Source organism: Mesorhizobium sp. M0037, from assembly GCF_040323635.1.
Taxonomy (GTDB): domain Bacteria; phylum Pseudomonadota; class Alphaproteobacteria; order Rhizobiales; family Rhizobiaceae; genus Mesorhizobium.
This window is the reverse complement of sequence record NZ_JAMYVB010000013.1, coordinates 1-111,969: the sequence shown is the minus strand read 5'-3', so window position 1 is coordinate 111,969 and position 111,969 is coordinate 1. Positions and strand designations below refer to the sequence as shown.

General features: G+C 63.0%; 108 protein-coding genes, 1 tRNA gene, 1 pseudogene and 1 riboswitch (1 of these 111 only partly in view). Of the genes and pseudogenes, 48 read left to right on the top strand and 62 right to left on the bottom strand.

Going from position 1 to position 111,969, the window contains the following annotated elements; translation table 11 throughout:
- On the bottom strand, positions 1-145 hold the start of the coding sequence (locus tag NKJ78_RS20135; RefSeq protein WP_023685347.1) for an aldo/keto reductase. Its footprint begins 803 nt before the window's first position; 145 of the gene's 948 nt are visible here — the first part of the coding sequence; it begins with the start codon at positions 143-145; its stop codon lies beyond the left edge, outside the window.
- A 164-nt stretch (positions 146-309) separates the two neighbouring features.
- Positions 310-843, bottom strand: a complete 534-nt coding sequence (locus tag NKJ78_RS20130; protein WP_023673305.1) for a gamma-glutamylcyclotransferase — start codon at positions 841-843, stop codon at positions 310-312.
- Positions 844-967: 124 nt separating this feature from the next.
- Here NKJ78_RS20130 and NKJ78_RS20125 point away from each other — a divergent pair, with 124 nt between their 5' ends.
- Together NKJ78_RS20125 and NKJ78_RS20120 are read left to right on the top strand one after the other, a co-directional pair.
- Positions 968-1,966 (top strand): DUF2125 domain-containing protein, encoded by a 999-nt coding sequence (locus NKJ78_RS20125; RefSeq protein ID WP_352459744.1) that lies wholly within the window; start codon positions 968-970, stop codon positions 1,964-1,966.
- 124 nt (positions 1,967-2,090) lie between these two features.
- Positions 2,091-3,014 (top strand): sugar kinase, encoded by a 924-nt coding sequence (locus tag NKJ78_RS20120; RefSeq protein WP_023685349.1) that lies wholly within the window; start codon positions 2,091-2,093, stop codon positions 3,012-3,014.
- Positions 3,015-3,021: 7 nt separating this feature from the next.
- Here the strand turns inward: NKJ78_RS20120 and NKJ78_RS20115 are convergent, their stop codons facing one another.
- Positions 3,022-3,957 (bottom strand): prephenate/arogenate dehydrogenase family protein, encoded by a 936-nt coding sequence (locus NKJ78_RS20115; protein ID WP_023685350.1) that lies wholly within the window; start codon positions 3,955-3,957, stop codon positions 3,022-3,024.
- Positions 3,958-3,961: 4 nt separating this feature from the next.
- The gene (gene hisC, locus NKJ78_RS20110; protein WP_023726966.1) at positions 3,962-5,071 is read right to left on the bottom strand and encodes a histidinol-phosphate transaminase; all 1,110 of its coding nucleotides are present in this window, start codon (positions 5,069-5,071) and stop codon (positions 3,962-3,964) included.
- A 126-nt stretch (positions 5,072-5,197) separates the two neighbouring features.
- A riboswitch (SAM riboswitch) is annotated at positions 5,198-5,275 on the top strand.
- A 60-nt stretch (positions 5,276-5,335) separates the two neighbouring features.
- On the opposite strand from hisC, the gene metX reads away from it, so the two are divergent.
- Together metX and metW are read left to right on the top strand one after the other, a co-directional pair.
- Complete coding sequence (gene metX / locus NKJ78_RS20105) at positions 5,336-6,505, top strand: homoserine O-acetyltransferase MetX (protein WP_023685352.1); 1,170 nt, start codon at positions 5,336-5,338, stop codon at positions 6,503-6,505.
- Positions 6,502-7,116 (top strand): methionine biosynthesis protein MetW, encoded by a 615-nt coding sequence (gene metW, locus NKJ78_RS20100; protein ID WP_023685353.1) that lies wholly within the window; start codon positions 6,502-6,504, stop codon positions 7,114-7,116. The genes metX and metW overlap by 4 nt, the downstream gene beginning before the upstream one ends.
- Before the next feature lie 7 nt (positions 7,117-7,123).
- Here metW and NKJ78_RS20095 read toward each other — a convergent pair whose 3' ends face one another.
- On the bottom strand, positions 7,124-7,444 hold the full coding sequence (locus NKJ78_RS20095) for a DUF1330 domain-containing protein (protein ID WP_023826245.1): 321 nt from the start codon (positions 7,442-7,444) through the stop codon (positions 7,124-7,126).
- Between the two features lie 248 nt (positions 7,445-7,692).
- Between NKJ78_RS20095 and NKJ78_RS20090 the strand changes: the two genes are divergently transcribed.
- A complete protein-coding gene (locus tag NKJ78_RS20090) occupies positions 7,693-8,628 on the top strand; it encodes a glycosyltransferase family 2 protein (protein WP_023673297.1) in 936 nt (311 codons plus the stop codon).
- Positions 8,629-8,679: 51 nt separating this feature from the next.
- On the opposite strand, the gene NKJ78_RS20085 is transcribed toward NKJ78_RS20090, so the two are convergent.
- The 3 genes from NKJ78_RS20085 to NKJ78_RS20075 form a co-directional block, all read right to left on the bottom strand.
- Positions 8,680-9,468 (bottom strand): DUF1194 domain-containing protein, encoded by a 789-nt coding sequence (locus NKJ78_RS20085; RefSeq protein WP_023714977.1) that lies wholly within the window; start codon positions 9,466-9,468, stop codon positions 8,680-8,682.
- A gap of 64 nt (positions 9,469-9,532) precedes the next feature.
- Complete coding sequence (locus NKJ78_RS20080) at positions 9,533-11,353, bottom strand: ABC transporter ATP-binding protein/permease (protein WP_352459743.1); 1,821 nt, start codon at positions 11,351-11,353, stop codon at positions 9,533-9,535.
- Between the two features lie 136 nt (positions 11,354-11,489).
- Entirely contained in the window at positions 11,490-12,272 is a 783-nt protein-coding gene (locus NKJ78_RS20075; protein ID WP_023670688.1) for a class I SAM-dependent methyltransferase, read from the bottom strand.
- Between the two features lie 117 nt (positions 12,273-12,389).
- Here NKJ78_RS20075 and gloB point away from each other — a divergent pair, with 117 nt between their 5' ends.
- A complete protein-coding gene (gene gloB / locus NKJ78_RS20070; RefSeq protein ID WP_352459742.1) occupies positions 12,390-13,157 on the top strand; it encodes a hydroxyacylglutathione hydrolase in 768 nt (255 codons plus the stop codon).
- A gap of 20 nt (positions 13,158-13,177) precedes the next feature.
- Positions 13,178-13,630 carry a cupin domain-containing protein gene (locus NKJ78_RS20065; RefSeq protein WP_023745808.1) on the top strand — a complete coding sequence of 151 codons (453 nt, stop codon included), beginning with the start codon at positions 13,178-13,180 and terminating at the stop codon, positions 13,628-13,630.
- Here the strand turns inward: NKJ78_RS20065 and NKJ78_RS20060 are convergent.
- Genes NKJ78_RS20060 through NKJ78_RS20050 form a run of 3 tightly spaced genes read right to left on the bottom strand, consistent with a single transcriptional unit; the run spans position 13,605 to position 16,008 of the window.
- Entirely contained in the window at positions 13,605-14,279 is a 675-nt protein-coding gene (locus NKJ78_RS20060; RefSeq protein WP_023754176.1) for a lysoplasmalogenase, read from the bottom strand. The genes NKJ78_RS20065 and NKJ78_RS20060 overlap by 26 nt on opposite strands.
- On the bottom strand, positions 14,276-15,163 hold the full coding sequence (yddG, locus tag NKJ78_RS20055; protein WP_023699112.1) for an aromatic amino acid exporter YddG: 888 nt from the start codon (positions 15,161-15,163) through the stop codon (positions 14,276-14,278). The genes NKJ78_RS20060 and yddG overlap by 4 nt, the downstream gene beginning before the upstream one ends.
- A gap of 44 nt (positions 15,164-15,207) precedes the next feature.
- On the bottom strand, positions 15,208-16,008 hold the full coding sequence (locus NKJ78_RS20050) for a DUF3108 domain-containing protein (protein ID WP_352459740.1): 801 nt from the start codon (positions 16,006-16,008) through the stop codon (positions 15,208-15,210).
- Positions 16,009-16,267: 259 nt separating this feature from the next.
- Between NKJ78_RS20050 and rpmB the strand changes: the two genes are divergently transcribed.
- The 3 genes from rpmB to NKJ78_RS20035 all read left to right on the top strand — a co-directional run bounded on the left by rpmB (position 16,268) and on the right by NKJ78_RS20035 (position 18,082).
- Complete coding sequence (rpmB, locus tag NKJ78_RS20045; RefSeq protein ID WP_352459739.1) at positions 16,268-16,564, top strand: 50S ribosomal protein L28; 297 nt, start codon at positions 16,268-16,270, stop codon at positions 16,562-16,564.
- Between the two features lie 162 nt (positions 16,565-16,726).
- Positions 16,727-17,407 carry a queuosine precursor transporter gene (locus NKJ78_RS20040; protein WP_352459738.1) on the top strand — a complete coding sequence of 227 codons (681 nt, stop codon included), beginning with the start codon at positions 16,727-16,729 and terminating at the stop codon, positions 17,405-17,407.
- 3 nt (positions 17,408-17,410) lie between these two features.
- Complete coding sequence (locus NKJ78_RS20035) at positions 17,411-18,082, top strand: polyamine aminopropyltransferase (RefSeq protein WP_023714983.1); 672 nt, start codon at positions 17,411-17,413, stop codon at positions 18,080-18,082.
- A gap of 5 nt (positions 18,083-18,087) precedes the next feature.
- Here NKJ78_RS20035 and NKJ78_RS20030 read toward each other — a convergent pair whose 3' ends face one another.
- From NKJ78_RS20030 to NKJ78_RS20015, 4 genes are all read right to left on the bottom strand, one after another.
- The gene (locus tag NKJ78_RS20030) at positions 18,088-19,113 is read right to left on the bottom strand and encodes an esterase-like activity of phytase family protein (protein ID WP_023731083.1); all 1,026 of its coding nucleotides are present in this window, start codon (positions 19,111-19,113) and stop codon (positions 18,088-18,090) included.
- On the bottom strand, positions 19,110-21,008 hold the full coding sequence (gene cobT / locus NKJ78_RS20025; RefSeq protein ID WP_352459736.1) for a cobaltochelatase subunit CobT: 1,899 nt from the start codon (positions 21,006-21,008) through the stop codon (positions 19,110-19,112). The genes NKJ78_RS20030 and cobT overlap by 4 nt, the downstream gene beginning before the upstream one ends.
- 11 nt (positions 21,009-21,019) lie before the next feature.
- Entirely contained in the window at positions 21,020-22,006 is a 987-nt protein-coding gene (cobS, locus tag NKJ78_RS20020) for a cobaltochelatase subunit CobS (protein WP_352459735.1), read from the bottom strand.
- A 123-nt stretch (positions 22,007-22,129) separates the two neighbouring features.
- The gene (locus NKJ78_RS20015) at positions 22,130-22,759 is read right to left on the bottom strand and encodes a J domain-containing protein (RefSeq protein ID WP_032887126.1); all 630 of its coding nucleotides are present in this window, start codon (positions 22,757-22,759) and stop codon (positions 22,130-22,132) included.
- 168 nt (positions 22,760-22,927) lie between these two features.
- On the opposite strand from NKJ78_RS20015, the gene NKJ78_RS20010 reads away from it, so the two are divergent.
- Positions 22,928-23,230: a BolA family protein gene (locus NKJ78_RS20010; RefSeq protein ID WP_023742902.1), complete on the top strand. Its 303-nt coding sequence runs from the start codon at positions 22,928-22,930 to the stop codon at positions 23,228-23,230.
- Between the two features lie 11 nt (positions 23,231-23,241).
- Here NKJ78_RS20010 and NKJ78_RS20005 read toward each other — a convergent pair whose 3' ends face one another.
- Together NKJ78_RS20005 and NKJ78_RS20000 are read right to left on the bottom strand one after the other, a co-directional pair.
- Positions 23,242-24,795 carry an acetolactate synthase large subunit gene (locus NKJ78_RS20005; RefSeq protein WP_023742903.1) on the bottom strand — a complete coding sequence of 518 codons (1,554 nt, stop codon included), beginning with the start codon at positions 24,793-24,795 and terminating at the stop codon, positions 23,242-23,244.
- Between the two features lie 224 nt (positions 24,796-25,019).
- On the bottom strand, positions 25,020-25,148 hold the full coding sequence (locus tag NKJ78_RS20000) for a hypothetical protein (RefSeq protein ID WP_023670673.1): 129 nt from the start codon (positions 25,146-25,148) through the stop codon (positions 25,020-25,022).
- Positions 25,149-25,331: 183 nt separating this feature from the next.
- On the opposite strand from NKJ78_RS20000, the gene NKJ78_RS19995 reads away from it, so the two are divergent.
- The 3 genes from NKJ78_RS19995 to NKJ78_RS19985 are packed head-to-tail and all read left to right on the top strand — an operon-like array spanning position 25,332 to position 30,168.
- Positions 25,332-27,281, top strand: a complete 1,950-nt coding sequence (locus NKJ78_RS19995; protein WP_023686732.1) for a PrkA family serine protein kinase — start codon at positions 25,332-25,334, stop codon at positions 27,279-27,281.
- Between the two features lie 17 nt (positions 27,282-27,298).
- Positions 27,299-28,606, top strand: a complete 1,308-nt coding sequence (locus tag NKJ78_RS19990; protein ID WP_023685368.1) for a YeaH/YhbH family protein — start codon at positions 27,299-27,301, stop codon at positions 28,604-28,606.
- An 11-nt stretch (positions 28,607-28,617) separates the two neighbouring features.
- The gene (locus tag NKJ78_RS19985; RefSeq protein WP_352459793.1) at positions 28,618-30,168 is read left to right on the top strand and encodes a SpoVR family protein; all 1,551 of its coding nucleotides are present in this window, start codon (positions 28,618-28,620) and stop codon (positions 30,166-30,168) included.
- A 41-nt stretch (positions 30,169-30,209) separates the two neighbouring features.
- On the opposite strand, the gene NKJ78_RS19980 is transcribed toward NKJ78_RS19985, so the two are convergent.
- The 3 genes from NKJ78_RS19980 to NKJ78_RS19970 are packed head-to-tail and all read right to left on the bottom strand — an operon-like array spanning position 30,210 to position 32,844.
- Positions 30,210-31,106, bottom strand: a complete 897-nt coding sequence (locus NKJ78_RS19980; RefSeq protein ID WP_023670669.1) for an HlyC/CorC family transporter — start codon at positions 31,104-31,106, stop codon at positions 30,210-30,212.
- Positions 31,103-32,236 carry a 3-dehydroquinate synthase gene (aroB, locus tag NKJ78_RS19975; RefSeq protein ID WP_023742904.1) on the bottom strand — a complete coding sequence of 378 codons (1,134 nt, stop codon included), beginning with the start codon at positions 32,234-32,236 and terminating at the stop codon, positions 31,103-31,105. Before aroB ends, NKJ78_RS19980 begins: the two co-directional genes overlap by 4 nt.
- The gene (locus NKJ78_RS19970) at positions 32,233-32,844 is read right to left on the bottom strand and encodes a shikimate kinase (RefSeq protein WP_023670667.1); all 612 of its coding nucleotides are present in this window, start codon (positions 32,842-32,844) and stop codon (positions 32,233-32,235) included. The genes aroB and NKJ78_RS19970 overlap by 4 nt, the downstream gene beginning before the upstream one ends.
- Before the next feature lie 172 nt (positions 32,845-33,016).
- Here NKJ78_RS19970 and NKJ78_RS19965 point away from each other — a divergent pair, with 172 nt between their 5' ends.
- The 5 genes from NKJ78_RS19965 to NKJ78_RS19945 all read left to right on the top strand — a co-directional run bounded on the left by NKJ78_RS19965 (position 33,017) and on the right by NKJ78_RS19945 (position 36,983).
- Positions 33,017-33,169, top strand: a complete 153-nt coding sequence (locus NKJ78_RS19965) for a hypothetical protein (protein WP_023670666.1) — start codon at positions 33,017-33,019, stop codon at positions 33,167-33,169.
- A 21-nt stretch (positions 33,170-33,190) separates the two neighbouring features.
- Complete coding sequence (locus NKJ78_RS19960) at positions 33,191-34,102, top strand: site-specific tyrosine recombinase XerD (protein ID WP_286440131.1); 912 nt, start codon at positions 33,191-33,193, stop codon at positions 34,100-34,102.
- Between the two features lie 88 nt (positions 34,103-34,190).
- A complete protein-coding gene (locus tag NKJ78_RS19955; protein ID WP_023670665.1) occupies positions 34,191-35,141 on the top strand; it encodes an acetyl-CoA carboxylase carboxyltransferase subunit alpha in 951 nt (316 codons plus the stop codon).
- Between the two features lie 237 nt (positions 35,142-35,378).
- Positions 35,379-36,674 (top strand): L,D-transpeptidase family protein, encoded by a 1,296-nt coding sequence (locus NKJ78_RS19950; protein ID WP_023694055.1) that lies wholly within the window; start codon positions 35,379-35,381, stop codon positions 36,672-36,674.
- A 60-nt stretch (positions 36,675-36,734) separates the two neighbouring features.
- A complete protein-coding gene (locus NKJ78_RS19945; protein ID WP_027050749.1) occupies positions 36,735-36,983 on the top strand; it encodes a sulfurtransferase TusA family protein in 249 nt (82 codons plus the stop codon).
- 12 nt (positions 36,984-36,995) lie between these two features.
- On the opposite strand, the gene NKJ78_RS19940 is transcribed toward NKJ78_RS19945, so the two are convergent.
- Both NKJ78_RS19940 and NKJ78_RS19935 read right to left on the bottom strand, forming a co-directional pair.
- Positions 36,996-38,099 carry a CobW family GTP-binding protein gene (locus tag NKJ78_RS19940; protein WP_023670662.1) on the bottom strand — a complete coding sequence of 368 codons (1,104 nt, stop codon included), beginning with the start codon at positions 38,097-38,099 and terminating at the stop codon, positions 36,996-36,998.
- A 3-nt stretch (positions 38,100-38,102) separates the two neighbouring features.
- Positions 38,103-39,281, bottom strand: a complete 1,179-nt coding sequence (locus tag NKJ78_RS19935) for a D-alanyl-D-alanine carboxypeptidase family protein (RefSeq protein WP_352459792.1) — start codon at positions 39,279-39,281, stop codon at positions 38,103-38,105.
- Positions 39,282-39,514: 233 nt separating this feature from the next.
- On the opposite strand from NKJ78_RS19935, the gene NKJ78_RS19930 reads away from it, so the two are divergent.
- Positions 39,515-40,678, top strand: a complete 1,164-nt coding sequence (locus tag NKJ78_RS19930) for a M20 aminoacylase family protein (RefSeq protein ID WP_023742908.1) — start codon at positions 39,515-39,517, stop codon at positions 40,676-40,678.
- A gap of 107 nt (positions 40,679-40,785) precedes the next feature.
- Positions 40,786-40,862 (top strand) — tRNA-Arg (locus NKJ78_RS19925).
- A 10-nt stretch (positions 40,863-40,872) separates the two neighbouring features.
- Here the strand turns inward: NKJ78_RS19925 and NKJ78_RS19920 are convergent.
- The 5 genes from NKJ78_RS19920 to NKJ78_RS19900 all read right to left on the bottom strand — a co-directional run bounded on the left by NKJ78_RS19920 (position 40,873) and on the right by NKJ78_RS19900 (position 46,100).
- A complete protein-coding gene (locus NKJ78_RS19920) occupies positions 40,873-41,859 on the bottom strand; it encodes a methyltransferase (protein ID WP_352459734.1) in 987 nt (328 codons plus the stop codon).
- 237 nt (positions 41,860-42,096) lie between these two features.
- Positions 42,097-43,488, bottom strand: a complete 1,392-nt coding sequence (gene chrA, locus NKJ78_RS19915) for a chromate efflux transporter (RefSeq protein ID WP_352459733.1) — start codon at positions 43,486-43,488, stop codon at positions 42,097-42,099.
- On the bottom strand, positions 43,485-44,303 hold the full coding sequence (locus NKJ78_RS19910) for a chromate resistance protein ChrB domain-containing protein (RefSeq protein ID WP_352459732.1): 819 nt from the start codon (positions 44,301-44,303) through the stop codon (positions 43,485-43,487). The genes chrA and NKJ78_RS19910 overlap by 4 nt, the downstream gene beginning before the upstream one ends.
- A 140-nt stretch (positions 44,304-44,443) precedes the next feature.
- A complete protein-coding gene (locus tag NKJ78_RS19905) occupies positions 44,444-45,232 on the bottom strand; it encodes a 3-hydroxybutyrate dehydrogenase (protein ID WP_352459731.1) in 789 nt (262 codons plus the stop codon).
- Between the two features lie 331 nt (positions 45,233-45,563).
- Positions 45,564-46,100 carry a TetR/AcrR family transcriptional regulator gene (locus tag NKJ78_RS19900; RefSeq protein ID WP_023693712.1) on the bottom strand — a complete coding sequence of 179 codons (537 nt, stop codon included), beginning with the start codon at positions 46,098-46,100 and terminating at the stop codon, positions 45,564-45,566.
- Positions 46,101-46,249: 149 nt separating this feature from the next.
- Here NKJ78_RS19900 and NKJ78_RS19895 point away from each other — a divergent pair, with 149 nt between their 5' ends.
- Together NKJ78_RS19895 and NKJ78_RS19890 are read left to right on the top strand one after the other, a co-directional pair.
- The gene (locus NKJ78_RS19895) at positions 46,250-47,554 is read left to right on the top strand and encodes an efflux RND transporter periplasmic adaptor subunit (protein ID WP_023670058.1); all 1,305 of its coding nucleotides are present in this window, start codon (positions 46,250-46,252) and stop codon (positions 47,552-47,554) included.
- Entirely contained in the window at positions 47,551-50,634 is a 3,084-nt protein-coding gene (locus NKJ78_RS19890; RefSeq protein WP_023696405.1) for an efflux RND transporter permease subunit, read from the top strand. Before NKJ78_RS19895 ends, NKJ78_RS19890 begins: the two co-directional genes overlap by 4 nt.
- Positions 50,635-50,798: 164 nt before the next feature.
- Here the strand turns inward: NKJ78_RS19890 and NKJ78_RS19885 are convergent, their stop codons facing one another.
- The gene (locus tag NKJ78_RS19885; protein WP_023670060.1) at positions 50,799-51,260 is read right to left on the bottom strand and encodes a L,D-transpeptidase; all 462 of its coding nucleotides are present in this window, start codon (positions 51,258-51,260) and stop codon (positions 50,799-50,801) included.
- 331 nt (positions 51,261-51,591) lie between these two features.
- Between NKJ78_RS19885 and NKJ78_RS19880 the strand changes: the two genes are divergently transcribed.
- On the top strand, positions 51,592-51,924 hold the full coding sequence (locus NKJ78_RS19880) for a hypothetical protein (protein ID WP_352562616.1): 333 nt from the start codon (positions 51,592-51,594) through the stop codon (positions 51,922-51,924).
- 33 nt (positions 51,925-51,957) lie between these two features.
- Positions 51,958-52,128 carry a hypothetical protein gene (locus NKJ78_RS19875; RefSeq protein WP_023670062.1) on the top strand — a complete coding sequence of 57 codons (171 nt, stop codon included), beginning with the start codon at positions 51,958-51,960 and terminating at the stop codon, positions 52,126-52,128.
- Positions 52,129-52,199: 71 nt separating this feature from the next.
- On the opposite strand, the gene NKJ78_RS19870 is transcribed toward NKJ78_RS19875, so the two are convergent.
- Positions 52,200-52,904 carry a response regulator transcription factor gene (locus tag NKJ78_RS19870; RefSeq protein ID WP_023670063.1) on the bottom strand — a complete coding sequence of 235 codons (705 nt, stop codon included), beginning with the start codon at positions 52,902-52,904 and terminating at the stop codon, positions 52,200-52,202.
- Positions 52,905-52,998: 94 nt separating this feature from the next.
- On the opposite strand from NKJ78_RS19870, the gene NKJ78_RS19865 reads away from it, so the two are divergent.
- A complete protein-coding gene (locus NKJ78_RS19865) occupies positions 52,999-53,727 on the top strand; it encodes a response regulator (RefSeq protein WP_023670064.1) in 729 nt (242 codons plus the stop codon).
- Between the two features lie 222 nt (positions 53,728-53,949).
- Positions 53,950-56,040 carry a hybrid sensor histidine kinase/response regulator gene (locus tag NKJ78_RS19860; RefSeq protein ID WP_023670065.1) on the top strand — a complete coding sequence of 697 codons (2,091 nt, stop codon included), beginning with the start codon at positions 53,950-53,952 and terminating at the stop codon, positions 56,038-56,040.
- A gap of 235 nt (positions 56,041-56,275) precedes the next feature.
- Here the strand turns inward: NKJ78_RS19860 and NKJ78_RS19855 are convergent, their stop codons facing one another.
- Positions 56,276-56,656, bottom strand: a complete 381-nt coding sequence (locus tag NKJ78_RS19855) for a hypothetical protein (protein WP_023670066.1) — start codon at positions 56,654-56,656, stop codon at positions 56,276-56,278.
- 503 nt (positions 56,657-57,159) lie between these two features.
- On the opposite strand from NKJ78_RS19855, the gene NKJ78_RS19850 reads away from it, so the two are divergent.
- Positions 57,160-58,362: an aromatic ring-hydroxylating oxygenase subunit alpha gene (locus tag NKJ78_RS19850; protein WP_023696407.1), complete on the top strand. Its 1,203-nt coding sequence runs from the start codon at positions 57,160-57,162 to the stop codon at positions 58,360-58,362.
- Between the two features lie 15 nt (positions 58,363-58,377).
- Here the strand turns inward: NKJ78_RS19850 and NKJ78_RS19845 are convergent, their stop codons facing one another.
- Positions 58,378-59,790, bottom strand: a complete 1,413-nt coding sequence (locus NKJ78_RS19845) for an aminotransferase (protein ID WP_023670068.1) — start codon at positions 59,788-59,790, stop codon at positions 58,378-58,380.
- A gap of 292 nt (positions 59,791-60,082) precedes the next feature.
- On the opposite strand from NKJ78_RS19845, the gene NKJ78_RS19840 reads away from it, so the two are divergent.
- The 3 genes from NKJ78_RS19840 (at position 60,083) to NKJ78_RS19830 (ending at position 62,986) form a co-directional block, all read left to right on the top strand.
- Positions 60,083-61,000 (top strand): ABC transporter permease, encoded by a 918-nt coding sequence (locus tag NKJ78_RS19840; protein WP_023737418.1) that lies wholly within the window; start codon positions 60,083-60,085, stop codon positions 60,998-61,000.
- Entirely contained in the window at positions 60,997-61,821 is an 825-nt protein-coding gene (locus NKJ78_RS19835) for an ABC transporter permease (protein ID WP_023690125.1), read from the top strand. Before NKJ78_RS19840 ends, NKJ78_RS19835 begins: the two co-directional genes overlap by 4 nt.
- Before the next feature lie 91 nt (positions 61,822-61,912).
- Entirely contained in the window at positions 61,913-62,986 is a 1,074-nt protein-coding gene (locus NKJ78_RS19830) for an ABC transporter ATP-binding protein (protein WP_023696411.1), read from the top strand.
- 50 nt (positions 62,987-63,036) lie between these two features.
- Here the strand turns inward: NKJ78_RS19830 and NKJ78_RS19825 are convergent, their stop codons facing one another.
- The 5 genes and pseudogenes from NKJ78_RS19825 to NKJ78_RS19805 all read right to left on the bottom strand — a co-directional run bounded on the left by NKJ78_RS19825 (position 63,037) and on the right by NKJ78_RS19805 (position 68,165).
- Entirely contained in the window at positions 63,037-64,326 is a 1,290-nt protein-coding gene (locus NKJ78_RS19825; RefSeq protein WP_023737417.1) for a flavin monoamine oxidase family protein, read from the bottom strand.
- Entirely contained in the window at positions 64,323-65,399 is a 1,077-nt protein-coding gene (locus NKJ78_RS19820; protein WP_023670074.1) for an extracellular solute-binding protein, read from the bottom strand. The genes NKJ78_RS19825 and NKJ78_RS19820 overlap by 4 nt, the downstream gene beginning before the upstream one ends.
- A gap of 116 nt (positions 65,400-65,515) precedes the next feature.
- Positions 65,516-66,598 (bottom strand): annotated as a pseudogene (locus NKJ78_RS19815) (ABC transporter substrate-binding protein).
- 58 nt (positions 66,599-66,656) lie between these two features.
- A complete protein-coding gene (betI, locus tag NKJ78_RS19810) occupies positions 66,657-67,337 on the bottom strand; it encodes a transcriptional regulator BetI (protein ID WP_023670076.1) in 681 nt (226 codons plus the stop codon).
- 27 nt (positions 67,338-67,364) lie between these two features.
- Entirely contained in the window at positions 67,365-68,165 is an 801-nt protein-coding gene (locus NKJ78_RS19805; protein ID WP_023737415.1) for a class I SAM-dependent methyltransferase, read from the bottom strand.
- Between the two features lie 201 nt (positions 68,166-68,366).
- On the opposite strand from NKJ78_RS19805, the gene NKJ78_RS19800 reads away from it, so the two are divergent.
- From NKJ78_RS19800 to NKJ78_RS19785, 4 genes are read left to right on the top strand one after another with little or no spacing between them, the layout of a single operon-like run.
- A complete protein-coding gene (locus NKJ78_RS19800) occupies positions 68,367-69,986 on the top strand; it encodes a phytoene desaturase family protein (RefSeq protein WP_023737414.1) in 1,620 nt (539 codons plus the stop codon).
- Positions 69,973-71,538 (top strand): phytoene desaturase family protein, encoded by a 1,566-nt coding sequence (locus NKJ78_RS19795; protein ID WP_023737413.1) that lies wholly within the window; start codon positions 69,973-69,975, stop codon positions 71,536-71,538. The genes NKJ78_RS19800 and NKJ78_RS19795 overlap by 14 nt, the downstream gene beginning before the upstream one ends.
- Positions 71,539-71,589: 51 nt before the next feature.
- Positions 71,590-72,816, top strand: coding sequence for an aminomethyl transferase family protein (locus NKJ78_RS19790; RefSeq protein WP_023737412.1), 1,227 nt, complete (start codon positions 71,590-71,592; stop codon positions 72,814-72,816).
- 2 nt (positions 72,817-72,818) lie between these two features.
- Entirely contained in the window at positions 72,819-73,064 is a 246-nt protein-coding gene (locus NKJ78_RS19785) for a hypothetical protein (protein ID WP_023708591.1), read from the top strand.
- A gap of 3 nt (positions 73,065-73,067) precedes the next feature.
- On the opposite strand, the gene NKJ78_RS19780 is transcribed toward NKJ78_RS19785, so the two are convergent.
- From NKJ78_RS19780 to NKJ78_RS19765, 4 genes are all read right to left on the bottom strand, one after another.
- Positions 73,068-74,126, bottom strand: coding sequence for a dipeptidase (locus NKJ78_RS19780; RefSeq protein ID WP_023737411.1), 1,059 nt, complete (start codon positions 74,124-74,126; stop codon positions 73,068-73,070).
- A 249-nt stretch (positions 74,127-74,375) separates the two neighbouring features.
- The gene (locus NKJ78_RS19775) at positions 74,376-74,675 is read right to left on the bottom strand and encodes a GNAT family N-acetyltransferase (RefSeq protein WP_023737410.1); all 300 of its coding nucleotides are present in this window, start codon (positions 74,673-74,675) and stop codon (positions 74,376-74,378) included.
- Positions 74,668-75,300 carry an alpha/beta hydrolase gene (locus tag NKJ78_RS19770; protein ID WP_023734636.1) on the bottom strand — a complete coding sequence of 211 codons (633 nt, stop codon included), beginning with the start codon at positions 75,298-75,300 and terminating at the stop codon, positions 74,668-74,670. Before NKJ78_RS19770 ends, NKJ78_RS19775 begins: the two co-directional genes overlap by 8 nt.
- A 4-nt stretch (positions 75,301-75,304) precedes the next feature.
- Positions 75,305-76,237 carry a VOC family protein gene (locus NKJ78_RS19765; RefSeq protein ID WP_023737409.1) on the bottom strand — a complete coding sequence of 311 codons (933 nt, stop codon included), beginning with the start codon at positions 76,235-76,237 and terminating at the stop codon, positions 75,305-75,307.
- Positions 76,238-76,453: 216 nt separating this feature from the next.
- On the opposite strand from NKJ78_RS19765, the gene NKJ78_RS19760 reads away from it, so the two are divergent.
- A complete protein-coding gene (locus NKJ78_RS19760) occupies positions 76,454-78,007 on the top strand; it encodes an alkaline phosphatase family protein (protein ID WP_023737408.1) in 1,554 nt (517 codons plus the stop codon).
- 77 nt (positions 78,008-78,084) lie between these two features.
- On the opposite strand, the gene NKJ78_RS19755 is transcribed toward NKJ78_RS19760, so the two are convergent.
- Positions 78,085-79,389 carry a PRC-barrel domain-containing protein gene (locus NKJ78_RS19755; RefSeq protein WP_023708587.1) on the bottom strand — a complete coding sequence of 435 codons (1,305 nt, stop codon included), beginning with the start codon at positions 79,387-79,389 and terminating at the stop codon, positions 78,085-78,087.
- A 258-nt stretch (positions 79,390-79,647) separates the two neighbouring features.
- Here NKJ78_RS19755 and NKJ78_RS19750 point away from each other — a divergent pair, with 258 nt between their 5' ends.
- On the top strand, positions 79,648-80,568 hold the full coding sequence (locus NKJ78_RS19750; RefSeq protein ID WP_023670088.1) for a diacylglycerol/lipid kinase family protein: 921 nt from the start codon (positions 79,648-79,650) through the stop codon (positions 80,566-80,568).
- 26 nt (positions 80,569-80,594) lie between these two features.
- Here the strand turns inward: NKJ78_RS19750 and NKJ78_RS19745 are convergent, their stop codons facing one another.
- Positions 80,595-80,822, bottom strand: a complete 228-nt coding sequence (locus tag NKJ78_RS19745; RefSeq protein WP_023693688.1) for a hypothetical protein — start codon at positions 80,820-80,822, stop codon at positions 80,595-80,597.
- 112 nt (positions 80,823-80,934) lie between these two features.
- Between NKJ78_RS19745 and NKJ78_RS19740 the strand changes: the two genes are divergently transcribed.
- Positions 80,935-82,509: a sensor histidine kinase gene (locus NKJ78_RS19740; protein ID WP_502896818.1), complete on the top strand. Its 1,575-nt coding sequence runs from the start codon at positions 80,935-80,937 to the stop codon at positions 82,507-82,509.
- Positions 82,510-82,566: 57 nt separating this feature from the next.
- Here NKJ78_RS19740 and NKJ78_RS19735 read toward each other — a convergent pair whose 3' ends face one another.
- The 3 genes from NKJ78_RS19735 to NKJ78_RS19725 all read right to left on the bottom strand — a co-directional run bounded on the left by NKJ78_RS19735 (position 82,567) and on the right by NKJ78_RS19725 (position 84,252).
- Complete coding sequence (locus NKJ78_RS19735) at positions 82,567-83,028, bottom strand: hypothetical protein (RefSeq protein WP_023737406.1); 462 nt, start codon at positions 83,026-83,028, stop codon at positions 82,567-82,569.
- A gap of 11 nt (positions 83,029-83,039) precedes the next feature.
- Positions 83,040-83,366, bottom strand: a complete 327-nt coding sequence (locus tag NKJ78_RS19730) for an ElaB/YgaM/YqjD family protein (RefSeq protein WP_023670092.1) — start codon at positions 83,364-83,366, stop codon at positions 83,040-83,042.
- A 124-nt stretch (positions 83,367-83,490) separates the two neighbouring features.
- Positions 83,491-84,252, bottom strand: a complete 762-nt coding sequence (locus tag NKJ78_RS19725; RefSeq protein ID WP_023737405.1) for a Crp/Fnr family transcriptional regulator — start codon at positions 84,250-84,252, stop codon at positions 83,491-83,493.
- Between the two features lie 339 nt (positions 84,253-84,591).
- On the opposite strand from NKJ78_RS19725, the gene NKJ78_RS19720 reads away from it, so the two are divergent.
- On the top strand, positions 84,592-84,909 hold the full coding sequence (locus tag NKJ78_RS19720) for a response regulator (RefSeq protein ID WP_050485906.1): 318 nt from the start codon (positions 84,592-84,594) through the stop codon (positions 84,907-84,909).
- A 56-nt stretch (positions 84,910-84,965) separates the two neighbouring features.
- On the opposite strand, the gene NKJ78_RS19715 is transcribed toward NKJ78_RS19720, so the two are convergent.
- Positions 84,966-85,517: a sigma-70 family RNA polymerase sigma factor gene (locus tag NKJ78_RS19715; protein WP_023670095.1), complete on the bottom strand. Its 552-nt coding sequence runs from the start codon at positions 85,515-85,517 to the stop codon at positions 84,966-84,968.
- 3 nt (positions 85,518-85,520) lie between these two features.
- Positions 85,521-85,724 carry a NepR family anti-sigma factor gene (locus tag NKJ78_RS19710; RefSeq protein WP_023670096.1) on the bottom strand — a complete coding sequence of 68 codons (204 nt, stop codon included), beginning with the start codon at positions 85,722-85,724 and terminating at the stop codon, positions 85,521-85,523.
- A 212-nt stretch (positions 85,725-85,936) separates the two neighbouring features.
- Here NKJ78_RS19710 and NKJ78_RS19705 point away from each other — a divergent pair, with 212 nt between their 5' ends.
- The 6 genes from NKJ78_RS19705 (at position 85,937) to NKJ78_RS19680 (ending at position 89,408) form a co-directional block, all read left to right on the top strand.
- A complete protein-coding gene (locus tag NKJ78_RS19705) occupies positions 85,937-86,731 on the top strand; it encodes a response regulator (RefSeq protein ID WP_023670097.1) in 795 nt (264 codons plus the stop codon).
- Between the two features lie 219 nt (positions 86,732-86,950).
- Entirely contained in the window at positions 86,951-87,118 is a 168-nt protein-coding gene (locus NKJ78_RS19700; protein WP_023670098.1) for a DUF1328 domain-containing protein, read from the top strand.
- Positions 87,119-87,278: 160 nt separating this feature from the next.
- A complete protein-coding gene (locus NKJ78_RS19695; RefSeq protein ID WP_023737404.1) occupies positions 87,279-88,313 on the top strand; it encodes a sensor histidine kinase in 1,035 nt (344 codons plus the stop codon).
- A 123-nt stretch (positions 88,314-88,436) separates the two neighbouring features.
- Complete coding sequence (locus NKJ78_RS19690) at positions 88,437-88,613, top strand: hypothetical protein (RefSeq protein ID WP_023683964.1); 177 nt, start codon at positions 88,437-88,439, stop codon at positions 88,611-88,613.
- Between the two features lie 142 nt (positions 88,614-88,755).
- On the top strand, positions 88,756-89,082 hold the full coding sequence (locus tag NKJ78_RS19685) for a hypothetical protein (RefSeq protein WP_023670101.1): 327 nt from the start codon (positions 88,756-88,758) through the stop codon (positions 89,080-89,082).
- A gap of 83 nt (positions 89,083-89,165) precedes the next feature.
- Positions 89,166-89,408, top strand: a complete 243-nt coding sequence (locus NKJ78_RS19680; protein ID WP_023670102.1) for a YMGG-like glycine zipper-containing protein — start codon at positions 89,166-89,168, stop codon at positions 89,406-89,408.
- Positions 89,409-89,447: 39 nt separating this feature from the next.
- Here the strand turns inward: NKJ78_RS19680 and NKJ78_RS19675 are convergent, their stop codons facing one another.
- The 4 genes from NKJ78_RS19675 to xylF all read right to left on the bottom strand — a co-directional run bounded on the left by NKJ78_RS19675 (position 89,448) and on the right by xylF (position 94,565).
- The gene (locus tag NKJ78_RS19675; protein ID WP_352459727.1) at positions 89,448-91,094 is read right to left on the bottom strand and encodes a CHASE domain-containing protein; all 1,647 of its coding nucleotides are present in this window, start codon (positions 91,092-91,094) and stop codon (positions 89,448-89,450) included.
- 155 nt (positions 91,095-91,249) lie between these two features.
- On the bottom strand, positions 91,250-92,047 hold the full coding sequence (locus NKJ78_RS19670) for an ATP-binding cassette domain-containing protein (RefSeq protein ID WP_023737402.1): 798 nt from the start codon (positions 92,045-92,047) through the stop codon (positions 91,250-91,252).
- Positions 92,048-92,059: 12 nt separating this feature from the next.
- A complete protein-coding gene (locus NKJ78_RS19665; RefSeq protein WP_352459726.1) occupies positions 92,060-93,376 on the bottom strand; it encodes a sugar ABC transporter permease in 1,317 nt (438 codons plus the stop codon).
- Between the two features lie 148 nt (positions 93,377-93,524).
- On the bottom strand, positions 93,525-94,565 hold the full coding sequence (gene xylF, locus NKJ78_RS19660) for a D-xylose ABC transporter substrate-binding protein (protein ID WP_023683968.1): 1,041 nt from the start codon (positions 94,563-94,565) through the stop codon (positions 93,525-93,527).
- A gap of 265 nt (positions 94,566-94,830) precedes the next feature.
- Between xylF and NKJ78_RS19655 the strand changes: the two genes are divergently transcribed.
- Positions 94,831-96,066: an ROK family protein gene (locus NKJ78_RS19655; RefSeq protein ID WP_352459725.1), complete on the top strand. Its 1,236-nt coding sequence runs from the start codon at positions 94,831-94,833 to the stop codon at positions 96,064-96,066.
- A gap of 30 nt (positions 96,067-96,096) precedes the next feature.
- On the opposite strand, the gene phoB is transcribed toward NKJ78_RS19655, so the two are convergent.
- The 7 genes from phoB to NKJ78_RS19620 all read right to left on the bottom strand — a co-directional run bounded on the left by phoB (position 96,097) and on the right by NKJ78_RS19620 (position 107,349).
- Entirely contained in the window at positions 96,097-96,786 is a 690-nt protein-coding gene (gene phoB, locus NKJ78_RS19650) for a phosphate regulon transcriptional regulator PhoB (RefSeq protein ID WP_023822590.1), read from the bottom strand.
- A 16-nt stretch (positions 96,787-96,802) separates the two neighbouring features.
- Positions 96,803-97,507 (bottom strand): phosphate signaling complex protein PhoU, encoded by a 705-nt coding sequence (gene phoU, locus NKJ78_RS19645; protein WP_023670109.1) that lies wholly within the window; start codon positions 97,505-97,507, stop codon positions 96,803-96,805.
- Positions 97,508-97,548: 41 nt separating this feature from the next.
- Positions 97,549-98,373, bottom strand: a complete 825-nt coding sequence (pstB, locus tag NKJ78_RS19640) for a phosphate ABC transporter ATP-binding protein PstB (protein WP_023670110.1) — start codon at positions 98,371-98,373, stop codon at positions 97,549-97,551.
- A 17-nt stretch (positions 98,374-98,390) separates the two neighbouring features.
- Positions 98,391-99,707 carry a phosphate ABC transporter permease PstA gene (pstA, locus tag NKJ78_RS19635; RefSeq protein ID WP_352562615.1) on the bottom strand — a complete coding sequence of 439 codons (1,317 nt, stop codon included), beginning with the start codon at positions 99,705-99,707 and terminating at the stop codon, positions 98,391-98,393.
- Positions 99,704-101,164 (bottom strand): phosphate ABC transporter permease subunit PstC, encoded by a 1,461-nt coding sequence (gene pstC, locus NKJ78_RS19630; RefSeq protein WP_352562614.1) that lies wholly within the window; start codon positions 101,162-101,164, stop codon positions 99,704-99,706. The genes pstA and pstC overlap by 4 nt, the downstream gene beginning before the upstream one ends.
- A gap of 96 nt (positions 101,165-101,260) precedes the next feature.
- Positions 101,261-102,289: a substrate-binding domain-containing protein gene (locus tag NKJ78_RS19625; RefSeq protein ID WP_023670113.1), complete on the bottom strand. Its 1,029-nt coding sequence runs from the start codon at positions 102,287-102,289 to the stop codon at positions 101,261-101,263.
- Between the two features lie 497 nt (positions 102,290-102,786).
- Positions 102,787-107,349, bottom strand: coding sequence for a PAS domain-containing hybrid sensor histidine kinase/response regulator (locus NKJ78_RS19620; RefSeq protein ID WP_352459723.1), 4,563 nt, complete (start codon positions 107,347-107,349; stop codon positions 102,787-102,789).
- A 187-nt stretch (positions 107,350-107,536) separates the two neighbouring features.
- Here NKJ78_RS19620 and NKJ78_RS19615 point away from each other — a divergent pair, with 187 nt between their 5' ends.
- The gene (locus NKJ78_RS19615; protein ID WP_023693676.1) at positions 107,537-107,893 is read left to right on the top strand and encodes a hypothetical protein; all 357 of its coding nucleotides are present in this window, start codon (positions 107,537-107,539) and stop codon (positions 107,891-107,893) included.
- Between the two features lie 17 nt (positions 107,894-107,910).
- Here the strand turns inward: NKJ78_RS19615 and NKJ78_RS19610 are convergent, their stop codons facing one another.
- On the bottom strand, positions 107,911-108,822 hold the full coding sequence (locus tag NKJ78_RS19610; RefSeq protein WP_352562613.1) for a DUF2865 domain-containing protein: 912 nt from the start codon (positions 108,820-108,822) through the stop codon (positions 107,911-107,913).
- A 292-nt stretch (positions 108,823-109,114) separates the two neighbouring features.
- On the opposite strand from NKJ78_RS19610, the gene NKJ78_RS19605 reads away from it, so the two are divergent.
- Positions 109,115-109,330 carry a hypothetical protein gene (locus NKJ78_RS19605; protein ID WP_023696431.1) on the top strand — a complete coding sequence of 72 codons (216 nt, stop codon included), beginning with the start codon at positions 109,115-109,117 and terminating at the stop codon, positions 109,328-109,330.
- Positions 109,331-109,465: 135 nt separating this feature from the next.
- Here the strand turns inward: NKJ78_RS19605 and NKJ78_RS19600 are convergent, their stop codons facing one another.
- The 3 genes from NKJ78_RS19600 to NKJ78_RS19590 are packed head-to-tail and all read right to left on the bottom strand — an operon-like array spanning position 109,466 to position 111,264.
- Positions 109,466-109,726, bottom strand: a complete 261-nt coding sequence (locus NKJ78_RS19600; protein WP_032895714.1) for a UCP034077 family protein — start codon at positions 109,724-109,726, stop codon at positions 109,466-109,468.
- A gap of 55 nt (positions 109,727-109,781) precedes the next feature.
- On the bottom strand, positions 109,782-110,657 hold the full coding sequence (locus NKJ78_RS19595) for a glutathione S-transferase family protein (RefSeq protein ID WP_352562612.1): 876 nt from the start codon (positions 110,655-110,657) through the stop codon (positions 109,782-109,784).
- A complete protein-coding gene (locus NKJ78_RS19590; RefSeq protein ID WP_023696434.1) occupies positions 110,641-111,264 on the bottom strand; it encodes a VOC family protein in 624 nt (207 codons plus the stop codon). Before NKJ78_RS19590 ends, NKJ78_RS19595 begins: the two co-directional genes overlap by 17 nt.
- Positions 111,265-111,969: the final 705 nt, after the last annotated feature.

The window sequence follows — 111,969 nt, the reverse complement described above, 5'->3', positions numbered from 1 at the left end:
TATCGATAGCGTTGAGGCCGGCGCCGCCGAACCGGTCGAGCAGGTCGAAGGAGGTCTTCTCGTCCGCGGTCCAGCCGAAGACATTGCCGCCCAGGACCAGCGGCGCGATGGAAAGGTCGGTTTGACCGAGACGGCGTTTTTGCAAGACGGGGCTCCGTGGGCTGGCGGCGGGCGACCCGAATGCTTCGGGCCGCAGCTAAGCTAGGTCTCGCCGCGCCGAGGTCAAAGGCCTCAGCCAATTTTTCCAGCGGGCCAGCGCTTCACAAAGGCGCGAGCGCTTCGCCTGCAGGCTCGCCGTGGTCTACTGGCTCACGAGGCGATCCGCTTCGCCACCTCTTCCAGCCAGTGGTCGCTGATACCCAGCGCCGCGAGATGCTGCAGCGTGTTGAGCACATAGTCCTCGTTGTTTCCGGACTGGCCGACGGCGCCACGGATAACACCTGCCGCATGCGCGGGGTCGAGCCCGCCGGCATACTGCTCATGCTGGCGGTCGACGATATAGGCGACCGCTTTCACTCTCTCTCCCGCGGCCGCCCCATTCCCGTCGAGGCTGATATCGAGCACACGCTCGAGGTAGACGCTGGTCACCAATTCGCGCTCGCGCAGATAGGTCAGCACCTCATCGCGCAGCTCGCCGGGCACGCGAAAGGCCAGCCCGATGCAGGAGCCGCCACGGTCGAGGCCTAGCACCAGGCCCGGCCGCTGGCGCGTGCCGCGATGCACGAAGGAATAGACGCACAGCGACCGGCGGTAGCCGTAAAGCCGCGCGCGCCGTGTCTCGACATGGGCGAATCCCGGTCGCCAGATCAGCGAGCCGTAGCCAAAAACCCAAAAATCGCCCATATCGCCAAGCCTGATTGCACGAGAGTGACGCCGCCGCATCGGAATCGGTGCTCTTCTGTTCTTTTTGCTTGTTGCGTAAGCCACAGTCCACCCGCAACACGCCCGCGTTAATGAAAGCCGCAGCATGACGTCAAGTGACGAGCGTCCGTCGAAGTTTCGCCGCCGGCTGATGTGGCTCGCTGCCTTGGTCGTTATGTTGTTCGGCGTCTACAGCGCGGTCTGGTTCTATGTCGCCGGTCGCGTCAGCAGCGAAGCCGACAAGGCGGTGGCCTCGCTCAAGGACAAAGGCATCGAGGCCGGCTGCGCCAACCTCACCGTCAGCGGCTACCCCCTGAGTTTTGCCATCTCCTGTGACAATCTGGCTTACGAGGACGACGCCAGGAACGTTGCCGCCTCGGCAGGCAGCTTCAACTTCGTTGCAGAGCTCATCCGGCCTTTGTCGCCTGCCGCCGAGTTGCGTGGGCCGCTGCGCACCTCGGTGCCGGGGATGGCGCCGCTATGGATCGACTGGGACAATCTGCAGGCCAATGCCAAGCTCTCCTGGCCCCTGCCCCGGAGCATTTCGCTGCAGGCGGAGAGCTTGTCCGGCCAGACGGATCCGGCCGACGACACTGATCCGGTTTCACTGTTCAGCGCCGGAACCGCGGCGGGCGAGTTGCGGCCCGACGGCCAGGACATCGGCTACGTCGGCAGCTTCACCGATCTTGAGATCGACGCCGACGCGATCGGCGGGCGCGTGCTGCCGCCGCTCGACGGCAGCGGCGACGCGACGCTGAAGAACGGCGTCGCGCTGATGAAGACGCAGGCCAGGAGCCTGCGCGGCCAGGCGGCCGACATCCACAAGCTCGATCTGTCGTCGGGAACCGCGCGCATCACCGTCTCCGGCCCGGTGTCGGTCGACGCCAACGGCCTGGTCAATGCCGACCTGACGATCAAGCTGCAGGATCCCAAAGCCGTGGCGGCAATCCTCGCCACCGCAATCCCCGAGCAGAAGAGCCAGATCGAGCAAGGCTTTTCCGGTCTGGCGCTGCTCGGCAACGAACCGTCGATGCCGCTCAAGGTGGTGAAGGGCAAGGTCTCGCTCGGCTTCATTCCGCTGGGCAAGATCAAGCCGCTCGATTAGAGCAATTCCAAGAAAAGTGTGAGCGGTTTTCCGTCCGGAATTCCGTTAAAACAAAGAGATAGAGCATGATCGCAAAGAGCGGGAACGGCTTTTGGGGAGAGATCATGCTCGAGCAAGCCGACGCATGAACCGACCGGTGAAACTGCTGAGCGTTGGCGCGCTGACGCTGGATACCATCCTGCGCGTCGAAACCCTGCCCACGCATCAGGGCAAGTTCATCGCCTCGGACGGCATCCAGATCGCCTCGGGCATGGCGACAAGTGCTGCCTGCGCCGCCCGCCGTCTCGGCGCCGAGGTGTTCCTGTGGGCAAGTGCAGGTGACGATGCCGTCGGCGACCAATTGCTGGCCGGCATCGAGGCCGAGGGCGTCGATTGCGGCTTTGTCCGCCGCGTCGAAGGCGCCCGCTCGGCGCTGGCCGCGATCCTGGTCGACGCTCATGGCGAGCGCATCATCGTGCCCTTCTACGACCCAAAGGCGCAGGCCGACCCCGAGGCGGTGCCTGTCGCCGATCTTTCCGGCTTCGATGCCGTGCTGGTCGATGTGCGCTGGCCGGGCGCCGCCGCTCTTGCCTTGACCGCCGCGCGCGACGCCGGTTGCCCGGCAATCCTCGACGCCGACACGGCGCCGCTGGAGGTGCTGGAGCATCTGTTGCCGCTGGCGTCGCACATCGTCGCTTCGGAGACGGCTGCACGCATTGTCTGCGGCCACGCGCTGGATCCCGAAACCGCCTGCGCCGACCTCGCCAGCCGCACAGACGCCTTCGTGGCGGTGACCGGCGGCGCCTCGGGAAGCTGGTGGCATGACCGGTCCGCCGGATGCGTGCGCCACATCGCGGCGCCGAAGGTCAAGGCGGTCGACACGCTGGCCGCCGGCGACGTTTTCCACGGCGCCTTTGCCGTTGGACTTGCTGAGGCCATGTCGGTCGAGCACGCGTTGCGCTTTGCCAGCGCGGCGGCCGCGCTCAAATGCCAGCGCTTCGGCGGCCGGCTGGGCGCGCCGGACCGGGCCGAGACAATGGCCATGGTCGCGGCGACCTGGCCCGTCTGAAACAGATTTAACTTTTCACCGGGTGCTCGACCGCCTGCCGGCCGAAATCCGGCACGTCGATATCCTGGCCGGCCTCGATGATCGAACGGCGAACGGCCCGGGTGCGGGTGAACAGGTCGAACAGCTTGTCGCCGTCGCCCCAGCGGATCGCCCGCTGCAGCGAGGCGAGGTCCTCCGAAAAGCGCGCCAGCATTTCCAGGATGGCATCCTTGTTGTGCAGGCACACGTCGCGCCACATGGTCGGGTCGGAGGCGGCCAGACGGGTGAAGTCGCGGAAACCGGAAGCCGAATATTTGATCACTTCCGACTTGGTCACCGATTCCAGATCGTCGGCCGTGCCGACGATGTTGTAGGCAATGATGTGCGGAAGATGCGAAACGATGGCCAGCGTCATGTCATGATGCTGCGGGTCCATCGAGTCGATGTTGGAGCCGCAGCGCCGCCAGAATTCCGACAGCTTTTCCAGCGCGGCCGGATCGGTTCCCGGCAGCGGCGTGAAGATGCACCAGCGGTTTTCGAACAGGTCGGCGAAACCCGCATCCGGGCCCGATTTCTCCGTACCTGCCAGCGGGTGCCCCGGAATAAAGTGCACGCCGTCCGGTACATAGGGCTGCATTTGCGCAATGACGGAGGCCTTGGTCGAACCGACATCGGTGAGGATGGCGCCCTTTTTCAGCCCCGGCGCGATCTCTTGCGCCACCTCGCCCGACGATCCCACAGGCACCGAGACGATGATCAGGTCGGCGTCGCGGACCGCTTCCCTGGCGCCGGTGGTGTAGCTCTCGCCAAGACCGAGCTCCTTCGCCCGCGCCAGCGTGGCCGGGCTGCGCGTCGCGATGGCGACATGGCGGGCCAGGCCCTCGCGGCGGATAACGCGGGCCAGCGACGAGCCGATCAGGCCGATGCCGACCAGCGCGATCTTTTCAAACATCGGTGATGTCATTGTTTCAGCTTTTCAGGAACGTCGTGAGGGCGTCGATAACGCCGCGATTGGCTTCTTCGGTGCCGACGCTCATGCGCAGCGCATTGGGAAAGCCATAGCCGGTAACGCGCCGCAATATATAGCCGCGCTGGGTGAGGTAGTCGTCCGCCGCCTCAGCCGAATGCTTCTTGTCGTCGGGAAAGTGGATGAGGACGAAATTGCCGACGCTGGGCGTCACCCTGAGCCCAAGCTTCGTCAGCTCTTCATTCAGCCAGGTAAGCCAGGTCTCGTTGTGCAACGAACTGCGCTCGACATGGGCGCGGTCGCGGATGGCGGCAATGCCGGCCTCGATCGCTGTTGCGTTAACGTTGAAAGGGCCGCGGATACGGTTGATGGCATCGACGATGTGCAGTGGGCCATACATCCAGCCGATGCGCGCGCCGCCAAGGCCGAGCTTGGAGAAGGTGCGGGTCATGACCACATTCTGTGCGCTGCCCGCCAGCTCGATGCCGGCCTCGTAGTCATTGCGCCTGACATATTCGGCATAGGCCGCGTCGAGCACCAGAAGCACGTTGCCCGGGAGCGTGGAATGCAGGCGGCGGACCTCCTGGAACGGCAGATAGGTGCCGGTCGGATTGTTGGGATTGGCGAGGAAGATGATTTTGGTCCGCGGCGTCACCGCGGCCAGGATCGCGTCGACGTCGGCGCGCTCCTCGGTTTCCTTCACAGCAACCGGCTTGGCCCCCGCCGACTGAATGTAGATCTTGTAGACCATGAAGGCATGTTCGGTAAAAATCGCCTCATCGCCTGGCGCCAGATAGGTCTGCGCCAGCAGGCCCAAAATCTCGTCGGAACCGTTGGAGCAGATGATGTTTGCCGGGTTGAGGCCATGCACCTCGGCGATCGCCTCGCGCAGCCGGCGGGCGGTGCCGTCGGGATAGACATCGAGCTTGCCAGCCACTTCGCGCGCGGCCTCGATCGCCTTCGGCGACGGGCCGAGCGGGTTCTCGTTCGACGACAATTTATGGACCTTGGCGACGCCGGCCGGTGCCGTGCTCTTGCCCGGCACATAGGCGTCGATGTCCATAATGCCCGCGCGGGGCGTCGGCCGTGCCTTGTCCGCTGTCTTGTCCATGTCGCAAATCCATCGAGAATGCCTCCGTCCGGAGGCCGCAGCGGAAATACAAGCCGTAGCCGCGAATGTCGAGAGGCGGGCAATAGCTGGCCGTTGACGCCGGGCCGCACGAGTTCTAGAAGAACGCAACAGTTCCGTGGTGATTTGGCCGGTCGGCTTGCAGCCACGTTAAACAACTCGCTAAAGGGCCGTTTGCGTGACGTAACCGGCTTTGCGATCGCACTGCCGGTTTTTTATTGCCTGACGGCGGGCAAGGAGAGTCACATGGCCGCGCTCCGCGCTACAAAAACCAACAACGAGGCCGACAACCCGTCGAGCCCTGTGTTGCGTTTTGGCCCTGACAAGCCGCTGAAGCTCGACGCCGGCACGCTTTTGTCGCCGTTCCAGATCGCCTACCAGACATATGGCGCCCTCAACGATGCCCGCACCAACGCCATCCTGGTCTGCCACGCGCTGACCGGCGACCAGCATGTCGCCAGCACCAATCCGGTGACCGGCAAGCCCGGCTGGTGGGAAGTGCTGATCGGTCCCGGCAAGATCATCGACACCAACCGCTTCTTCGTCATTTGCTCCAACGTCATCGGCGGCTGCCTCGGCTCCACGGGTCCGGCCTCGACCAATCCCGCCACCGGCAAGCCCTACGGCCTCGACCTGCCAATCATCACCATCCGCGACATGGTGCGGGCGCAACTGATGCTGGTCGACCATTTCGGCATCGAAAAGCTGTTTTGCGTGCTCGGCGGCTCGATGGGCGGCATGCAGGTGCTGGAATGGGCATCGTGCTATTCCGAGCGCGTCTTCTCGGCCCTGCCGATCGCCACAGGCGCACGCCATTCCTCGCAGAACATCGCCTTCCACGAGGTCGGCCGGCAGGCCGTCATGGCCGATCCGGACTGGCATGGCGGCAAATATTTCGAGCACGGCAAGCGCCCGGAAAAGGGGCTCGCCGTGGCGCGCATGGCCGCCCACATCACCTATCTGTCGGAAGCCGCCCTGCATCGGAAATTCGGCCGCAATCTGCAGGACCGCGAAGCGCTGACCTTCGGTTTCGACGCAGATTTCCAGATCGAAAGCTATCTGCGCCACCAGGGCATGACATTCGTCGACCGCTTCGACGCCAACTCCTACCTCTACATGACCCGTTCGATGGATTATTTCGACCTCGCCGCCGACCATGGCGGCCGGTTGGCAGATGCCTTTGCCGGGACCAAGACCCGCTTCTGCCTGGTGTCCTTCACCTCGGACTGGCTGTTCCCGACCGAGGAGAGCCGCTCGATCGTGCATGCGCTCAACGCCGCCGGCGCCTCCGTCTCCTTCGTCGAGATCGACACCGACCGCGGCCATGATGCCTTCCTGCTCGATGAACCCGAACTGTTTGCCGCCATCAAGGGCTTCATCGGCTCGGCGGCCCGCGCAAGGGGGCTCGCCTCATGAGCGTCAATGGCAGCCAGCGCGTCGACCTCGAAGTCGTGGCCAACCTGATACCGCCGCAGTCGCGGGTGCTCGATGTCGGCTCCGGCGACGGCCTGCTGCTCGAACTCCTGCAGGAGACCAAGCAGGTCGACGGCCGCGGGCTGGAGCTGTCACAGCGCGGCGTCAATGAATGCGTGGCGCGCGGTCTCTCGGTCATCCAGGGCGATGCCGATACCGACCTCGAATTCTATCCAGACAAGGGTTTTGACTTCGTCGTCCTGTCTCAGACGCTGCAGGCGACCCGCAACCCGAAGCTGGTGCTCGACGAGCTGCTACGAATCGGCAACCGCGCCATCGTCTCCTTCCCCAATTTCGGCCACTGGCGGGTGCGGCTGTCGCTGTTCGTCAAGGGCCGGATGCCGGTGACCGCGGACCTGCCCTATTCCTGGTACGACACGCCCAACATCCATTTCTGCACCATCCGCGACTTCGTCAATCTGGTCGAGGAACTCGGCGCTTCGGTCGAGAAAGCCACCGCGCTCGACGGCAACGGCCAGAAGATCGGCCTGTCGATGCCATGGTGGTTCTGGAATTTCTTCGGCCAGCAAGCGGTGTTCTTGCTGAAGCGGTAGTTTGCCCCTATTCCAGCACGTCCGTCGCCTTGTGCGGGTGCTGAACGCCATCGGCGATGATCACATCGGCGTGGGAGTTGTCGGTGCGCAAGACCAGAATCTCCCGATAGGCTGATGAATCGTACCAGCCCCACGCATGCGCCCTGTCCGGAAACTCGATGACGATCAGATGCCCGGGCCATTCGTTTTCGACCACGTCCATGTCGCCGCCGTGGACAAGGAAGCGGCCGCCGAACGGCTCCAATGTGGCGTCGATCCTCTGCAGATACTCGACAATCTGCGGGCCCATTGTGACTTGACGCATATGGGCGACGGCGTAGGCGGCCATGGCTGAACTCCCTGTGAGATCGAAGCCCGACGACCGGCTTCGTTGGCGCAATCTGCAGACATGATGGCCATCGGTCGATTACGTCTGGGGTAATCGGCCGGCTTACCGGCGTCCTGGCTCAACAGTTTGTGATGACATTGCCGCTGGTTTTTTGTAGCGTCGAATCGAATGCCATCCCGGGGTAAGGCTTGGACGGCGACCATCAAAACCTCCGGCCTCCAGGCATTTCGGGGCACAATCGAAGCAACATGTCCAAGGCAACCGACCTCGCTCCGCTGATCTCGGTGATCACACCGACGCACAATCGCCGCAGCAAGGTGGTGCGCGCCGTGGAGAGCGTGCTGGCGCAGAATTTTCCCCGGTTCGAACACATTGTCGTCGATGACGGCTCGACCGACGGTACGGCAGCCGCACTTGCCGAAATCCGCGATCCACGGCTGATCTATGTTGGCTCGAAATGGCGCGGCGCCAATGCCGCCCGCAATGCCGGCATCGAGCGGGCGCAGGCGCCGGTGGTGACATTCCTCGATTCCGACGACGTCTATTTGCCGGATCGCCTGGCGCGGACGCTGGAGCAGTTCGACAACAATCCCTCGCTCGAAGTGCTGATCAGTTCCTTCGTGTCGCTGAAGGGCAATCGCCGCACCAACTGCGTCAACCGCGAAGCGCTGCTGAGCCGCGACTCGCTGGAGCGGGCCCTTGTCGCGCAGACCATCTTCATTGCCGGGTCGGCAATCACCGCCCGGCGCGAGTCGCTGCTGGCCATCGGCGGCTACGACAGTGACGTCACGCGCATGCAGGATCGCGAATTGTTGCTGCGCTTTGCCCGTCGCAGCGGCGCGCAGCTGTCCGAAGTGATCGACTGGAAAAAGTACAACTCGGAGAATTCGATCTCCGGTCGCCGGGACGGCTATGTCGAAGCCTATGCGAGCTTGATCGACAAGCACCCCTATATCGCCGACCGCTACCCCTACATTCCGCCTTACATGATCGCCCGGCAGCTCATCGCCGATGCACTCAAGGGCAGGGTTTCGCAGGCGTTCTCCGGCTATATGGCCAACCGGTCGTCGAAGGCGCTTGGCTATTCGCTGCCGCAGCTGTTGCGTGGCTATGTCGGCGGCCGGCGCTGGCGCCGCGATCTCTATGCCGAATTTCGCGACAAATACGGTGCACGGCCGGCCTGAAGTTTGCCGACAAGCCGCGCAGCGGCTTTCCCCTCCGAACTGCCTCAAACCTCATTTGTCGAGTTCCGGCAGATATGGGTCGGAATATAGCCGCCGGTCGCGTTCGCCCTGCAGGCAGTCCATGGGTGCGGCGGCATCGATCGGGACCACGGTCGCATCGGCGATGCCGCTCACCTCCAGGATCAGCTTGCGGCGTATGGCGGTGGCGAATTCCGAGGCCGCATAGATCGGCAACACGAAGGAGCCGGGCCCACCGGTGACGCAGTCGTCATAATACTGGTCGAGATGGCTGAAGGTCGGCGACGGGCTGATCAGGATCGGCAGGCCGTTGATGACGATGCCCTTGGCCACCGCCGCATCGCGTGTCGTGGCGACGGGCAGCCCGGTGTTGTTGGGACCGTCGCCGGAAATGTCGATGACGCTGCGTGGCGCATCGAACCCCGTGCCCTCGAACAGCCCGGCGCCGAAGGCAAGCGCACCGGAAATCGAGGTGCCGCGAAAGCTGCGGAACGGCCGCGCTTCTATTCTGTCGGCGAAGGCGTTGGCGCTCTCTGCGCTGTCGATCACCTGCCAGGCGATGACGCCATCCTCGCGCACGACGCCCGCCCATTCGAAATAGGCAAGCGCGATGCGCCCGGTGGTTCCCGAGCGCACGGCCTTGATGAAATCGGGATGCCTGAGCGCCTCGACATAGCCAGCGCGCTGCAGCGCGAACTCCCTCTCGTCCATCGACTGTGAGATGTCGACGGCCAGCACCAGTTCGACATCCACGGCAACGGCCGGGGCAGCCACGGGCGTGGTGCAGGCAAGGCAGGCAAGCAGGCTGAGCGCATCGAGCATGGCCGCACCACGGATGTTTCGACCCGTGAATCTTCGCCGCGATCGCGGCGAAATAAAGCCCCTTCTACTTCTTTCGCCGCACGGCCGCTTTCGGCGGCGGGTCGATGGCGCCGGTCCTGACTCGGGCGGGTTTCAGTGGCGCAGCACCCGTATCCTTCACGATGTTCAATGCGCGTGGAAAGAAATGACCATTGTGCAGTCCGCGCCCGATGTTGAGGATCGCGGTTTCCGGCAGGCGTTTCTCCAGCATGGACAGCACCCTTCGTAGCGAAGGACCATCGAACGCGTCCATCGCTTCGTCGATGATCACCCATTTCGGCTGCCGCAAGGCCAGCCTGGCGAAGGCCAGCGACCGCTGTTCGTCATCGTTGAGTTCACGCTCCCAGCGTGCGGAACGGTCGAGCGAGGATGACAGCCGCTCGAGGCCGACCTCGGCCAGCACCGCCCCAAAATCAGCATCGCCAGCCGGCGCCGAGCCATTCGGATGCAGCACTTCGCGTAACGTGCCGGCAGGAAAATACGGAACACGCGGCACGAAAATCGGCGTTTCTCCGGCCGGCAAGCCGATCCGCCCGCTGCCCCAGGGCCAAAGGCCGGCAATGGCGCGGAAGAACAATGTCTTGCCGGCGCCCGGGTCGCCGGTGATCATGACGCGCTCACCGGGATGGATCTCGACATGGCTGTCTGAAAGTTTGGTGCAGCCCTCCGGCGAGGCCACTTGGAGCTTCTCGAAGGTCAGGCTGCCATTGGCGTTATCGCCGAATTCGATGCGCTTTTCCTTGTCGTGCAACACATCGGTTTCATCGAGCGCAATGCGGAAGTCGGCAACGCGCATCAGCGTGGCGCGCCAGTCGGCGATGCCGCCGATATTGTTGATGAACCAGCGCAGCGACGAGTGCACCTGGTTGAAGGCGCCGACCGCCATCATCAACCCGCCAAAGCTGATATCGCCTGAAAAATAGACCGGCGATGCCACAAGGATCGGCGCCACCACGGTGATCCAGCCATAGGTATCGGTCACCCAGGAAAGGTTGATCTGCGCTTTGTAGATGTTTCGCATCGCGCCCAGCACCGTGCCAAGGTCGATTTCGAGCCGTCTCTTGGCATCGGCTTCGCCGTGATAGAGCGCGATGGCGTCGACATTCTCGTTGACGCGCACCATCCCGGAACGCAGCTCGGCCTCGCGGGTGTAGCGGTCGCTGTTGAGGCGGATCAGCGGCCGCCCGACCAGCCAGCTCAGCCAGGAGGCGATGCCGGCATAGAGGAACGCGGCCCAGACCATGTAGCCCGGTATCGCCAGCGACCAGCCGTTGATGTGGAAGACGAAGCCCGACGAGAGTTGCCAAAGCACGCCGACGAACGACACCAGCAGGATGAAGGATTGCAGCAGGCCGACGCCGAGGTCCGTCGACAGATCGGACAGATGCGCGGCATCCTGCTGCATGCGCTGGTCGGGATTGACGCCGATGGCGCCGGCATTGGCGAGCCGGAAGGCCCGCGCCGGCCGCATCCATTGGTCGATCAGGTCGAGCGTCAGCGCCTCGCGCAGCTTCAGCCGGATCATCTGGTTGAGCCAGGTCTGAGCGATGTTGAGCAGGAGCAGCGTGCCGGCAATCACGGCAAAGATCATCAGCTGATGCAGGAAGGCCGCCATGTCGCGACGCGCCAGCGCATCGTAGAAAGGCTGGTTCCAGCGGTTGAGCAGAATCTGGCCGATCGACGTCGCGACGATGACCGCCATAATGCCGACCGACGTCCAGACCAGCCACTTGCGCACCGGTGAGCCTACCAGCGCCCGTTTGATCGTCGCCACCTGATCGCGCAGGCTGCTGGCTTCGACGGTTACCGGCTGAGCGGTGGCGGACTTGTCCGGTTGATCAGCCATGCACGAGGTCCTTGCGTTCAGAAGCGTTGCTGAACCAGATGGAGAGACTTGAAGGCATCCGCCGCTCAAACGGACCGCGAATGCATCTGCGACAGATAGGTGGGAAAAACCCACGCAACACCAGTTTTCATGATGATCACGAAGGTGTCACCTGACGTGTCGTCGATGTCACCCCTTCCGCCCGGCGGCCAAGCCGCGTCGCACCGTGCGGTGACAGTACCGGCACGAAGACACGGCGCGAGGCGCGCTGCGCGACCGGCACGCCCTGATAGAGCCGCTTCTGCGCCTCGACCACGATGACGCCGGAAAAGATCGGCCAGAACCGCCGGCCGGCGCGCTCCAGCACATTGTGGAACCGCATCATGAAGCGCCGCGGCGATGGCGGGAAGAACAGCGCGTCGGACCAGGAAGCCGGTGTGAAATTCGCCTCGCGCAGCAATTCTGTCAGCTGGCCGCGCGAGAACGGCCGGCCATTGCCGAACGGCGTGTGCTCGAACCGCGCCCAGACACCGCGCCGGTTGGGCACGACGATGACGACGCGCCCTGCCGGCGACAGCACCCGCCAGATCTCGTTCAGCGTCTCGCGCGGGTTTTCGACATGTTCGAGCGAATGCACGAGCAGCATGCGGTCGATGCAGGAATCGACCAGCGGCAATTCCTCGTCGAAGACCAGCGCCGTAGCCGTCGGCCCGTTCGCCGGCCAGACGACGGCGCCTTGCGTAGCAGGCATGAAGGCAAACACCCGCTCGGCATCGGTGCCGAACCGCTCCAGCCACGGCAAGGTATAGCCGAGCCCGACCAGCCGCTCATTGGGCACTGTTGCCCATATTGAGGACAGCGCCATGGTGATCGAGCGTTCAGCCAGGCGGCCGAGCGTGGTCGAATAGAAGGAGCGGAGATCGACGATATCGGAATGCATGCGCGGGACGGTAGCTGCGATGCCGCCCAAGTTCAACAAAGCCGGCACGTTCTGCAAAGCTAGATGACATCAGCGGCCAAGCGCCCTATGTCTGCGCCAACAGATGGAGAGATGCCAATGCCCGTCGAAATCGAACAGTTCATGTGCCGCAGCGACAATTTCGGCGTGCTGGTGCATGACCCGAAAAGCGGCGAGACCGCCATTATCGACGCACCCGAAGAAGCGCCGATCATTGCCGCTATCGAGCGTACCGGCTGGAAGCCGACGATGATCCTGACCACCCACCACCATGTCGACCATGTCGAGGCCAATCTGGCGCTGAAGGAGCGCTTCAAGCTGCGCATCGTCGGACCGGAGGCGGAAAAGGAAAAGATCCCCGGCATCGACGAGACCGTCGGGCAAGGCTCGGTCGTCCATCTCGGCGGTGAGCGGATCGATGTCATCGCCACGCCCGGCCACACAGCGGGCCATGTCTCCTATCATTTTCCGGCCTCGAAAGTGGCGTTCACCGCCGACACTTTGTTCGCGCTCGGCTGCGGCCGGCTGTTCGAATGCAAGCCGCCGGTGATGTATGAGTCGCTGAAGAAGCTCGCCGCACTCCCGGCGGACACGGTCATCTATTGCGGCCATGAGTATACGCTTTCGAACGCCCGCTTTGCGTTGACCGTCGACCCGACCAATTCGGCGCTCAGGGAACGCGCCGCCAAAATCGAGACCCTGCGCGCCGACAACAAGGCGACGCTGCCGACCACGATCGGCGAGGAATTGTCGACCAATCCGTTCCTGCGCTGGCACGACCCGGCGATCCGCAAGCATCTCGGCATGGAGGAGGCCTCCGACGCCGAAGTGTTCGCGGAAATCCGCAAGCGCAAGGACAATTTCTGAGCATCGTTCCGGGATCAGCCATGACCAGCGCCGCTGAAATCATCGCCATGCTTGGCCTCAAGCCGCATCCGGAAGGCGGCTGGTATGCCGAGACCTTTCGCGACGGCGCCGGTGGCGCGCGCGGCCATTCGACGGCGATCTATTTCCTCCTTGAACAGGACCAGATTTCGGCCTGGCACCGGGTCAAGGACGCGGCCGAGGTCTGGCACTTCCATGCCGGAGCGCCGCTGGCGCTGTCGATGTGCGAGGAAGGTAGTCCAATGCTTAACCAGGTGATCGAGCAGGTGCTCGGCATTGAGCTTGCGGCGGGCGAGCGGCCGCAGATCGTCGTGCCGGCCGGCTGGTGGCAATCGGCGCGCAGCCTCGGCGAATGGACGTTGGTCGGCTGCACCGTGGCGCCGGGCTTCGACTTCGCCGCGTTCGAAATGGCCGAGCCGGGCTGGGAACCTAGCGTAGCAAAAAGCCGAGCGTAATTGCCAACTGGGCGGCATAGTAGAGCACCCAGACCGCATAACGGATGCCGGCGCGATAGGGTGCTATTGCCGGAACCAGAAATTTCTCCGCGGCAAGCAGCCCGTCCGATGCCATGAACATAACAGCGCCGCCGATGACCCACGGATTGTCGAGCGTCAACGCCGAGATGCCCATCGCCAGAATGGCTGCGATATAGACGCCGATTGGCACCCGCAGGCGGGGGCCGACACGGCGCCAGAGTGCCGCCAGCATGACGACTGCGAAGGCCGCCATGGCCAGCGCGATGACGCCGCGCCATGTCTCGGCGCTGAGCACATCCAGCCCGCCGCCGCTGCGCAGGAAGAGCGGCACATAGAGGACATGCGCCGCAAGGAAGCTGGCCAGCCCGCCGAGGAAGGCCTTTTCGCCGTCACGCGACAGGAAGGCGTCGCCGACGGCGCTGAGCGCCAGCGCAGCGACGAGCAACAGCGGCCCACCTTGCATGAAGGCGAGCGCCGCAAGCATGGCCACGGCCAGCGTCTTTGCCGCCGAGCGGGCCAGCGTCGGCCGCATATCCAGGGTGAAGGCGTAGATCACTGCCGCCACCAGCGAAAAAATCAATGTTGCATTTGCGTTGGCGTCGATGCCGCCGGCAAACGGCATCGTCATGCGCTTGCCCCGCCAGTTGCCGCCTTGCGCAGGAACAACGATTTCGCCGCCAGCGCCGCGCCGCCGGTGATCAGCACGCAGGCCGCCAGGATACGCAGCGACGGCTCGGCAACGCCCGCCGCGATCAGCACCAATGTCGACAGCAGTGGCGCCGCATAGCTTGCCGCGCCGAGCACCTGGATGTTGCCGCGCTTTACGCCGATATCCCAGGCGTAGAAAGCCGCGCCCACCGGCATCAACCCCAAACCAAGCACCGCCAGCCACTGGCCGGGACCATCGGGCAGCACCGTCTTTTCCAGCAGAAGATGGCAGACGAGAGACAGGGCTGCCGTGGCGGCGCAGAACCAGGTGACGATCGAGGTCGGCACCGCCGGAAAGCGCCGCGACAGCAGCGAATAGGACGACCACAGCAGCGCACAGACGGCCGCCATCGCATAGCCGAAGGTGTAGCGAGCATCGAAGGCGAGGCCGCCACCCTTGGTGACGATCAGCACGGTCCCGGCGAGCCCGAGCAGCGCGCCGACGACATGGTTCCAGGCCAGCTTCTCGCCCGGCATCAGCGCTGATCCCAGCACGATCAGCAGCGGCCACAGATAGGCGATCAGGCTTGCCTCGACCGCCGGCGCGTTGCGCAGCGCGGTGAAATAGAAGAAATGGTAGCCGAACAGTCCGGCAATGCCGATCACCCAGACCTGGCGTGGGATCTTCAGGCTTTTATCGGTCGCCGGCATGAACAACCGGGCAACCAACCCGACTGCGGTGCCGATGGTGAAGGTGATGGCCGAGAGCAAGAATGGCGGCACGGCGCCCGACGCATCGGTGAGCAACGCCAGCAGCGCCCACATGGCGACCGCCGAGAAACCGATCAGTGTTGCGCGCCCCATGCCCGTCTCCGGCGACTCGCCCCATTCTATTCGGGTGGGCGCGTCTATTCAGTAGCTTCGAACCGCCCCGCGCTGACAGTCAAGGTGCCGATCTGCGTCCCGACCGTGGCGTGGATCGGCGCATATATGCCGGTTTGGCCGAGCGGTGCAAACGTCACCATCATCTGGCTCTTCTTCTTCAGGTAATTCAGCGCCTTGCGGCCCTTGCGGTAGCCTGCCACCGGCTCGAAGCTCATCTTGCAGGTAACGGTGTCGCCCTTGTAGCCCTTGACCGAGATCGATCCTTTCGAGGCGTAGGTCAGCGTCAGGTCGGCGCGCATCTCGCCGTCATAGAATTTCACCTTGCGCCCACAGACCTGGTCGAGGCTGTCGGCATGGATGACGGTAGCCGCCATCGGATCGAGCACCGATGCCAGATCGTTGCTGCCCAGCGGTATCCAGTTTTTGGGATTGCGCTTTTTCGGCTCGGGAATGACCTGGGTGGCGGTCACCGCGCCATTGGCAAAGCGGATATCGACCATGGAAGCCTTCTTGCCGGACTTATAATCGGCGCGAAATACCTGCGGCTCCATCTGCTTGCCCAGAATCTTGCCCTTTGACGAGATCGTGCCGCTCGTGTCGTCGAACAAGGTGGCGAGACCGGCGCTGGAGACGGTGCCCTCTATGGAATAGCTATCGCCTTCGTAGTGGCTGGAAAATGTCGCCTTGGCCACGGAAAGGCCGAGGAACGACACCGTGTATTCGCCCTTGAAGGACTGTGCGGTGGCTGCGGGCGCGGCGGCAAGGATTGATGTCGGCAAGGCGGCGACAAGTATGGCGACAACGGCATGTGACGGGCGAAGCATGGCGGGCTCGGTCCTTGATTTTTTAACCGGAGGCGGGCGACTCCGGCTTGAAATGTCCCTGTCCGACCGCTTATAGGCTGAATTTCGGCCTTTATGTGAAACGCCCGTCACAGTCCTGGGCAAGCCGGAGCTTGACGCATTGGCGAAATGCAACTAAGGAACGCCAACTTTTCCATAAGGCCGCCTGACTGAAACCGCGCGCCACCCGGCGCGGGCGAACAAGGTTTGGCAGGCTTAGACAGAACTGAAGGTTAGAACCATGTCCCGCACTTGCGAACTCACTGCCAAGGCAGTCCAGACCGGCAACAATGTGAGCCACGCCAACAACAAGACCAAGCGCCGCTTCCTGCCGAACCTCGTCAATGTGACGCTGATTTCGGAAGCGCTGAACCAGAATGTGCGCCTGCGCATTTCGGCCAACGCGCTGCGTTCGGTCGAGCATCGCGGCGGCCTCGACGCCTTCCTGGCCAAGGCCGACGCCAAGGAACTGTCGCAGCGCGCGCGCCTGTTGAAGAAGCAGATCGCCAAGAAGCTGGCCGGCCAGCCCGCCGCTTAACGATATCAAGGCGGGGGACGACCGCCCTGAGCATCGGAGCAATCCGATGCTCAAAACTTCTAAGGCAGCAGCATCGGAGCAATCCGATGCTCAAAACTTGCAAGGCAGCGCGATCCGGATTTCGGCTAGCGCCTGGCTGGTTCCATTACCCAGGATAAAAAAATGACTTCCTTCTCGCGATATCTGCCCTTTGTGGCCGCCATGGCGCTTGTCGTCGTGGCATCGAACATCCTCGTGCAGTTCCCGATGCAGGGCCAGGCCGGCGGTCTGTCGCTGGGCGACATCCTGACCTGGGGCGCCTTCACCTATCCCTTCTCCTTCCTGGTCACCGACCTTGCCAACCGCCGCTACGGGCCGACCGTTGCGCGCCGCATCGTCCTTGTCGGCTTCATGACCGCTGTGGTCTGCTCGATCCTCGTCCCGCCCTTCCTGTTTCGCCACGGCCTGATCGAGTTCGAGACATCAGCCGACCGGCTGGTGCGCATCGCCGCAGCTTCCGGCGCGGCCTTCCTTTGCGCGCAATTGCTCGACGTCACCGTGTTCAACCGGTTGCGCCGGCAGAGCTGGTGGCGCGCGCCGATCGTCGGCACGCTGGTCGGCTCGGTGTTCGACACCCTGGTGTTCTTCAGCATCGCCTTTTCGGCCGCCTTCGCTTTTGCCGGCCCGAACGACGGTTTTGCGCTGGAGACGGCGCCGCTGATGGGCGTGCTGCCGGTCGAGACCATGCGGTGGGTCTCCTGGGCGCTGGGCGACCTTTCGGTGAAGCTGATCATCGCTGTTGTGGCCCTGATCCCCTACCGGCTGCTCGCCGCCCACTGGAGCCAGCCGGCCGTGGCTGTCTAGGCCGTGATCCCTTGGGTCCAGCTCGGCTCGGCCAAAACGCCTGACGGCGGACAGGAACTGCGCCTCAAGCAGCGCGGCAGCGAATTCTCGATCATGCTCGGCACCAATGAGCTGATGAACAGCCGCCTCAGCGGCTCCGAAGAAGCGCTGGCCAAGCTCTCCTGTGAAAAGATCGGCGGCCGCGCCCAACCGAAAATCCTGATCGGCGGCCTCGGCATGGGTTTTACGCTGCGCGCTGCGCTTGCCCAATTGGGCGCCGACGCAGGCATCACGGTTGCCGAGCTTGTCCCCGCCGTCATCGCCTGGGCGCGCGGCCCCATGGAGGCGGTCTTCGCCGGCTGTCTCGACGATCCCCGTGTGACGGTTCGCGAAGCCGACGTCGGGCACATCATAAGATCCGACAAGGCAGCCTGGGACGCCATCCTGCTCGATGTCGACAATGGCCCCGAAGGCATCGTCTACAGGGGCAACGACGCCCTCTATGGCGCTGCCGGCCTCGGCGCGGCGCGTGCAGCGCTCAGGCCCGGGGGCGTGCTGGCTGTTTGGTCGCAAGGCCCCGATGCCGGCTTCACACTTAGGCTCAAGCAGGCGGGCTTTGTCGTGGACGAGGTGAAGACGCGCGCCAATGGCAAGCGCGGCGCGCGCCACGTCATCTGGATCGCCACCAAGCCTTAGGGCTCTCAATCCTGGTGCAGGATGAATTCCAGATAGAGGTTGCGCTGCAGGATCGAATGGTTGTCGTCCGAGATCAGCGACACCATCAGCGCTCCGTCATCGCGGGTCCAGACGTCGAGTCCTTCCATATTGTCGATCTGGTAGCCCATGTCGGCTTCCATCAGCACCGGCCCGTCGGCAACCGCGCCCTTCTCGACGCTTTCGCCATAGATGCGCCTTAGCCGCATCCTGACACCGCCGGCCATCGAGAAACTGCGCTCCAAAAGCAGCAGGTCGCCATCCGGCAGGAAGGCGCCGTCAGTGATGTCGAAATCACCGTTGCGCTTGACCGTGAAGACGCCCTTGTGCGGCCCTTCGATGATGGCGGCATAGATGTTGCCAGCCTTGTCCAAGCTCTTTTCCGAGACCACGACGAGGCCGCCCTCGTGCTGGCCGTTGGGATTGGCGTGGGTGACGGTCTCGAAACCGCGGTTCTGTCGCAGTTCGCGGGCTGGAACCAGAAAGTTCAGTTGCTTGAACGGCGCCGTCATGTTGCTGGGGTCAATCTTGAACTGGGCGACGCGGTGATCGCGCTCGAAGCCGACGGTGGCGATGCCGTCCTTGACTGCAAGGCCCTCGGCATCGACTTCCCATTTCCTGTCGATCGGCCGGCCCTTTTCATCGACCATCTGCTGCATGCGGAAATTCTGGATGCCGGACGGCCGCTTGTCGGCATCATGGGTGATCGAGCCGAAGAACCAGAAGCCCGTATCGGCGACGCCGATAAAATCGCTGCCGGGTTTGACGAACCGAAATGCCGACAGCGCGCCGAAATCGCGCGTCGTCGAGTTCATCTCAAGACCGCCGACGAATTCCAGCAGCCCAAACTGCTTGTCGGCGCTGCCGATATTGAAGGTGGTGATCGGCCGCGCCGAGACTTCGACCGGCTCGACCGCGCTTGGGCCGGCGGCGATGGCCGGCGCAAACGCCATGCCGAACAAGGCAGTGACCGCGAAGAGCATCTGCCGAAACCCGCCGCGCAAAAAAATCATCCAGCGCGCCGGTAGCCGCCGCGGCGTGTATCGCGCACGTTTTCCTCGGCAAACAGCGAGGCCAGCTGCTCGGTCATGGCGCCGGCCAGTTCCTCGGCATCGACGATGGTGACGGCGCGCCTGTAATAGCGGGTAACGTCGTGGCCGATGCCGATGGCCAGCAGCTCGACCGGCGAGCGCGTCTCGATCAGCTCGATGACGGCGCGCAGATGCCGCTCGAGATAGTTGCCAGGATTGACCGACAGCGTCGAATCGTCCACCGGCGCGCCGTCCGAGATCATCATCAGGATCTTGCGCTGTTCGGGCCGGGCGATCAGCCGGTTGTGCGCCCATAACAACGCCTCGCCGTCGATGTTTTCCTTGAGCAGGCCCTCGCGCATCATCAGGCCGAGATTGCGCCGGGCGCGACGCCACGGATGATCGGCGGATTTGTAGATGATGTGGCGCAGATCGTTGAGCCGGCCGGGGTTCGGCGGCTTGCCGTCCTTCAGCCACTTCTCGCGAGCCTGTCCGCCCTTCCACGCCCGCGTGGTGAAGCCGAGGATCTCGACCGAGACGCCGCAGCGCTCCAGCGTGCGCGCCAGAATGTCGGCACAGGTGGCGGCAACCGTGATCGGCCGACCGCGCATCGAGCCCGAATTGTCGAGCACCAGCGTAACCACCGTGTCGCGGAATTTGGTGTCGCGCTCCTGCTTGAACGACAACGGCTGCATCGGGTCGATGACGACACGAACCAGGCGTGCCGGATCGAGATAACCCTCTTCGAGGTCGAAATCCCAGGAACGGTTCTGCTGCGCCATCAGGCGGCGCTGCAGCCGGTTGGCGAGCCGTCCGACGACGCCGGAGAGATTGGCCAGTTGCTTGTCGAGGAAGGCGCGCAGCCGGTCGAGTTCTTCTTCCTCGCACAGCTCTTCCGCACCGACGGTCTCGTCGAAGGCGGTGGTGAAAACCTTGTAGTCGATCTCTTTCGGAAGGTTGGCGAACGGGTTGTCGTTACGGCGCGCCTCGCCCGGCGTTTCGGCGTCCGCATCGTCATCGTCGGAAAGATCGTCGGCAGTGGCGTCGGAGGCCTCAGTCTCGGACGACTGTTCGTCGTCGGCCGAGGCCTCGGCATCCTCGGATTGCGACTGCTCGGAGCCGGAATCCTCTTCGCCGCCCTCCTCGCTCTGCTCCTCGCCTTGCGGCTGGTTATCGTCATTGTCCTCGGAGTCTTCGGTCTCCTGATCGTCGCCGAGTTCCTCGGCCATCTCCATGGACGCCAGCATCTCACGCACGACGCGGGCGAAGGCCTGCTGGTCGCCGAGCTTGGCCGACAGTCCGTCGAGATCGGCCTTGGCCTTCTCCTCGACCCAGGGCCGCCAGAGTTCGACCAGCCGCTCGCCGCTCTTCGGGATCGGCCGCCCGGTCAGCTTCTCGCGCACCATCAGTGCCAGCGCTTCCTCGATCGGCGCGTCGGCCTTGTCCTTGACGTCGACAAGGTTGGCCTTGGCGTATTTGTCCTCCAGCATGGAGCCGATATTGTCGGCGACGCCCTGCATGGCGCGGCTGCCGATCGCCTCGACGCGGGCCTGTTCCACGGCGTCATAGATCGAGCGCGCCAGCTTGCCTTCCGGCGCCAGTTTGGTGTGGATACGCTGATCGTGGCAGGCGCGCTTCAGCGCCATGGAATCGCCCAGGCCACGAGTAATCGCGATGTCTGTCTTGGACGCTTTCTTCGGCAGTTCGGGCAATCGGGCGCGGCTGCCGGCGAGCGCCGGGCGGTCCTTGGCGAAACCGACTTCGAGCTCCTTGTCGCCGGCGATGGCGCGCATGCAGACGGTGACGGCACGCTTGAAGCTGTCGGCTTCAGACCCCGTCTTCGACTTATTGCGCGTGTTGTCGCCCGGACCCGCCATCGAGGCTCTGCTCAGCCCAGCACCACGTTGGCGGCGCTCTCGGGCAGGTCCTCGCCGAAGGCGCGCTGATAGAACTCGGCCACCACCGAACGCTCCAGCTCGTCGCACTTGTTGAGGAAGGTCAGCCGGAACGCCATGCCGACATTGCCGAAGATTTCGGCATTCTCGGCCCAGGTGATCACGGTACGCGGGCTCATCACGGTCGACAGATCGCCATTGATGAAGGCCGAGCGCGTCATGTCGGCGACCCGCACCATCTTGTTGACGATGTCCTTGCCCTTGGCGTCGCGATAGTGCTTGGCCTTGGCCAGAACGATATTCACCTCATTGTCGTGCGGCAGGTAGTTCAGCGTGGTGACGATCGACCAGCGATCCATCTGCGCCTGGTTGATCTGCTGCGTGCCGTGATAGAGGCCGGTGGTGTCGCCGAGGCCGACCGTGTTGGCGGTCGAAAACAGCCGGAACGCCGGATGCGGGCGGATGACCCGGCTCTGGTCGAGCAGCGTCAGGCGGCCCGACGATTCCAGCACGCGCTGGATGACGAACATCACGTCCGGACGGCCGGCATCGTACTCGTCAAAGCAGAGCGCGACATTGTGCTGGTAGGCCCAAGGCAGGATGCCGTCGCGGAATTCCGTGATCTGCAGGCCGTCCTTGACGACGATGGCGTCCTTGCCCACGAGATCGATACGGCTGACATGGCTGTCGAGGTTGACGCGCACGCAGGGCCAATTCAGACGGGCTGCGACCTGTTCGATATGCGTCGATTTGCCGGTGCCGTGATAGCCCGAGACCATGACGCGGCGATTGTAGGCAAAGCCGGCAAGGATCGCCAGCGTCGTCGCCTTGTCGAACAGATAATCCGGATCGATGTCCGGCACATGTTCCGAGGTCACCGAATAAGCCGGCACCACCATCTTGGACTCGAAGCCGAATTTGTCTTTCACCGACACCGTCGTGTCGGGCAAATTGGCGATGTCGCGATCGACCTTGTTCATCTCTATCCGAGTCTCCACGGGCGAAATGCCTGATTTCGCCGGCAATCGTTTTTGTCCGGGGGCGGTCTTAGAGCCTTTTCCACCCTTATGAAAGTTGGAAAACGACACGAACCGTTAGGTTGCTCAGCACAAACCCGCCTGCTTGAGCACGCGATAGGCCTGCAGCACATCGCGGAACCGGTCTTCCGAACCTCTATCGCCGCCATTCGCATCCGGATGGTGGCGCTTCACAAGTTCCTTATAGCGCGCCTTGATGTCCTTGCCAGTCGCCTTTGTATCAAGGCCAAGCGTTTCCAGCGCCTTGGCCTCAAGCGGCTTGGCCTTGCGTTCGCGCGCCTCGCGCGGGTCCTTCGGCCCTTTGAACAGGTCGAAAGGATCGCGCATGCGGTTGTAATAGCCGGCGCGACCGGAACGCTGCTGGGCGAAATCGGGCGAGGAGCGCGTCGAGGCGCCGGCGACGCCCATCTTCCATGTCGGCCGGTGGCCGGTCATCGCTTCCTTCTGGAAGCGGGCTATCTCGGTGTCCGGCACGCCGGAGAAGTAGTTGAAACCCTTGTTGTATTCGCGCACATGATCGAAGCAGAACTGAAAATACTCGCCTTCCTTCATGCGTCCGACCGGCGCCCGGTGGGTACCGGCCTCCTTGCAGCCGTCCCACTGGCAGATCGGCGAGTGCGACTTCAGCTCCGCATCCTTGTCGGGACGGACCCGAATTTTCTCGAAATATTTGGGGTACGGTTTCATCTCACCCATTTATGGGCTGTTCGCACGTGCGAAACAAGAATTGACATTTTCGCGATCATCGCCCTAACCGCTGAATCGCGGCATAAAGCAGGGCGAATGGCGATTTTTGAGGCGGCCCGGCGGGATCGATCCCGATTTCCCGATCACGCCTTGCAGATATGGTGAAGGGAGATGGCGATGTCCATACAGGCGACGATGGAAGACAAGCTGAACAAGGCGTTTTCGCCGGAGCGCCTGGCGATCGTCAATGAAAGCCATCTCCATGCCGGTCATCACCACCACGGCTCCGACCATCACGCTGCCTATGAAGGCACTGGCGAGACGCATTTTCGCGTCCGCATCGTCTCATCCGTCTTTGCCGGCATGAGCCGCATCGACCGCCACCGCGCCGTCAACGAATTGCTGGCAGCGGAGCTGCAAGCCGGCGTCCATGCGCTGGCAATCGAACCGGCTGCACCCGGCGAAAAGACCCGTTGGTAAGTCTCTCCGCCTCAGATCACCGCTTCAATGAGAAACGGTCCCGGACGCGACAGGGCACTGTCGAGCAGCGCGTCGAACCGCTCGCACGTGTCGGCGCGGGCCGCCTCGACGCCCATGCCTTTGGCCAGCGCAACCCAGTCCAGCGCCGGATGGTCGAGATCGAGCATGCGCCTGGCGTTCTCGCCGATCTCATTGACCCCGACATTCTTCATTTCGCCATGCAGGATGGCGTAGGTCCGGTTGGAAAAGATGATGGTCACGACGTCAAGCTTTTCCCTGGCCTGGGTCCACAGTCCCTGCACCGTGTACATGCCACTGCCGTCGGCTTCGAGATTGATCACCTTGCGGTCCGGGCAGGCGATCGCCGCGCCGGTAGCCATGGGAATGCCGCCGCCGATCGATCCGCCCGTACCCATCATGTAGTCGTGCGGCGCCGCAAAGGCGGATAGCGTGAAGAACCGTCTCGCCGAGGTGACCGCTTCGTCGCAGACGATGGCATTGGCCGGAAGTTTGCGCGCCACCGACAGCGCGATGGCATCGTCCGTCAGTCTGCCGCTCAGCGTCGGTTCGTCTGGAAAGGCGGTTGCGGCGGCGAATTGCTGCGTCGGCTTGATGCCGAGCTCGTCGGCCAGCGCCTCCAGCGCCGCTTTCAGATCCTGGCCATGCGCCGCCAGCGAAAGCACCTTGCAATCGTCCCGAACCAGCCGCCCGGGCTTGCCGGGATAAGCGAAGAAGGCAACCGGCTCCTTGGCGCCGACCAGCACCAGCAAATCGATATCCCGGAGCGTGGCCGTCGCCGCATCGACCGGATAGGGAATGCGGGTCGGGGCGAACCGCCCGCGGCCGCGCTGCATGCGGGCGATCAGAACCTCACTGAACAGCCTGACATCGCTTCCCGATGACATTCTCCCTGCGATTTCAAGTCCATCGGCGCGCGCCGCCTGCCCACGCACCACCATGCCGACACGGCCCGGCGCGGCGCGGATTGCTTCGGCGATCGTGCGCACAACAGCCATGTCGACGGCGGGCGGCGGCTCCAGCTTCACCTTGCCAGGCGAAATCGCAGCAACTTCGCCCCAGGCGGCATCCGCAGGCAGGATCAAGGTCGTGACGCCAGGCGGCGTGAGTGAGGCGCGGAAAGCCGCCTCTGCGGCCGGCACAATATCGGCCGGCCCCTTGACGCGGCCAACCCAGTTCGACATCGGCGACGCCAGGCCTTCTATGTCGCTGGTCAGCGGGGCATCGAGCGGCAGATGGTAGGAAGCATGGTCGCCGACAATGTTGATCATCGGGCTGCGCGCACGCCTTGCGTTGTGCATGTTGGCCAAACCGTTGGCGAGACCCGGTCCGGTATGCAGCAACGTTGCTGCCGGGCGGTCGGTCATGCGCGCATAGCCGTCGGCGGCGCCGGTCACCACGCCCTCGAACAGGCCGAGCACGCAGCGCATCTGAGGTTTGCGGTCCAGTGCGGCAACGAAATGCATTTCGGATGTGCCAGGATTGGCGAAGCAGACCGTGACGTCATTGGCCAGGAGCACGTCGCACAGCAGATCGGCGCCATTCATGATTTTCTTTCCCAATCGACAACTCAGGAACAATTGCACCTGTAGCCGCCGGGTCGGCAATGTCCCGCCGGGGCTTTTGGTCTGATCCAGGACGCCTCGCGGGGATCGGGGATCAACCGACGGTCCATTCAGGAAGGCCAGCATCGCGGCGGTCAACGCGTCGCCGTCCTCGCCGAAGTCGTGATTGATCGACATATGCGTGTAGGCGTTGCCGTCGAACAGCGTCACTTCAGTGCCGATGGCGCGCAGGCGTTTGGCAAAGCCTTCGATTGGTCGTCGCGGCCTTCGGCGCGCGAATAGGCGATGAAGGTCGGCGGATGCTTGTGTCCATCGAGATAGCTGGCCGGCGACAACGCCGCCCATCAGCGCCGCAGCACCGGGCAACCCGCCATTCCAGCCACTCCGAATGTTTCCTCCCAAGCCTTCTACCCGGATTGCAGCCACTCTCCTTCATGTGAAGGGAACCAACAATGCTTTCCGACAGTTGAAGGTGATGAGGCGATTGGAATCCAGATCGGCTCCGAGGGCAGAACATCATGCGTGCAACCCAATCCGACGTCTTCGATCTTTTTTCGGAAATTTATGCCAATGCGGCGGACGAAGAGGTCAGCATCCAACAGTATCTTCTTGCCTGTCGGGAAGACAAATCGATGTACGCTTCGGCGCCCGAAAGGATGGTCGACGCAATCGGCGAACCAAAACTGGTTGACACCAGCAAAGACGAGCGCCTCGGCCGCATTTTCGCGAATCGGACCCTCAAGATCTACCCTCATTTTTCTGACTTCTATGGAATGGAGGATACGATCGAGCGCATAGCTGGATATTTCCGCTATGCCTCGCAGGGGCTCGAAGAACGCAAGCAGATCCTCTATCTCCTCGGCCCGGTCGGCGGCGGCAAATCCTCTCTGGCCGAGCGCCTGAAGAAACTGATGGAGCAGCGCCCGATCTACACGCTGAAGGTCGGCAACCAGATCAGCCCGGTTTTCGAGTCGCCGCTTGGGCTGTTCCATCCCGATCACATGGGTGATCTGCTAGAGGATAAATACGGCATAGCCCGGCGCCGGCTGAACGGATTGATTTCGCCATGGGCGGCCAAGCGCCTCGACGAATTGTCTGGCGACATTTCCAAATTCAGCGTCGTCAAGCTGATGCCGTCGCGGCTGCGCCAGATCGGCATTGCCAAGACCGAACCTGGCGATGAGAACAATCAGGATGTCTCGGCCCTGGTCGGCAAGGTCGACATCAGGCAATTGGAAAATTTTAGCCAGTCCGACCCCGATGCCTATTCCTATAGCGGTGGCCTGAACCGGACCACGCAAGGTCTGCTTGAATTCGTCGAGATGTTCAAGGCACCCATCAAGGTTCTGCATCCGCTGCTGACCGCGACACAGGAAGGCAGCTACAACGGCACTGAAAATTTCGGCGCCTTTCCCTACCAGGGGATCATCGTCGCCCATTCCAACGAGTCGGAATGGCAACAGTTCAAGAGCAACAAGAACAACGAGGCGTTTCTCGATCGCATCCTGGTGGTCAAGGTACCCTATTGCCTGCGGATCACCGAAGAGAGGCAGATCTATGAGAAATTGCTGCGTGAGAGCGAGTTGGCCGCCAGCCCCTGTGCCCCTGAAGTTTTGGACATCCTCAGCCGCTTTGCAGTTTCGACGCGCTTAGCCGAGCACGACAACTCGCCGCTCTACACCAAGATGCGCGCCTATGACGGCGAAAATCTGAAGGAAGTCGATCCCAGGGCAAAGTCGGTCCAAGAATATCGCGACGCCGCCGGCGTCGATGAAGGCATGACGGGCGTCAGCACGCGCTTTGCCTTTAAGATCCTTTCGCAGACATTCAACTTCGATAATGAGGAGGTGGCCGCCGATCCTGTGCATCTGATGTACATTCTGGAGGAGGCGATCAAGCGGGAGCAGTTCCCGAAGGAAACGGAAGCGGCCTATCTTGAATTCATCAAGTCGGAGCTTGCGGCGCGCTACGCCGAGTTCATCGGCCACGAAATCCAGAAGGCCTATCTGGAGTCCTATAGCGAATACGGCCAGAACCTCTTCGACCGCTACATCGCCTATGCGGATGCCTGGATTGAGGACCAGGACTACAAGGACCCCGACACCGGCCAGATCCTCAACCGGGAGATCCTGGACAACGAACTTTCGCAGGTCGAGAAACCGGCAGGCATCGCCAATCCCAAGGACTTCCGTAACGAGGTGGTGAAGTTCACTCTGCGCGCTCGCGCAAGAAACCACGGCCGCAACCCGTCATGGACCAGCTATGAAAAACTGCGCGAGGTCATCGAGAAGCGGATGTTCGGACAGGTCGAGGACCTCTTGCCGGTGATCAGCTTCGGCTCCAAGCAAGACAGCGTTACGGAAAAGCGCCATAACGAATTCGTACAGCGCATGATCGAGCGTGGCTACACAGAACGGCAGGTACGCCGGCTGGTGGACTGGTACATGCGGGTGAACAAGGCGGGTTGACAGAGCCGGATGGTTCCATGCCGATCTTCATCGACCGTCGCCTGAACCCCAAGGACAAGAGCCTTGGCAATCGACAGCGCTTCCTCAGGCGTGCTCGCGAGGAGTTGAAGCGGAGCATTCGCGATCAAATCCGCACTGGCAGGATCGCCGACGTGGATACCGAGCACGCCGTGCCCATGCCGGAAAGGAAAACGGCCGAGCCGAGCTTCAACGATGACAGGGCCAGCGGACGGCGCCGACACATCCTTCCGGGCAACAGGCATTTTTCCCCTGGAGACCTGCTCCCGAAGCCGCATGGGGGCGGCGCGGCGTCGTCGCCAGGAAACACGGCGTCGGAAGACGATTTTCGTTTCGTGCTGTCACGCGAGGAGGTGCTCGAACTCTTTTTTGAGGATCTCGAACTGCCCGACCTGGTTAAGCTCAATCTCAAGGAAATCCTTGCCTTCAAGCCGCGCCGGGCCGGCTTCGCGGCAACCGGTTCCCCGACCAACATCAATGCCGGCCGCACGATGCGCAACAGCCTAGGCCGGCGCATTGCGCTGAGGCGCCCCACGCAGCAGGAACTGGAGGCGATCCTCCGGGAAATCGTCACGCTTGAGTCGGCCCCGGCCGGCGCGGCGGTGCGCCAGCGCATCGCGGAATTACGCGACGAGCTTGACCGGCTGGAGCGACGGCGCAGGCGAATTGCCTTTGTCGATCCGGTCGATATCCGATTCAACCGCTTCGACGCCCGGCCGGTGCCGAATGCCAATGCCGTCATGTTCTGCCTTATGGACGTGTCCGGATCGATGGGCCAACGCGAAAAGGACTTGGCCAAACGCTTCTTCGTGCTGCTGCACCTGTTCTTGAAACGGCGCTACGAACGCACGGAGATCGTCTTCATCCGCCATACCCATGAGGCGCACGAAGTGGATGAGGACACGTTCTTCTACAACACGCAGAGCGGCGGTACGATCGTCTCCACCGCGCTCGACGAAATGCACCGCATTATCGGCCAGCGCTATCCTGCCAGCGAGTGGAACATTTACGCCGCGCAGGCCTCTGACGGGGACAATTTCACCACCGATTCCGAGCGATGCATAGAGCTCATGAACGGCAAGCTCATGCGCCTGTGCCAGTATTTCGCCTATGTCGAGATCATCGACGAACGCGAGAGCCACATATTCGGTGCTACCGAAAACGGGACGTCGCTTTGGCGCGCCTACAGTACGATCGAGCTGAAATGGCCCAACTTCCAGATGAGCCGCATCGCTGCTCCCGCGGATATTTACCCGGTCTTCCACCGGCTCTTCGCCAGGCAGCCGGTGGCCATCAAGAGCGCTTGAGAGAGAGAGAGATGGTCAGGCGAGCCAACGAAACGAATTTGTTGTTTTCCGGTTCCGACTGGAATTTCGAGAAATTATCGCGGGCTTTTGAAGAGATCGAGGCGATCGCGGTCGACGAGTTGCATCTCGATACTTACCCGGTCCAGATGGAGATAATCTCCTCCCAGCAGATGCTCGACGCCTACTCATCTATCGGCATGCCACTGATGTATCGGCATTGGTCGTTCGGCAAACATTTCCTTCACCAGGAGCTTCTTTACCGTAAGGGTGGTCGGGGGCTGGCCTATGAACTGGTCATCAACTCCAATCCCTGCATCGTCTACCTCATGGAGGAAAACACCATGGCGTTGCAGGCCCTTGTGACGGCCCACGCGGCGCTTGGCCACAATCATTTCTTCAAGAACAATCATCTGTTTCAGCAATGGACCGACGCCGGGGCAATCCTGGGTTATCTGGACTTCGCCAAGGGCTACATCGACCGGTGCGAGGAGCGGCACGGCCTTGCAGCAGTGGAGGCCATTCTCGATTCCGCCCATGCGCTGATGGAACAAGGGGTGTTCCGCTATCACCGGCCGCCAAAGCTCTCGTCGGAGCGACAGCGCGAAGGGCTTCGCGAGCGCCTCGAATACGAAGAGCGCTCCTACAACGATCTGTGGCGCACGCTGCCGCCGTCGCAGAACAAAAACAAGTCCGGCAATGAGGATCAAGGGATGGCGGAGCGCAAGAGATCGCTCAACCTGCCCGAGGAAAACCTCCTGTATTTCCTCGAGAAGAACAGCCTGATCCTGGAACCCTGGCAGCGCGAGATCATCAGGATCGTCCGCGTCATCGCGCAATATTTCTACCCGCAGCGACAGACTCAAGTGATGAATGAAGGCTGCGCCACCTTCGTGCATTATACGCTCATGAACATGCTATTCGATCGTGGCCGGATCGGCGAAGGTGCCATGCTCGAAATCCTGCGCAACCATTCGAACGTGATCTTCCAGCCGGCCTTTGACGATCCCCGGTTTTCAGGCATCAATCCCTATGCCCTCGGCCTCGACATGATGCAGGACATACAGCGCATTTCGACCGAGCCGACGGCGGAGGACCGCGACTGGTTCCCGGACATTGCAGGACATGGCAACTGGCGCGAGGTCCTGCTTGAGGCCTGGGCCAACCACCGCGACGAATCCTTTATCCGCCAGTATCTCAGCCCGAGCTTGATCCGAAAATGGCGGTTCTTCGTGCTTGGCGATGGAGCCGACAAACCGCATTTCGAAGTCGCGTCGATCCACAACGAACGTGGCTATCACAAGATACGCGCCCAGCTAGCCCACAGTTACGACCTTGGAGCGAATCGGCCGGACATCCAGGTGATTGATGTCGACCTGCTCGGCGACCGGCAGTTGCGGCTGCAACACAGGGTAAAGGATGGTGTTGTGCTCGAAGGGGCCAGCCGTGACGCGACGCTGCGCCATGTCCGCAGCCTCTGGGGCTACGAGGTCAGCCTGGTCGCAGTTGACGCTCAAACCGGTGCGACCATCCACGAACGGTCTACGAGCCAGATCGCTGCATAAGCTCGGCAAAGAGCGTCATGTGGCGGGCCTGCTCGGTACCTTTAAGATTCGCCCGCCGGCCTGATCCTGATTCTGGCGATCCGGTTTTTGTCGCGCTTCATCACCACGAAGCGCTTGCCGTGGAAGGTGAAAGCCTGCTTTTCCTCGGGGATCGACTGCGTCTCGTGGATGACCAGGCCGGCAATGGTGGTCGCTTCCTCGTCAGGCAGGTTCCAGTCGAGCGCCCGGTTGAGATCGCGGATCGGCACGGTGCCGTCGACGACCACGGAACCGTCCGCCTCCTGCTTCACGCCCTGAATGTCTACATCGTGCTCGTCGGCGATCTCGCCAACGATCTCCTCGATAATGTCCTCCAGCGTCACCAGCCCTTCGACCTCGCCATATTCGTCGACGACGATAGCGAAATGCGCCTTGGCGCGCAGGAAGGCGTTGAGCTGTTCCTGCAGCGTCGTGGTGTCGGGCACGAACCAAGGCTTCGAAGCGATCTTCATCACGTCGATCCGGGAAAAGTCGTTGCCGACCTCGTTCAGCGCTCGCAGCAGGTCCTTGGCGTGCAGCACGCCGACGATGTTGTCGAGAGAGCCTTTCCACAACGGCATGCGGGTGTGCGGGCTTTGCAGGATCTCGCGCACCACCGCTTCCGGCCCATTGTCGGCATTGACCGAGCGCATATTGGTGCGGTGGACCATGATGTCGGAGACTTCGAGCTCGGCGAGATCGAACAGCCCGCCGACGCGGTCGCGGTCCTCACGCACCATCTGGCCGTCGCGGCGGAAATCGTCGACCGCGCCGCGCAACTCGTCCTGTGTCGAGCGCTGCGGCTCGATGCGCGACAGCTCATAGCCGAACATGGCAAGCAGGCGCGTGCGCACGGCCAGGACCAGCAGGATGAGGATGGCAAGGACGGCGACGACGGTCCAGCCGGGCTCGTTGATCATCGCTGCCGGCTTTCCTGGCCCGGGTGGTTCTCCCTGAGGAACGAAAGCACTTCCGACGCCGGTACATCCTTGGCAATAAAAGCTTGGCCAACGCCGCGCGTCAGGATGAATGTCAGCGCGCCGCGCGACACTTTCTTGTCCTGGGTGATGAAGCCAAGCAGCGCCTCGGCATCGGGCAACTCACCAGGGATGTCGGCCATCCGCCAGGGTAGACCGACGGCGCGAAGATGCGCCTCGACCCGCGCCGCGTCGTCGGGGCTGGCCAGATTGAGCCTTGCGGAAAAGCGGTGCGCCAGCGCCATGCCGATGGCGACGCCTTCGCCATGGACGAGGCGGGCGCCGTCATACTGTGTGGCGCCTTCCAGCGCATGGCCGAACGTGTGGCCAAGATTGAGCAGTGCGCGGTCGCCGGTTTCGAACTCGTCGCGGGCGACGACATCGGCCTTGGCGCGGCACGCCTCGGCGATGGCCTCGGCCCGCTCCGGTCCGCCAGCGAACACCTTTTCCCAGTTCGCTTCCAGCCAGGCGAAAAACGCCGGTCGGTCGATCAACCCGTATTTGGCAAGCTCGGCATAGCCGGCGCGAAATTCGCGGATCGGCAGCGTGTCGAGCACTTCGGTATCGGCCAGCACCAGTTTCGGCTGGTGGAAGACACCGACCAGATTCTTGCCGCGCGGACTGTTGATGCCGGTTTTGCCACCGACCGAGGAATCGACCTGCGCCAGCAGCGAGGTTGGAATCTGGACGAAATTCATGCCGCGGCGCACGATGCCGGCGGCAAAGCCGGTGAGGTCGCCGATGACGCCACCGCCGAGCGCAATGACGACATCGCCGCGCTCCAGCTTGGCGGCGAGCACGCCGTCGACCACCTCTTCGAGATGGGCAAAGCTCTTGGTCTTTTCGCCGGCCGGCAAAGTGATGACGGCAGGCTGGATGCCGCGTGTTTCCAGACCGGCCTTCAGCGCGTCGAGATGTGCCGCCGCGACATTATCGTCCGTGACCACCGCCGCTCTCGTGCCGGGCAGGCGGCGCGAAATCTCGGCGCCGGCGCGCGCCAAAAGGCCGGGGCCGATCAGGATGTCGTAGGCACGCTCGCCAAGGCCGACCTCGACAGTGACCGGTTCGCTCACAGCCGCACCTCGCCCGGCGCAGTCGGAGCCGGAATGCCGAAATGCCCGCACAGCGCGTCGACAACCTCGGTCGCAATGACCTCCTTGCGGTCGTCGCGTGTCGGCACGGTGATGTTGGACGTGGCATAGACCGGGTAGCGCTCGCCCATCAGCCGCTCGAGCACGGCGCGCGGATCGGCGCTTTTGAGCAACGGCCGGTTCTGCTTCTTGGACACGCGCTCCATCAACAGGTCGATCTCGGCCTTCAGCCACACCGACACGCCATGCCCGGCGATCGCTTCCCGCGTCTGCGCATTCATGAACGCGCCGCCGCCGGTCGACAGCACCTGCGGCCCACTCTCCAGCACGCGCAGGATGACGCGCTGCTCCAATGCCCGGAATTCGGTCTCGCCATAGCGTTCGAACAGTTCCGGCACCGTCATGCGCGACACGGTTTCTATCTCCTGGTCGCTGTCTACGAAGGGCAGCGACAGCATCGTCGCCACCTTGCGGCCGATCGCCGTCTTGCCGGCGCCCATCAGGCCGACAAAGACGATCGAGCGGCTGCCCAGCCTGTCGAGCAGCGCGGCATGGCTATCGCCGGGAGGATTTGCTGGTAACGCGTTCATGAGACCATGCTGTTTCTAAGCCGTCTTTGCCGGCGTATCGACATCAAAAGCCCGTTTGCGTCAAGCATAGCGCCTTTCGCACGCAGAGCCCTTCGTCCTTGAATTGACGGAATTAGCGTCCCATAAGGACACAGGGCTTGGAATCACAGAGCAAGAAGACGGGCGAAGATTGATGCCGACACTGTTCCGCTTTGTCGTGACGATGATGATTCTTGCCGGCATTGCCTATGGTACGATGGTGGCGTTGGCGATGTTCGTCGAGCCGAAAAAAGCCGAAATCACCGTGCGCATTCCACCGGAAAAGCTGAACCCCAAGAAAAACTGACCCAAAACTGACCCCTGGAACATGAACAGCGCGGCTCGCATCGAAGCCTTTCTCGAAATGATGAGCGCCGAACGCGGTGCCGCTGCAAACACGCTGTCTTCCTACCGCCGTGATCTCGAAGACGCTTCGCAGCAGATTGCCGGCGGGCTTGCCGCTGCCGCCGCAGTCGACATCCGCGCCTATCTCGACGACATCGCAGCGCGCGGCTTTGCGTCGACGTCGCAGGCGCGCAAACTGTCGGCGATCCGCCAGTTCTTCAAGTTCCTCTACGCCGAGGGCTTGCGCGGCGACGACCCGACCGGCACGCTGGACAGTCCGAAAAAGGGCCGGCCGCTGCCCAAGACGATGAGCGAGGCCGATACCGGTCGGCTGCTCGACCGTGCGGCGCTTGAGACAGGCGATGGCGTCAATGGCGACCGGGTGGCGGCACTGCGCCTGCACGCTTTGGTCGAGGTGCTCTATGCCACCGGCCTGCGCGTCTCCGAACTTGTCGGCCTGCCGGTGACCGTCGCCCAGCGCGACGACCGCTTCTTCATGGTGCGCGGCAAGGGCGACAAGGAGCGCATGGTGCCGCTGTCGGCCAAGGCCCGCATGGCGATGCGGGCATGGCTCACGGCCCGGGCGTCGGTGCCGGCTTTCGCCGACAGCCCGTTTCTGTTCCCGGCCGCCAGCGACAGCGGCTTTCTCTCCCGGCAGGTCTTTGCCCGCGACCTCAAAGGCCTTGCCGCGCGGGCCGGCATATCGGCGGCCAAAATTTCGCCGCATGTGCTGCGCCATGCTTTTGCCAGCCATCTCCTGCAGAACGGCGCTGATCTCAGGGCGGTGCAGCAGCTGCTCGGCCACGCCGATATCTCGACCACGCAGATTTACACGCATGTGCTGGAAGAGCGGTTGGTGCGGCTGGTCAACGATCATCATCCGCTTGCCGACTAGGCCTCATATCGCTATGTGAGGGCAACGTGCCCGCGCGGAGCCTACATCTGCGCGATGTTTGCCTTCCGACGCATCGGTCCGCTCAAGAATGTACAATTACCTCGATTTCGAAAAGCCGGTGCAGGACCTTGAACTCAAGATCCTCGAGCTGAAGAAGCTTGCCGAGAATGGCGAGGCGGTCGATGTCGGCGACGAAATCAGCCGGCTCGAGAAGCGCGTGCGCGACGCGCTGCGCGACATCTACAAGGCGCTGACGCCGTGGCAGAAGGTGCAGGTCGCGCGCCACACCGACAGGCCGCATTGCCTCGACTACATCAAGGGTCTGTTCAGCGATTTCACGCCGCTCGCCGGCGACCGCAATTTCGGCGAGGACCAGGCGATCATCGGCGGCTTCGCCCGATTCCGCGGCGAACCGGTGGCCGTCATCGGCCAGGAAAAGGGCTCCGACACGGCGAGCCGGCTCAAGCACAATTTCGGCTCGGTGCGCCCTGAAGGCTACCGTAAGGCCGTGCGGCTGATGGAACTTGCCGACCGCTTCCAGATTCCACTTCTGACGCTGGTCGACACCGCCGGCGCCTACCCCGGCGTTGGCGCCGAGGAACGCGGCCAGGCGGAAGCCATCGCCCGTTCAACCTCGGCCTGCCTCGGCCTCAAAGTGCCATCGATTTCGGTCGTCATCGGCGAAGGCGGTTCGGGCGGCGCCATTGCGATCGCCACCGCCAACCGCGTCTACATGCTGGAACACGCCATCTATTCGGTGATCTCGCCGGAAGGCGCTGCCTCGATCCTGTGGCGCGACACCACGCGCTCGAAGGATGCGGCGACCAACATGAAGATCACCGCCCAGGACCTTCTGGAAATGAAGATCATCGACGCCATCATTGCCGAGCCGCTCGGCGGCGCCCAGCGCGCGCCCGAAACGGTGATCGCCGCCACCGGCGACCTCATTGCCAAGACGATGAAGGAATTTGCCGGCGCCAATACCGATTTTCGCGAGCAGCGCCGCGAAAAATACCTGGCGATGGGCCGCAGCCTCTGATTTCGGCGGGCAACGCACCGCAATGTGGCGTCAAGGAGCAATTTCGCCATAAAAATGCCGCCGCATTCGGCTCAATAAAAAATCCGTGACACCGGGCGAATTGCCGTGGGGGACGCCGTCCGACGCTTGCGGTAAGGAATTTTCAAGGTTAACGGGCTTAGGGTGTCCGTCAGTGTTCAGCATACCGGACCGGGCGCTATCCGGCCCGTGACGCGAGAAAAAGACATAGCCGTATCCATGTTTACCAAGCTTGCCCGCACCGCACTTCTGATCGCCGCGCTTGGCGTTGCCGGCTGCAACGATTCCTCTATGAAGAATTTTGCGCCGGAAGCCAGCAAGCCGCTGCCGGACAAGATCCTGGCCGACATGAAGGCCAAGGGCATGATCCGCACCTCGTCGGTGATGGCTCGCATCTTCAAGGAAGAAGGCAAGCTCGAAATTTGGAAGGCCAAGACCACCGGCCGCTACGAGATGGTCGCCAGCTACGACATCTGCAAATGGTCGGGCAAGCTCGGCCCGAAATACACCGAGGGCGACCGCCAGGCGCCGGAAGGTTTCTATACGGTCCGCCCGTCGCAGATGAATCCGCGCTCGAACTATCACCTGTCCTTCAACATCGGCTATCCCAACGCCTATGACCGTGCCAATGGCCGCACCGGCGCCAATCTCATGGTGCACGGCGCCTGCTCGTCGTCGGGCTGTTATTCGATGACCGATCCGCAGATCGAGCAGATCTACGCTTTTGGTCGCGATGCCTTCCAGGGCGGCCAGACCGAGTTCCAGATCCAGGCCTTCCCATTCCGCATGACCGCCGCCAACATGGCGCGTTACCGCAACGACCCGAACTATGAGTTCTGGAAGATGCTGAAGGTCGGTTACGACAATTTCGAGATCACCAAGGTGCCGCCGAAAGTCGATGTCTGCGACAAGCGCTATGTCTTCAACCAGGTGGCGCCCGAGGGCACGACATTCGATCCGACCGGCGCCTGCCCGGCGACCACGCAGCCGGATTCGCTGAAGAGCGCACTCAACGCCTATCAAAGCAGCTATGACGCGGCCTTCACCGGCGCGGTCAAAGCCAGCGTGCCGGCGCCCAAGCCGACCATTGCCGGCATCAAGGAAGCCGCCATCGTTTCCGAATGGTCGAAGCGCCGCGCCCGGGGCGAGCGCGTGCCGATCGAACCGCCGTCGCTGAATTCCGACGGCACGCTGACCGAGACGGCGCGCATGGGCCGCATCGATTCGCCCGCCGGCCGCAAGATGGCGGCGCTGGACGCAGAGAAGGAAGCCAAGCGCAAGGCCGAGGAACAGCGGGTTGCTGCCATCGAGGCTGCGAAAGCCGCCAAGGCCCAGGCACTGGCTGAAAAGCAAGCCGCAAAGGCCCAAGCGCTGGCCGAAAAGGAAGCAGCCAAGCAGGCCCCCCAGCAGCCGGTCGCCACTGCGAGCGTCGAGGCGGTGCCTGCAGAACCGCCGGCGGACGAAAGCCGGATGTCGAAGATCAAGAACAAGCTGCTAGGCATGTTCGGCGGCTGAGGTTTTTCGCCTTGCCGATGCATGTCGCCCAAAAGTGCGCAGCGGTTTTGGGACAAAGACATGCATGAAGACAAACAAACAAATCACACCGCGATCTATGACCTCAAGGGCCTGAACTGCCCCCTGCCCGTTCTCAAGGCGAAAAAACGCTTGGCGGCAATGCAGCCGGGCAGCCGGCTTTGGCTGGAGACCACCGACCCGCTGGCGGTCATCGACATCCCCGCCTTTTGCGCCGACGCTGGCCACCAGCTTGTTGAAACATCAGCCGTCAGCGGCGGCCACCGCTTCCTGGTCGAACGCGGCGCATAGCGAGCCTGACAATCAGCCCCCGGCTATCGCCAGCGGATTGCTCTCCAACGCCGCGCGATCCGGCGTGTCGATCGACGGCCGGTTGGTGAAGGCGGAAAACAGCCGGCGCACATAATCTTCCGGCATATCGAGCGTGATCAGCACCAGCCTGGTGCCGCGTTGGCCGTCCGGCCAGGCCAGCAGCCGCGCCGGCGGATGCAGGATCTTCTGCACCCCGTGGACGACAAGCGGCCGCGACGGGTCCTCCGCAAGCTCGATGACGCCCTTCATCCGCAAAAGCTTGTCGCCATGCGCAGAACGCAGCAGGTCGAGGAACATCTCGATCGCCGAAAACGGCACCGGGCCGTCATGGACCAGCGAGTAGGAGCGCACGCGGGAATCGTGGCGGTGGTGGTGCTCATGCTCGCCGTGGTCATGATCATGATGATGGTGGTGCTCATGGGCGGCTTCTTCGCCGAGCCAGCGCCGGACATCGGCGGATTTGGTCGCCGGATTGTAGAGGCCGCAATCGAACAGCGCCGTGACGCCGGTTCGGCCGTCGCCGGCGTCCAGCACCACGGCGCCTGGATTGAGCTGATGGAGTCGCGTTCGCAAAGCATCGACGTCGCCGGGATCGCTGGCCAGATCGACCTTGGTCAGCACGATGCGATCGGCGACCGCCACCTGCTTGACCGCCTCGACATGGCCGTCGAGCGTCGCATTGCCGTTGACCGCGTCGACCAGCGTGATGACGCCATCAAGTCGGAAGGCCTGCACAAGGGCGGGATGCGCCATGATCGACTGCAGCACCGGCGCCGGATCGGCGAGCCCGGTGGTTTCGACAACGACGCGGGCAAGGCGGGCGATACGGCCGGTCTGCAGCCGGTCGACGAGGTCAGCCAGCGTATCGACCAGTTCGCCGCGCACCGTGCAGCACAGACAGCCGTCGGACAACTGGATGATGCCGTCCGAGGCCTGCTCGACCAGCAGGTGGTCGATCGCCACCTCACCGAATTCGTTGATGATGACGGCCGTGTCGACCAGTGCCGGATCTTTGAGCAGCCGGTTGAGCAATGTCGTCTTGCCGGCGCCGAGGAAGCCGGTGACCACCGTGACGGGTATCGGAAAGCCAGCCATCGCCTAGTTCGCGGCTTTGACCAGCTGGTCGCCCTGCACCGCGGTTGCCTGGCCCACCACGGCCGGTTCGGCGCCCTTTGGCGCCGGAATGTCTGGCCGCCAGCTCGGCAGCGGCACATCGGCGTATTCCTGGCCGCCCTGGTCGCGCATCGCCTTCGGCGCCGGCCCGGTGGCGCCGCCGAGGCCGACTGCAACCAGCGTCGGCACGTGGTCGAGCTTTTCCTGATAGGGCGATTTCGGCACGTCGGCGCCCTTCGCGGCCACCGGCGGAGCCGCCTCGGACTGCTCGTGCGGCGCCTTCTTCCTGCAGATCTCATCATGCATGTCGTTGGGTGACATTGTATCGCCATAGGAAGGCATGGCCGCGACCGTGAGCCAGTTCGGGTCGGGCATGGCAAAGCCCTGGTCAAGCAGCCTGGCGGCGGTCTCGGCACGGCTGATCGCCGATTTTTCGCCGAGCACGACCGCGACCAGCGTGCGGCCATTGCGTGTCGCCGAGCCGATCATGTTGAAGCCCGAGGGACAGACGAACCCGGTTTTCATGCCGTCGGCGCCTGGATAGCGCCCGATCAAGAGATTGTAGTTGGAGATCGCCTTCTTGCCGACGGCAAGGCCTTCGATCGAGAACCAGGGGGCGTATTGCGGGAATTCCTTGCGGATCGCCATCACCAGCAGGGCAAGATCGCGCGCCGTCGTGTACTGCTCCGGCGAAAACAGGCCGTTCGGATTGACGAAATGCGTTCCGGTCATGCCAAGCCGCGCCGCCTCCGCATTCATGCGGACGGCGAATCCGGCCTGCGAGCCGCCTATGTTTTCGCCGATGGCCATGGCGATATCGTTGGCCGATTTGACCAGCATCATCTTCAACGCATTGTCGAGCCGCATCACCGAGCCCGGCTTGAAGCCCATCTTGCTCGGCGGTTCGCCCGCCGAATGCTTGGTCACCTTGATCGGTGAATCGAGCTGGACCTCGCCGGCGGCAATCGCCCGGAAGGTGACATAGGCGGTCATCAGCTTGCTCAGCGAAGCGGGATACCAGCGCTTGAATGCGTCCTGGTGCTGCAGAACCTTGCCGCTGTTGAGGTCGAACAGGATCACCGGATTGGCCAAAGCTGGCCCAGCCAGCATGGGTAGCGCCAAGCCGCCCGTTAGCAGTAATTTGAGGATATGGCTGTGCCGCATCATGGAATCCGAAATCGCCTCTTGCCGTAGTCGCCCCTGGCTCCGTAAGATTTCGTTACGCGATGGCCAGCATGACCTGATCCGGCCCTCAATTTCCGGATCACATTGTCTGGGGTGCTATTTACCCTATGTGACGCCAAGATGGCAAAGTGCCAAGATGGCAACAAGCATGGCAATCACAATTGCAATCAAGCAGGCCAGATCGTCTGCTCCAACAGCGAGATGGAACCATTATGCCGATTCTCAACCGCGCCGCCGAGATGCAGGATGAAGTTGCCGGCTGGCGACGCCATCTGCACCAGACGCCAGAACTGAATTTCGATGTCTTCAAGACCGCCGCCTTCGTCACCGAGAAGCTGAAGGAATTCGGCTGCGACGACGTGGTGACGGGCCTCGGCAAGACCGGCGTCGTCGGCATCATCCATGGCCGCAAGGGGCAAGGCGCGACCATCGGCTTGCGCGCCGACATGGACGCGCTGCCGATCAACGAGATCACCGGGAAGCCCTATGCCTCGACCGTGCCTGGCAAAATGCACGCCTGCGGCCATGACGGCCATACGGCGATGCTTTTGGGCGCCGCCAAATATCTGACCGAAACGCGCAATTTCGCCGGTTCGGTCGCGGTTATCTTCCAGCCGGCCGAAGAGGGCGGCGGCGGCGGCAACGAGATGGTCAAGGACGGCATGATGGAGCGTTTCGACATTTCGCGCGTCTTTGGCATGCACAACATGCCGGGCCTGCCGGTCGGCCAGTTCGCCATCCGGCCGGGTCCGATCATGGCGGCGACCGCCGAGTTCACCATCACCGTGAAGGGCCGCGGCGGCCATGCGGCGATGCCGCACGGCACGATCGACCCGATCGTCATCACCAGCCAGCTGGTCGGCGCCCTGCAGACGGTCGCTTCGCGCAGCACCGATCCGGTCGAGGCGGTGGTGGTTTCGGTGACGAAATTCCACGCCGGCGACGCCTATAACGTCATTCCCGAGACCGCCGAGATCGCCGGCACGGTGCGCACGCTGAAGAAAGAGATCGCCAAGAAATCGGAAGAGCGCATCCGCACCATCTGCGAAGGAATAGCCACCGCCTTCGGCGCGACGATCACCGTCGACTATGACGCCAACTATCCCGTGACCTTCAACAATCCGGAAGAAACGGTCTTTGCCGGCGATGTCGCGGCAAATGTCGCCGGCGACACCCAGGTCCACCGCGCCATCCAGCCGGTGATGGGCGGCGAAGACTTCTCCTACATGCTGGAAGCCCGCCCTGGCGCCTTCATCTTCATCGGCAATGGCGAGACCGCCGGCCTCCACCATCCGGCCTACGACTTCAACGACGAAGTCATCCCGCACGGCATGAGCTACTGGGTAAAACTGGCCGAAACGGCGCTCGCAGCCTGACATATGCCGCCGAAAGGCCGGCCGAATTGCCTTCGGCCGGCCTCTTCATTGCCTTCGGCGAGCCCTCTTGGCGAAACGATCGGAAGCGGCTATGTGTCGGGCCGCGTGGTCCCGTAGCTCAGTAGGATAGAGCGGCAGATTCCTAATCTGTAGGTCACAGGTTCGATTCCTGTCGGGATCACCAGCAGCCACGATCAGTCCGTGAGGCGCCCACGAAACAACGTGGTGCCGTCGGTCAGCTGCGACCTGGAGATATCCCGGAACCCAGCTTCGGCCATCCACCCGCGATACTGACCTTCCGTGTACGATTCGCCTGCGCGGTAAAGGTTCAGGAAGGTGAGATTGAGAAAGACACCCTCAGGCGGGCCGAGACGGTCGTCATCGACGACACCCCACCCCCCAATTGCGATCTCGCCTCCTTGGGTGAGGCAACGCGCCGCGTTCAGGATCGAACTGCGCGCCTGGTCCGGCGGCAGGACCTGGACGACAGCCTTCAGGATTGCCAAGTCATGCCGGCCGGTCGATGGCGCGACCGTTATGTCGCCTTCTTCGACAACCACATCGCCGGCACCGTATTCCGACAGGATCGCTGGTGCGACCGCCGCGACCGTCGGGAGTTCCATCAAAGTCGCCGCAATATGCGGCCATCGCTCGCGAAGACCGACCAGAATGGTCCCGGCGCCGCCGCCGATGTCGATCACCGAACTGACCGCCGAGAAGTCCAGTTCACGGGCGAGATTTCGGCCGAAAATCACCCCTCCCGGTGCGAGCATGCGGCTGAAGGCCGCTGCGGATTCTGGCCCCGCTTCGGAAAAGTCGTGCAGCGCGGCCGGCCGGTTCTGCCGCAGCGACTCTGCGGTCAAAAGGTCGGCTCCCCAGAGTTCGCGCAGCAGCACATGATCGCCGCCGCGATAGGTCGGCTTGGACGCGTCAAGAAACTCCGACGCTTCGGCTCCGTTGCGAAACTGACCATCCTCGACCTCGAGGAGACCGCTGCTGGCGAGCGCGTAGAGGAGCCGCGACAGACGAGCGGGCTCGACTTTGAGCGCTGCCCCAAGGCTGTCGGCAGTCGCAGCATCGCCGCCGAGCCAGGTGAAGATGCCAAGGTCCAGCCCGGCACGAAGCGCCAAGGCGGGGGGCACCCCTGCGATCAGCTTGTCGATCCGATCGGAATCCACCATGTCATATCCCGTTGTGCGATCCAGGATCGACTTTGAACAGCTCGGCCAACCTCGTCAAATCAGTTCGCCAGCGCGCCGCTCTCCGCGTCGAGCAGGTTCAGCTTGGCGGTATCGGGTTCGACGTAAAGGGTATCTCCGGGGCCAGCGCTGATCCTACCAGCGCCCGCGACCGTTGTGCGCCGGCCCGGCATACCTCAAAAATCCGGCTGTGATAATGGCTGGTCGCGCCTTCGGACGCTACGCAGGCAAGGCCAGCAGCGCCAGTCCGGCCAGCGCCGAGCCGGCCAATGTCGGCAGCATGCCGATCCTCAGTTTCAGCATGGCGACCATAGCGGCTGCCGCCAGCAGCGCGGCACGCCAATCCAGCGACGACAGCACCGGCACCTCCATGCCCAGGCCAACGCGGTGCACCGCGCCGAAGACGACATGCAGTGCGAACCACAGCGCAAGGTTCATCACCACGCCGACGACAGCCGCCGTGATCGCACTCAGCGCCGCCGACAGTGCCTTGTTGCCGCGCAGCGCCTCGATGTAGGGGGCACCGAGAAAGATCCAGAAGAAGCACGGCACGAACGTCACCCAGAGCGTCAGCAATGCGCCGAGCGATCCGGCCACAAGCGGTCCCATCGCACCGGCGTGACGATAGGCGGCGACGAAGCCGACGAATTGCAGCACCAGGATCAATGGTCCCGGCGTCGTCTCGGCCAGGCCAAGCCCATCGACCATTTCACCCGGCGCCAGCCAGCCGAACGAGGTCACCGCTGCCTGCGCGACATAGGAGAGTGCGGCGTAGGCGCCGCCGAATGTGACCACCGCCATCAGGCTGAAGAAGCCGCCAAGCTGTGCCCAAACACTGGCAGGGCCGGTCAGCGCCAGGATCAGTACGACCGGCCCGAGCCAGATCGGCAGCCAGATCGCGATGGTGCGCGGCGCGTGCCATTTCGTCGGCTTGGTGTGAGCGAGTTCGCCGCGTTCGAACATGACGTCGACGGCGCCCCTGACATCGGGCAAATTGTCCTTGCCACGTGCGGCTCCGGAAAAACGCGCCGGTGCCAAGCGGTTGCCGATCCAGCCGGTCAGCCCTGCAACCAGGATGATCAGCGGAAACGGCAGCCTGATGACATAAATGGCAAGGAACGCGGCCGCCGCGATCGCCATCATCACCCGGTTCTTGAGCGCCCGTTTGCCGATGCGGAGGACCGCCTCGACGACGACGGCCAGCACCGCCGCCTTGATGCCGAAAAACAGCGCCTCGATGACGGGCGCATCATTGTAAAGCACGTAGAAGATGCTGAGGCCCAGCATGACAAACGCACCGGGCAGCACGAACAGGATGCCGGCAACGAGGCCGCCGGCGGTCCGGTGCAGCAGCCAGCCGATATAGATGGCGAGCTGCTGTGCCTCGGGGCCTGGCAGAAGCATGCAGTAGTTGAGCGCATGCAGGAACCGCTGCTCGCCGATCCAGCGGCGATCCTCGACCAATTCCTTGTGCATCAGCGCGATCTGTCCGGCCGGCCCGCCGAAGGAGAGCAGGCCGATCCTTGCCCACAGTTTCGCGGCTTGGCGGAAGGTCGGGACGATCGGAGCCTCGGTAGCCTGTGCATCGTCGTCCGCGGCAAGGGCGCTCATGGCGCTTTGCCCGCGCTGGGCCAATTGTGGGTTTCGTCAGTGGCATCGCGGCACCATCTGAAGAACGCATCGTAGAACAGCATGCCGGCATCAAGCTGTTCGAGATCGTCGCGGAACATGCGCGACAGCCCGAGCGATGCAGCGAGGAACCCGGCCGCCTGCGGTACGAGATCGAGGCGCGCCGTATCGGCTGCACGCACGATCAACGCAAGGCGATCGAGCGCTTCGGACCGCAACCCGAACTCTTCGATCATCGTGTCGAAGGTGCAGCGCTCGCCGCGATGGCTCCAGAACACGTCGTCGATGTCGAAGGCAACCGCCCCAAACCGATCGGCGGCCGCCAGCACTTCAGACGGCTCGACAAACAGGAACACCGCCGAGGGATCGACGAAGCGGCGGATCAGCCAGGGACAGGCAATGCGGTCGACCTTGGGGCGGGCACGCGTCACCCAGACCGTGCGGCCCTTGTCGTCGCGGGGCGGTATCTTGTCGGCCTTGACCAGAAGTCCCTTGGCCGCCTGCCACGCCTCGAAGCCGCCTTCAAGGGATTCGGCAGCAATGCCCTCATGGCGCAGCCATGCGGCAACGCCTTGCGAGAGCTTCAGCCCCTTCTGGCAGATGACGACAGCATGAGCCCCCGTGAACTCGGCCGCCCAGCTCGAAACAGACTTGAAGTCGCGCCGGCACGAGGCCGGAAGCAGGCGCGGATCGGCGTCGTAGTCTTCGTCGATGCGGACATCGACAAGAACAGGCGCGTCGGACAGACCGACAAGGCGGGAAAGCTGCGCTACGGTGATTGCGGTTGTTGACGGCATGGCGTCCACCTCCAGAGTGAGAGTTTGGACGCGATCATTGGGCTGACGCCTCACGGGGTCGTCGCGAAGGAACCCCTTGCCACAATGCTGGATTGATCCTTCGCCTTTGTCAAGGAAAGAGCGGCGCCGGGGGACCGCGCCTACTGCGCCGTCCAGCCGCCATCCATCGGCAAGGTGGTGCCGGTGATCTGTCTGGCTGCGTCAGAGCACAGGAACAGGGTCAGCGCGGCGAGCTCCTCGACGGTGACGAATTGCTTCGTCGGCTGCGCTGCCAGCAGCACGTCGTGCTTGACCTGTTCCTCGGTCATGCCGCGCGCCTTCATCGTGTCGGGGATCTGCTTTTCGACCAGTGACGTCCAGACATAGCCGGGCGCGATGGCGTTGACGGTGATGCCGTCCTGCGCGACTTCCAGCGCTACCGTCTTGGTCAGACCCGCTATGCCGTGCTTGGCCGAGACGTAAGCCGACTTGAACGGCGAGGCGACCAGTGCATGCGCCGACGCGGTATTGATGATGCGGCCCCATTTGCGCGCCTTCATGCCGGGCACCACGGCCTTGATCGCGTAAAAGGCGGCCAGCAGATTGATGCGGATGATGGCTTCCCACTTGTCGTCGGGAAACTCCTCGATTGGCGCGACATGCTGTATCCCGGCATTGTTGACCAGAATGTCGAGGCTGCCCAAGGCCTGCTCGGCTTCGCGCACCATGGCGGTCACCGCTGCGCCGTCCATCATGTTGGCGCCGGAGTAGCGGCACTGGACGCCGAAATCCTTCTCGATGCCGGCGCGCTCCTGTTCGATCGCCGCGGCTTCGCCAAGGCCGTTGATCGTGACGTTGGCGCCCTCGGCGGCGAGGGCGCGGGCAATGGCCAGACCAATGCCGCTGGTCGATCCGGTGACGAGCGCATTCTTCGAAGACAGGGAACCCATGGAGATCTCGAGACTGTTGGGAGGACTACAAAGGCACATAGTTTGTGCGCCGCAACATGACAATGCCATAACCATATGTCGGCGCCATCACAGCCCTAAAACGCGCTTTGCCGGCCTCGCCGAGCGCCGTTTCAAGGCTGACACGGCAGTGTTATGGTGCGGCGAACATAGTCGGCCGCGCATTCGCGCAGTCATTCCTGAACCATCAATCCAACGAATCAGGGGGCTGTAGCTTGAAATCGCCGATGTCGTGATGCGTACCTATGCCATGCCGCTCACCAACCGTCCTTTCCGCCCGGCCCGTATCGCTTCTTCGATCCGACGCCCTGAGCTATCCCGCAATCTCCAGCAGGGCCGATACCAGCAAGCGGCGTTCGTCGGCGGAAAGCACGTCGGAATCGAAGAGGTTCATGCTGCGCAGCCCTTCGATGGCCAGAAAGCAGACCAGCAGCGTCTTCAGGTCCGGCGTCTCGCTCTTCAGCCGCTGCAGCAGCTGCGACTTGAAGGCTTTTATCGGCGTCAGGAAATCCGGATCCTCGGCGATCGCCGAGAATATCCACGAAGCCGTCGGCTTCGGCTCCTCGCAATCATCCGCCGAGAGCCGGATATAGGTGGCGAGCAGGCTCTCGCCGCTGGCTCCGGCGACACGGCCCGATTCCAGCGCCAGCTCGAACGCGCGCAGGTAATTCTCCACCAGGCCCTGCATCAGTTTGGCCTTGGTCGGAAAGTTATATAACAGGCCGCCTTTCGACACGCCGGCGCGGCTGGCGACGGCGTCAAGCGACAGGCTGCCGGGACCGGTCTCGCGTGCGACATCGGCGGCGGCGGCGAGTATCTTGTCGCGCGAATTTGCCCTTTGGGTCTTCATCGATCCCTTCCCCCGCACCAGCCTAGGCGGAATTGACAAGACCGTCCAGACGGTACAGTAAGTTCGCCGTCATTTGTAATCGGGACCTGGCGTCGATAAGTGTCCCGCTATTCGGCTATTTTGCCGGACATCGGCCGAGGGGACAGTTCGTGAAGCGCTTCATCTCTATCACCGCAATTCTGCTTCTGCTCGCTCTGGTGTGCGTCGGCGTTGTCGGCTTCAACCTGTTCCGCGACAACGCTATCAAACAGTATTTCGCCACCATGAAGCCGCCGGCGACGACCGTATCGACGGTTGTCGTCAAGCCTTCCGACTGGACGCCGGGGGTCGAGGCGATCGGCACGGTACGCGCCGTGCGCGGTGTCGACCTTACCGTCGAGACCAGCGGCATCGTCAAGGACATCCTTTTCCATGCCAACCAGAAGGTGCCGGTCGATTCGGTCCTGCTGCAGCTCGACGATGCCGTCGAACGCGCGGATCTGGTCGCGGCCAAGGCGCAGTCCGTGTCCGACAAGACGGCGCTCGAACGCGCGCTGGAGCTGCAGCGGCGCGGCGTCGGAACGGATGCCACGCTCGACACCGCTCAAGCCGCTGCATCGGCCTCCGCCGCGCAGGTCAACAAGCTGCAGGCCGTGCTCGATCAGAAGCAGCTGACGGCGCCGTTCGCCGGCACCGTGGGCATCCCCAAGATCGACCTCGGCCAATATCTCTCGCCCGGCAACGCAGTGGTGACCTTGCAGGATCTGGACACCATGCGGGTCGATTTCTCGGTACCCGAACAGCAGCTGCCGCTGCTCAAGATAGGCCAGGCGGTGCGGCTCGGCCTCGGCGGCACCGGCGGCGGCGCCGACATGCCGTTTGCCGGCTCCATTCGCGGCATCGATCCCAAGATCGACGCTTCAAGCCGCCTGGTGTCCGTCCGCGGCGAGGTCGCCAACCCTGACGGCAAGCTGACGCCCGGCCAGTTCGTCCAGGTTCGCGTCGAGCTGCCGCAGGAGAAAAACATTCTGTCCTTGCCGCAGACGGCATTGACGTCGAGCCTCTATGGCGACTTCGTCTTCGTCGTCGTTCCGGCGAAGCCGGCGGAAGGCGCCCCAGCCGCGAAACCCGAGGAAAAGCCTGCTGCAGGGGCCGACGCAGCAAAGCCGGCGGCAGATGCAAAGCCGGCAGACGCGAAACCGGCTGCCGAAGACGCCGCGGCGAAGCCCGCGGACAAGCCGGCTGTCGACCCCGCGAAGCCCGCGGCAGAACCGGAAAAGCCGGCGCTCGTGCTGTCGCAGGTGTTCGTGAAGCCCGGCCGCCGCAACGACGGCATGGTCGAGATCATCGAGGGCATCAAGGCCGGTGACGAGGTCGTCACCGCCGGTCAGAACCGTCTCTTCAACGGCATGTCCGTCGCTGTCGACAACACCATTGACCCCAGCAAGTCGGCTAACCAGCAGGCTCAGCAATGAACTTTTCCGACATCTTCATTCGCCGGCCGGTCCTCTCCACCGTCCTCGCCTGCATGATCCTTCTCCTGGGTTTCCAGGGCATCTTCAACCTGTCGATCCGGCAGTATCCCAAGGTTGACGAGACGGCGATCACCATCACCACCGCCTATCCCGGCGCCAGCGCCGACCTGATCCAGGGCTTCATCTCCGCCCCGATCGCGCGGGCCGTCGCCTCGACCGAGAACATCGACTACGTCACCTCGTCCAGCCGGCCGTCTTCGAGCACCGTGGTCGTCCAGATGAAGCTCGGCTCCAATCCGGATGTCGCACTCACCGAGGTCCTGTCGAAGGTGCAGGGCGTACGCGGCACCTTGCCGGATGCATCCAAGGACCCGGTCATCGTCAAGGGCACCGGCCAAGAGTTCGCGATGATGTACATCTCGATGCAGAATCCGAACATGAGCAAGGAGCAGCTCACCGAATATATCGAGCGGGTGGTGCGGCCGCGCATGTCGACGGTCGAAGGTGTCGCCGACGTGCAGATCTTCGGCGCCGAGGAATATTCGATGCGGGTCTGGATCGACCCGGTCAAGCTTGCTGCGCGTGGCGTCACCGCCGCCGAAGTGCTGGCGGCGATCAACAACTCCAACTTCCTGTCGGCGCCCGGCAACACCGAGAACGAATATGTCGTCTCCTCGATCACGGTTCGCTCGACGCTGCAGACGCCTGAGGCCTTTGCCGAGCTTCCGCTGCGCTCGACGGACGGCCAGGTGGTGCGCTTGCGCGACGTGGCGCGAGTCGAGCTTGCCGCCGAGAGCACCGACACGAGGGTGAGCTTCAATGGCAAGCCCGGCACCTTCCTCGCCATCTTCCCGACGCCGGCCGCCAACCCCCTGACAACGGCGGAGGCGATCCACAAGATCGTGCCTTTGATTCAAGAGACGCTACCTAAAGGCATGACCATCGAAATCGTCTACGATTCCACCGAACAGATCAGCGCCTCGATCGATGAAGTGTTCAAGACCATCGCCGAAGCCGTCGCCATCGTCGTCGTGGTCATCCTGTTGTTCCTCGGCTCATTCCGCTCGGTGATGATGCCGATCGTGACCATCCCGCTGTCGCTGGTCGGCGTCTGCTTTCTTTTGTTTGCGGTCGGCTATTCGATCAACCTTCTGTCGCTGCTGGCCATGGTGCTGGCCATCGGCCTTGTCGTCGACGACGCTATCGTGGTGGTGGAGAACATTCATCGCCACATGGAGGAGGACCACATGTCGCCGATGCAGGCGGCCTTCAACGGCATGCGCGAGATTTTCTCCGCCATCGTGGCCATGACCATCACGCTCGCCGCCGTGTTCGCGCCGCTGGCCTTCACCGGCGGCCTGACCGGCGCGCTGTTCCGCGAGTTCGCGGTGACGCTCGCCGGTTCGGTGGTGCTGTCCGGCCTCATAGCCGTCACCATCACGCCGATGATGGCGGCGCGTCTGCTCAAGGCGGGATCGCACAGTCGCTTCCAGCGCGTCGTCGACGGAACCTTCAGCCGTGTCGAGCATGTCTATGAGCGGGCGGTCACCGCCTCCTTGAGAAATCGACCGGTGACACTGCTGATGGTCGTGGCGCTGGTTGCGCTCACCGGCTTCATGTTCACCAAGACCTCGAGCGAACTGGCGCCGGAAGAGGACCAGGGCTTCCTGTTGTCGATCGTGACGGCACCGCGCTACGCGACCTCGGACTACACCGAGACCTACGTCAACCAGATCCTCGGCCTGGTGAAGGACATTCCCGAAACCAGGGCGCAATTCTCTGCCGTTGCCTTTGGCGGCGCCACCAACGGCGCCTTTGTCGGCTTCGCCTTCAAGGATTGGGCCGAGCGCCAGCGCAACTCAAAGGAGCTTCAAGCCGATATCCAGGGACGCCTCGGCAAGGTGGCCGGCGTCGAGGCCTTCGTCTTCGCGCCGCCGACGCTGCCGGGCTCCGGCGGCGGCCTGCCGATCTCCATGGTGGTGCGCTCGACCGGTGGTTCCGCCGAGGTCTACGAGGCGGCCGAGCAGATTAAGAACAAGGCGCAGGCCTCCGGCCGCTTCATCGTCGTGCAAAACTCGATGTCCTTTGACGCTCCGCAGGTGACGGTGACCATCGACCGCGACCGCGCGGCGGCTCTCAACCTGCCGATCGCCGACATCGGCCAGACGCTGACGCTGCTGGTCGGCGGCGCCGAAGTGGCTCAGTTCGACCGCGACTCCAACAGCTACGACATCATCCCGCAGGTGCCGAAGGAATTCCGCGACAATCCCGAGAAGCTCGGCGAATATTTCGTGCGTAGCGTGACCGGCGAAATGGTGCCGCTTTCAGCGGTAGTGAAGATTTCGACCAACGCCGCGCCGGCCGCGATCGAGCAGTTCAACCAGCTGAACTCGGCGACGATATCAGCGCTGCCGCTTCCCGGCGTCACCACGGGCGACGGGCTGCAGACCCTGGAGAACCTTGCCAAGGAGAGCCTGCCCGATACCTTCTTCATCGATTATTCCGGCCAGTCCCGGCAGGAGAAGGAGCAGGGCAACACGATCCTTATCGCGTTCGCAGCCGCCGTAATCGTCATCTATCTGGTGCTGGCGGCGCAGTTCGAAAGCTTCCGCGACCCGCTGATCATCATGATGGCGGTGCCACTGTCGATCTTTGGCGCCATCGTGCCGCTCAATCTGGGGCTTGGAACGCTCAATATCTACACGCAGGTCGGCCTGATCACACTGATAGGTCTGATCACCAAGCATGGCATTCTTCTGGTCGAGTTCGCCAACCAGCAGCGCGAGCTGCATGGCATGAGGCGGCGCGATGCGATCGTCGCCTCGGCCAAGGTGCGCTTGCGGCCGATCCTGATGACGACAGCGGCGATGGCGCTCGGCGTCGTGCCGCTGATCGTGTCCAGTGGTGCTGGTGCGGCGGCGCGCTATTCGATGGGCCTCGTGATCTTCACCGGCATCCTGGTCGGAACCATGTTCACCCTGTTCGTGGTGCCGATGTTCTACACCTTCATCGCCAGCAAGGACCTGCCGCACCACGCCGAAAAGCCAGACCCGAAGCTGATGCCGGTGCACGCGGACTGAGCTGCGAAAGGCGTTAGCGAACAAACGAAAAGAGGCCGGAAATTTCCGGCCTCTTTTTTGACTGGATTGATTTACCGCGAAGCTCTGATGGAGCTTCAGGCGGGAACTTGCGGTGCGGCATGACCTGGCCGGCTGCGCTGCACCATCGCTCCAAACGCAGTCTGCTACTTGACGATGACGATGCTGGTGTTGGTCGGGCCGAAGGTTTCGACCAACTGGTAGAAGTCGGCGGCATTGTCGGGATGCAGCCGCACGCAGCCATGCGACGCCGGCCGTCCCAGCCGCTTGATGGCGTTGGTCGCATGCACGGCGTAGCCGCCGCTGAAGAAGACCGAATGCGGCATCGGCGCGTTGTCGTATTTCTTCGAATGCCACATCTCGTGCATGCGGGTCGGCTTGAACGAGCCGGTCGGCGTGACATGCGCACTGTCGCCGGTCGAGACCTTCCAGGCGAAAGTCGGCCGGCCATCGACCAGCACTTCCATGGTCTGCTGCGACAGCGAAACACGCGCCACGATCTGGTTTGCCGCGGCATGGGCGGTGCTGTTGGCGGCGCCAAGCAGAAGCGCGGCGCCGCCGGCTGCGGCGGTGACGTTGATGAGTTTGGCGGAAATGGCTTTGTACATGATGGCTCCTCTTTGCCGGTCCTGCCGGCGTCAATTCGGTGGCCGCCTTATCCCCGCGCCATGTTTCAGACTGACTTCGCTGAGGCTCGTTTGTGTTTCGAATCTGTTTCCTCTGGTTAACAAGCAAGGTGGACAAGGGAAGCGTGCTCCGCCTTCGCTGCGCACTCCCGATCACGCACCGCGCCCCCAAACGAAAGTGCTGATGTCCTTATATGAAAGAAGATTGGCTTCGCTCGAAACCGACTTGCAACAAAGCGCGGCCTGGGCGGCATGATCTGGTTACAGGCTCGCGGCACAGTCATCCCAACGAGAACAGCCGGCGCCAACGAAAATGAGCATCAAATCGATCACCCTGTCCTGGCTCTTCAGGATAAGCATCGCCGCATTTGTCGTCGGCGGCATCGGCACAGTAGCCGGCACCCCGATGACGAAACTGGCGGTGATGAATTCGGGTGAGATTTCGACGCTGCATGCCGCGCTGTTCATAGCCTTGGTCTGGATTGTCTCCAGTCTGCGCATCAACCGTCTCAGGGCCCTCGGGCGGGTCGGCCTCGGGTTGAAGTGGATGCGCGGCCCCTCCGGCAACTTGCTGCCGAGAGGACCGAAGGCCCGCGTCGCAACGGGGGGCTCCGTGGGCGACGCGGGCACTTCGGGTTTATCCTGAAGCACCCGCGGTTCTGATTTTTGGGGACAACCGATGAAGACGAAATCTGCAGCCTCCGTGCTTTCGGTACTGCTCTATGCACAAGGCCTGCTCGGCTTTGCCGGTCTCGCCACGGTTCTCCTGAAGGACCGCGCGCATGCCGCCAGCGAAATCGTAGTCGCCAGCGAATTGCCGTCGGGACCATCGCTTCTGGTGGTGCGCTGACGCCTATGCATGGCGCCCGAGATTGCGCAGCTTTTTTGGGCGAGCCGAGGAACAATCCAGCCTCCCGACCCTCAGTCGGCGCGCTGCGTCGGCGGGTCGAACCGGTAGCCTGCGCCGCGTATAGTTGTGATGGTTTCGGTGTCGAGCTTGCGGCGCAGCCGCACGATGCGCGAATCGATCGAGCGGTCGAAGGCATCGGCATTTTCGGCGGGCGCCGCCGCAATGATGTCGTCGCGCGTCAGCACCTTGCGCGGGCTGGCCAGAAACAGCCTGAGCAGCGCCACCTGGCCCGGCGACAGCTGTTCTTCCGTACCCGAACGGTGCATGACGATGGCCGACCGCAAATCGACGGTGGCATTTTCCAGCACGATCAGTTCCTGGGCGGACCTGCCGCGCCGCGTCAGCAGGCCGCCGATGCGCGCGGCAAGCTCCCTGACATTGAGCGGACTTTCGACGACATCTGCGGCGCCAAGCTCGAGCGCCAGCACCTTGTCGACCAGATCGGCCGGCCGGCAGATCAGGATGAAATCCGGCCCCGCCTTCCCGTCCGCGCTCTGGCCGCCGCCATAACGCCTGAGCAGGTCCCGCCCTTCCGCCTGGCTGAGGCTGTCGCCGACGATGACGATATCGATGCCTCCGGCCGAAAGCAGGGATTCAGCTTCCCAGGGCTGCCGCGCCTCGCGCACGTCATGGCCGCGCCGGTCGAGATGATCGGCAAGATCGCCGGCCACCACATCGGCGACGGAAACCAGCGCGATGACGGATCGTGCAGCCATGTTTTTCTTCCCGTTCCCCCGCAACCGGATATGAGTGCTGGACATCATGTTTATACCCAATCTACTTTCCGCTGAAAGCGGGAGCGAGGCCATAGTGCGGGCACGGATTGTCATCGTCGAGGACGAGCCCGATCTCCGGGACGCGGTCGCCGAGTATCTCGGCGCCAACGGCTACGATGTGACCCAGGCCGGAAGCGCGGCCGAGGCGCGCGCCTTGCTGGAGACGGAATCGTTTCATTTGGCCATTCTCGACATCGCCATGCCGGGCGAGGACGGACTGTCGCTCGGCCGCTGGCTGCGCTCGAAAATACCGGTCGGCATCATCTATGCCACGGCTGCCGGCACCGCACTCGACCGCATTGTCGGGCTGGAGCTTGGCGCCGACGACTACATCGTCAAGCCCTACGAGTTGCGTGAGGTGCTGGCTCGTGTGCGCAGCGTGCTGCGCCGCGTTCCGCAGCCGAGCCCGCCCCAGGCGGCGAAGACACAAGCCGATGGCGGCCGCCGCCTGACCTTCGGCCCGTTCCAGGCCGACCTCGACGGCAGGCTTGTCACCGGCGCCAACGGCGCCGTCATCGACATGGCCAAGAGCGAGTTCGATGTGCTGGAGGTTTTCCTGACCCGCGCCAACCGGCTGTTGACGCGATCGGCGATCTCCGAGGCGATTGGTTTTGTTGAGGATCCTGAATCGTCGCGCGCCGTCGACATTCGCATCATGCGGCTGCGCAAGAAGATCGAAACCGATCCGGCCAATCCGAAATTTTTGCGCACAGTGCGCGGCGAAGGCTATATCTTCTCGCTGCCGACCGGTGACGGGCACTAGAGCAATTACAGGAAAAGTGTACGCGGTTTTCCGCCCGGAATTGCGTAAAAACAAAGAGATAGAGGCTTCTCCGTTTCCGTGAAACGGTGAAACGCTCTAGCAATTCCAGGAACAGTGCGTAGCGATTTCCGTTCGGGATTGCATTGAAACATGGAGCGTTTCACCTTTTTCGTGAAATGCTCCATAGCTGCCTAATTCGACGGCCCTTTACTGATGGCTGACATGACCGCTGAACCAGCACCACGTATGGACCCGCAAGGCGCTCGCCAGAGCGCCGCGATGGCGGCTGTGCGCGTCGTCCGCCGGTTGCGCGATGCCGGCGACTGGCAGCGCGAGATGGAAACCATCCTCGAAACGCTCTGCAGCGCCATGAATTGCCAGCGCGGCATCCTGTTCAGGCTGCGCGAATTGCCCGGCCAGGGCTTCGCCCAATCGGTCGCCGCCTACTGGATCGATCCTCGCTTCGGCGGCGAACTGGCTTCGCCGACGGTGATCATGCAGTCGATCGTCGATACCGATCCGCTGCTGGAGCGGATTGGAGAGGACGAGCGGCAAGGCAAGATCTTCGCCGGCCATACGCGCGATCTCGACGGGTTCCTCAGGGCCGATTTCGAAAAGCAGCACATCAAGTCGTTCCTGTCGGTATCGGTGTTCGCGCACGGTCATCTGTGGGGCACGTTCGCGGTCAATGACTGCCTAAACGAGCGCGAATGGACCGAAGAGGAAGAGGCGACGATGCACATCATCGCGCTCGCCATCGGCGACGCCATCGAGCACTCGCCGTCCGACGCCCATGCCAGCGAAGTCATCCGCCGCACCATGCTGCAGGCGTCGCTCGACGCCATCATCGTCATCGACGAGACCGGCTCGATCATCGAATTCAATCCGGCCGCCGAAAAGATGTTCGGCTATCAGCGCAGCGACATCCTCGGCAAGGACCTGCTCGATACCGTGGTGCCGGAATATTACCGCAAGGGCTATGTCTCGGGCGCCGAATACATGTCTGGCCGCGGCGCGCCGATGGTTGGCCAACGGCTTGAGACCGTGACACAGAATGCGGCCGGCGAGGTGTTTCCCATCGAATTGACGGCGACCGAGATGCGGGTGGCTGACCGTCAGCTCATCTTCGGTTCGATCCGCGATCTGCGCGATAAGCTGCGCGCCGAAGAAGAGATCAACCGCCAGCGCGAAAAACTGCACCAGAACGAGAAGATGGCGGCGATGGGTTCACTGCTGGCCGGTGTTTCGCACGAGCTCAACAACCCGCTCGCCGTGGTCGTTGCGCAGTCGACGCTGCTGCATGAATTCGCCACCGACCCGCAGACCAAGGTTCGCGCCGAGAAAGTGCGCGCCGCTGCCGAGCGCTGCGGCCGCATCGTCAAAAGCTTCCTGTCGATGGTGCGCCTGCATCCGGCGGCGCAGGCCGAGACCGATCTCAACCAGGTGATCCGCGCCGCACTCGAAGTAACCGCCTATGGCGCACGCTCGAGCGGCATCATCATCGACACCGATTTCGCGCCCGGCCCGCTGCTGGCGATGGCCGATGCCGACCACGTCACGCAGGTGGCCGCCAATTTCCTGATCAACAGCCAACACGCTCTGGCCGGTATCGGCGGCGACCGCCTGATCAAGGTGCGGACATTCCGCAGCGATCGCGGCAACCCCGGGTTTTCGGTCGAGGACAACGGACCGGGCATTCCCGAGGCGATCCGCAGCCGCATCTTCGAATCCTATTTCACCACCAAGCCGGTCGGCGTCGGCACCGGCATCGGCCTGTCGATCTCGAAATCGATCGTCGAGCGCCACAACGGCAATATCTGGTTCGAGGAGGTGCTGCCGCGTGGCGCGCGCTTCGTCGTCCAGCTGCCGGTAATCACCGGCGGCGCGGCAGCAGCCGGCGACAGCCCGGCTCGTTCCAGCGGCTTGCGCCATGCGCTGATCATCGACGACGAACCCGACGTCGCCGGCTCCCTCTCCGACATCCTGGAACTGATGGGTATCAAGTCGCGGGTCGTGCCGGCCTGGACGTCGGCGGCGGCGACCTTGACCGGCCACATGCCGCCAGACATCGTCTTTTCCGACTTGCGCATGCCCGGCACCAGCGGCATTGCCATCTACCGCGAATTGCTCGCCGACAACCTGGCGCTGGCCAAACGCTTCGTGCTGGTCACCGGCGACCTGATCGGCGCCAAGGCCGAGATCGAAGCCTTGCCGGCGCCGCAGCGCCCGCAAATCCTGGAAAAGCCGTTCTCGACGCTGGACGTCCGCGGCGTACTCTCGGCAATAGCCGACCAGGTCGCCGCCGCCGGCTAAGTTTTCGGAAGCACCCATGTAGGGTCTATCGAGATTCGGGTCAGGCCGAGTCGAGAATGGTGGTTCCCGAGAACCGGAGCGGAGCGTACTTGAAGTACGCGAGCACCGGAAGCGCAGGGAACCTCCATGCGCAGGCCGGCCTCACCCGAATATCGATAGGCCCTAAAAAAGAGGCTCCCGACCGAGGGAAGCGGCGGGAGCCAAGAACGAGCGCGGGAGGAAGCGCTCGGGAGGTTCAGAAAACGTTGGGTGTCGTGGTCAGCGGCGCTGCGTTGGCGATCATGCGGACGGAACGCGCCTTGTGCACGCCGGACTGGGCGGCGATGACGCGCAGGCACTCCGCGCTCTCGGCGCCCCAGGCCTGACCCTGGCAGGCAAAATCGATTTCCGGCTCCGGCAGCCGGGCGGTCTTGATGGTGGTCGGCGCGCCCTGGACAACATTGGCCGGCGGGTTGAGCGAAGCAAAAGCCGGACCGGAAGCCGGTGTCAGGAACATGACGGCCAGAGCGCAGGCGCCCAGCATGGAGAACATCGCAACCGGATGGTCGCTGGCGCGCTGACGCAGTGCCAGTTTGGCGCGTCGTTCGTTGCTGGTGATCTCGACTTTCGTATGCATTGCTGCTCCCCTTCGTTTTCTTATGAAACGAACCTAAGCGCGCCTGGTAACGGGCGAATGATGCGCTTGGCTTGCCCGCGTAACAGGTTTGAAACAAGAAATTCGGGCATATCCGGACAGATCCGGTCATGTGCCGACGGCAAGATGCGTTTGCGAAGCTGTTTCATGCGGGCAATCAAATGTTGACGACAGGCGGGCCGCGAACGCACCAAGCCCGCTTCCTGTCGGCCGCACTATGAACAAGCTCACACTGCGGATCGAATTTGCGGATGCCAGGTATTTTCGTCTCGGAGCGGGCCGTGTTTGCAAGCTCGGCACGGCCAAATCCGCATGCCGGACAGCTATTTCACGCCCCCGGTTAACGCCCGGATATTCCGGGATTTTCTGGCTTTCAGCTGGTCCTGTTGTGCCGACTTGAAAAGTTGTGATTTCTACAAGCCATTGCATTTCAATGTAAAATATGGTTTTATTGAATGAGTATTCAATAAAAGAAGAGCTTTTTTATGAACCCGCATCTCCGTGACGTGGCGATCCCCAATGATTGGGACCGGCGGGGTCTGCCGGGCTGGAGTTATCACTCCGACGCGCTTCTCGAACTTGAGAAGGAATACGTCTTCCGCAACCATTGGCAGATCGCCGGCCATGTCTGCGACGTGCCGAATGCCGGCGACTATCTGACTATGGACGTGGTCGGCGAGCGGGCGCTCATCGTGCGCGGCAAGGACGGCGTCGTGCGCGCCTTCAACAACATGTGCCGGCATCGCGGCAGCCGCGTCGTCGCCGACAGCCAGGGCACCTGCAAGAACGCGCTGGTCTGCCCGTTCCATGGCTGGGTCTACAATCTCGACGGCACGCTGCGCGGCGCCGCCCGGCCGCGCTCCTTCCCCGAGCTCGACAAGACCGAATTCGGCCTGATGCCGCTCGACCTTGAGATATGGATGGGCTTCATCTTTGTCCGCTTTCGCAAGGGCGGCCCGCAGCCTTCGGTGGCCGAACTGTTGAAGCCGATCGAGGCCGAGATGGCACACTACAACGTGGCCGAGATGGTGCCGTCCTGGGGCATCTGGACACAGAAAACGCCGGTCAACTGGAAGTCGGTGCGCGACGTCGACAATGAAGGCTACCACGTCGCCATGGCGCATCCGGCGCTGCAGGATCTCTACGGCTCGACCTATTTCGACGAGCCGTTCATCAACGGCGTGTCGCGCTCGTTTGCCACCTACAATCCGCATGCCGGCCGGCGCTGGAGCGTGCGCGAATACATCAAGCTCACGCCCGATGCCTCACACCTGCCGGAGCATCTGCGCAGGGCCTGGATCTATTACGGCATCTTCCCCAACAACGCGCTGTCGATCATGCCGGAATCGGTGCAGTTCTATCAGGAGTTCCCGCTGTCGACCGGCGAGACGCTGCTGCGCGGCGCCATCTACCGCTACCCCGACGAGACCCGGGAACAGGCGGCCGCCCGCTATCTCGCCTACCGCATCGACCGCGATACCATGAACGAGGACGTGCAGCTTTCCGTCTGGTCAAACGAGTCCATGATCTCGGAGGCCTTCGAGGGTTTTTATCTCTCCGACCTCGAATACGGTGTGCGCACCCACCACGACCATCTGCGCAAGCAGATCCCGGTGCTGGGCCTGGAGACGGCGCCGGAGGAGAAGGACATGTGGAACCTCAATGAGGCTATGCGCTCGCAGGTGTAGGGGCGGAACTGCCAGTCACCCCTGCCACACGCCCTCTTTGCGCAGATCATCCATGGTCCGCGAAATGCCTTCGCGCAGGATCGCCACCATGTCGTCGATCTGCTCTCGCGTGATGATCAGCGGCGGCGACATCACGCACATGTTGATCAGCGGCCGGACCAGGAGGCCGAGTTCGTGGCAATGCGCGTCGATGCGCTTGCCGACATCCTTGTCGAGCTGCAGCGGATCCTTGCTTTCGCGGTCGGCTACGCACTCGACGCAGCCCATCAGGCCCATGCCGCGGACTTCGCCAACCAGCGGCAGTTCCTCCAGCGTCTTCAACTGCGCCTGGAAATAGGGCGCGACATCGCGCGTGTGGGCCAGCACGCTGTCTTCCAGGATATCGAGGTTCTTCAGCGCCACCGCGCAGCCGATGGGATGACTGGTATAGGTCAGGCCATGGCCGAACATCGCATCGGGATGGTTGGAACGGCGCATTTCCTGAAGCAGCCGCTCCGAGATGATGACGCCGCCAAGCGGGAAATAGCCTGATGTAACGCCCTTGGCGAAGGTGATCATGTCGGGGTCGATGCCGAAGCCATCGCCGGAGGCAAAGACATGGCCGAGCCGCCCGAAGCCGGTCACCACCTCATCGGAGATATAGAGGATATCGTTGTCCCTGCAGATTTCGCGAATGCGCTTGAGATAGCCATCCGGCGGCACGACGACGCCGCCGGATGCCTGCACCGGTTCGCCGACGAAAGCACCGATCTTCTCTGCGCCGACGCGGGCGACCGTATCGCGAAACTGATCGACCAGGAAATCGCAGAAGGCGGCGATGTCAATGCCTTTCGGCCGCCGGAACGGGTCTGGCGAGGACAGTTTGACGACCAGATCGTCGGCGCCGTCCATCCAGTCGCGGTCGCGCGGCCGGCCGTTGAGCGAGGCCGACAGATAGGTCGAGCCGTGATAGGCGCCGCCGCGGCTGAGGATCAGCTTCTTTTCCGGCCGCCCGCGCACATTGTTGTAGAACTGCATGAAGCGCAGCGCCGTCTCGACAGCCGACGATCCGCCGGTGGTGAAGAAGGTATGGCTGAGATCGCCCGGCGCATGATCGGCGAGGCGCTTGGCGAGCTCGGCCGACGGCGCATTCATCGTATACCAGGGCGTGTTGTAGGACAGCATCATCGCCTGGTCGTACATCACCCTGGCCAGCTCCTCGCGGCGGTGGCCGACATTGATGCACCACATGCCGGCCGGCCCGTCGATCAGTCGCTTGCCTGTTACATCGGTGATGTAGATGCCATCGCCCTCGCCAATCAGCGCACGCGCTTCATTGCCGACCGAGCCGGCATAAGGCCAGGGCTGGATGAGATGGCGCTTGGCCAGCTCGACCGCATCGCCACCGTCAGCCATTTCCATCGCTCTTAGGTCTCTTGCAGCCGCCATCATTGCCTCGCATCGTCTGAGCGTAATTTCACCGGACAGAAAGCGAAGCGCCAAGGGCAGGAAAGCCGGCATTCTTCACTTCATTTTGAATGTCCGTTCAATCAATATTACAGAAATAGCGCTTGATTTCAATGCACGGATGCGCTCATGATGAAAGAAAGCCGGCAAGCTTGGAGCGCAACCAGCAAAGCGCGCTCCGCAAAAATTGGGAACAGGCAGCCGGCCCGGTCAATGGGAGCATCATGGCGGAACAGTTCGAGCCAGCAACCGAGATCACGCCCGGGTCGCTGCAATGACGGTAGCTGCCGAAGGGGTGCCCACGCGACGCATGACGCGAGCAAGGCGAAACGCCCTTCTGCAGTCCGAATCCGTCCAGGGCCTTGCCCTGATCAGCCCGACCTTGGTCTACGCTTTGATCCTGCTGCTGGTGCCGATCCTGGTGGTCTTCGCCCACTCCTTCTGGACGCAGAACTACCTCGCCATCGACCATACATTCACGCTGGAGAATTATCGCATCGCGCTGACCGAGCCGATCTACCGCGATCTGCTCTGGCGCTCGCTCTACATTTCGCTGACGGTGAGCTTTTTCACCGTCATCCTCGCCTATCCGATCGCCTATTTCATCTCGTTCCATGGCGGTCGCCACAAGAGCCTGTGGCTGTTCCTGATTACCATCCCGTTCTGGACCAGCTATCTCTTGCGCGTGATGTCATGGAAAGTCATCCTCGGCTATAATGGCGTGCTGAATTCCGGCCTGATGGGCCTCGGCATCATCGACGAACCATCGACCGCGCTACTCTACAATTCCAGCGCCGTCATCATCACGCTCACACACGCCTGGGCGGCCTTCGCCATCCTGCCGATCTTCGTTTCGCTCGAGAAGGTCGACCGCACCTTGGTCGAGGCTGCCACCGATCTTGGCGACGGCCCGCTGCGCTCCTTCCTGCGCGTGACGCTGCCGCTGTCGGCGCCGGGCGTCATCTCGGCCGCTCTCATCGTCATGATCCCCACCGTCGGCGACTACGTCACCCCAAGGCTGGTCGGCGGCAAGGATGGCGTGATGATCGCCAATGCCATCGAGTCGCAGTTTCACAAGGCCTCCAACTGGCCACTCGGCGCGGCACTGTCCGTGACCACCATGCTGGTCGTGACGCTGATGGCGGGCGCCACCGTGCTCATCATCCGCGCGCTGCAGAGGCTGGCGCGATGACGGCGAGGCGGCGCCTTTTCCCCGGCGGCTGGCTGTCCGCCTACGCCCTCCTCTACGTCGTCTTTCTCTATCTGCCGGTGATCTTCCTGCCGATCTTCTCGATCAACACCGCGCCGACGCCAAAATTTCCTCTCACCGGCTATACGCTGAAATGGTACCAAGACCTGCCGAAGACGCCGGCGCTGCTTGACGCCGCCTGGAACAGCCTGATCGTCGGTATCTCGGCATCGGTGCTGTCGACGCTGCTCGGCATCCTCGCCGCCCGCTCGATCACCCGCTACCGCTATCCCGGCCGCCGCACAATCAATGGCCTGATCATGGCGCCGCTGGTGCTGCCGGAAATCATCCTCGCCATCTCCATGCTGCTGGTCATGCTGCAGTTAGGCCTGAGCCTGTCGCTGTTCACCGTCGTGCTCGGCCATGTCCTGATCTGCATTCCCTATTCGATGACGGTGCTGACCGCCGGTTTCGAGGGCTTCGACCGCAGCCTCGAAGAAGCCTCCGCCGATCTCGGCGAGAGTGCCTTCGGCACCTTCCGGCGGGTGACGCTGCCGATGGTGGCGCCGGCGATCATTTCCAGCCTCCTGGTCTGCTTCACCATCTCGCTCGACGAGTTCGTCATCGCTTTCTTCCTGACCGGCACCGAGACGACGCTGCCGATCTATATCTGGGGCCAGCTGCGCTTTGCCGCCAAGCTGCCGGGTGTGTTGGCGCTGGGCACGCTGCTGCTGGTTGCCTCTTTCGTTTTGATGACCGTTGCCGAGATCCTGCGCCGCCATGCGGCCAGACGCACCCAGAGCGAGGGAGGCCTCTATGCCTGAGCAGTCCCGGGCCGAACGGCCTCAGGATGAGCCATCCAAGCAAGATAAGTCCGAGCGGGCCCAATCTGATCGACCCCAAACCGACCGAGCAATGATCGAAATCCGCAGCGTTACCCGCAGCTATGGGGCGTTCAAGGCGCTCGACGACGCCTCGCTGACCATCAAGGAGGGCGAGTTCTTTTCGCTGCTCGGCCCTTCCGGCTGCGGCAAGACCACGCTGCTGCGCATGATTGCCGGTTTCGACAACCCGACCAGCGGTTCGATCTCGGTCGGCGGCCAGTCGATGGAAGGCATCCCGGCCAACCGCCGGCCGACCAACATGGTGTTCCAGAGCTATGCCATCTTCCCGCATCTCAATGTCGAGCAGAATGTCGCCTATGGGCTGAAACGGCTCAGGCTCGGCGGAACGGAAGAAAAGCGCCGCGTCGAGGAAGCGCTGGCGCAGGTGTCGCTCACCGGCCTCGGCAAACGCCTCGCCACCGAGCTTTCCGGCGGCCAGCGCCAGCGCGTGGCGCTCGCCCGCGCCTTGGTGATGCGGCCCAAGGTGCTGCTGCTCGACGAGCCGCTGTCGGCTCTCGACAAGAAATTGCGCGAGCAGATGCAGGTCGAACTGCGCCGCCTGCAGCAGGCGGTCGGCATCACCTTCGTGCTGGTCACCCATGACCAGTATGAGGCGCTCGCTATGTCCGACCGCATCGCCGTAATGTTCGGCGGCAAGATCGCCCAGGTCGCCTCGCCCAAGGAAATCTACCAGCGGCCGGTCAACCGCCAGGTCGCCGATTTCCTCGGCGGCATGAATTTCGTAAAAGCGCAGATCGTCGAGGAGAGCAGCGCCTCGCTGGTCGTCGACACGCTGGGCTTCGGCCGGGTCAGGACCGACAAGCCGAAGGCCTTCGTGCGCAATGGCGGCGGCGCCACTCTGGGCATCAGGCCGGAGCGATTGCGCGTGCTGTGGGACAATGCGACGGCGAAATTCGAAGTGGCCGGCAAGGTGGTCGAACGCCACTATTTTGGCGAGATCACCCACCTGATCGTCGAGATACCCGGATTGGAAAAGCCACTGTCGGTCACCGAGACCAACGACTTCGGCGCCGACGATATCCCCGTCGGCACTTCGATCCGCCTCGGCTACGATCCCGAGGCCCTGGTGGCGATGGCGGACTGAGCATGATCCCGAAAAGTGGGAACCGGTTTTCGGAATAAGATCATGCTCCACTAACTAAGAATTTTAAGTTCCGTCGCGATCTGTTTGGCTGCGATCCGCCCCATCACGATGGCGCCTTCGACATAGCCCGGGAATGACGGCGACAGTTCCGACGAGGCGAAATGAACCGGGGCAGCGCCGGCACGGATCGTGCGCTCGGCATCCCGTGCCGTCACATCGACAATAAGGTCGCTGTAGGCGCCGCCGCTCCAGCGGTCATCGATCCAGTCGCGCTGGCTGAAATCGATAATGTCGGCCGCCTCCGGGCCAAGGGCATCAACGAGCCTTGCCGTGACCTCCCCACGCAGCGCCGCGTCCGCGAGCGGACGCCAACGCAACGCCAGTGGTCCGCCGACGAAGACGACCAGCGCGGCATGTTGCGCGTCCTTGCTGGCGTCACAGGCGAACAGGCCCGGCAGGTCGCGCCACATCACCATGCCGCACAGGTCGCGCTCGCGCCAGAACGGCGTGGGATAGCGCACCAGGATCTTGATCACCGCGCCGCTTTCCCAGACGCCGAGCGCCTTTGCGAGAGCCGGCGGCAGAGCGGGCGCGAAATCCAGCTTCGCGGCCGTCGCCGGCGGCAGCGCGACCAGCACTTTTCGCGCTTCGATGGAGCTGCTCGCCGAGACGGCACGAACCCGTTGCGGCCCGTGCTCGATGCGCGTAACCGGTTCGTTCAGCCAAACCCTGTCGCCGAGATCTCCCGCCATGTCCTCGGCCAGCGACTGCATGGTTTCAAGCAGTGAATATTGCAGCTCGGGCACCTCGTTGGTGATGCGGCGGTCATTGTCGATGAGGTACCACAGCGGCACCTTGTCCATCGCCAGGCACCACAGGCCTTCGATCATCGAGCGGAAAGCCGTCTTGGCGTCAGTGGGATCAGGCTGGCGTTCGAGCCAGGCGGCAGCGCTCATGCCGGCGATCGAGGGATCGTCCGGCTCGATCGCATTCATCCGCTCGCGGATTGCCATCGCGCCATGATAGGTCCGTTCGGCCTGTTCGACCGACAGCGATGGATGGGTGATGAAATCGCCATTCACATAGGTTTCGACGAAGGCCTTGCCACGGGACGCCGCCAGCGCCGTGACCTCCGGCATGTCTTCGCAGAAAAACTGTCCGCCGCTGTCGATGCGCTCGCCAAGCCCGTTGCGAATAGCCTCGACCCTGCCGCCGATGCGGTCGCGTGCTTCGAGCAGCACGACATCGATGCCGGCCTTTCTCAGCTCAAGCGCAGCCGACAGGCCGGTGAAACCGGCGCCGACGATGACGACATCGGTTCTTTCAGTCCTGTCGCTCAATAGCCGGCCTTGATCTTCTCGAATTCCGTGACCATGCGCTGCTTGAGCTCAGGCGGCACCGGCTGCTGGAACAGCGTCTTGTCCAAGAACTTGTCGAGATTGTCGAAGCCACGGTCGCTCAGCACCTGATGGTCGATCGCGGCCATCCCGGCGCTGTTGCCGTGGCCGTAGCCGAAGGTCTTGACCAAGTAATCGGACACGGCATGCGCGTTGACCGCACTGAGGAAATCATAGGCCTGATCGAGCTTGCCCGGCGCATCCTTCATCAGCACATAGCCGCACACCCAGGTGGATATGCCTTCCCTGGTGTCGCGGTTCATGGCGATCGGCATGCCTTGGCCCTTGAGCGTCACGAAGGTCTCATTCCAGCCCCAGACGAGGTCGACCTCATTGCCGGTAAAGGCCTGGTTGAGGTCGGTGTCGTCGGTCCAGTAAAAGCGGATGTTCTTGTGGACGTCACGCAGGAAGGCGGACGCCTCCTGGAACTGCGCGTCGGTCATCTTGGTCCAGTCCTTGAGGCCGATGACCAGGCTGGCCAGCGCATAGGCGTCATCGACATTGTCGCCGATGGTGACGCGGCCCTTGAATTTGGGATCGGCGAAAATCTTCAGCGACTGCGCTTCCTCCGCCGTGACCTTGTCGGTGCGGTAGAGCAGCGAAGTGTTGCCCCAGTCGAACGGCATGAACCAGGCCTTGCCGTCGGCGGTGACGGCGAGATCCTTCATCGCCATGATGCCGGGATTGAGATCCTTCCAGCCGGCGATCCGGGAGGTGTCGAGCGGTTGCAGAATGCCGGCCGCGCGCCACTTGGTCACGCTTTGTGAGCAGGGGTGGGCGATGTCGGCCTTGAAGCCGGCGCGCATCTTCTGGAACGCTTCCTCCTCGTCGCCGAAGAAAGCAAAGGTCGGCTCGGCGCCGTATTTGGCGGTGTAGTCGGGGTGCAGCAACGGATCTTCATAGCCTGACCAGTCGAACACGACGAGGTCGCCGCCGCCTTCGGCATAAGCAAGCACGGCGCCGGCGCCGACTGTAAGAGCAGCGGCAAGGGCGAGGCGGCGAAGCATGGAATTCATGGCGCGAAACTCCTCATCGCGAAAAGCGGCCGGGCGACGTTACGGAATTTCAGCGGCCTTGGCGAGACCGTCTGCCCGGCGCACCGACAGGCAGACGGAGGAGGCCGGACAGAGCTTTAGTAGCCTGCCTTGATCTTCTCGAATTCGGCGATCATCTTGAGCTTGAGCGACGACGGCACGGGCGATTGGAACAGTGTCTTGTCGACGAATTTCTGCACGTCGTCATAGCCCTTTTCTTTCAGGATCGCCGGGTCGACGCCGGCCATGCCCTTGGCGTTGGCCTGGCCATAACCCCAGTCCTTGACCAGCACCTTGGCGGTCTCGGGATCGTTGATTGCGTTGAGGTAGTCATAGGCCTTGTCGACATTGCCGGGTGCGTCCTTGAACAGCACGTAGCCGCAGACCCAGGTCGAGATGCCTTCGTCCGTATCCTTCTTGGACTTGATCGGCACACCGGCAGCGACGGACTGTACCGTGGCATCGTTCCATGCCCAGGCGAGATCGACCTCGCCGCCGCTCAGCAGCTGGACGACGTCCGTGGTGTCGGTCCAGTAGGAGCGCACATTCTTGTGCACTTGGCGCAGGAAATCGGACGCCTGCTTGAACTGGTCGTCCGTCATCTTGGTCCAGTCCTTGAGCCCGATGGCAAGGCTGGCCAGCGCATAGGCGTCGTCGACATTGTCGCCGATCGAGACCCGCCCCTTGAACTTGGGATCGGCGAAGGCCTTCAGCGACTGCACATCCTTCGCGTCGATCTTGTCGGAGTTGTAGGTGAGCTGGGTGTTGCCCCAGTCCCACGGCATGAACCAGGCCTTGCCGTCCGACGTGGTGGCCAGATCCTTCATCGCCATGATACCGGGATTGAGATCCTTCCAGCCGGTGATCTTCGAGGTGTCGAGCGGCTGCAGCAGCCCCGCCTCGCGTCACTTTGTCACGCTCTGCGAGCAGGGATGACCAAGATCGGCCTTGAAGCCGGAGCGCACTTTCTCGAAGGCTTCGTCCTCGTCGCCGAAGAAGGCGAAGGTCGGCGAGTCGCCGTTCTTCTCGACATATCTGGGGTGGAAGCTCGGGTCCTCATAGCCGGACCAGTCGAACACGATCAGGTCCTTGTCGGCGGCGACCGCAAGCGCGGCGGCCGAAGCCGCCAGCGTCGCCGTCAGCGCCAATGTCAGTGTCAGGCGTCGGGTTGTTCTTTTCATGCTGTTCCATCCTCTTTGTTTCTGATTGTTCGCTCCGGCTTGGATCCGCCGGTTGTTGTCAACGTCCGCTGTCCGGCGGATAGTGTTTCGGAAAGGCGGCTGACAGGAATTCGTTTGCCGCCTGCAGCGCGCTCTCACGGGTGACGTCCTCGGTGCCCATCATCAGCCGCAGCCACAAGCCCTCCAGCATGGCGCTGAGCGCGAGCGCCATGACCTGCGGCTCATAGGCATAACCACCGCCCTGCTTGAGCGTGGCACAGAGGTCGATGAAGATCTTCTGGTAGGCCGCGTCGCGCGCGCCGCACAGCGCCTGGTAGGTCGGCCGCGACTTGGCCTCGCCCCAGAACGCGCACCACGCCGCGAGCTTGCGCTTGTTGCAGATCGAACGGTCGAAATCGGCGGCGACCAGCGCCCGCAGCTGCCGGGCTGGATCCTCGCCGGCCTTGGTCAGCGCGACGCGCCAATGCGCCGCATATTCGTCGGCCATATAGGCCAGCGTGGCGACGAGCAGCTTCTCCTTGCTCTCGAAATGGAAGTTGACGATGCCGCGCGACAGGCCGGCGCCGTCAGCGACATCGGCCATCGTCGTTTCCGAATAACCGCGCTTGGCCAGCGAATCGATGGTCGCTTCGATCAGCTGCTGTTGCCTGACCTCCTTCGACGCCTTGCGGCCGCGTTTTTCCGGTTCGGTTTTTCCAGACGTGTCGGAAGATCGCTCTTCGCGCGCTGCAGCTTTCATCGGTGCCGTCATGCTCCACATTGTCGGCTATCCCACCACAGCCGGCTTCCACCCGCGAAGATGAGTGGGACGGTGCTCGCCACTGTCAAGCACCTTCTGCATGGCCTCCCAGGTTCGTATGTTCTTGTCGAGATAGGCCGCTCCGACTGCGGCTGCCGCCGTCTCGTAGAGCGGGCCTTTCAGCCTTTCCAACTCGCCCCGCGCGACCTTGCGATACCAAGAATTGCGGTCTCTGACGGCGACATCGGCAAAGCCGGCGCTGCGCATCGCTTGCGCATAGCGTGCCGGCGAGGCCATGGCGAAGGACAGGCCTTCGGCCGCGACATAGGCCTTCATCTCAGATGACGGCTCGCCGTCATGGCCGATCAGCCAGTCGGAGGCGGCAAGGACGCCGCCCGGTTTCAGCACGCGGAGGATTTCGGCAAACAGCGCGTCCTTGTCGGGCACGTGCACCAGCGCATCCTTGGAGAAGACGACATCGAACGAAGCGTCGGCAAAAGGCAGCGGCCCCGGCGGCGCCTGGACGAAGCTGGCGCGGTCTGAAAGCCCTCGTACAGCGGCACGCTTTCTGGCTGCCTCGATCACCGGCCGCTCAATATCGAAGCAGGTGGCATGAGCGGCACCGTCGCGCTCCACCAGATGCAGCGCGATGCCGCCGGAGCCGCAGCCGATGTCGAGGATCGTCTTGCCCCTGAGCGACAGCCCTTCGACCACCCGGTCGACCTCGTCGGGTCCGCCCGGCGACAGATAACCCTCGCCCCACAGCGCCTCGAGGAAGCGGATCGCGGCAGCGTCATATTCCGGCTCGCCATCTGCCGTTTCGATCATCAGACCTTAAGTCCCATCAGCCGAATTGCGCAGGTTCGAATGCCGGCAAAGCGTAGCGTATTAACAGGAAAACGCAATATCATTTGTTGAACATTCATTCAGAATGGCTGGACAGAATAGCCGCTGCCGTGCCAAATTCCGCGCATTCGGCGACAAATCACGCGAAAATGAAGGGTCGAGCACCATGAAGGCTGGGCGCGAATGAAAGCTTGGGATGCGATCGTCATCGGCGGCGGACACAACGGCCTGGTCAACGCCAGCTATCTGCAACGCGCCGGGCTCGACGTGCTGGTGGTGGAAAAGAACGACTGGGTCGGCGGCGCCGCTACCAGCCGCGAGCTAACGCCGGGCTTCCTCTACTCCAACTGCTCCTATGTCTGCTCGCTGTTTCGCCCCGAAATCATGCGCGACCTCGAACTGCCGCGCTTCGGCTTGCAGGTGATTTCCTATGAGGGCGGCGCCGTGTTCACGCGCGATGGCGACTACCTCGCCAACTACCGTGACCACGATGCGCACCGGCGCGAATTTGCCCGCTTCTCCAGGCGCGACGCCGAGGCCTATGACCGTTATTCGCGCGACGTGACGCGGCAGTGCCGCTTCATCCAGCCGCTGCTGATGCGCACCGCACCGGACCCGACCAGTCTCAAGCCGCGTGACCTCGGAGAGCTTCTCTATCTCGGCAAGAAATTCGCCGGCCTGTCATCAGAAGAAATGGCGCTGACGCTGCGCTTCTGGACCATGTCGATCTCGGAATTCCTCGACGAATATTTTGAGACCGATGTCATCAAGGCGAACTTCGCTTTGTCCGGCATCATCGGTACCGCGCTCGGGCCGATGTCGCCCGGCACAGCCTACGTGCTGCTGCACCATTATATGGGTGAGGTCGACGGCTCGGTCGGCGCCTGGGGCTATGCGCGCGGCGGCATGGGCGCCGTCGCCAAGGCGCTCGCCGGTTCCTTCAAGGCGTCCGGCGGCACCATCCGTACCGGCGCCGAGGTCGACCATGTGCTGGTGAGCCGAGGCAAGGCCAAGGGCGTGGTGCTGGCTGGCGGCGAGGAGATTTACGGCAAGCTCGTCGTCTCCAACGCCGACGTCAAACGCACATTCCTGAAACTGGTCGAGGAGAAGGAACTGCCCGACATTTTCCTGCGGCGGGTCAGGAACTTCAAGATCCGCGGCTCCTCCGGCAAGGTCAACATCGCGATGGATTCTCTGCCGGAATTCCCGGCACTGCCGAAGGATTCACCCGTTTATCGCGGCGACATGCATTTCACCGATTCCATGGAGCGCATGGAGCGCGCCTATGACGACTGGAAGGCCGGTCGCTGGTCGGCCGACCCATTCCTCGACATGGTCATCCCAACGACGCTCGACCCGACCATGGCGCCGCCGGGCAAGCATTTTATGAGCTGCTTCGTGCAGTACGCGCCGCCCAAGGTGAATGGCCAGGACTGGACCGATGCCGACCGCGACGGTTTCGCTGAAAGCGTGGTTGCGCAGATCGCGGAATACTCGCCAGGCTTCCGCGACCGCATCGTCCATATGGAGGTGCGCACGCCACGCGAGATCGAGGCCGAGGTTGGGCTGACCGAAGGCAATATTTTCCAGGGCGAGCTGACCTTCGACCAGCTGCTGTTCAACCGGCCGGTGCCGGGCTACGCACAATACCGCTCGCCGGTCGGCGGGCTCTATATGTGCGGCTCCTCGACACATCCCGGCGGCGGCGTCATGGGCGCACCCGGCCGCAATGCGGCAGCCGAGATCCTGCGCGACCTCGCCAAATCGACCTCCCATATGAGCCCGGCCCATGACGTCATTTGATGCCATTATCATTGGCGGTGGCCACAACGGCCTTGTCGCTGCCGCCACGCTGGCCAAGGCCGGCCGCAAGGTGCTGGTGCTGGAAGCCGCTGGCGATGTCGGCGGCGCCGCGCGCACCGAAGAGTTTGCGCCGGGTTTTCGCGTCTCGTCGATCGCCCATGTGCTGAACCACCTGCATCCCGACGTGGTGAAGACACTGGAGTTGGAGAAATACGGGCTGCAGGTCACCCGCGCAGACTTCATGCCGTCGGTTGCCTTGTCGAAGGACGGCCCAGCGCTTGTCCTGCATGGCGCCTATGGCGAGGTGCTGACCGGCTCTAATCCATCCGAGCAGGCGGCCTGGGAGGAATTGCGCGCGCAACTTCTGCGCTATGCCGGCATCCTGAAACCGTTCCTGTCGCGGCGCCCGCCCGATCTCGGTGGCATGTCGCTGCGTGAAACCGCAGCGCTCGGCCAGACGGCCGTGGCGCTGAAAAAGCTCGGCAAGGAAGACATGCGCGATTTCCTGCGGGTGCTCCTGATGAACGTCGCCGACCTGCTCGATGAGCAGCTTGCCGATATCAGGCTGAAGGGCCTGCTTGCCTTCGACGCCACGCTTGGTAGCCACCTCGGCCCGCGTTCGCCGACCTCCCTGCTCGGCCTCTACTATCGGCTGGCCGGCGAGACCGGCGGCAAAACCGGCGCGCAGACGCTGCCGAAAGGTGGCATGGGTGCAGTCGTCGCCGCGATCCGCGCGGCGGCGGACAAAGCCGGCGTCACCGTCCGCACGGCAGCGCCCGCGGCCAGGATAGTCGTCGAGAAAGGCCGCGCCCTCGGCGTGACCCTCGACGGCGGCGAGGTGCTGCACGCCAGAACGATCGTCTCCGCCATCAACCCGGCGACCACAATGCTCGATCTCGTCGGCCCGCGCGAGATCGACACGGGTTTCATGCGCAAGGTAAAGAACATCCGCATGAGGGGCGACGCGGCGAAGCTCCATCTGGCGCTCGATCGGCCACCGCAATTTTCCGGCGTCGACGCCGATAATCACAAGGGCCGTCTGGTCATCGCGCCCTCGCCCGACCATGTCGAGCGCGCCTTCAACCCGTCAAAATATGGCGAGTTCTCAGCCGAACCGGTGATGGAGATCACACTGCCCTCGCTCTCCGACCCGTCGCTCGCGCCAAGTGGCGCCTGCGTGCTATCGGCGATCGTGCAATACGCGCCTTATGCGCTGAAAGAGGGTTGGGATGCCGGCAAGCCGAAATTCCTCAAGGCTGTTATGGCGCAGCTCGAAGCGTATGCCCCCGGTATTGGCAAGTCCGTGCTGCATGCCGAGCTTTTGACGCCAGCCGATATCGAAGCCAACTACCGCATGCCGGGCGGCCACTGGCACCACGGCGAATTGCAGGCCGACCAGATGCTGATGTCGCGGCCCGTCTCCGGCTGGTCGGGCTACGACACGCCGATCGAGGGGCTGTTCCTGGCCGGCGCCGGTTCGCATCCAGGCGGCGGCGTTTCGGGTGCTCCCGGTTTTAATGCGGCGCGGCGCATCATAGCGATGAAGGGATGATCGGATGTTTCAGCCAGTCAACGCCGCACTCTACGGCGAAGGAATGCCGTCATGACGAGTCCGATCAACAACGCCGCCCACGCCACAGCGCAGTCGCATTTCCGCACACTGCGTCTCGCCACGCCGTTCCAGCCGCGCATCGATGCGCTGGCCAGAACCCAGGACTGGTACAATTGGGCCGGCTATCGCGCGCCGCATTCGCTGTGGGACGAGGAACTCGAATATTTCGCCATCCGCAGCCAGGCGGCTTTGTTCGACATCTCGCCGATGACCAAATACCGCATCGAGGGGCCGGTTGCCGAAGCCTTCCTCGATCGCGTCACGCTGCGCGATGTCACCAAGCTGAAACCGGGCCGCGTCCACTACACCGCATGGTGCGACGACGAAGGTTTTGTCCTCGATGACGGCACGCTGTTCCGGCTGTCGCCGACCCGCTTCCGCCTGTGTTCGCAGGAGCGGCACCTGCCCTGGCTGCTGGACAGCGCGACCGGCTTCGAGGTGACCGTCGAGGAAGAGACTGAAAGCGTCGCTGGTCTCGCTCTGCAAGGCCCAACCTCCTTCGCCGTGCTGCACGAGGCGGGTTTCGCCGGCGTTGAAAAACTCAAAGTGTTCGATCTCGCCGAACTCCCGCACGATGGCGGCACTATCACCATCTCGCGCACCGGCTTCACCGGCGATCTCGGCTACGAACTGTTCGTGCCGGCCGAAAAAGCGCTCAGCCTCTGGGACCGCCTGATGACGGCAGGCGAACTGCGCGGCATCCGCGCCATCGGCTACGCCGCCCTCAACCGCGCCCGGCTGGAAGCCGGCCTGATCGTCGCCAATGCCGACTTCACCACCGCAGACCATGCCATTCGCGCCGACCGTCTGCGCATGCCGGACGAGATCGGTCTCGGCTTTATGGTCGACCTGGGAAAAGGCCATTTCAACGGCCGCCGCGCCATCCTCGAAGCCCGTGCCAAACGCAGGCTGCGCCACATGCTGGTCGGGCTGGAGATCGAAGGCAACATCCCGGCCGAGCACGCCATCGTCTACCACAAGAAGCATCAGGAGGTCGGGCTGGTCAGCGCCGCCATCTGGTCGCCGATGGCCAAGCGCAATATCGCCATAGCCTCGCTGACGCGTCCCTATGGTGATACGATGGTGGAAGACCTCTGGGTCGAGATCTACGCCATGCGCGAGTTGCAGTACCAGAAGCTGATGAAGCGGGCCAAGGTGGTGGCCCGTCCTTTCATCAAGCTCGACCGCCGCACCGCCAATCCGCCGGCGGATTTCTGATCATGGCCGACGAACCGGATGATGATACGGAAGCCGCCGAACAGTGGCAGCTGGTCAACACGCCGCTCGGCGAAAAATGGTCGGGTCGTACCCGCTATGCCGCCGCCATGTACTTCTACAAGCGCGGCGAAATGAGCGCCGAGACGCTCGAAGTCTACCGCATCTGCGCGCGGTTGGACTGGGAGAACCCGCTGCCGATGATCAGGGATCGCGGCGGCCAGGATTGGCTGAAGCGCATGGGCGCTTAAGCCTCAGCCTATGGTTCTTTCGAGAACGTTCAGCCAGTTGCGATAGGCGATCTTCTCGATCAATGCGCGTCCGAATCCGCGCGCGGCCAGCGCATCTATCAGCTTCGGCAGACCGGCAACGTCGCCGATGACCGCCGGGATCATGGCGCCGTCGAAATCGGAGCCGAGACCGACGCCGTCCTCGCCCAGCGCCTGCAGCAGCGAGTCGACATGGCGCACCATGATGTCGAGGCTGGTGTCCGAGTTCATCCGTCCGTCTTCGCGCAGGAAGCCGGTGGCGAAGTTGAGCCCGACCATGCCGCCGGTCTCGCGGATAGCGCCGAGCTGCCAGTCCGTCAGGTTGCGCGAATGGGTGCACAGCGCATGCACGTTCGAATGGGTGGCGACCAGCGGCGCATCGCTGAGTGCGGCGACATCGCGAAAGCCCTTTTCGTTGAGATGCGACAGGTCGACCATGATCTTGAGCTGATTGCAGGCCTTGATCAGCGCCTTGCCGGCATCGGTCAGCCCCGGTCCGGTATCGGGCGACGACGGAAAGCGGAACGGGACGCCGTGGCCGAAGGCGTTGGGGCGGCTCCAGACAATGCCGAGCGAGCGCAGGCCGGCTTCGTAGAGCACGTCGAGCAAGGTAAGTTCGGGATCGATCGCCTCGACGCCTTCAATATGAAACACCGCCGCGATCGAACCTTTCGCCATCGCCTCGCGAATGTCACCGGCACTGCGGCAGACGGTCAGCGCCCCCGCTCGCTCCAGCCGAAACAGGATCGAGGCCATGCCGATGGTGGAATTGAGCGCATCAGCGCGCGGCAGTTCCGGCGGCAACGGCTCATTGTCGCTCGGCGCCGGCGGCACCGCAGAGCGTTTGCTCTTCTCGACCGGCGGTGGAAAGATCGCGAACATGCCGCCGGCAAAGCCGCCCTTCTTGGCGCGCGGCAGATCTATATGACCGCCCTGCGTCCCCTCGATGAACAGCTTTTCGACGTCGGTGTCTTTCGACTGGTACAGTCGCAGCAGCGTGTCGTTGTGGCCGTCGAAGACGGGGACGAGATCGGATTCGGTCATCAGGAAGCCATTCGGTCAGTTGGCAGGAGCGGACGAACCGCAGCGAACTGTGTACTTAGGCAAGAAGGCCGAACTGCGCAAATGCCAGAGAGGCGTTCGCTCTTGTGGCTGAGCGACTCCGACCACCTGCCGGTCCCCGCTGCTTCGCAGCGTCCCGGCGTTCGCCGGCCTTTCATCATGCCACCGGCACGATGAATTCGCCTGCGGCTAACCGGCTGCTCACCCCACAAGGGGAGAAGGGAAAAAGGTCTATTGCTTCAGCACATCCGCCCATTCCGGATGGCGGTGGAACTGGGCGTTGGCGAAGGGGCAGAGCGGGATGATCTTCTTGCCCACTTGTCGCGCGTCCTCGACGGCGCGTGTGACAAGCCGAAGGCCGGCGCCCTGGCCGCGAAACACGTCCGGCACTTCGGTGTGATCGATGATGATCTGGTGCTCGCCGACCTTGGTGAAGGTCATTTCCGCCTCGGCGCCACCGGGCCCGCGCAGGACATAACGTCCCTTCGAGCCGCGGTCCTCGAGTTCGATCTCAGGCAATTCGTCAGGCATCGCTTGCTCCTTCAACCGGCGCATCGGCAAAAAGCCGCCTCGCCGCTTCGATCTCGTTTGGTCGAATTTCGTGGCCGCCATCGTGCCACTCCACTGTGACATCGGCGCCATCGGCGCGCAAATAGGCCTCCAGCCGGGATGTCAGGTTGGGCGGGCAGATTGGGTCGCGCTTGCCGGCGGTGACCAGGATGCGGCGTCCGGCAAGGCTGCCCTGCACCTGCGGTTCGAACGGGATCAGCGGGTGCATCAGCACCGCCGCATCGAACAGCTCGGGCGCGGCGAACATTACGGACGCCAGGATGTTGGCGCCGTTGGAATAGCCGAGACCCAAGACCGAAGATGGCCTTGCCGCTATCACCTGCGCCTTGATGAAACCGGCCATCTTGGCGGTCGCCCGCGCGAGGTCGTCCATATCGTAGACGCCCTCGCCGGTGCGGCGGAAGAAACGCGCCGCACCATGCTCGGAAACATCGCCGCGCGGCGATACGATCGTCGCCTGTGGCGCGAGGTCGCGCCCGAGCGACAGCAGCTGGCTCTCGTCCGCGCCGGTGCCGTGAAAGACGAAGAGCAGCGGGCCGCCGGGCGAACCCGGCAGCGCCTTATGGATGTAAGCTTCCTTGCTCATCGTCTCAGCCTTCCAGCTTCTGCAGATGCTCTTCAAGATAGGGCCGCAGATGCTGGTGCTGCGTCGGCAGTTTCAGGGCTTCGCCGAGATGGGCGGTGTCCTCGTCGCGGTCGAAGCCCGGCTCATTGGTAGCGACTTCGAACAGCACGCCGCCCGGCGCTCGGAAGTAGATCGCCCAGAAATAGTCGCGGTCGATCACCGGCGTTACGCCATAACCCGTATCGATCAGCGCCTTGCGCACTTCGAGTTGCTGGGCGCGGTTCTCCACCGCGAAGGCGACATGGTGGACCGAGCCGGCGCCGAGATTGGCAAAGCCCGCGGTAGGCAGCGATTCGATATCTACAACATCAGCGCCGTTGCCGTTCTTGATGGCGAGCCGGCTGACACTGCCGGACTTGTCCACTTGCTCATAGCCCATGAACTTCAACAGCTCTTCCGTGGCGCCACCATCCTTCAATCTGAGCGAGACCGAGTGGAAGCCGCGTATCGCCTCATCAGCGGGAATGCCGCCTTTCAACCATGGCGCGCGGCTGTCCGCCTTGTCTTCGACCAGCGCGAAACCGTCGCCGTCGGGACCGGCGAAGGCCAGCCGCTTCTCGCCGAACGTCTCTTCGCGGGAGACACCCGCAACGCCTTCATCGGCGAAGCGCTTTTCCCAATAGCCGAGCGTGCCGGCCGGCACCGAATAGGCCGTGGTACCGACTTCCCCGACGCCATGGCGGCCCTTGGCAATGTCCGGGAACGGAAAATAGGTCATCACCGAGCCGGGCGTACCGTGCTCGTCACCATAATAGAGGTGATAGACATCTGGCGCGTCGAAGTTGACGGTCTTCTTGACCCGGCGCAGGCCGAGCTTGTGCGTGAAGAAATTATTGTTCTGGCGCGCATCGCCGGCCATCGACGTCACGTGATGCAGGCCCTTGATCTGGTCGAGCATTGTCTTGCTCCTCCCTTCGGTTTGCGGCTCTTGCCGCTGTCCACGCCTATATGAGTGGCCGCCTGGCAATGGCAAAGGCGGCAAACTCAGAATGGACTGTATCCCAATAGTGAACAGCAGGAAATTTTCGTTCACCATTTAAGCAAGACTGACAGGCTTGCGCTGCCGCCAAATTCCGGTTCATTGAACGTCTTCCCGACGTGACAGGATAGAGCATTGGCCGCGAAAAGCAGACGCCCGAACATCCTATTGATCTCCTGCGACCAATGGCGGGGCGATTGCCTGTCGGCTGCCGGCCATGCCGTGGTGAAGACGCCGAATGCCGATGCGCTCGCCGCCGAAGGCGTCCTTTTCATGCGGCATTACGGCGGCGCGGCGCCCTGCTCGCCGGCCCGCGCGTGCCTCTACACCGGCCTCTACCAGATGAACAATCGCGTCTGCCGCAACGGCACGCCGCTCGACGCCCGCCACGGCAACATGGCGCTTTCGGCCCGCGCCCTCGGCTATGATCCGACTTTGTTCGGCTACACCGACGTCTCGCCCGATCCCCGCACGATGGCGCCGGGCGATCCCCGGCTGAAAAGCTATGAGGGCGTGCTGCCCGGCTTCAGCGTTCGCCAGTTCCTGCCTGAGCATCAGAAACCATGGCTGTCATGGCTGAAGGCACGTGGCGTCGACACCAGCGCGGGCTCTCCCGGCATTCACCGCCCCGTGGGCGGGGAAGCGGGCGACGCCGTGACCAGCGCGCCGCCTGTCTATTCCAGGGACGAGACTGCGACCGCTTTTCTTGCCGGCGAATTCATTCGCTGGCTGGACGAACAGGATTCGCCATGGTTCGCGCATGTCTCCTTCATCAGCCCGCATCCGCCCTTTGTCGTACCGAAGCCCTACAACACGCTGTATGATCCGGCGGACGGACCGCCCTTCCGCCATGTCGAGACTTGGCAGGCCGAGGCGCAAAGGCATCCCTATCTGGCTTACGACCTTGGTCGCCAGAAGCGGAGAAGCTTCCGCCCCGGCACCGACGGCCACGTGCGCGACTGGGGCGACGACAACATCCGGGCCATCCGCGCGATCTATTACGGCATGATCTCGGAGGTCGACGCGCAGCTTGGCCGCATCTGGCAAGCGATCAAGACGGCGAATGCATGGGATGACACCATCATCGTGCTGACTTCGGACCACGCCGAGATGATGGGAGACCATTTCATGCTGGGCAAAGGCGGCTTCTTCGACGGCAGCTATCACATCCCATTGATCGTGCGCGACCCGCGTCACGGCAATGCAGCCGGCTCGACCGTCAACCACTTCACCGAGGCCGTCGACATCTTCCCGACCTTGCTCGATCTGCTGGACGCCGACGCCCAGATGCATCTCGACGGCCGCTCGCTAAAACCGTTCCTGCAAGATGAACCGCCTAAGGATTGGCGCGACGCGGCGCATTGGGAGTTCGACTTCCGCTCGATTGCCAGCGGTGAGGCCGAACGGCATTTCGGCATCGGCTCGCGCCAGTGCAACCTCGCCGTCATCCGTACGGAAAAATTCAAATACGTGCATTTCGGCGGCGGCCTGCCCCCGCTGCTCTTCGACATGCAGAAGGATCCGGGCGAACTGGCCAACGTTGCCGCCGACCCGGCCTATCTCAGCGTGCGGCTTGAATTTGCCGAGCGACTGCTTGCCTGGCGCGCCGAGCATCTTGACCAGTCGTTGGCGCTTGCAGAGCTGACGGACGAGGGAGTGGTGGGTATGTGGGTAGGCAGTAGGCAGTAGGCAGTAGAATGTTCCTGGCGGCCTGGTGCCTGATCGCCTAGTTTTCGCCTACTGCCTAATCCCTACTGCCTATTCCCTTACTGTACCATCATCCGCTGCTGGTCGCGCTTCTCGGCATAGCTGCCCTTGTCATAGGCGGCCTGCGCCTGCAGCTGCTCCTTGGTGAAGTTGGTGTAGAGATATTTGTTGCCGTCCTTGTCGGTCATGAATTTGAGCTTGTCCATGCCGACCGCGACCTCCTTGGCGCCGATGCCTAGAAAGCCGCCGACATCGATGATGACGGCATCCGGCTTGCTGTCGGGCGTGAGCACGACGTCGCCGATCTCGCCGACCTTGGCGTCGTTGGCGCCATAGACGGTGGTGCCCTTCAGGTCGTCGCCTCTGATGTTACCGACCGGCATTTCGGTCAATGTGGACTTGTCGATCGCTGCCGTTTGCGTCGGATCGGTGGCTTTTGTACCGGCCGGAGCTTCCGCGGTCTTGTCGGCTGGCTGAGCATTGTCAGCCGGTGCAACGGCCGTCGGGGCAGCGGGAGCAGTCGGCTGCGTCGCGTCGGAGGTTGTCGTCACGGGCGCCGGATCATAGGGCTTCCGGTCGAAATCAGGCTGCGCCTGCAGTTCCTCCTTGGTCGTCTGCGCCACCAGCCAGCGATCGCCGTTCTTTTCGGCCCACCGCGCCTTGGCGAAATCATAGGTGACGTTCTTTTCACCCATGCCGAGGAAGCCGCCGACGCCGATCACCAGCGACTGCGCCTTGCCATCCTTGGTCAGCACGATGTCGTTGACGTCGCCGATATTCTGGGCATCGTCGCCAGTGCCATTGTAGACATTCTCGCCGATGATGTTGGTTGCGAGATTGCCGTCAGCGCGTTTCACCGCCGGTTCTGACGGCGCGGCGTTGAGATCAACCGGCTTCTGCGGGTCGTTCTGCGCCGTGGAAGCAGGCGCCGAGGCCGGATCGTAGGGCTTACGGTCGAAGTCGGGCAGCGCCGTCAACGCTTCTTTCGTCGTCTCGGCGACGAGCCAGCGGTCACCATTCCTCTCGACCCATTGCAACTTGCCGTAGTCGAAGGCGACGTTCTTGCTGCCTATGCCGAGGAAGCCGCCAACGCCGATAATGGCGGATTTCGCCTGGCCGTTTTCATCGAGGACGACGTCGCTGACGTCACCGATCTTCTGCGCATCGTCGCCAGTGCCATTGTAGACGGACTCGCCGATGATATTGGTCATCAGCGCGCCGTCGGCCTGTTGCGGCGCCGGCGCGATGGTAGCAGGGGCTTCAGCCGGCGCTGGGGTCGTCGCCGGGGCCGTCGTTGACTGCGCAAACGCACCGGTAGCGATCAGCGTTGCGAGTGCAGTTGTCGCGAACAGTGTGCGGATCATGATTAAGTCTCCTCTTGCGTGATCTCATGCGCGCCGCAATCGGCAAACCACTTGCCGGGAGACCGAAGGCGGCGCCTCCAATGGGATCACAACGTTGTGACAAGGCGCTTGTTCCGAAAAAACGGGAGCATCGAAATACCCTGGGCAAGTCCGCGGAATCGCCCGACATTCCCGCCCGGCCGATGGAACCTTTGCCAAGCTTGCCCGTTTCAGCCTGCGGCTGGCATTCCGGCCGCTAAAAAGAATACGGAGTGGGGCATGCGATTTGCAGCGGTGCTGAACCGGGACGGCGGCACCTTGCGGACCACCGATCTTTCCGCGCTAACCGACCGGATGCGCCAGACGCTCGAGGCGGCTGGTCACTCCATCGAGATCGACATCGTCGCCGGCAAGGAGATTGTCGCGGCGCTCGACAAGGTCGCCGCGCGGCGCGACATCGACGTCGTGCTGGCCGGTGGCGGCGACGGCACCATTTCGGCCGCCGCGGGGCGGCTGATGAATGGCAAGAAGGCGCTGGCCGTCCTGCCTGCAGGAACCATGAACCTGTTCGCCCGCGGCCTTGGGATTCCGCAGACCATCGATGGCGCGCTGAAGTCCTTTGCTGACGGCGAGATCATGGCGGTCGATATCGCGAGCGCGAATGGCCGGCCGTTCGTGCATCAGTTCTCGATCGGCCTGCACGCCAGGATGGTGAAGCTGCGCGACAATATGGAATTCGCCTCGCGCCTGGGAAAGATTCGCGCCTCGGCCAAGGCCGCCTGGACGACGATCAACAATCCTCCCGCCATGAAGGTGACGTTGACGGTCGGCGAAGCCGAGATCGTGACCCGCATCAGCGGCATCGGCATTTCCAACAATCTGTTTGGCGAAGGCCATCTGCCTTATGCCGACAATCCTGCCGGCGGCGTGCTCGGCATCTATGTCACCGTGGCGCGGCAGCGTGGCGAGTTGGTCAGGGCCCTCTTCGACATGGCTCGCGGCAGGTGGCGCGACAGCGATCATGTCGAAACCCATCAGGCCGACAAGGCAATCGTGAAAATCCATACAGGGAGCAAGAAATTCGGTGCCGTCATCGACGGCGAACTGGTCAAGCTGGAGCGTGAAACGACAATCCAGATCCACCCTGGCGCACTGAACGTCCTGGTTCCGGCGCAAGCCGCCCAGGCGAAGGCCGCCTGATGCGATTACGAATGACGAGGAAAACCCTAGCCGCCCGACTGCCCCTCGCCGGCTGGCGCGCTCTGGTCGGCCGGCGCGGTCTGGCCGGTGGGCTGCCCCTGGCTTTCAGGGGTATCTGGATCGATCTTTTGGCCATAAATCTCGGCCGCTCCCCAAGCAATGAAAGCCAGGAGCAGCGCGGCGACCAATATGCGCAGGCCGTGCCAACCCCAGCGCCCCTGACGGGCTTTGTTTTCAGGGGCGATCTTGGTCATTGGCGGCGTTCCTGTCGCGCAACCGGCATGGTGGATAAAACCATCGCCGGCGAAACATGGTGGGGTAACGATTGCTTGCTACAAAAGTTCCGGCGCGCGACGGCCGCGCGAGATGCGCGCCACCACAGGTGGGGCCTGCAAGCGAGGGGGCTTGGTGGATAGCAAGGTGGCGAAGCAGGCTGGTTTGCCGGTTGAGGTCCGCCGCGCCGTGGCGTCGCCGGAGCGGCTTGCCGTACTGCACGGGCTTGACGCGATCGACACCGACTCCGATCCCGACTTCGATCGCATCACCGGCCTTGCCGCCGCCGTGATGCGGGCGCCGATCGCGCTCGTCACGCTGCTCGACACCGAACGACAGTGGTTCAAATCCTGTGTCGGCTTTAACGAGACCGAAACCGCGACCGACATATCGTTCTGCGCCCATACCATTGCCGCCGGCGACGAGCCGATGGTGGTGCCGGATGCCAGCATCGACCCTCGCTTCTCCCGCAATCCGCTGGTCACCGGCGAACACCATGTCCGCTTTTATGTCGGCGCGCCGATGGTGGTCGCCGGCGCGCGCGTCGGCACGGTGTGCGTACTCGACCGGGAGCCGCATGAATTTCCGTCCGCTGCCGCGCTCGATCATTTGAAATCGCTGGCCAGCCTCGCCGCCAGCCTGTTTACCCTCAAGGACGCCAACCGCAGCGGCGCCATTGCCACGGCTGCTTTGGCGCAGGAGGAAAAGCGCCGAGCCATAGCGCTCGACGCCGCCTCGCTCGCCAGTTGGGCCTGGGATATCCGCACCGACATGATCGAATGCGACGTGCGTTTGTCGGAGCTGTTCAACCTGCCGCGTTCGAACCGGCTGCGGGCGCGCGACATTCTGGCCGCCATCGACCCGCGCGACGTCTACCAGACCGAGACGCGCTTTCGCGATGCCCTGACCGGCAGCGACGACTATTTCGGCGAATACCGGGTCAAAGGCTTCGATCCGCCGCGCTGGATAGTCACCCGCGGCCGCGTCATCGAGCGCGACGGCGAAGGCAAGCCGACGCTTATCTTTGGCGTCAACTACGACATCTCGGAACGCAAGCTCGGCGAGGACCGGCAAAGGCTGCTGCTGCGCGAGCTCAACCATCGGGTCAAGAACACGCTGGCGACGGTGCAGGCGCTGGCGACGCAGACCGTTCGCCACGCTCGCCGCCCAAGCGAATTCCTGGAAGCCTTCGGCGCCAGGCTGCAGGCGCTGGGCGCTGCCCATAACCTGCTGTCGGATCGCGAATGGCGCGGCATCGGTATTCGCGAACTGATGCAGATCGAGGTCAAGCCGTTCGATTCGGCAGAACGGCCGCGCATCGTGATCGCCGGTCCGGATCTGCTGCTTTCGCCCGACCAGGCGGTGGGGCTCGGTTTGATCATGCACGAACTGGCCAGCAACGCGCTGCAATACGGATCGCTGTCGGTTGGCTCGGGGAAGGTCGATGTCGACTGGAAGGCGGCGGGCAAGAAAGGCGCGCGCCGCCTTGTGCTGACCTGGAGCGAAAGCGGTGGGCCGAAAGTCGACCCGCCGGAACGCCAGGGCTTCGGCTCTATCCTGATCCGCCGCAGCCTCGCCAAGGTTTTGTCGAGCGAAGTGACCCACGAATTCCGCAGCGAAGGCGTGTTCGCCGAAATATCGATGCCGCTTGAAGATCTGCCGGCTTAAAGCGATTCCAGAAGTGCGAAGCGGTTTTCCCGGGAACAGCGTATCAGCGCGCGCGCTTTAGTCGGCTTCGCTGTCCGGATCGCCCCGGTCCGGCTTGATGTTCTCACGGTAGATGGCATAGGCCGCGAGCGCGATCATCGGGCCGAGAATGACGCCCTTCCCGCCTTTCCCCTTGAGCAAGGCCGGCAGCACGGCAAGCGCCGCGGTGATACCGAGCGCCTTCAGGTCGGCATTGCGCCTTCGCGCACGTCGGCGCGCACGCGTTCCAGCCGCAAGTTGATGAATGAGCACGATAAGCCCGGCCAGTACCAGGAAACCAGCCGCGAAGCCGAGACAGGCGGCCATCGAGCCATAACGGTCAGCCGCCCAGATGTAGGCCGCCCCCAGGAGAAACCCGAGGCCGCACAGGGCAGCGACGGCGGCGAACCCGTAGACGATTGCCGCCGTGCGCGCGCGGCGCATGGCGGCAATGGCTTCACCCGAGGCCAAGGCCGAGATAAGCGGTGCCAGCATGCCCATCTCTGTCGAAACTAGCGCCGGGCAAGAAGCGCAAACAGGAAGCCGACGCCGGCCGCGATCGCCAGTGAAGTAACCGGCTTCTCGCGCACATTGGCCGTGATCTGGGCCTCAAGATCCTTGGCGTTGCCACGCAGGCTGTCGAAGACGGCTTCACCCTGGGCGCGCAACTGGTCGACGCCTTCGGCAGCAGCGCGCCGCGCCGTGCCGTAACCATGTTCGCCGGTCTTGGCCAATTGCTTGGTCAACTTTTCGATATCCGCCTTCAACTGCCGAATGTCGGCTTCGAGGTCGGCGTTCGTCTGACTTTCGTTGGCGGTTTTTCCTGCGGCAGTTGCCATTCTAAACTCCTTGCGTTTGCTTGGCTTCAAACGCCCGACACACGTCATGGTTCCGAAACCGGAGACCGTATCCATGAAAGGGTGTTTGCAAGTGCGAGTCCAGCCCCAGTTGGAGGCCTGCCTGTCAGATCAGCGGCCGACGGCCTTCACTTAGGCCCTCCCAACGCGCGAGATTCTTCAGCCCCTCCCTGTCTATCACTTCGCAACCGCCGTCGCGCCAGGCGATCAGCTTGCGATCGATGAGCTTGCGGATCGTCTTGTTGGTGTGGACCAGCGACAGGCCGAGCGTATCGGCGACATGCTGCTGGGTAATCGGGATTTGCACCGGCGCTTTGCCGTTGAGCCCGACTATCGCCGCGCGGCTGGCGATGAAGGCAATGAGATAGGCGGTGCGCTCGACCGCCGTGCGCCGACCGACGCTGAGCAGGTTCTCGTCCAGCATGCGCTCCTCGCGCGACGCCAGCCAGGTAATGTCGTAAGCAAGGCCCGGATGGTTGCGGTAGAGCTCGTGCAGGTTTTCACGCTCGAAGACGCACAACAGCATGGGCGACAGCGCCTCGACCGAGTGCTGCATTTCGCCCATCAGGCTGCCCTGCAGCCCGATAAGATCGCCGGGCATGGAGTAGTTCAGGATCTGGCGCCTGCCGTCCGACAATAGTTTGTAGCGGAAGGCCCAGCCCGAAAGCACGGTGTAGAGATGAGCACTTTGGCTGCCTTCGACCAGCACTGTGGCGCCCTTGTCGACGGCCAGTTCGCCCTTCTTGAACATGCTGACATAGGCAAGCTCCTGCTTCTCGAATTCCCGGAACACCGGCAATGGCCGAAGCGGGCAGATCTCGCATGGGTACTGACGGCTGGAAAACGAACGACCATTCTGGCCAGACATTTCGATCCCTCTTTCGAAAGTCTCGTGCCAGAGACTGAGTGCTACGCCTTTGCAAGGCCGCGGTTCCGCTGCCGATGGCATGTCTTTTTTAAATGACAGGATGGCAAATAGCGATCATGACTCGCTACACTCCACTGAGGCGAATTCGAAGCTCGCTTGTGGAGTAGAGCCGGTGGGCGAACTTTTCGGATTAAGGCCTGACCGATCCCCCAAGGTCCGCGATGCGGTTGACTGGAGTCACTGTACCCGATGCTGCAAGAATTGAGGAGAGATTGCCAAGTGCCGCCATTGCTTGAGGGATTGCGAATTCTTGTCTTGGAGGATGAATTCCTGATCGCCATGGATGTCGAGCAGCTTTGCCGCGACCATGGCGCGAACGACGTAGTGATTGCCCGCGCTCTGGCCGAGATCGATGAGCAGAAGGTCGTTGGCGAGTTCGACGCCGCTATCGTGGACCTCATGCTGGGCGGAACGTCCACACTCGATTTCGCCGCGCGGCTGCGCCAATCGGGCCTGCCGTTTGTCTTTGCCTCCGGCTATTCGGACCCCGATGAGATCAAAGGGTCTTTTCCCGGCATCCGCCTGGTCACCAAGCCTTATTCGGGGACCGATCTCGTCGAGGCTCTGGCGGCGGCCTGCGGCCGCGCGCCAGTCTGAGATATCTTCGATGCGTATGTGTAGAGAGCCCAGGCCCGCAAACGGGGCCTCCGCCGTCAGGCAGCGTTTGAACCCGTCACCTGGGACGAGATCGCGTCCGGCCCGTATTCGTCTTCGCCGGAGATTTTGAGGATCTCCTGCAACCGCGTGCGGGCCCGGCTGACCCGGCTCTTGATCGTTCCGACCGCACAGCCGCAGATTTCGGCGGCCTCTTCATAGGAAAAGCCTGAAGCGCCGATGAGGATGATGGCTTCGCGCTGGTCCTCGGGGAGTTGCTCGAGCGCGCCGCGAAAATCCTTGAGGTCAAGCTGGCCGTGCTGAGCCGGATGAACGGCAAGCCTGGCCGTCATGATGCCGTCGCTGTCCTGCACCTCGCGGCCGCGCTTGCGCATCTGGGAATAGAACTCGTTGCGCAGGATGGTGAACAGCCATGCCTTGAGATTGGTGCCGGGCTGAAAGCTCTCATGCTTGTCCCAAGCCTTGACCAGCGTCTCCTGCACCAGATCGTCGGCCTTGTCGGCATTCTGCGTCAGCGACACGGCAAAGGCCCGCAGGCTCGGGATCGAGCCGAGCAGGTCGGTCTTGAACCCTTGTGAGACAGCTGCCATGCCTCAGTCCTTCTTCTGTGCGGGTTCGGCCTTTTCCAGTTGGCTGAGCAACTGGGCAAAGCGATCCGGCACATTGTCCGAGACCAGCTCGTCATAATACTGTTTGAGTTTACGGCCAATTTCCGAATTCGCCCCGAGCGGGTCGCCGGAATTGGCCCGGCGCCTGTCAGCGGCGCCAGCCAGCGTTTCTTTATTCATGTCCTTCATTTCGCCCTTAAATCCAGCGCCCCGAGCCGCCCCATTACACAACGCAAAGCGGCCCCCTCGTCTGGTTGCCCATCGCACCACAAACGTCGCCCGTGCAGTTTCGTTCCACAAGTGTCGGAACTTTTTCGCAAAACCCGCGTTTGGATGTTGGGGCTTGCAATCAGCTTGACCTGCAATCTATGCAATCACGTCATCTGAGGGAGACGTCTACCATGAGCCTTTCCGCAACCATCGCTCCGCACCTGCCGTTCCTGCGCCGCTTTTCACGCGCCGTATCCGGATCGCAGGAGAGTGGCGATGCGCTGGTAGCCGCGATGCTCGAAGCCATCATCGCCGACGTCGACATCTTCCCGCAAGCGTCAAGCGACCGCATCGCGCTCTACAAGGTATTCGCCAAACTGTTCACCTCCATTGCCATCCGCGTTCCGCAGGAGCAGGCACAATCGGCATGGGAGCAGCGCGCCGCCGCCAATCTGAACGCCATTGCGCCACGGCCACGCCAGGCTTTCCTGCTGGTCGCGGTCGAAGGCTTCGGTGAAGACGAGGCAGCTGAAATTCTCGATGTCGACGCCAAGGAATTCTCCGAACTGCTTGCCCAGGCGAGCAATGAGATCTCTCGCCAGGTGGCGACCGATGTGCTGATCATCGAGGACGAGCCGCTGATCGCCATGGACATCGAGGAAATGGTCGAGAGCCTCGGCCACCACGTGGTCGGAACCGCGCGCACCCATACCGAGGCGGTGGCGATGTTCGGCAAGACAAGGCCGAAGATGGTGCTGGCTGACATTCAGCTTGCCGATGGCAGCTCGGGTATCGATGCGGTCAACGAAATCCTGTCGTCGACTTCGGTGCCGGTAATCTTCATCACCGCCTTCCCCGAACGTCTGCTGACCGGCGAGCGGCCTGAACCGGCCTTCCTCGTCACCAAGCCGTTCAATCCCGACATGGTAAAGGCGCTGATCAGCCAAGCGCTGTTCTTCGACCGGCAGGCCAAGGCCGCCGCGTGAAGTAGGGCCTTCAATCTCCAACTTTTCGCCGCCTCGCAGCGTTGCCGGCACTGGCGATCGCCAAACCGGCGATCAGCGGCTGCCCGTCGCTCCGTATGGGACGCACGCGCGTGAATCAATTCGCATCCGGGCCTCTTCCAAAGACCTTCTTTTTCGGCAAATGGTGGAACAAACAGCAATCACTCACGTTTTTGATCCAGTATCGGAAGGAGACAGATCATGCTCTACTGGGCGCTCGTATTTCTCGTCGTGGCGATCATCGCCGGCGCGCTTGGTTTCGGCGGCATCGCCGGTACCTCGGCCGGTATCGCGCAAATATTGTTCTTCATCTTTCTCGCCTTCCTCGTCATCTCGCTTCTGGCCGGCCTGTTCAGACGGGCATCGTAGGAGCGGGCGAACACTGGAAGCCGCACCCCTCAAACGGTTTCCAGCCACCGCCGGGCGATGTCCTTCAACGGGACATCGTCCGGCGGACCTTTTCTGGGGACCTACTCAGGAACTGAGTCCAAGTGAATCGTTCAGTCCTGATCAGGTGGACAGGTGATTGATGCGTTCTATTGGCGGAGGCGAGAGCGGACAGGGCGACGAGGTGATCGCACTGCACCCGGCTGAAAGCGGAATGCAGCTTGGCCGGGCCTTGCTTCACGCTCTGCACAATGCCGGCATTTCCGTCCTCTATCAGGATCGTGAATTGAAGACTGTATGGGCCCGCAACATGCGTGCGCCGTGGGTTTCAGACACAGCCGACAGCAACGGCGCGCTGCCACCGGCGCAAGCTGAGCAAATCGCCGCCGCCAAAGGCAATGTTATCGCTTCCGGCAATCCGGAACGCCTTGAACTGAGTGTTCCCACCGGTGATGGCATGCGGTGGTTCCAGGTATGGGTCGATGCCGATCGGGGCCATCGCGGCGACGTGCAGGGCGTCGTCACCACGATGGTGGAAACCACCGAGCAGAAACGCCGCGAACAGACGCTGAAGACGCTGTTGCGCGAAGTCAGCCACCGCTCCAAGAACCTGTTGGCCATCATCCAGAGTATTGCCACCCAGACCGGCCGCTATTCCGAGACACCCGACGATTTCCTGAAGCGCTTTCGCGGCCGCCTGCAGTCACTGGCTTCCTCGCAGGATCTGGTGACGTCGTCGAACTGGCGGGGTGCAGCACTTCGCGAGCTTATCCGCGGCCAGGTCGTTCGCTACGGCGCCGATCCCGCGCAGAGCCTGCGCTTCAATGGCGTCAACCCGTACCTCAATCCCAACGCGGCAATCCATATCGGCCTGGCAATGCACGAACTCGCCGTCAATTCATTCAGCTACGGGGCCCTGGCGCGGCCGGACGGCTTTGTCGAGGTAACCGCCGATCTGTCGAACGTCGCAGAGGCCGCAGACAAGCCGGCTTTGTCGCTGACCTGGGTCGAGGCCATTGTCGCCAATGATAACAGGCGCACCGAGAAACGCTTCGGCAGCGTTGCCCTCGAACGTGTCGTGCCGGCATCGCTGAACGGCACGGCGACGCTGGAGATCACCAGTGACCGCCTCGAATATCGCCTCGTCGTTCCGCACGGCAATTTCGAAACCGAATGAGCGGCGGGATTCCTTAACCGGCTGTTCACCATAAAATCCGATGCTGTGGTTCCCAGAGATTGCTGGATCTTGACCGATTCAACCGATGTTTCGGCCGCAGCCTGCAACGCGGGAGGAATGATCATGACGGTTGCCGATATGAACAGGCTGGAGCAGGCCGCCCGGGTGTCGATGAGCGGCTTTCAGGATCCTGACGCTTCAGCCTCGCCTTTGCAGCACGCCTGGCATCCCTTGCTTCGCGTCGCCGCTGTCGCGCTCGTCGCCGCTGTTGTGCTGATCGTGGCGTCGCAATTGGTCTGAGCCAGATGCTCAGGTTCACGCTGCTCCCAAGCAGCCTGGCTCAGAAACTGTCCAGCTCGTAGCCGACCAATTATTAACGCCCCTTTCGGCACAGGAACTTTGACGGCTGTGGACCGTTCTTATGGCGAGAGGACGTGTCGCCGTGGAACACATCGCCGCTTTGCTTTTGGTAATTGGCTGTTCGAACAACATGACCGAATGCCGTGAACTGCCGGTGCCGGTCAGTGTTTTCGAAACCGCCGAAGCATGCACGGCAGAACGTCCATTCGCTGCCGGCGACGTGCAGGGTCAGGCCGAGCACGTCGTTGCCAAATGTCTTACGGTCGACCCCGCGCTGGAAGATGATTACGACCAGATCGTCTGGAACGTGCGCCCGGACGGCACCCTCGACGCGTCTTTGCAGATTTCCAGTGTCGTGGTCGCGTCGAACGCCACGCGCCGCGAAAAAGACTCTCTTAGCCAACAATAAGATCGAGCGGGCAAAGGCTGCTGTTTCGTGCTAAATAGCGGCTGGAGCTTACTAAAGTGAGGACAAAAGTGAGGAGAGATTCTATGCGGAAATTGATTATTGCCATGGTTGCGGTGGTCGCCGTCAGCGGCTGCAGCACGACCGAGCAGGATGTCGGTGTCGGCGCCGGTGTCGGTGCTTTGGCCGGCGGACTGATCGGCGGCGGCAAGGGTGCGCTGATCGGCGCAGCCGTTGGCGCCGGTTCCGGCCTGCTGGTGCGCAACCTGCGCAACGGCTATTGCCAGTATCGCGACAATCGCGGCCGGCTCTACACCGCTCGCTGCTGATCCGCTTCAAAAGCGTCAGACAATCGCGACGGAGACCGGTCAGCCGGTCTCCGTTTGTTTGACTGCATCAGGCTGCGGGATCCTGATTTCCACCGTAAGCCCATCGGCGCGAAAATCTCGGGCAATCGTGCCGCGCAATTCGCGCGTGACATTGAGGTCGATCAGCTTGGTGCCGAAGCCGGTCTTCGCCGGCGCTTCGAGTTCCTTCTGCCCGGCCTCGCGCCAGTTCAGAACCAGCATCCGCTCGGACCCGCGCCCCTCGAACGACCAGTCGACCTTCAGCGCACCCACGGAATTGCCGGCCTCGCCATATTTCAGCGCATTCGTCGCCAGTTCGTGAAAGGTCAGGCCAAGCGCCTGCGTCGTCCTCTCGTCGAGCAGCACCTGAGGCCCTGACAATATCCCTTCCGGAAGCTCCTTGCCGAACACCTGGCCGAGCTCGATGCGCAGCAGGTCGCCAAGATCGGCCTTCTGCCAGCGCGAACGCGTCAGCATATCCTGGGAAGCCGCCATTGCCTGCAGGCGGGCTGAGAAGGAAGTTGAGAACTCCTTCACGTCGGTTGCTTGCGCTGCCGTCTGGCGCGCAATCGCCAGCACCCGCGTGATCGAATTCTTGATTCGATGCTTCATCTCCTGCAGCATCAAATCCTTTTCGAGCAGGCTTTTTTCCGTCGTTTCATGCAGCAGCGACTTGGCGTCGTAGGCGCGCTCCTGGTAGCGGGCCACCAACGCTATGGCGCCGGCCAGAAGCAGGCCGAACAGCCCGAGCATGACCGGAATGGCGCGCGAGGACGGTTGCGAAAATGCACTTGTCGGCCGAAACAGCACCGTCCACGGCCGACCGGCGACGATGATCTTGCGCGTCACCAACAGCCTGTCGCCAAAGCTCGCAACCGGCGGCGTCTCCGACTGGAACAGAAGATTGTCGGCGTCGGCCGTGCCGTCATAGACCGCGGTGTTGACCGGCAGCAAAGGCGTGCGGCTGAGCGCGGTCTGGAACAGGTCGCGGGCGCGGAAGGCCGCGTAGAGAAGGCCTGATGTCGATGATCTGGACGCGTTGATACCATCCGGCGCGGTTTTGACATTGAGCCTGACGAAGACCAGGAAACCGGTAAAGGTCTGCGCCGCCCCCGTGTCCTGGCCGAGTTGGACCAGACCGCTTGCGTGCTGTGCGTCATCGGCCAGCGCTTTTTCGATCGCCTCGCGCCGCACCGGCTCGGTGAACATGTCGTAGCCGATGGTGGATTCGTTGGCAGGGTCGAGCGGCTCGAACAGCACGACGGGCGTGCGCCACGGCTGTGTCGTGTCCGGATAGACCGTGTGGCCGGCGCCGCGGTCGCGCAACATGTCGCGCTCGACCGCCGCTTCGTCACCGGTCTTGGCCAGCCTGAGATAGCCGATGCCGCGCAGGCCGGCGAAATTGTTATCGAGATTGAGGGCGCTGGAGAAGGCCTTGAATTCGCTACCTGAAATCTCGCCGTTGCGGGCGTCGAACAGCGCCTGCGTCGAGCGCAGCAGTGACAGATGCAGATCGATACGGCTTTCGATGCGGTTGAGCGCGTCGTCGGCCGTCGCCTCGAACTTGATGCGCGCCGCTTCCTGGGTGGCGAAATAGGCGAAGCCCGCCATCGTCAGGCTGATCAGTGCAACGGCAATGAAGGCAAGGATCGGGAAAAGCTTCTTCAACGCAGGCCCATGGACGGTTCGGGAACCTTTATGGGCAACTCGCCGCGGCAAGACAATGGCGCGGCCAAGCCATAATGACGGCTGGCATATCACGTATATTTAGCCGGCTTATCGGTCGAACATCGGTGAAGATGAGAGCCGATGATATCGTGGTCTCAGGCCGCGATCTTCAGCGCACCCGGACCGGGAATGGCGCCGGGCGGACACTTTCCCAGGATGATCATGCCGAGCACTTCGTCCTGCGTCACATCGGTGGTGAGCGCGGTGCCGACGACCTGGCCGTTCTTCATTACGCAGACCCGGTCGGCAAGCTCGAACACGTCGTGAATGTCGTGGCTGATCAGGAAAATGCCGATGCCGTCGGCCTTGAGCTGCTTTACCAGTTCGCCGACCTGCGCCGTCTCCTGCGGCCCGAGCGCCGCCGTCGGTTCGTCCATGATCAGCATGCGGGCGTTGAACAGGATGGCGCGTGCGATCGCCACCGACTGGCGCTGGCCGCCCGATAGCTTGATCACGGGCTCCTTGAAGCGCTGGAAGCGCGGATTGAGCCGGCCCATCACCTTGCGCGCCTCGGCCTCCATGGCGACATCGTCGAGTGTCCCCCACGCGGTCATCAGTTCGCGGCCGAGGAAGAGGTTGGCGGCAGCGTCGACATTGTCGGCCAGCGCAAGCGTCTGGTAGATCGTTTCGATGCCGTATTTCTTGGCGTCGCGCGGATTGGAGATCGAGGCCTCCTGGCCGTTGACCAAGATCTGGCCGGCATCGCGCTTGTAGGCGCCCGACAGGATCTTGATCAGCGTCGACTTACCGGCGCCGTTGTGGCCAAGCAGCGCCACCACTTCGCCCGGGAAAAGATCGATGGACGCATCGTCGACGGCGCGAATGCCACCGAACGCGATCGAGATGTTGCGCATGTCGATCAGTGGCGTACCGGTGGGAGCAGTTTTTTCCATAGTCGTTCCTCCCTAGACCCGCTTGCGGTAGACGGTGTCGAGCCAGACGGCGATGACCAGGACAGCGCCAACGACAATGCTCTGCAGCGGCGAGTCGATGCCGAGCAGCACCATGCCGGATTGCAGCGACTGCATCAGAAGCGCGCCGAGCATGGCGCCCATCACCGTTCCGGCGCCGCCCGCGAGCGACGTGCCGCCGATGACGGCGGCCGCGATCACCAAAAGCTCGTCCAGTGTGCCCAGCGCATTGGTTGACGCATTGAGACGGGCCGACGAGATCGCCGCGCTGATTGCAGCCAGCACACCCATGATCATGAACACCTTCATGGTCACCCAGCGCGTGTTGATGCCGGCGAGTTCCGCTGCCTCCGGATTGCCGCCGATGGCGAAGACATAGCGGCCGAAACGCGTGCGCTTGGTGATAAACGTCATGATGATGCCGACAGTCACCGCCATCAGCACCGGTATGGCGATGCCATGCGCGATGAACAGCCCGCCTTCGGGAACGGTGATGCCGTTCTGCTGTGCGTACTGGCGCACGATGCCGATCGGCCATGGATAGGAATTGCCGATCCACACGGCGCCGAGGATGGCCGCGCAAGCGACCACGCCAAGCAGGGTCTCGGCCCAGACGGGGCGCAGTGGAAAGCTGAAGCGCTTGCGCTGCGAGCGACCGTTGAGCAGCGCGAAGGCGACCGCCGCGCAGGCGACGATGCCGACGATCCAGCTGGCAGCGGCGCCAATCGAGCCGCGTGGTCCGCCGCCCATCAGCTGGAAGGTGGCGTCGAGTGGCGCGACCGTGCGCCCGCTGGTGATGAGCCATGCCATGCCACGCCAGACCAGCAGGCCACCAAGCGTCACGATGAAGGCCGGAACCTGCATATAGGCGATGATGAAGCCCTGGAACGCGCCGATCAGCAGACCAAGCACCACGCCGGCGGCAAGCGCGACGATCCAGAGCCAGGGGTTTCCAAGCTGGAAGCCGATGACGCGAATCAGGAATTCGGCCTGTGCCACGCCCATGATCATGCCGATCACGCCTTCGACGGAGCCCACCGAAAGGTCGATGTTGCGCATGACGATGACCAGTACCATGCCGGTCGCCATGATCGCGACCGAGGACGTCTGCACCGACAGGTTCCAAAGATTGCGCGGCGTCAGGAAAAGCCCACCCGACAGGATATGTATGCCGACCCAGATGACCAGCAGCGCGCCGACCATGCCGAGCATGCGCGTGTCGAGCTCGGTCGCTTTCAGGAACCGGGCGACCGCGCCGAGTTCAGACGCTCGTGCCGTATCGGCCTGCGGATTTGAGGTCGTGTCGGTCATGATGTCCTCCAGCGGCTTGCCGTCTGGCGCGGATGCCGGACCACAGCCTAGAAGTTTGCCGCCGATGGCGGAAACACACAATTCTCGTAGAGAAAACGCCCCCGCGGGGGCCCCCCCCGGGCCGCCTAATTTCTTCAAGTCGTCGAGATCAGTTGCAAGCCGCGACGCTGCCGGCGGCGACGCCGGTGCAGACTTCGTCCTTCTTGATCCAGCCGGCGTCGATGACGACGTTGAGGTTGTCCTTGGTGATCGCGACGGGGGTCAGGAACAGCGACTTGACGGTGTTGCCGCCAGGCGTGGTGAAGTCCTTGGCGCCGGCAATGTCGCCCGTCTTCTTGCCATCGGCAAGCTGCGAGGCGATCTCGGCGGCGTTCTTGCCGAGTTCGCGCGCGTCCTTCCACACCGACACCGTCTGCGTGCCGAGCGCGATGCGGTTCAGAGCGGCATGGTCGCCGTCCTGGCCCGAGACCGGAACCGTTCCGGCAAGGCCCTGCGCCGTCAGCGCGGCGACAACGCCGCCGGCGGTGCCGTCATTGGCCGCAACCACGGCATCGACCTTGTTGTCATTGGCGGTCAGGAACTGTTCCATGTTCTTCTGGGCATTGGCCGGCAGCCAGCCATCGGTATAGGCCTCGCCGACATTCTTGATCTTGCCCGAGTCGATGGCTTCCTTGAGCACTTCCATCGAGCCCGAGAACAGGAAATCGGCATTCGGATCCGAGCCCGAGCCCTTGATGAAGACATAGTTGCCTTCGGGCTTCGCCTTGAACACTTCGCGGGCCTGCATGCGGCCGACTTCCTTGTTGTCGAAGGTCAGGTAGAAGACGTCCTTGTTCTCGATCAGGCGGTCATAGCCGACGACCGGAATGCCTTCGTCCAGCGCCTTCTGCACCGCCGGGCCGATGGCCGAGGCGTCCTGCGCCAGGATGATCAGCGAGTTGGCGCCCTGCGAGATCAGGCTTTCGACGTCGGTCAGCTGCTTGCCGGGATTGGACTGCGCGTCGGCGGAAATGTACTTGTCGCCGGCAGCCTCGATCGCCGTTTTCATCGCCGCCTCGTCGGTCTTCCAGCGCTCTTCCTGGAAGTTCGACCACGACACGCCGATGACCTTGTCCTTCGCCTGCGCGACCGACATCAGCGCCAGCGACATGGCGACACCCGCCAGCATGGCGGCTGCAAATCTGTTCATCATAATCCTCCCTGCGCCGGGTGCGGCGCGACAAAACTGGCCCGAGGGCCGGCACACAGAGGCCCTATTTTTTCGAGCCTCGAAAAAATACTGGTTCAATGATAAGGCGCTGTCAACATCGATTCTGATGGATTCTGATGGCCTTGCCGAATTTTTTCGAGGTCCGCAATAAACAATGACAGGGCTGCCGGCGTCTGCCAATATTTGGCTGGTGCCGTCGAACGCCTTCACTATCATGAGGCGCGAGGAGGCCGGGAGGAAACAAATGTCGGTTGGAATCCGCCACGACGATCTGCGCCGTCGCAACCGTGCCATGGTGATTTCGGCCGTGCGCCGGGCCGGCCAGCCGTCGCGGACCGAGATTGCGGCGACCACCGGCCTCAGCCACTCGACCATATCGGCAATCTCGTCTGATCTGATTCAAGAAGGCGTCCTGATTGAAGGCAAACCTGGCGAGACAGGCGCACTGAGACGCGGCCGGCCGCAGGTCGGCCTTGGCCTCAACCCGGAAGCGGCGGCGGTGATGACCGTCGTGCTGTCGCTCAATTTCCTGTCCGTCACCGTCATCGACTATGCCGGCCACGTCGTCGCCGAGGAACAGCGCCGGCTGGACACGCTGACCAAGCCGTGCGACGAGCTGATTGGCGAATGCGTAGCAATCGTCCGGCGGCGGCTTGAGGATCCCGACCTCGATGTCCAGAGCATCGCCCGCATTGCCATGGGCATCCAGGGCATCACCGATTCGCAGGCGCGCGCCATGCTGTGGTCGCCAATCACGCCACTGACCGACATTGCCTTCGCCGACATGTTGGAAGTGGAATTCGGCATTCCGGCCACCATGGAGAACGACTGCAATATGATGGCGGTGGCGCTGCAATGGCGCCAGCCCGAGCGCTACCGCGACAACTTTATCGCCATCCTCTTGTCGCACGGCATCGGCATGGGACTGGTGCTGAAAGGCGAACTGTTCACCGGCACCCATTCCTCGGGCGGCGAGTTCGGCCACATGATCCACCGTCCGGGCGGCGCGCTCTGCCGCTGCGGGCGGCGCGGCTGCGTCGAGGCCTATGCCGGAAACTACGCCATCTGGCGCAGCGCCAAAATGATGGGCGAGGATGCCGAGCCGGTCGATATCGGCGACGCTGATATGCGCGCACTCGCCGCGCGCGCCCGCGAAACCGATGGCCCGGAGCGCGAAGCCTATCGCAGGGCCGGTGAGGCGCTCGGCTTCGGCCTCGGCAGCCTGTTTGCTCTGATCGATCCGGCACCCGTCGCCATGGTCGGCGTCAGCGCCGCCGCCTTCGACCTGATCGAACCGGCATTGCGCGAAGCGATCGCCCAGACCGCCGGCGGCCAGCACTCGAAATCGATCTCCTTCGACACCGAGCCCAACGAGCTGCCGCTGATCCGCGAAGGCTGCGCCATGCGCGCGCTCGGCTTCGTCGACCAGGAGATTTTCGCGCCGGGCATTCAGGCGAAATCCGGCAAGCATGTCGCCTGAATGGCCGGCAACGGCGCGACGCGCAGCATCCTAGTCTTCCCTGATAGCGTAGCCGGCGCCGCGAATGGTACGGATGACATCCGGCATGCGGCCGTTGTTGACGGCCTTGCGCAGCCGCCCGACATGCACGTCGACGGTTCGCTCGTCTATATAGATCGTCTCGCCCCAGACATTGTCGAGCAGTTGGCTGCGCGAGAACACGCGGCCGGGATGGCGCATCATGAATTCGAGCAGCCGGAACTCGGTCGGTCCGAGCCTGATCTCGCTCTTCTTGCGGTAGACCCGGTGCGATTCTCGATCGAGCACGATGTCGCCGACCTTGAGCACGCTCGACAGCACTTCCGGCTTGGCGCGGCGCAGCAGCGCTTTCACGCGCGCCATGAACTCCGGCGTCGAGAATGGCTTGACCAGATAGTCGTCGGCACCGGTGGACAGGCCGCGCACGCGGTCGCTTTCCTCACCGCGCGCGGTCAGCATGATGATCGGCAGCCGCTCGGTTTCGGGCCGCACTCTAAGCCGCCGGCAGAGCTCGATGCCGGAAACAGCCGGCACCATCCAGTCGAGCACCAGGAGATCGGGCACGTTTTCCTGCAGGCGGATCTCGGCCTCGTCGCCGCGTGTCACCACCTCGACCTGATAGCCTTCGGATTCGAGGTTGTAGCGGAGGAGCACGCCTAGTGGCTCCTCGTCCTCCACGACCATGATGCGTGGCGCGATCATAGGCAGTTCACCCTCATCAGGCCGGCGTGGCCATCGCCGTCTCGTCCTGCTTCGGACGATTGGCGGGCAATTGCTGGCCGGTCAGCACATAATACGCATTTTCGGCGATGTTGGTGACATGATCGCCGATGCGCTCAAGATTCTTGGCGCAGAACAAGAGATGCGTGCAGGCGGTGATGTTGCGAGGGTCTTCCATCATGTAGGTCAAGAGCTCACGAAACACGGACGTGTATTTGACGTCGATGCGCTCGTCGTCATTCCTGAGTTTTGCAAGCGCTGCCGCATCGGTGGCGGCATATTCCTCGACGACGCCTTGCACCTGGATCAGCACCAGTTGCGCCATGGCGTCGATGGAGTGCGAGAGGTCGCGCGGCGTGACGCTCAAGCCCACGGTGCCGACGCGTTTGGCGATGTTCTTGGCGAGGTCGCCGATGCGCTCGAGGTCGCCCGCCATGCGGATCGAGCCGACCACGGCGCGCAGATCGTTGGCCATCGGCTGGCGCTTGGCGATCAGCGTGATGGCGCGGTCGTCCAGTTCGCGCTGGCGCGCATCCATGATGGCGTCGTCGGACACGACACGCTGTGCCAGCGCATTGTCCGAATTGAGCAGCGCCCTGGTCGAGCCGCTGACCATCGAGCCTGCCAGATCGCCCATGTCGCGGATCAGCTTGCTGATCTGCCCGAGCTCTTCATCGAAGGAGGCGACGGTATGTTCACCCATGATCTTGGTCCTCGTGCCTGAAAATTCACCCGCCGGACGGCTCAGCCGAAGCGGCCGGTAATGTAGTCCTGGGTGCGCTTGTCGTCGGGGTTGGTGAACATCTTGTCGGTGGCGCCCTCCTCGACGAGATAGCCGAGATGGAACATCGCTGTACGCTGCGACACGCGCGCCGCCTGCTGCATCGAGTGGGTGACGATGACGATCGTGTAGTTCTGGCGCAGTTCGTCGATCAGCTCCTCGACACGGGCGGTGGCGATCGGATCAAGCGCCGAGCAGGGCTCATCCATCAGGATCACTTCCGGCGACACGGCGATGGCGCGCGCGATGCACAGGCGCTGCTGCTGGCCGCCGGACAGGCCGGTGCCGGGCTCCTGCAGGCGGTCCTTGACCTCGTTCCAGATCGCCGCCTTCTTCAGGCTCTGCTCGACGATCTGGTCCATGTCGGACTTGCGCTTGGCCAGCCCATGGATGCGCGGGCCGTAGGCGACGTTCTCGTAGATCGACTTCGGGAACGGATTGGGTTTCTGGAACACCATGCCGACGCGGGCGCGCAGTTCGACGACATCGATGTTCTTGTCGTAGATGTCGTCTTCATCGAGCGTGATCTTGCCGGTCACCCGCGCCGAATCGATGGTGTCGTTCATGCGGTTGAGGCAGCGCAGGAAGGTCGACTTGCCGCAGCCGGACGGGCCGATCAGCGCCGTCACCTGGTTCTGACGCACGTCGAGATTGACGTCGAACAACGCCTGCTTCTCGCCGTAGAAGACGCCGACCTTGTCGCCGCGCATCTTGATGACTTCGTTCGACTTGGCGTTCATTTTGTCGCCCACTGCATTCTCAAGGGACTGTTCGGTCATGATGTTCATACCAAATTGCCTTTTTTCTACCAGCGCCGCTCGAAGCGGCGCCGGAGCACGATCGCGGTGATGTTCATGGCCATGAGGAAGACGAGCAGGATGATGATGGCGCCGGACATGCGCTCGACAAAAGCGCGCTCAGCCTCGTTTGCCCACATATAGATCTGCACCGGCAGCGCGGTCGCCGGATCGAAAGGCGTCGCCGGATAATCGGTGACGAAAGCGACCATGCCGATCAAGAGCAGCGGTGCTGTCTCGCCGAGCGCACGCGCCAGGCCGATGATGGTGCCGGTAAGGATGCCTGGGGCGGCAAGCGGCAGGATGTGGTGGAACACCATCTGCATCTTGGAGGCGCCGAGGCCGAGCGCCGCCGAGCGGATCGACGGCGGCACCGCGGCGAGGGCGGCGCGCGTGGCGATGATGATGGTCGGCAGCGTCATCAGCGTCAGCACCAGGCCGCCGACGAAGGAAGCCGAGCGCGGCATGCCGAGGAAGTTGATGAACACGGCAAGGCCAAGCAGACCGAAGACGATCGACGGCACCGCCGCGAGATTGTTGATGTTGACTTCGATCAGGTCCGTAAAGCGGTTCTTCTTGGCGAACTCCTCCAGATAGATCGAGGCGGCGACGCCGATCGGCAGCGCCAGCAAAAGCACGATCACCATCATGTAGAACGAACCGATGATGGCCACGCCCATGCCCGACGTCTCGGGCCGGCTGGAGGCGCCATAGCTGAACAGGCCGGTGTTGAAATGCTCGGCCATCGCGCCTTCGGCTTTGAGCTTGTTCATCCAGTCGATCTGCTGGTTGGACACCTTGCGGCGCGCTTCATCGACGCCAAGGTCGATCTGGCCCTTGAAGGCCGAGTCGAGATTGGCGGCGGCCAGGATGTCGACGTCACGCGTCGTGCCGATCACCGACGGATCGGCGGAGACGATGTCGCGCAGCTGGACCCGCGCGCCTTCCGACAGGAAGCCCTTGAGCTTCAGCATCATCGGCTTGTTGGCCGGATCGATGCCGAGCTTGGCCACCAGCGCGTTTTCGGCGAGCTTGGGATAGTTCGCCTTGATCAGCACGGTAGGGTCGGTGGCGCGCTTGCCGGAGGGATCGATCACCTTCTCGTCGAAGGTGACCGGCAGCGTCACCGTCGTCTGCCAGAAGGCGGTGTAGCCTTTCGAAACGATGGTGATCAGCATGATGGCCAGGAACGCCAGGCCGACCGAGATCGCAATCACGCCATAGATGCGGAACCGGCGTTCGGCGGCATAGCGCGCCCTCAGCCCGATGTCGCGGCGCGGACGCGCGACGGCGCCCGCCATCGTGTCCAGGGGGATGTCGGTCATTCGTACTGCTCCCGGTACTTGCGCACGATGTAGAGGGCGACGATGTTCATCACCAGCGTCAGCGCGAACAGCGTCAGGCCGAGCGCGAAGGCGACCAGCGTCTGCGGCGAGTTGAACTCGAGGTCGCCGGTCAGCTGGTTGACGATCTTGACGGTGATGGTCGTCATCGCCTCGAACGGATTGGCCGTCAGATTGGCGGCGACGCCCGCCGCCAGCACGACGATCATCGTCTCGCCGATGGCGCGCGACGCCGTCAACAGGATGGCGCCGACGATGCCGGGCAGTGCCGCCGGCAGGATCACCCGCTTGATCGTCTCGGAGCGGGTGGCGCCGAGGCCGAGCGAGCCGTCGCGCATTGCGCGCGGCACCGCGGTGATGATGTCGTCGGACAAAGAGGACACGACCGGGATCAGCATGACGCCCATCACCAGACCGGCGGTGAAGATGCTCTGGCCCTGGATGAAGGGCGAGCCGCCGGTGAGTGCCGCCGACAGGTCGCGCAAGAACGGTCCGAGCGTGACAACGGCGAAGATGCCGTAGACGATGGTCGGAATGCCGGCCAGCAGTTCCAACGCCGGCTTGACCACCGAGCGCACACCGCGCGAGGCATATTCGGACATGTAGACCGCCGACATCAGCCCGACCGGCACTGCGACCAGAAGCGCAACGGCGGCGATGTAGAGCGTGCCGGCGAGTAGCGGGATCAGGCCGAACTGACCCTGGCTGCCGCCGGAACCGGCGGCGGCGAAACGCGGATCCCACACCGTGCCGAAGAAGAAGCTCATCGGCGATACGCTCTCGAAGAAGGTGATCGTCTGCAACAGCATCGACAGCACGATGCCGACCGTGGTCAGGATGGCGATGGTCGAGGCCGCAAGCAGCCCCCACAGCATCAGCTTCTCGACATTGTTGCGCGCCCTGGCGCGCGGCGCGATCTGCTTCAGCGCATAGAAGGCGCCGGCGACCGACAGCGCGAAGGTCAGCACGGCGCCGAACAGGCCGAGCCGGTCCTGGACCTGGTTCGCCTCGACCGCGATCGGGATCATATAGTCCTGTGTGTCGCTGGCCAGTGCCACGCCCTTGGCGGCGAGCAGCGGCTGCAATTCGGCGAAAGTAGCGGGAAGTGCGGTATCGCCATCGAGCCGGCGCAGGCCCTTGGCCAGGCTCTTCACCAGGCTGGCGTCGAGCGCTTCGCTGGCCACCTTTGTGTCGGCGGTGCGCTCGGGCAAAGCGGCATGGATGTGCCGGTCGAGATAGAAGGAAGAGCCGATATCCCAGACGGCGAGCAGCAGGACGGCAGGCAGGACCGCGAGCAGAAAGGCCCACCAGCCATGATAATGCGCGCGCGAATGCGGCTTGACCTTGCCGGTATCCTGCGCCGCTGCGCGCTGGCGGCCGATCACAAAAGCGACCACGCCTATGGCGATGACTATGGCGAGTACGAGCAAGGACGACATCACCCACCCCAGGGAAAATTCAGATCGCCGCCACCGTTGCGGCAAGCGGCGAAATCAGGGCGCGGATTTGGTCCGCGCCCTGATCCGGTCGGTTGATTACATCGTCTTTCCGGCGGCGAAGGCGTCGCGCTGGCCCTGACGTTCGGCGTCGGGAGCGGAAACCAGGCCGTACTGGGCGAGCGGGCTTTCCGGGCCGATCATCTGGTCATCAAGGAAGAACTCGACATATTCCTTGAGGCCGGGAACGACGCCCAGATGCGCCTTCTTGACGTAGAAGAACAACGGCCGCGACACGGGGTACGTGCCATCGGCGATGGTCTGCGTCGAAGGCACGATGCCTTCCACGGTAGCGACCTTCAGCTTGTCGGCATTGTTCTCGTAGAAGGCGAGGCCGAACACGCCAACGCCGGTCTTGTTGGAGTCGATGCGGGCCAGCGTCTCGGTGTAGTCGCCATCGATGTCGACAGCCTTGCCGTCCTTGCGGATGGCGATGCAGGTCTTGCCGATTTCCTTGTCGTCGGCGATGCCGGCAGCCTTCAAAGCGGCCTTGTCGCAGCCGGCGTCGAGCAGCTTGGTCTCGAACACTTCACGGGTGCCGTGCTTCTCACCCGGGATATAGGCGGCGATATCCCAGTCGGGCAGCTTCGGATTGACCTGGTTCCACTTGGTGTTCGGGTTGTCGACCAGCTTGCCGTCGACCACCAGCTTGGCGGCGAGCGCCTTGTAGATGTCGGCGGGAACCAGCGCCCAGTCCGGACCCTTGATGTCGGTGGCAAAGACGATGCCGTCATAGCCGATGCGGACTTCCTGGACGTCCTTGACGCCGGCGTCGGCGCAGGACTTCAGCTCGTCCTTCTTGATCGGGCGCGAGGAGTTGGCGATATCGATCGTGTCTTCGCCGACGCCCTTGCAGAACTCCTTGATGCCGGCGCCGCTGCCGCCGGACTCGACCACCGGGGTCTTGAAGTTGGTGAAGGTTTCGCCGAACTGCTCGGCGACGATCTTGGCGTAAGGCAGCACGGTCGACGAACCGGCGACCTGGATCTGGTCACGCGCAGCGGCGACACCGGACGATGCGGCGAACGCTACCGCCACGGCCGATGCCGTAACGAGGAATTTCTTCATGTGGCCTGCTCCTGTTCGGAAGATGGTCTCTTGGCGCCCTCTTCAAACCGGCGCCCGCTGAGGCCAATAGCCTTCGATTATTACAGTCGCATGACAGTTTCGTGTCAGCCCGGTAACGTCGCACAGACGTCTTGTGGGCCGCCCCCTTTAAGCCGGTTTGTGGGAATGGAAGTTGCCGCTGGAATCAGACGCTTGCGCGATCCGTGCTGGCATCAAGTCCCGGCACACCGCAGGCCGCGATGCCGAGAAAGAAAAACCGGACGGGAGCGCGTTGCCCGTGGCCAGAGCGAATCTTGGCCGAGCCATCGCCAAAAACAGGTCCGTTGGGGTAGATTCGACGCTGTTTCTTGTCGGCGGTCGCTTGCTCCCGCCCGTAACTGAATGAGCGGTTTCGTTGCGACCATTGTCCTGACTGGGCGCCAGCTTTGATATGGTGCGATCGCACCATATCCTTGGCTGTTGCGGCGCGGCCGAATCCCGGCCGGCGCCGCAGGTTGCTATCCAGCGTCTCGTTGGGCTTCGCTTGATATGCCGACCCAGCGCTCGACCTTTTCGAGCAGCGCCCTGGGGCTGATCGGCTTGGGCAGATAGTCATCCATGCCGGCTTCCAGGCAGCGCTCACGGTCGCCCTTCAAGGCATGCGCGGTGACGCCGACGATCGGGATATGCATACCAGTATGTTCTTCAAGCCGGCGAATTGCGGCGGTGGCCTCGAGCCCATTCATCTCCGGCATCGAGACGTCCATCAGGATCATGCGCGGATTAAGCCGGCCGAAGGCATCAAGCGCCTTGCGGCCGTTGCCGACGATTTCGAAACTGTAGCCGGTCTCGCCGATTATCTGGGTGAACACCATCTGGTTCACCTCATTGTCCTCGGCAACGAGGATGTCGAGCCGGCTTTCATCCCCGGCGGCCCGGGCGCGGGCGCGAACCGGCGGCGGTTGCAGCAAGGCGCGTTCCGATGCAGCGAGCGGCGGCTTTGCCGGCGACGGTTCGTTCCTGCCGCCGTCGGAACCGCTGCTTGCCGCCGGCAGCACACGGCCGTCTGTGATATTGTGATGGTGCCGCTGGATGGTGGCGACCAGCGTTTCCAGAAGCACCGAGGAACGCGCCGGCTTGATTAGCTGGGCGTCGATGCCGAGATCGCGATAGCTGGTGTTGGCGAGCGACTGGTCGACCGAAGTCAGCATGATGATCGGCGTGTCGGCCAGCCCTGCGGTGCTGCGCAAGACGCGCGCCATCTCGGCGCCGCTCATCCCCGGCATCTGATAATCGAGCACGACGCAATCGACCGGCACGCCGTAGGCAGCTGCGGCGACCAGCACCTTGAGCCCTTCGGGTCCGCTTTCGGCGGCGCAGGAATCGAAGGTCCATGACGCCATCTGCTCGCTCAGGATCGATCGGTTGACGGCATTGTCGTCGACGATCAGCACCCGTGAGCCGGTCACGTCGACCGGCATGATCCGCCGTCCGGTCTGTTCCTCGGCCCTGGGCAATGTCACGGTGAACCAGAAGGTCGAGCCCTTGCCTTCGGCGCTCTCGACACCGATCTCGCCGCCCATCAACTCGACCAGCCGCGAGGTGATGGCGAGCCCGAGCCCTGTGCCTTCGTGGCGTCTGGTCGACGAGGTGTCGGCCTGACTGAATTTTTCGAAGACGAGCTTCAGTTTCTGCTGCGGAATGCCGATGCCGGTGTCGGTGACCGAAACGGTAAGCTTTGTCCCCGTCGGCCCCCTTTGTCCGGTCACGTCGACCAGCACGTGGCCTTCGTCGGTAAACTTCACCGCGTTGCCGACCAGATTGGTGACGATCTGCCTGATGCGACCGACATCGCCGACGAACAGGCTTCCCAGGCCCGGCTCGACGCGCACGATGAGCTCGAGGTCCTTCTCCTTGGCGCGCGTCGATATCAGCGTCGCCACATCCTCGATCGCTTCGGGCAGGTTGAAGGGCGCAGGGTCGAGCACCAGCTGTCCGGCATCGATCTTGGAGAAGTCCAGTATGTCGTTGATGATGGTCAAGAGCGCGTTACCCGACTTGACGATGATATCGGTGAACGTCTTCTGCTTGGGATCGAGGTCGGATTTGGCCAGCAACTCGGCCATGCCGAGTACGCCGTTCATCGGCGTGCGGATCTCGTGGCTCATATTGGCCAGGAATTCCGACTTGGCGCGGTCGGCCAGCACGGCGCGCTGGCGCGCCTCGCGCAGTTCGGCCTCGCGCAGCTTCAGTTCGGTGATGTCGGTGGTCGACCCAATCAGATAGAGCGAACCGTCGGACGCGATCATCGCGCCCTTGCGGGCGAACTGGTGGCGCACGCTGCCGTCGGCAAGCGTCACCGTTTCCTCGATCTCCTGTGTATCGCCTGTGCGCAGCACGGCGAGATCGCTGTTGACGAAGGCTTCGCCGTCCTCGCCGAAAATCTCGATGTCCGTCTTGCCGATCGCGTCTTCCCTGCGGAGGCCGGTGAGGTCGCACCAGCCCTTGTTGACGTAGAACTGCCTGAGGTCGGAGCGCTTGGCGTAGATCGACACCGGCACGTTGTCGATGAGATTGCGGAACACCTCGTTCTCGCGCATGCTCTCTTCCAACGCCTGCTCGCGCGCCTTGACGTCGGTGATGTCGGTGCTGGACCCGACCAGGTGCACCGACCCATCGAGCGCCACCAGCCGGCTCTTGCGCGTCATCAATTGCCGCACCGTGCCGTCGCGATGGGTAACGGGCTCCTCGATCTCGCGGCCGCGGCCGGTGACGACGACCTGGGTGTCGTCATGGGTGTAGGTTTCGGCGTCGTCTATGCCGAAAAGCTGGAGATCGGTTCGGCCGATGACCTCCTCCTTGGGGATGCCGGTCAGCGCGCACCAGGCCTTGTTGACGAATTCCATGCTCAGATCCTGCGCCTTGATGAAGGCGGCGACCGGCAGTTCGTCCATGACGTGGCGGAACAGGTCGATCTGGCGCATGCTTTCCTGCAGCGCCTTTTCGCGGCTCTTGATCTCCGAGATGTCGACGCGCACGCCGATAAAGGTGCCGTCCTCGGTGCGCATATCGTAGACCTGATACCAGCGGCCGTCCGCATTGAGGCGCTCATAGGACGAGTTGGGCAGGCGATAGCGGGCGAGGATGGCATTGAGCCAGACATCGGGGTCGCCTTCATAGAGCCTGTCGATTTCTGGATCGCCGCTCGATCGGAAATAGCCGACCGAATGTCCAAGTTCCAGGGCCTCGCGGAAGCTGCGGCCAGGCTGCCATGCCGGTTTCAGCGCCGGCAGCGTGTCCTGCAGCTTGCGGTTTGCAAAGACGAACTTGTCGTCACGGTCATAGATGATAACGGCCGCCGGCAGGGACTCCAGCACCGTGGCGAGATTCTTGCGGGCGTCCTCGGCCTCGGTCTCGCGGCGCTTCATGTCGGAAATGTCGAACAGGAAACCGGCGACATAGTTGCGGCCGCTGGGCATGCCGACGCGGTTCTTGCGCACGATGCGCGAGCGCTTGGTGCCCTCGGCGTCGAAAGTCTCCTCGACCTCGTAGGGCGTGCCGGTCGCCATCACGGCGCGTTCGCTGTCTTCGAATTGCGCGGCGTCCTTTTGCTTGAGGAAGTCGCCGCCGGGCCTGCCCAGCATCGCTTGCGGGCTCTGTCCGAACAGTGCCGAAAACGCCTCATTGACGAAGACGAAACGCAGATTGTCGTCCTTGACGAAGATCGGGTCCTTGACGCCGTTGATCACCGCCTCGGCCAGCCGCGATTTCTCCAGCGCTTGGGCGAGTTCAGCCTCGCGATCCTTCATGTCCGTGACGTCGACATAGGAGATCAGCCTTTTGCCGCCGGCGAGCGGCGCCAGCGATGCAATCAGCGTACGGCCGTCATTGCGTGGCAATTGCCTGGAGCCCACCAGGCCAGCCGAGATTTCTGCTTCGCGCTCGGCGATGTGGCCCTGCCATTCGGCATCGTCAGCACCGTACGGGTCCATATCGCGGCTGGCCTGCATCAGTTCGCGGAAGCCGCAGCCGATGCCGGCGCATCGGGGATCGATTTCCCAGAAATCATAGAAGGCGCGGTTGATCACCTCCGCCCGCATGTCCGCATCAAGGACGAGCACGCCGATCGGCATCTGGTCGACCATCGTGCGAAGATTGGCGAAGGTCTCCGTGATTTTGGCGTTGGCACTCTCGATCTCGGCGTCGCGACGCTTGAGCTCGGAGACGTCGTAGTAGGTCAACAGCCGCTTGCCGCCGGACAACGCCGTCACCGAGAACATCATCGTCCTGCCGTTGGCATGGAGAAATTCGCGTGGCGCAACCGAGCCGGCGCTGATCTCCTCGATGCGGGTGGCTAGGTAGTGCTGCCACTGCTGTTCATCGAGATCGCCGTAGATGCCGTTGCGGCGGTTGAGTTCCATCAACAGGCTGAACGGCGCACCGACCGTGACGGCGCCCTCGGGAATCCTGGAGAGCTCGCGATAGGCCTTGTTGACGATGAGCGTGTCGAACTTCGCGTCAAGCACCACGACGCCCATATGCATGGCATCCATCGTCCGCTCGAGATCGGCGAGGTGCTGCGTGGCCTCACCGGCCGGCGGATCGCTCTCCTCCTGCCGCAGTTCGTCCAGCGCACCGGCCAGTGCCGTGACGTTGCGGCCGATGCCGCGATAGCCGATGAATTCGCCTTCGCCGTCGAACCGCGGGGAACCGGTGATCGAAACCCAGCGGCAGCCGGGACGGCCGCCCTTCAACTCATAAACAAAGTCGCGAAACGGCCGATGGGCCTGCAGATCCTCCAGATGCGCGGCGGCGTGTCGGTTGCCGTGCACCATCTGCTTGAGGAAATCGAAGCGGAAACGGCCAAGTATGCTGGCGGGATCGATGCCGGTGGCGGCCTGGTAGTTCTCCGAAAGCCAGGAAAAGCGCAGCTCGGCGTCGGTCTCCCAGACCCAGTCGGCGCCGGCCTCGACCAGTTCGCGCAGCGCTTCGGGCGAAACCCCGACGGACGTATCCTCGCCGTTCACAGCCCCTTTTCCGGAACCGCGTCCGCCGCGAGTTCCAACAGTCCCGTCAGCCATCCCGTTCCCACCCCGAAAGCCAAGGCCGAACCCCTCAGCGGTTCGCCGGCGGAATGTGCCCGAGAAGCATTAATGATCCGCTAACCATAACCAATCCAGACTGCGGCCAGAGCCACATTGCCCTGCGGTATTCCGCCGGTTGTCGGCGGAACCCCAGCCGCGCTATAAGTCGGCGGGGGTGTTGCTGATGACCGGTTGGATCGTGCCTTGTTTCCTGTGCCTGGCGCTGCTTGCGGGCAGCGGCTGCGCACGCAGCTATGACGGCACGGTGGTGATCCCGAAGCCGCTCGATATCAGGCGAGTCTGGGATCGCGATCCGTCGCAGACCGAGGCCAGCCGGATGCAGGCGGCAGCCGGTGTGTTTCCGACGCCACCGCCGCAGGAGCCCTACCGGCCCGCGGCACGCAGGCACACAACACAAATAGCTGCGCCAAGGCGGCACGTCAGGTCCAGCCCTCCCAGCATGGCTTCCGAACCGGCCAATCCGCTCACCTGCAAGAATGTCAGCGAACCCGGCAAACGCTACAGGATGGTTTGCGAATAGCTGGTACTAGGCGCAGGTTACTCCGCCGGGAAGAAAGCCGGCCCGACCACCCTGACCGGCCGCGAGCCGGCCAATGGCTCGACCGACTGTCGCTGGGCGGCGCCCCTGGCCTCTGCAGCGTCTGCGCCAGGCTGGGGAATTTGCGCCACGGTGCCAAGATCCGGCTTCGCTGACGGCAAAGGAATGATCGCGTTGGCCATATTGGCTGGCGTCACCGTGCGCGCTCTCAGCTCGGCAACGCGCCGGTGATAGCGCTTGAGGTCGCAGGCCCTGAAGTTCGCATCATTGCGATATTTGAAGGCCGTCGGCAGGTCCTTGTAGGATGTGCGCGTATCGAGCGCGACCATCTCTTCGGTTTCAAGGCTTGGGTCACTGAGCGTGTATAGGTCGACGCCGGCATCGTCGCAGATGTAGCGGCACTGATCGACCATCTCCTTGGCATCGCCGCCTTGCACGAACTGCGATTTCGGCGCCGGGAAGAAATAGCCGTCCGAGAGACGAACGCAAAACAGCATCGAATTGCTGCCGATCATGGCGCCAGCCGGACGCTGTCTTTGTTGCCCGGCGGCGGGCGTGCAGCCGAGCGCGACGAGCCTGGCCTGCAGTCCGGACGCATCCCGGCGCGAAATCGCGGCGCCGGCGATCTGGCGTTGCACCTGTGTGCGGCTTTTGGCGAGGTCGGCGCAAGCATTGAAGAAGCCCCCCACCGCACTTTGCGCCGTGCACCGGCGTTGCCTCTCCAGCCCCTGGATCGCCGCAAGATGGCGACGTAGCTGCGCAAGCTCGGAGCTGATCCCGCCGCTGCGGCCGGACGGTGCCAGCTGGCTCCTGAGCGCGGCGCATGGATCGGCAAGGGAAGCCGAAATGCCGAGGACGCTTGCCGCTACCAACACCAGTGCAAAGGTCACGACAAGCCACAAACGCATCATCGGCGACACCTGGTTCCTTGTACCCCTGTGGAGCCGATCGCCGCTCCAGCCGATTGAGCCTCAATGCGGGAGGTAAGTCTAATTCAAGAGACGCCAGCAACCGCCAGGTATTTTATGCCGAGTGTATTATGCCGGTTCCTGTAAATTCGCTATTACACTTTTGTTTCAAGATGAGACGAAGCCAGGCTCGGGCGAGCCAGGCCGCCCGCAATCATCGATCCCGCGTTATCGGGCCCTTGCGGATGAAACCTTTCTCCGGTGTCTCGCGTTGTGTCGGGCAAAGGAGACGAAGATGTCTATTCACTTCACTGTCTCTGGCCTGACCAGGAACCTGTTCCACTCGCTGGGGCTGGACCATGAGCGGGCGCCGAGAGCGCTCGATCCCGAACAGAGCCTGTTGCTGGAATGCTATCTGGCCGGACAGATTCCGGAATCCGCCTGGGCCGACTACGTCTTCGAGACGCCGGAACTGCAGCGGCATGTCGATATCAGACGCCTGCACAACTGATCAGAGCAACTTCAGGAAAAGTGTGAGTCGTTTTTCCGGGAAAAGCGCGTAGCGCTTTCCCCTGGGAATTGCGTCAAGACAACGAGAGAGGGGGTCGCCGTTTCTGTGAAAACGGTGAAACGCTCGCCCGCTCGCCTACTGCTTGGGCGAAGCGAATTTCACGGTGAAGACATTGCCCGCGACGCCTTGCGCCAGCGTCGGCGAGAAGCTCAACGGCAGGCACTTTTGCAGGGCAGTGGTTGCGGCGTCGACGAACGACTTCCTGGTATCCGCATCGCCATCGACCTTGATCCTGATGTCAGACTTTACGGCATGAGACGGGCCTGATGGCGCATCGGCGAAAAGCAAAAGGCCGGCATTGCGCCGACCTTTCCCTTCACCCTTGCGCCAGTACATCCGTGGTCGCGCGGTGCCTTCAATAGACAGCGTTCTGGTTAATGAATCCTTAGCTTTACGCGCTGGCCTGCGACTTCACATAGGCGATGTAGCCGCGCACGTCGCCGGCCGGCTCGGCATAGGCCTTGCCGAGTTTCTTCTCCATCGCCGCGACATACTCCTTGGCCCATTTTGGCAGCGCATAGTCGATGACGGCCAGGAACTCCAGCGTCGATGCCAGGCGTATGTCGGCGATCGACGGGTGCTTGCCGCCGATGAACGGCTTGCCGTCCCTGAAGAAGGAGTGAAACACCTCCAGCGGCTCGGCAATCGCCGCCATGGCGGCCTTCTGCGCCTCGGACTTCTTCTCCGGATGAGCGTCGCTATGGCCGACCTCGCCGGCATAGTGCGGAAAACCCAGCGCCGGATAGGTGGCGCGCGCCACATAGGGGTAGAGCGTGCCGATCAGGTAGAACATGGCGCTGTCGACCATCGCCCGCTTGGCCGGTGCCTTGGGATAGAATTTCTCCAGCCCGTGCTTGTTGGCGAGATACTGCATGATGGCACAGCTCTCCCACAGCACGCCGCGCGGCAGCCCCTTGTCCTCGATCATCGGCGTCAGATGCGCCGGATTGCGTGCCATATATTCCGGCGACCGCGTGTGGCCCCAGGCGTCGGTCTCGGCGGCGTCGAACCCGGCTGCACGGGCAAACACCCGAACGGTCATGTTGTTGACGCTTGGCTTCAGCATCGAGAGCTTCAGCGCAGGTTTTTTCGCCGCCTTGGCCTTCGGCGCGGATTTCCTGGCAGTCGGCCTCGTCGCGGTTTTGGCGGCCGGCTTTGCGGCTGCCTTCGGCGCGGCCTTTACGGCCGCTTTTGCCGCCGGCTTCACTGCCTCTTTTACTGCTGGCTTGGCCGCTGGTTTGCCAGCGCTCTTAACTGTCTTTGCCATTGTGGTCCTCCCCTTTTGCTGGCCGTCGGTATGGATTCTTCGGCGTCCGGTCGTCTGACAAGGTCGCGCGCGACCATTCGACCAGCGTCTGGATCGCGTCGGCAAGGTGTACTTCGGCGATGTTGTAGTCGCCGCGCGCAACGCGCAGCTTGTGCGCCTGCATCAGCACGTCGGCATGGGTGAAACCTGCCGGCGGATCGAAGCGATAGGAGGCGAGTTCGATCAAGAGGCCGAGCGGATCCTCGAAATAGATCGAATCCATGAAGCCGCGATCCTTGACGCCGCTGTGCTTGATGGCGCGCTCATCGAGCCGAGCGACCGCCTGCAGGAAGGTCACGCGCGACACCGAGAACGCAATATGATGGACGCAGCCCGGTTCGGTCGGCGTGCGCCGCTTGACCGGCGTGCGGCTCTCGTCGGTGAAGACGGTGATCAGCCTGCCGTCGCCGGGATCGAAATAAAGATGGCTTTCGCTTGGCTTGTCGAGGTTGGGCTGCTCGAAAATGAACGGCATGCCGAGCACGCCCTCCCAGAAATCGATCGAGGTCTGGCGGCCGGCGCCGACGAGCGTGATGTGATGGACGCCCTGCGACTGCAGTTTCTGCATCGGTCTCCTCCTCGCCGACCCTCGCCTATGTTCCCCGGCGTCTTGCGCGCCGCAACGCCCTTTGGCGAATTCGTACATGATGCTAGTGCAATTGGCAGCGCCGCGCCAGAAGCTCGCGGAGACTGCCGGCGCTGGATGGTGAAAGGGGTTTGAGTTGCATGACCTGAGGCTATGCAACGGCTCTGAGATCGGCTTCCGCCAGCGTTCCCAGGCCCGCGCATTCGGCGCATGCCATCGTCTGCCCGGGACAGCCGGCCCGGTGCGTGCCTTGCGGGCAGCAATGCCCTTTCGACTCACGCCATTTCAAGCAATCGAAAACCTGCCCGCTGCCGTGACAGCACGGGCATATCATTTTTGCCGAATTCATGCCTGCTATGCCAAACCAAATCCGCGTTGCCGCAGATGCTATCCCCGCACCGCAAGTAACAGAGATCGCTACGCTTTCAAGCGTCGCGGCCTGACTTAAATTGGGTGTATTCGGGTGCGCGGACTTGCCGAATTTCGCTGATGCGCCGACCCTCGCGGTCACACGCGATCCGCGCGGCTGCTGCCCGAAATTTTCGATGATGCGGAAGGAAAGTCGTTGCTTGGTACGCCCAAGGGGAATCGAACCCCTGTTCCCGCCGTGAGAGCGCTGTTTCTCGGTATCTCTGGAAGCCTGCGCTAGCCCGTATTTTCCTCGGCAAAGCCTTATCATGCAAGGAA

Bases quoted from the DNA above. Each gene is read 5' to 3' on its own strand.
- NKJ78_RS19710 (WP_023670096.1), bottom strand. From the start codon at position 85,724: ATGAAGGACATGAATAAAGAAACGCTGGCTGGCGCCGCTGACAGGCGC.
- NKJ78_RS19740 (WP_502896818.1), top strand. From the start codon at position 80,935: ATGCGCGCCACCACAGGTGGGGCCTGCAAGCGAGGGGGCTTGGTGGAT.
- NKJ78_RS20040 (WP_352459738.1), top strand. From the start codon at position 16,727: ATGACTTCCTTCTCGCGATATCTGCCCTTTGTGGCCGCCATGGCGCTT.
- NKJ78_RS19755 (WP_023708587.1), bottom strand. From the start codon at position 79,389: ATGATCCGCACACTGTTCGCGACAACTGCACTCGCAACGCTGATCGCT.
- NKJ78_RS19665 (WP_352459726.1), bottom strand. From the start codon at position 93,376: ATGACCGACACGACCTCAAATCCGCAGGCCGATACGGCACGAGCGTCT.
- NKJ78_RS19900 (WP_023693712.1), bottom strand. From the start codon at position 46,100: ATGAAGACCCAAAGGGCAAATTCGCGCGACAAGATACTCGCCGCCGCC.
- cobT (WP_352459736.1), bottom strand. From the start codon at position 21,008: ATGGCGGGTCCGGGCGACAACACGCGCAATAAGTCGAAGACGGGGTCT.
- NKJ78_RS20080 (WP_352459743.1), bottom strand. From the start codon at position 11,353: ATGGCTGATCAACCGGACAAGTCCGCCACCGCTCAGCCGGTAACCGTC.
- NKJ78_RS20060 (WP_023754176.1), bottom strand. From the start codon at position 14,279: ATGACGATGCCGTTTGCCGGCGGCATCGACGCCAACGCAAATGCAACA.
- NKJ78_RS19860 (WP_023670065.1), top strand. From the start codon at position 53,950: ATGACCGCTGAACCAGCACCACGTATGGACCCGCAAGGCGCTCGCCAG.
- NKJ78_RS19835 (WP_023690125.1), top strand. From the start codon at position 60,997: ATGACGGCGAGGCGGCGCCTTTTCCCCGGCGGCTGGCTGTCCGCCTAC.
- chrA (WP_352459733.1), bottom strand. From the start codon at position 43,488: ATGAGCGCCCTTGCCGCGGACGACGATGCACAGGCTACCGAGGCTCCG.
- pstC (WP_352562614.1), bottom strand. From the start codon at position 101,164: ATGTCGTCCTTGCTCGTACTCGCCATAGTCATCGCCATAGGCGTGGTC.
- NKJ78_RS19790 (WP_023737412.1), top strand. From the start codon at position 71,590: ATGACGAGTCCGATCAACAACGCCGCCCACGCCACAGCGCAGTCGCAT.
- NKJ78_RS19590 (WP_023696434.1), bottom strand. From the start codon at position 111,264: ATGCAGAAACTGCAGTCGCAGGGCGTCCATCACATCACGCTCGTCGGC.
- pstB (WP_023670110.1), bottom strand. From the start codon at position 98,373: ATGAACATCATGACCGAACAGTCCCTTGAGAATGCAGTGGGCGACAAA.
- NKJ78_RS19940 (WP_023670662.1), bottom strand. From the start codon at position 38,099: ATGGCTGGCTTTCCGATACCCGTCACGGTGGTCACCGGCTTCCTCGGC.
- NKJ78_RS19770 (WP_023734636.1), bottom strand. From the start codon at position 75,300: ATGAGCAAGGAAGCTTACATCCATAAGGCGCTGCCGGGTTCGCCCGGC.
- NKJ78_RS19875 (WP_023670062.1), top strand. From the start codon at position 51,958: ATGAAGACGAAATCTGCAGCCTCCGTGCTTTCGGTACTGCTCTATGCA.
- NKJ78_RS19930 (WP_023742908.1), top strand. From the start codon at position 39,515: ATGCCGATTCTCAACCGCGCCGCCGAGATGCAGGATGAAGTTGCCGGC.
- NKJ78_RS19725 (WP_023737405.1), bottom strand. From the start codon at position 84,252: ATGTCTGGCCAGAATGGTCGTTCGTTTTCCAGCCGTCAGTACCCATGC.
- NKJ78_RS19945 (WP_027050749.1), top strand. From the start codon at position 36,735: ATGCATGAAGACAAACAAACAAATCACACCGCGATCTATGACCTCAAG.
- NKJ78_RS20030 (WP_023731083.1), bottom strand. From the start codon at position 19,113: ATGATTTTTTTGCGCGGCGGGTTTCGGCAGATGCTCTTCGCGGTCACT.
- NKJ78_RS19845 (WP_023670068.1), bottom strand. From the start codon at position 59,790: ATGGCGGCTGCAAGAGACCTAAGAGCGATGGAAATGGCTGACGGTGGC.
- NKJ78_RS20125 (WP_352459744.1), top strand. From the start codon at position 968: ATGACGTCAAGTGACGAGCGTCCGTCGAAGTTTCGCCGCCGGCTGATG.
- NKJ78_RS19765 (WP_023737409.1), bottom strand. From the start codon at position 76,237: ATGCTCGACCAGATCAAGGGCCTGCATCACGTGACGTCGATGGCCGGC.
- NKJ78_RS19670 (WP_023737402.1), bottom strand. From the start codon at position 92,047: ATGGAAAAAACTGCTCCCACCGGTACGCCACTGATCGACATGCGCAAC.
- NKJ78_RS19885 (WP_023670060.1), bottom strand. From the start codon at position 51,260: ATGTACAAAGCCATTTCCGCCAAACTCATCAACGTCACCGCCGCAGCC.
- NKJ78_RS19615 (WP_023693676.1), top strand. From the start codon at position 107,537: ATGACCGGTTGGATCGTGCCTTGTTTCCTGTGCCTGGCGCTGCTTGCG.
- NKJ78_RS20085 (WP_023714977.1), bottom strand. From the start codon at position 9,468: ATGCTCGATGCGCTCAGCCTGCTTGCCTGCCTTGCCTGCACCACGCCC.
- NKJ78_RS20120 (WP_023685349.1), top strand. From the start codon at position 2,091: ATGAACCGACCGGTGAAACTGCTGAGCGTTGGCGCGCTGACGCTGGAT.
- metX (WP_023685352.1), top strand. From the start codon at position 5,336: ATGGCCGCGCTCCGCGCTACAAAAACCAACAACGAGGCCGACAACCCG.
- phoU (WP_023670109.1), bottom strand. From the start codon at position 97,507: ATGGGTGAACATACCGTCGCCTCCTTCGATGAAGAGCTCGGGCAGATC.
- NKJ78_RS19960 (WP_286440131.1), top strand. From the start codon at position 33,191: ATGAACAGCGCGGCTCGCATCGAAGCCTTTCTCGAAATGATGAGCGCC.
- NKJ78_RS19955 (WP_023670665.1), top strand. From the start codon at position 34,191: ATGTACAATTACCTCGATTTCGAAAAGCCGGTGCAGGACCTTGAACTC.
- NKJ78_RS19705 (WP_023670097.1), top strand. From the start codon at position 85,937: ATGAGCCTTTCCGCAACCATCGCTCCGCACCTGCCGTTCCTGCGCCGC.
- NKJ78_RS19830 (WP_023696411.1), top strand. From the start codon at position 61,913: ATGATCGAAATCCGCAGCGTTACCCGCAGCTATGGGGCGTTCAAGGCG.
- NKJ78_RS19855 (WP_023670066.1), bottom strand. From the start codon at position 56,656: ATGCATACGAAAGTCGAGATCACCAGCAACGAACGACGCGCCAAACTG.
- metW (WP_023685353.1), top strand. From the start codon at position 6,502: ATGAGCGTCAATGGCAGCCAGCGCGTCGACCTCGAAGTCGTGGCCAAC.
- cobS (WP_352459735.1), bottom strand. From the start codon at position 22,006: ATGAACAAGGTCGATCGCGACATCGCCAATTTGCCCGACACGACGGTG.
- NKJ78_RS19870 (WP_023670063.1), bottom strand. From the start codon at position 52,904: ATGGCTGCACGATCCGTCATCGCGCTGGTTTCCGTCGCCGATGTGGTG.
- NKJ78_RS20065 (WP_023745808.1), top strand. From the start codon at position 13,178: ATGACCAGCGCCGCTGAAATCATCGCCATGCTTGGCCTCAAGCCGCAT.
- gloB (WP_352459742.1), top strand. From the start codon at position 12,390: ATGCCCGTCGAAATCGAACAGTTCATGTGCCGCAGCGACAATTTCGGC.
- NKJ78_RS19775 (WP_023737410.1), bottom strand. From the start codon at position 74,675: ATGCCTGACGAATTGCCTGAGATCGAACTCGAGGACCGCGGCTCGAAG.
- NKJ78_RS20095 (WP_023826245.1), bottom strand. From the start codon at position 7,444: ATGGCCGCCTACGCCGTCGCCCATATGCGTCAAGTCACAATGGGCCCG.
- NKJ78_RS19690 (WP_023683964.1), top strand. From the start codon at position 88,437: ATGACGGTTGCCGATATGAACAGGCTGGAGCAGGCCGCCCGGGTGTCG.
- NKJ78_RS20075 (WP_023670688.1), bottom strand. From the start codon at position 12,272: ATGCATTCCGATATCGTCGATCTCCGCTCCTTCTATTCGACCACGCTC.
- NKJ78_RS19850 (WP_023696407.1), top strand. From the start codon at position 57,160: ATGAACCCGCATCTCCGTGACGTGGCGATCCCCAATGATTGGGACCGG.
- NKJ78_RS19820 (WP_023670074.1), bottom strand. From the start codon at position 65,399: ATGAATTCCATGCTTCGCCGCCTCGCCCTTGCCGCTGCTCTTACAGTC.
- NKJ78_RS19750 (WP_023670088.1), top strand. From the start codon at position 79,648: ATGCGATTTGCAGCGGTGCTGAACCGGGACGGCGGCACCTTGCGGACC.
- NKJ78_RS20115 (WP_023685350.1), bottom strand. From the start codon at position 3,957: ATGACATCACCGATGTTTGAAAAGATCGCGCTGGTCGGCATCGGCCTG.
- NKJ78_RS20010 (WP_023742902.1), top strand. From the start codon at position 22,928: ATGTCCATACAGGCGACGATGGAAGACAAGCTGAACAAGGCGTTTTCG.
- hisC (WP_023726966.1), bottom strand. From the start codon at position 5,071: ATGGACAAGACAGCGGACAAGGCACGGCCGACGCCCCGCGCGGGCATT.
- NKJ78_RS20005 (WP_023742903.1), bottom strand. From the start codon at position 24,795: ATGAATGGCGCCGATCTGCTGTGCGACGTGCTCCTGGCCAATGACGTC.
- pstA (WP_352562615.1), bottom strand. From the start codon at position 99,707: ATGACCGACATCCCCCTGGACACGATGGCGGGCGCCGTCGCGCGTCCG.
- NKJ78_RS19625 (WP_023670113.1), bottom strand. From the start codon at position 102,289: ATGAAGAAATTCCTCGTTACGGCATCGGCCGTGGCGGTAGCGTTCGCC.
- NKJ78_RS20050 (WP_352459740.1), bottom strand. From the start codon at position 16,008: ATGCTTCGCCCGTCACATGCCGTTGTCGCCATACTTGTCGCCGCCTTG.
- xylF (WP_023683968.1), bottom strand. From the start codon at position 94,565: ATGAACAGATTTGCAGCCGCCATGCTGGCGGGTGTCGCCATGTCGCTG.
- NKJ78_RS19800 (WP_023737414.1), top strand. From the start codon at position 68,367: ATGAAAGCTTGGGATGCGATCGTCATCGGCGGCGGACACAACGGCCTG.
- NKJ78_RS19735 (WP_023737406.1), bottom strand. From the start codon at position 83,028: ATGGGCATGCTGGCACCGCTTATCTCGGCCTTGGCCTCGGGTGAAGCC.
- NKJ78_RS19990 (WP_023685368.1), top strand. From the start codon at position 27,299: ATGCCGATCTTCATCGACCGTCGCCTGAACCCCAAGGACAAGAGCCTT.
- NKJ78_RS19840 (WP_023737418.1), top strand. From the start codon at position 60,083: ATGACGGTAGCTGCCGAAGGGGTGCCCACGCGACGCATGACGCGAGCA.
- NKJ78_RS19605 (WP_023696431.1), top strand. From the start codon at position 109,115: ATGTCTATTCACTTCACTGTCTCTGGCCTGACCAGGAACCTGTTCCAC.
- NKJ78_RS19695 (WP_023737404.1), top strand. From the start codon at position 87,279: ATGCGTTCTATTGGCGGAGGCGAGAGCGGACAGGGCGACGAGGTGATC.
- NKJ78_RS19655 (WP_352459725.1), top strand. From the start codon at position 94,831: ATGTCGGTTGGAATCCGCCACGACGATCTGCGCCGTCGCAACCGTGCC.
- NKJ78_RS19985 (WP_352459793.1), top strand. From the start codon at position 28,618: ATGGTCAGGCGAGCCAACGAAACGAATTTGTTGTTTTCCGGTTCCGAC.
- NKJ78_RS19700 (WP_023670098.1), top strand. From the start codon at position 86,951: ATGCTCTACTGGGCGCTCGTATTTCTCGTCGTGGCGATCATCGCCGGC.
- betI (WP_023670076.1), bottom strand. From the start codon at position 67,337: ATGAAAGCTGCAGCGCGCGAAGAGCGATCTTCCGACACGTCTGGAAAA.
- NKJ78_RS19910 (WP_352459732.1), bottom strand. From the start codon at position 44,303: ATGCCGTCAACAACCGCAATCACCGTAGCGCAGCTTTCCCGCCTTGTC.
- NKJ78_RS19720 (WP_050485906.1), top strand. From the start codon at position 84,592: ATGGATGTCGAGCAGCTTTGCCGCGACCATGGCGCGAACGACGTAGTG.
- NKJ78_RS19780 (WP_023737411.1), bottom strand. From the start codon at position 74,126: ATGACCGAATCCGATCTCGTCCCCGTCTTCGACGGCCACAACGACACG.
- NKJ78_RS19890 (WP_023696405.1), top strand. From the start codon at position 47,551: ATGAACTTTTCCGACATCTTCATTCGCCGGCCGGTCCTCTCCACCGTC.
- NKJ78_RS19805 (WP_023737415.1), bottom strand. From the start codon at position 68,165: ATGATCGAAACGGCAGATGGCGAGCCGGAATATGACGCTGCCGCGATC.
- NKJ78_RS19920 (WP_352459734.1), bottom strand. From the start codon at position 41,859: ATGGTGGATTCCGATCGGATCGACAAGCTGATCGCAGGGGTGCCCCCC.
- NKJ78_RS20130 (WP_023673305.1), bottom strand. From the start codon at position 843: ATGGGCGATTTTTGGGTTTTTGGCTACGGCTCGCTGATCTGGCGACCG.
- NKJ78_RS19950 (WP_023694055.1), top strand. From the start codon at position 35,379: ATGTTTACCAAGCTTGCCCGCACCGCACTTCTGATCGCCGCGCTTGGC.
- NKJ78_RS19600 (WP_032895714.1), bottom strand. From the start codon at position 109,726: ATGTACTGGCGCAAGGGTGAAGGGAAAGGTCGGCGCAATGCCGGCCTT.
- NKJ78_RS19595 (WP_352562612.1), bottom strand. From the start codon at position 110,657: ATGGCAAAGACAGTTAAGAGCGCTGGCAAACCAGCGGCCAAGCCAGCA.
- NKJ78_RS19795 (WP_023737413.1), top strand. From the start codon at position 69,973: ATGACGTCATTTGATGCCATTATCATTGGCGGTGGCCACAACGGCCTT.
- rpmB (WP_352459739.1), top strand. From the start codon at position 16,268: ATGTCCCGCACTTGCGAACTCACTGCCAAGGCAGTCCAGACCGGCAAC.
- phoB (WP_023822590.1), bottom strand. From the start codon at position 96,786: ATGATCGCGCCACGCATCATGGTCGTGGAGGACGAGGAGCCACTAGGC.
- NKJ78_RS19905 (WP_352459731.1), bottom strand. From the start codon at position 45,232: ATGGGTTCCCTGTCTTCGAAGAATGCGCTCGTCACCGGATCGACCAGC.
- NKJ78_RS19785 (WP_023708591.1), top strand. From the start codon at position 72,819: ATGGCCGACGAACCGGATGATGATACGGAAGCCGCCGAACAGTGGCAG.
- NKJ78_RS19970 (WP_023670667.1), bottom strand. From the start codon at position 32,844: ATGAACGCGTTACCAGCAAATCCTCCCGGCGATAGCCATGCCGCGCTG.
- NKJ78_RS19620 (WP_352459723.1), bottom strand. From the start codon at position 107,349: ATGGCTGACGGGACTGTTGGAACTCGCGGCGGACGCGGTTCCGGAAAA.
- NKJ78_RS20015 (WP_032887126.1), bottom strand. From the start codon at position 22,759: ATGGGTGAGATGAAACCGTACCCCAAATATTTCGAGAAAATTCGGGTC.
- NKJ78_RS19730 (WP_023670092.1), bottom strand. From the start codon at position 83,366: ATGGCAACTGCCGCAGGAAAAACCGCCAACGAAAGTCAGACGAACGCC.
- NKJ78_RS19965 (WP_023670666.1), top strand. From the start codon at position 33,017: ATGCCGACACTGTTCCGCTTTGTCGTGACGATGATGATTCTTGCCGGC.
- NKJ78_RS19880 (WP_352562616.1), top strand. From the start codon at position 51,592: ATGAGCATCAAATCGATCACCCTGTCCTGGCTCTTCAGGATAAGCATC.
- NKJ78_RS19980 (WP_023670669.1), bottom strand. From the start codon at position 31,106: ATGATCAACGAGCCCGGCTGGACCGTCGTCGCCGTCCTTGCCATCCTC.
- NKJ78_RS19745 (WP_023693688.1), bottom strand. From the start codon at position 80,822: ATGACCAAGATCGCCCCTGAAAACAAAGCCCGTCAGGGGCGCTGGGGT.
- NKJ78_RS19995 (WP_023686732.1), top strand. From the start codon at position 25,332: ATGCGTGCAACCCAATCCGACGTCTTCGATCTTTTTTCGGAAATTTAT.
- yddG (WP_023699112.1), bottom strand. From the start codon at position 15,163: ATGGGGCGCGCAACACTGATCGGTTTCTCGGCGGTCGCCATGTGGGCG.
- NKJ78_RS19935 (WP_352459792.1), bottom strand. From the start codon at position 39,281: ATGCGGCACAGCCATATCCTCAAATTACTGCTAACGGGCGGCTTGGCG.
- NKJ78_RS19715 (WP_023670095.1), bottom strand. From the start codon at position 85,517: ATGGCAGCTGTCTCACAAGGGTTCAAGACCGACCTGCTCGGCTCGATC.
- NKJ78_RS19610 (WP_352562613.1), bottom strand. From the start codon at position 108,822: ATGATGCGTTTGTGGCTTGTCGTGACCTTTGCACTGGTGTTGGTAGCG.
- NKJ78_RS19680 (WP_023670102.1), top strand. From the start codon at position 89,166: ATGCGGAAATTGATTATTGCCATGGTTGCGGTGGTCGCCGTCAGCGGC.
- NKJ78_RS20090 (WP_023673297.1), top strand. From the start codon at position 7,693: ATGTCCAAGGCAACCGACCTCGCTCCGCTGATCTCGGTGATCACACCG.